We start from the raw sequence: 91815 nt of genomic DNA on the forward strand, positions 1-91815 counted from the left end.
GTCCTGACGAGGAACTCGGCCTGTGCCGCCGTCGGGTGGAGCCTGTATTTGTAGCCCTTCAGCATGTCTCCGCCTCCTCTCGGCCGATGGTCGTGATGAACGTCTTCCTCATCCGATACCCGCGGCGGGGGAAGGGAAATCTGACGGAATCACGAACTTTTGTTCGTTATATTTGTCACAGGGACATTCGAAGGGTTCGCAAGCAGGCGATTCATCTCCCACGCCGGGCCGCCCTGAGACGCTTGGAGGTGGGCGAATTCTCGCTTAATTATGTTAAATATTCGTCAAAAATCTTGACCATGACTTTCGGTGTGTTTGCTAAATACACATTGATTTGTTCAGCATTCGAAGCAACTGGATCATAATGTCCCTCATCTGTCGGAAAGTCAGAGATTCCTTTGATAATGATACATTCGACGTCATTTTTCTTGCAGATATATGCGATTGCACCCGCTTCCGTATCCGCAATGGTGATTTCATGCTCCTTAAGCTCTACATAGTCCTTCCACATCACGACTGCTCGATCAGCGGTGGCGATAATAATCATCTCCGTAATCTAGTTTGTTGCTCCCTTATATAATAAACCCCGCTGAGTGCTCAGCGGGGTTTTGTTTAGCGTCGGAACGCACCTTCAACGTCTTCAGTCGGAACGACGTTAATAAAGACGTGTGAATCGGCATCTTTGCAGATACGTGTGATCTCACGCACTTCGTGGCGTTGAGCGACCATCATGAGTGTCGCTTTCTCGACTTTCGAGTACGTACCGATCGCCGGCATGAGTGTGATGCCGCGGAACACGTGTTGGTGCAACTCTTGCGTCACTTCGTCCGGATGATTCGTGACGATGAAGAGCGTCTGCCGCTGCGTATTCGTGTAAATCTCATCGATGACTTTCGACGTCACGTACAAGAAGACGATCGTATACAGCGCCGTCGGCCATCCGAACAAAGCACCGGCCCCAAGCGCGATCATCATGTTCATGAGGAACAAGTAGACGCCGACCGAGTTGTTCGTGAACTTCGCTAGGATGAGGGCGACGATATCAAACCCTCCGGTCGAGGCACCGAACCGAATCGTGATGCCTGACCCGATGGCGAGCAATACCCCGCCGAATACGGCGTTCAACAGCGGATCGTCCGAGAGGAGAGGTGTTTGCGGAAGCACGCGAATGAACAAGGTGACCGAGGCGACGCTGATCAACGTATGGATCATCATGTTCTTTCCGAGCATAAAATAACTGACGATCAAGAGCGGTACGTTCAAGATGAAGAACCAAATGCCTTCACCGAGCTCAAACGGCGTACCGGCAAATAAGGTCGTGAAAATTTGGGCCAAGCCCGTAAACCCAGTCGAGTAAACCCCCGCCGGGATTAAGAATAATGTCATGGATAATGCAACGAACACTCCCCCGATGATCGAAACGATCCCGATGCGCGCGTGTTCTTTAACGGATTCCGTCAAGTTCTGTCTCCCCTTTCAAAATTAGCTAAGCATCAAGATAACATACATTCAAAGCCATGCCTACAACAAAAATACTGCGATGTGCCCACCTGTATCACAAAAAAACAAGCCGGCCGAAGCCGACTTGTTGACCTGATACGTTTGGTCACGCTTTCACTGTCTCGATTGTCACTGAATCATTCGCTGGAACCGTTACCGCGTTTCCGTACACACGAATCGTAACGTCCGTTCCATTTGTCTGTTTGATCGTCACTTGTTCACGCGTCGATGTGACCGTCAAGTGATGGCCGCGCCAGAGCACGTTGAACGAGTAACCGTCCCAATCTTTCGGGATCATCGGGCTGAACGTGAGTTCGGTCTCGAGGGCGCGCATTCCTGCGAAGCCGTGGACGATTGCCATCCACGAACCGACCATCGATGTGATGTGAAGACCGTCTTCTGTATCGTTGTTGTAGTTATCAAGGTCGAGTCGGGCTGAGCGTTGGTACAGCTCGACCGCTTTGTCTTCATAACCGACTTCAGCTGCCACGATCGAGTAGACACAAGGCGACAAGCTCGACTCATGCACCGTGCGCGGCTCATAGAAGTCGAAGTTCGCACGTTTTTGCTCGAGCGTGAAGCGGTCGCTGAACGTGTACAGGCCTTGGAGCACGTCCGCCTGCTTGATAAAGTTCGAGCGGAGGATGCGGTCCCACGACCAATTTTGGTTAAGTGGCAAGTGTTTCGGATCGAGGTCTTTCACTAAGATCTGTTCTTTATCCATGAACCCGTCTTGCTGCATGAACACGTCCGGGACGAGGTCGTCTTTCGGATAGTACATCTTCGTTTGGATATCGGCCCACTTCGCGAGTTCCGCATCCGTCAAGTTGAGCGTTGCTGTCAACTCGTCGAGTCGTGCCGGTTCTGCTTCTTTCAAGTAGTTGTACACTTCTTGCGTGTACTCGAGCGTCCAAGCGGCGATCAAGTTCGTGTACCAGTTGTTGTTGACGTTGTTGTCGTATTCGTTCGGACCTGTGACGCCTAGGATCATGTACACGTCTTTGTGTGGTACAAAGTTGACGCGGCTAGCCCAGTAACGCGAGATCTCGACCAATACTTCAAGTCCGTATTGACCTAGGTACGACTTGTCGCCCGTGAAGTTCGTGTAGTTAAAGATCGCATGGGCGATCGCACCGTTACGGTGAATCTCTTCATGGGTGATCTCCCACTCGTTGTGGCACTCTTCCCCGTTCATCGTCACCATCGGATACAAGGCGCCCTTCATCCCGACGTTTTTGACCGAGTTCTCTTTCGCTTGCGGCAATTGATTATGACGATATTTGAGCAAGTTCCACGACACTTCCGGCTTCGTCGTCGCCAAGTAGAAGTGGAGGCAATACGCTTCCGTGTCCCAATACGTGGCGCCACCGTACTTCTCGCCCGTGAACCCTTTCGGTCCGATGTTGAGACGTGAGTCTTCACCCGTATACGTTTGATACATGTTGAAGATGTTGAAACGGATGCCTTGTTGCGCTTCCGCGTCGCCGTCGATGCGGACGTCCGCGTTTTCCCAACGGGCGAGCCAAGCTTCCGTCTGTTCCGCCAAGAGCGTCTCGAACCCTTTCTCGAACGCGGCTTCGACGCGCTGCATGCCGACTCCTTGCAAATTGTCAATTTCATGGTCGCGGTTCGTGACGACCGAGACGTACTTGTACGCCGTTGCCGTCTCACCCGCTGCCGCTTTGACCGTGAAACGGTTAGCGACGTAGAGGTCGGTCGCATCGAGCACTTCACAGCGTGCGTCTTCGACGTCGGCGATCATCGACGCCGTGACGTGCCAATCAAGTTTCTTCGTTTTTGTCGTGACGAAACCGAACCGTTCTTCGACGCCGTGTTCGACCGGCAACCAGAATTTCTCATCGTAGTTCGAGTCTTCGTTGACGACGTCCCCGTCTAGATAAGGAGTGAATTCGATTTCCGCTTCATAGTTCACAGGCGTGACGTTGTAGCGAATCGCCAAAATCTCTTTGTCGACGATCGAGAAGAAGCGGACGACTTCGACGTTCGTCTCCTCGGATCCGTTCACGAGCGTGAACGTCCGCGTGAGGACACCGCGCTGCATATCGAGTTCGCGTGTGAAGCCTTTGACTTCCCACTTCGCCAAGTCGACAGGCGTCCCGTTGATAGCGACACGCAGGCCGGCCACGTTCGTCGCGTTCAATACTTTGGCGAAGTATTCCGGATATCCGTTCTTCCACCAACCGACACGCGTCTTGTCGGGATAGTAGACGCCCGCCACGTAAAATCCTTGGTGCGTATCGTTTGAATAATCTTCTTCAAAGTTCCCGCGCATCCCCATGTGCCCGTTACCGAGCGAGGTGATCGATTCTGCGAGACGGTTCTCGTTCGAGTGAAGCCCTTCTTCCGTTACTTTCCATTCGTCGACTGCAAACAATCGTTTCATCTGTCTGCCACTCCTTTTTCTCTACAAGGCTACTTGTCAGTAGACAACCGAATCGTGCAACCGCTTGTCTATGAAAGCGCTGTATTTTTAATCTCACCTCTCATTTTACACGACTACACCGAGAATGCAATCGTTTGCATAAAAGTTTTTCATTCTTTTTTTTGTCACTTTTGGAACGAAAAAAAACCTACTCTGGCTCAATGAGCCAAAGTAGGTATGTCTATATCACACGTCTGAATCGCGACCGAAGGCGGCGTTCGCTTCATGACCTTCAAAGGCCGGGTTGTCGCCATCGTTGAATCCGGTATCGGGCTCATCGAGAATGAGGGCATACCCACCGTCCATAATGTCCCCGTACGCTTTGTTAACGTCGTCATCAGCCAAACCGAGATCGAGGAGCGCCCGTTTCACTTCCTGCTCTCCTTCGGCGACGCCCGCGAATTTCTGCATCCAAGAAGCGCTCGCTTCCTCGACTTTCGCGTCAGTGTTCCGTTTGACGAGCGACACGTTATCCTCGTCTCTCGCGACGACGTAAAGGTCTTTCTCGTCGTACCCGTCTTGGCTCAGTTGATCAATTTTTGAGACGAGTGCCGCCTCGTCTTTGTACGTATCAACAAATCGTTTGTTACTCATCATTTATCATCCTTTCTAGATGTTGGATTGTCCTCGATCGTGATCTTGCCTTGTCCCACTTGCCTAATATCGATCTCTTCTTTACGGAGCGTCTCGGTGACCGTCTTCGTATCTTCATCCACTTGCTTGCGGACGATGATCTCTTCGACGACGACCGGACGCTTGACGATGAAGGCGCGCTCTTCGATGACTTGGATACGTAATTGGTCCCCTTCGTCAATCGTCCGGATGCCGGGTTTGTCAAAGTCGTAGTCTTCAATCACATCTTCAGAACCAGCATGGCGCTCTACATGTAAGTGTTCCCTCCGAACCGGTACTTCAATCGTCTGTTCGGTCTCGGTTACATGCTTGTCGATGACGAGTTCACCTGTCTGCACCGTTTCTTTTTCAACCGCGAGTCGCTCCTCGTGCAGTTCAAGCGTCTGTTCTTCGTGCTCCTTAGAAGAGGCGCGCGGCGATCGTTTAATGTCCGCCATCTCCTCGTTTTGATCCGCATCGACATAAAGGAACAACCGCCCTCGCTCGACTTCACCCACGAATCGTTCTCGCTGCTCGCGCGTCAACCGCATACTGCCGAGCCAGCGCTCGATTGGGCGTTCGCTTGACGTGACGAGAGACGCCACCGTATCCGGCTCATCCGCGACGAGTACGTATAGTTTTGAATGGCGTCGGATGGCGTCAGCCGTTTCAGTCCGTTTGACGAAGACGAACATGTCTTCTTCTTTATATCCTTCTTGCTTCAAATCGACCGTCCGCTTGAGCAACACCTCGGGCTGGTCAAATACTTCAGAGATGATGGCATGTTTCATAACATTCGTTCCTCCTGTAAGATGAATTGGCGAAAAAAAGGATGGTCCCTCAGAGAGAGCCATCCTTGTCGAGGTGCTTGGTCATCTAATTAGATCCGGTCGCGCTCATCACGGCGCTTATGGTCAGCGTCATGTTTCTGATGGCTGTTTTCGCCTTCGATATGGGCTTCTTCTTTACGAAGCGTCTCGCGTACCGTCTCTGTATCTTTCACTTTGTCTGTGCCGACGATAATTTCTTCGGCCACGACGTCTTTCTTCGTTACATCGACGCGCTCTTCTGTGACTGGCACACGAATCTCGTCGCGATCTGTCGTCGCATCGAACGAATGGCCCGTCGCTTCACGGTCCCCGTCGACTTGACGTCGTTCGACGTGTACTTCGTCACGCTCGACTTCGACGTCGACCCGCTCTTCATGCTCGACGACTTCTTTTTCGACTCGGACTTCACCTGTCTGAACGCGTTCTTTATTGATTTGGAGGCGCTCTTCGTGAAGCTCAAGCTTTTGCTCGTCCGTCAAGTCGGTACGGTTACGAATGTCCTCGTCCATGTCATGGTGACGCGTCGAATCATGATTCGTTCCCGTGGCGTCAAGCCCAGTGCCAGCTGCGCCGACACCCGTTCCTGCCGCTGTTAGCGGGTCACGTGCCGTCATGTTTCCAGCCTCGTTCCCTTCAGAACCATAGCCCGCTGACGTGCGACCGCCTTCGAACGTGTCGTTGCGACCGTTGTCCAAGACGCCGTCGTCTGTATCTAATAACAAGACGAAGCCGCCTTTTTCGATATCTTGATGGTGGCGTGCCGTCTCCTCTTCTGAGAAGCCGAGTTTATCAAACGTGTGGCGCACTTCATCGCCGCCGTCTGCGACTCCGAAGAAGCGATCGAGCCACGATGCTTTCGTTTCTTTTACTTCTGCATCCGTTTCGCCGCGAACCATCGAAAGGTTCGATTTATCTTTTACAACAACGTACAGGTCGTCCTCGCTGTGTCCCGCCGCGCGAAGTTCATCAATTTTCGAAACAAGCTCTGATTCTTGATAGTAAGTCCCTACGTAACGTTTGTTATCCATGATTGTATCTCCCTTTCAAATTCTATATTTTTTTGGTTATTGGCCGGGCTGCTCTATTGTGATTTGCTATTCTGCCGGTAGTATAAGTGTTCCCTCGCGCTTTGTTTTCAACCGCTTCTCGCACAACTGTAATCTGTTTGTAACGCCAGGACTTTTGTCGGATTGAACGTTCTTCCTTTATATGCATCAGAATCCGCACAAAAAAACCTTCCGCACGAAAACGGAAGGTTTCAACTCATTCAGCCGCATGACTATTCTTTTTTTGACCACACGACTGGCGGACGACTAAATAGTGCGGGACGATGACACGTTTCCCGTACGGTGGTGCACTATCGCCGATTTGTTCGATCAGGCAGTTCGTCGCCTCGAAACCGAGACCGAAGATGTTGATCTCGACTGACGTGAGCGGCGGATTCGAATGTTCGGCGATATAGACGTTATTGAAACTGACGACAGCGACGTCTTCAGGGATTTTTAGACCCATCTCACTGAGCGTGCTGATGACACCGAGCGCCATCATATCATCACTGACGACGACAGCCGTCGGTGGCTCATCGACGTGAAGCAACTCCCGGACCGCTTTAGCGCCGCCTTTCGTCATGAACTCGGCACGAGCGATGTAGTCTTCCCGTACCGGGATCCCGGCTTCCATAAGCGCCGTCGCGTACCCGTTGCGACGGTCTTGAGTGACGGCCAATTTATCCGATCCGCCAATGAAGGCGATGCGGCGGTGACCGAGGTTGTACAAGTGCTTCGTCACTTCACGGCCAGCCAAGTAGTTGTCCGTATCGACGTACGTGATCGACGAGGCGTCCCCGAACGGCTTCCCGACGACGACGAACGGGAACTTCGTCTGGCGCAAATATTGGACGACTTTATCGTCTTCGCGTGAATACAGGACGATGACACCGTCGACCCGGCGACCTTGAACCATCTCGATGACACCCGACAGCACTTCTTCTTCGGTCACACCGGTCGTCATGTACAACGAATAACCGTTTTGATGGGCTTTCGTACTGATTCCGCGCAACACTTCCGGGAAGAACGGATTTTGGAGTATTTTCGTCGCCGCGCTCGGCATGACAAGACCAATCGATTGTGTCGAGCGGTTGGCGAGACTTCTTGCATGGATGTTCGGATGGTACCCGAGTTCTTCCATCGAACTACGAACACGTTCTTTCGTTTTCTGGCTAATTCGCGGACTGTTGGCGATGACGCGTGACACTGTCGACGGTGCGACGTTGGCGTGTTTGGCGACATCTTTGATCGTGATTTGCATGGTGCTCCCCCTTGCTTCCGTTAATTCATTGTTCCCTGCGACAGGGTATTCAGCTCACGCTCTTGCGGCGCTTCCACATGACCAGACCCGTCAAGAACAGCGGAATCGCGACGACGAGCAGACCAATCGTCCACATGTTCACTTCCGATTCTTCGACGACATAGGCGTTGGCGCTTTCGCCAGCGAGCTTGATAGTGAACGTGCCACGTTTTTCCGTGACAAGTTGTGAGAACAAGAGACCGCGGAGCCGTTGATCTTCACCGACTTCGCTTACCTCGAATTCAATCTCTGTATCCTCATCGTTCATATTGATGGCGTACAAGGCGACCTCATCGCCGTCGCGACGCTCGAACACGGCCATGCCGTCTTTCGAGGCAATCATTCGTTGCTCTCCAGTGGCGAAGACGGGATAGTCTTCCCGCATCCGGTTCATCGTCGCGACGTATTCGTGTAACTCTTCATTCCCTGGGAAATCCGTCATCACCCGGTTGGCCGGATCGGCCCCACCGGTTTGCGCGTTTTCTGTCCCTTGGAATAAAATCGGCATACCAGGCGACGCATAGAGCGTGAACAGCGCTAGGCGAAGTCGCCGTTCTGCCGACTCGGCTCCACCAAGTCCAGCGACGTGCATGAACCGCTCGACATCATGGTTGTCCAGGAACGTCGCCATTTGGTTCGGATCGTTGAAAAACGTCTCGGCGTAGCTTGCCGCCACGTCGATCTCGTCGACGTTGGCGTTCTTTTGCGTCATCGTCTTCGAGACGCGATCATAGAACGTAAAGTTTGTGACGCTGTTAAATCCTAAATTGTCGTACTCGGCGACGTATTGTGGATTCGGGTCGAACACTTCGGCCAACAAGTAAAAGTCAGGATCGACCGCCCGCACCGCTTCGACAAAATCTTTCCAAAACGGTTTGTCGACGTGGCGGACCGTATCGAGTCGATAGCCATCGATGCCGGTCTCTTCAATCCAATAAGTAGCGGCGTCGATCAAATAGTCTTTCACTTCCGGGTCTTCCGTTTTAAAGTCCGGCAAGTCGAACAACCAGTGCGTCTCGACCTGCTCTTGGTCTTGCCAAAGCACGATCGGCAACTCGTCATGGAACCAGTCCGGTCGTTCCTCGACCCACGGATGTTTCGGACCGACATGGTTGACGACGAAGTCAAGAATGACTTTCATATCGCGCTTATGCGCCTCATCGACGAGTTCTTGCAAATCTTCTTTCGTCCCAAACTGGGGATCGATGTCATAAAAATCTTTGATCCAGTAGCCGTGGTAACCGTTCGGCATGTTCTGAAACACCGGCGTCAACCAAATCGACGTAAATCCGAGCGATTCGATGTAGTCGAGCTTCTCGATCACACCTTGAATGTCGCCTCCGTGAAACGCTTTTGGATCATCCTTGTCGACTTGGTCGTTGTTGTCAGGATTCCCGTCAACGAACCGGTCGACCATAATAAAGTACATGCGTTCTTGTTCCCATGTTGCTGCTTCTTTCGCTCCGACGATTGTAGGAAACAAAAGAAGCGACAGGAGAACGAGCACGACGCCTCGCCTCATATCGCTTCCCCCTTTTTTGAGTATTAACCTTTCGTACCACCCGCAGTGAGACCGGAGACGAAGTAACGTTGGAATATGAAGAACAAGAGGACGATCGGGAGGGCCGAAAGGACGGCTCCTGCCGCGAACAACGTAAAGTTGTTGTCGAATTGTCGCGAGATCATATTGTAAAGTCCAACCGCTAGCGTCTGCTTCTCAGGTGTACGCAGGACGAGCGATGCCAAGATAAAGTCGTTGAACGGGCCCATAAAGTTGAACAAGGCGATCGTTGCGACAATTGGCTTCGCGAGCGGCAAAATGATTTGCCAGAAAATACGAAGGTGACCGGCACCATCCATCCGAGCAGCCTCATCGAGCTCTTTCGGAATCGTATCGAAGTAACCTTTCGCCAGGTACGTGTTCATCGGAATCGCCCCACCGGCGTACAGCAAGATCAGCGCTGTATGCGTATCAAGAAGGCCGAGCATGTTGAGTAACACAAAAATCGCGATGATGGCAACGAATTGCGGGACCATCTGCAAGACAAGGAACAAGATGAGCGAGTTCTTCCGTCCGACGAAACGGTAACGCGAGAACACATAACCAGTAATCGTAACTAAAATTACAGCGAGCGCCATCGTGATGAAAGCGATCTTCAACGTATTCACATACCATAAACTATAATCCGAAATTGTTAGATCAAACAAGTTTTTGTAGTGAATGAGCGTCGGGTTTGATGGGATGATCGTCGATGTGATCGTACGACCCGGGTTAAATGACGTTCCCATTACCCACAGCATCGGATAGAGAATAATGATCGACGCAAGCGTCAAGATGACATAAGAGAACGCCAAATTGATTCGTTTTTGTTTTTTCATATCAGACCATATCCTCGTCTTTGAAAGATTTTGTCCGACGGAACTGGATGACGGCTAGTGTCATGATGAAGAATGACAAGATGAGCGTGATCGCAGCCGCAAGTCCGTATTGCGGGTTAGCCCCGAGCGACAATTTGTAAATCCATGAAATCAAGATGTCGGTACCACCGGCAGTTTGTCCTGGGACAGCCGGCCCACCACCGTTGAAGAGATAGATGATGTTAAAGTTGTTAAAGTTGAACGTGAACTGCGTGATGAGAATCGGTGCTGTTGCGAACAAGAGCATCGGCAACGTGATTAAACGGAACTTATCAAAGATGTTCGCGCCGTCAATCGTCGCAGCTTCATACAAGTCACCCGGGATCGACTGCAAGACACCGGTCATGAGCGTCATGATGAACGGGAAACCGAGCCACCATTGAATCAAGATGAGCGCACTACGTGTCGCTGTCGGGTCGGTCATCCAGCTAATCGGATCGAGACCGAAGGCCGGCAGGATTGTCGTATTGAACACACCGAACGACTCGTTGAACATCGAGCGGAAAATCAAGATCGTGATGAACGCTGGTACGGCCCATGACAAGATCAAGATTGAACGGAACAAGCGACGGAACCGAAGTCCTTCTTGGTTCAACAGAACGGCAAGGAAAATCCCGATCGCGATGACACCGACCGTTGAAGCGACCGTCCAGACGAGCGTCCAACCGAGAACGCCGACGAACGTGTCGCGCCAAATGTCGATTTCAAAGATGCGCGTAAAGTTTTCGAACCCGATCCACTCGACGAGTTTTGCCGGTGGCGCGTTGTTGTAACGATAGTTCGTGAACGCGATCAAGAACGTAAAGATCAGCGGCAACACGACTGTGAAGACGAGCAAGATGAGCGACGGGATCAACATCAAGTATGGGAATCCATGATCGCGCAAGTTGCGAAGTTGCACTTGGAACGTTGGCACGTTTAGGTGCTGATCACGAATGCGACCGACTCGGTAAGCGTCACGAATGTTCCAAATGTAGAACGCGATACCGAAGAACAGTAAGATTATTGCGACAATACCTTCTACCATCAAGAAGATGGAGTGGTCGTTACGAGGTCCTGCTACTTCGCCAAGCGTGATCAATCCCCAAAGGCCACCACGGTCACCAGGTCCGGCGCCCGCCCCTTTGAAAAACAGATCGTAGTTTACTGCAAAATAAGACATGATGACGATAAAGAACGCGATCGCCTTCGCACGTTGGTTGTTATAGAACTGCCCCGCTCCCGGAATGATCGAGAGTAATGCGGCGTTCCGAGCATGATTGGTCGGTTTGTCCGGTCGTTGTTCCGGTGTTTTTGGGTTCGGAATTGAAGCCATCCTCAATTTCTCCTTTCAATTTGAGCAAATCAATCGAGCAAGCGTTTGCTCAATTTCAGAAAATGAGGGGGAACGCCATTTGGCGTACCCCGTCATTTCACATCCTTATTGGTTGTTTGCTTGGATTTGTTGCTCGATGACTTTAACAGCATCGTCAGCTGATTTTTGTGCATCTTGCTTGCCAGTCGCTACGAGCTGAAGCGCTTGTGCCATTGGCTCCCAAACTTGTCCCATTTCAGGAATGTTAGGCATTGGGATTGCATTTGTCGCTTGATCGAATACCGCTTTCGCAACTTCGTTCGCCGTGATTGTCTCATTCGACTCGAGTGCTGCTACCGGTGGGATCTCGTTGTATGCTTCAAACATTTTCAATGCGTTCTCTTCGTTTGTAAGTTCTGCGAGGAACATTTCAGCCCACTCTTGGTTCTCAGTGTAAGCAGAGAGTGCATATGTTTTCACACCCATGAACGTCTTGATTGGCTCACCGTTCGGAAGTGTCGGCATCGCCGCCGCTCCGAGGTTGATGCCAGCATCTTCGTAACCAGCAACAGCCCAAGGTCCGTTCATAACTGTGTGTGCTTTCTTCTCAGTGAAGAGTTGGTCCATCGCTTGGCCGCCAGGCTCGCCGATCAATCCTTTAGGGAAGAGGCCTTCTTGGTACCATTTGCCGATGTAGTCGAATCCTTCGACTGCGCCTTCGTTGTTCAAGCCGATGTCGGTTGGGTCGAGCGCGCCGCCGTCTTCTTTGAAGACGTAACCGCCGAAACCTGCAATTACACCGTGAGCGAAGTAGAAGTTATCCCAAAGACCGAGGAAACCGTACTCGCCTTTGTCTTTAAGATCTGTAGACAACTTGTAAAGGTCGTCCATTGAAGCAGGAGCTTCTGAAACCAAATCCTTGTTGTACATGAGGACTGGTGTTTCAACTGATTTAGGATAGCCGTAAGCTTGTCCGTCGAACATGACAGCCGATTTCGAAGCATCTGTGAACGCTTCGAGCGCGCCTTCGTCAGCGAGCGGTGCCAAGTGACCTTGGTCAGCGATCGTGCCGATTTGGTCATGCGGGACGAGAACGATATCTGGACCTTTATCAGCTGGGCCGTCAAGCGCCAACTTGTCTTTTTGGTCCGTCATTTGAACTTCGACGACTTCTACTGCGACGCCGTGTTCTTCTTCAAACGCTTTCGCAACTTCTTTAGTCGTTTCCGACTTTTCAATATCTTCCCAAATTACGATTTTTTCTGGCTTGTTCTCGCTAGTAGAACCGCCTTCGTTAGTAGAACCGTTATCCGTACCGCCACCACATGCAGCAAGTGCACCGAATGCTAATACTGCCGTTGAAAGTCCTGCTACCATTTTTTTCATCTTCATGATGAAAAACCTCCCCAAGGAAATTAGTATGGTCAGATTTGCGCACACGTACTGAACGACTGATTTTAATCAACTCCGCTACGAAATCAGCCGTTCAGTGAAAACGTTTGCATCCTCACCTCAATTTTTATTATACAGTTGTGTAAGCGTTTTACAAGACTTTTTTTTTCGATTTTTTCTCGTAGGTATCCCATTTATCTCTTTTTCAACTTTTATGTGTTCAATTGTTCAATAATTGTCGTGAACAGTGATTGACAAAATGTAAACGCTTTATTACCCTTTGCTTGAGCAAACGTTTTCGCAACTGTCATTTCTTTTCGGAATAGACAGTGTAAAATGGTTACAACTCCAATCGAGAAAGGAACGATTTCACTTGATCAAAGAAGCTATTTATCATCGCGCCATGTCCCCTTTCGTTTATAAGTACGACCGGGAAACGATTCATATTCGGTTTCATACGAAAAGAAATGATATCCAATCTGTTGACTTAATTTGGAACGACCCATACGACTGGCATTCAGAAGACCCGGCGATGTGGAACTTTGACCCGGACAAGCCGAGCTACTGGCGCACGTTCGAGACACCAATGGAACAAATCGGCCACGACGACCAGTACGACTACTGGTTCATCGCGATCAAGCCGCCGTTCCGTCGCCTCCGTTACGGGTTCCGGCTCCATGACGGCAACGAGACGGCCGTCTATACGGAAAAAGGCTGGTTCGAAGATAAACCGCTCGACGATACGGGTTATTACTTCTGTGTCCCGTTCATCAACCCGATCGACATTTTCCACGCCCCGTCATGGGTCAAGGACACGGTCTGGTATCAAATCTTCCCTGACCGGTTCGCGAACGGAGACGCGTCACTCAATCCTGAAGGGACGCTCGCCTGGAACAGCACTGAGCCAACGATCACAAACTTCTTCGGTGGCGACTTCCAAGGCATCATCGATCATATGGACCACATCGTCGAACTCGGGATCACCGGCATTTACTTCTGCCCGATCTTCAAAGCGACGACGAACCATAAATACGACACGCTCGATTATATGGAAATCGACCCGCAGTTCGGGACGAAAGAGCAGTTCAAACAATTGGTCGACTTGCTTCATGAGAACGGGATCAAAGTCATGCTCGATGCGGTGTTCAATCACGTCGGCTACAACCATCCTTGGTTCTTAGACGTCGTCGAGAACGGGCCTCATTCCGAGTATCGCGACTGGTTCTATCTCCGCGACTTCCCGATCGAGACGGCACCGAAGCCGAACTACGATACGTTCGCTTTCGAGAAGAACATGCCGAAGATCAACACCGAACACCCGGCGTTGAAAGCTTATCTATTAGATGTGGCCCGTTATTGGGTCGAAGAGTTCGGCATCGATGGTTGGCGCTTAGACGTCGCGAACGAGGTCGACCACGCGTTCTGGCGTGACTTCCGTCGCACTGTAAAAGAAGCGAACCCCGAAGCGTACATCCTCGGTGAGATTTGGCACGATGCCCAACCGTGGCTTCAAGGCGACCAGTTCGATGCGGTCATGAACTATCCGTTCACGAACGCGAGCTTAAACTACTTCGCGCTCGATCGGACGACGGCGTCACAGTTCCGGGACGAGTTGACGCGTGTCGAGATGATGAACACGATGAACGTGAACGAAGTGACGTTCAACTTGATCGACTCTCATGACACCCCCCGGGCCCTCACTCGGGCAAAAGGGCATAAAGGGAAGTTCAAACTCCTCATGACTTCGATGCTCACGTATACGGGTAGCCCATGTATTTACTATGGTGATGAGATCGGGCTCGAAGGCGAGCAAGATCCGGGCTGCCGTCGCTGCATGCCGTGGGACGAGGCCGAGGAAGACCGTGACTTGTTCCGCTTCGTCCAGAAGTTGATCCAGCTCCGCAAAGATCATCCGGTGCTCGCGAACGGCGGATCGTACCGGTTCAACCTCGTCGATGATGAAGACAACGCCCTCATCGTCGAACGGAGCTCGAAAGACGAGACGTATTTGATTTACTTCAATAACTCAGATACGGTGTCTACGCTCAACCCGCTCTGGCATACAGGTGGTGCCCACGATTTACTGAACGACCGGGACGTAGACTCGCTCGAACTTGAACTCGCACCGTATAGCGTTTCCATTTTGAAACTGAAATGACGACGTTTGACCACCCATTTGCTTGGGTGGTTATTTTTGTTGGAAATAATTTAGTGAACCCCCTTTCTTTTTCATTTCAAAAGGAGTAACATGACCATTGTAATTTTTAAAAGATAAATATTTCATATAAAGAATTTTTAAACAAAAGGGGAACATTTATGCCAACCAAAGACACCGAACAGCTCAGTCTATTTAAAATCTCGTGGCCGATCTTCATCGAGCTCGCGCTCCACATGGGGACCGGGATCATCGCCACGCTCATGCTCGCCCAGTATTCCGATGCCGCCGCTTCGGCGGTCGGCGTCGCCAACCAATTGTTGAACGTCTTCTTGATCGTCTTTAGCGTCACCTCGGTCGGTGCGACGATCTTGATCGGCCAGGCAATCGGTGCCGGTCGGATGAAGAAGAGCCGGGACTTTGCCCGCTCTGCCGTCAGCTTGAACATGTGGCTCGGCGTCGTCATGGTCGTCGTCGTCTTCTTGTTCGGCGAGACGTTCCTTCGCTTGTTCGGTCTGTCGGATGAGCTGTTCGACTACGGCTTGTTGTTCTTGCAGATCGTCGGCTTATCGCTCTTCACCGAAGCGCTCATCATGGCGCTCAGCGCGGTGTTACGCAGCCACGGCATGACGAAACACGCCATGCTCGCGACGCTTTTGATCGATGTCATCACGGCAGTAGGCGCCATGCTCGCCGTGACAGGCTGGTTCGGTCTCCCGGTGACGGGTGTCGCCGGTGTCGCCTGGGCCATCGTCATCGCTCGTTTGTCGGCCATGGTGCTGTTGTTTTGGATCGTCAAACGCCGCCTCATGATGAGGTTCCCGCTCAAAGAGTTGATCCGTCCAAAACGCGATGATATTCAAGCACTCTTACAAATCGGTGTTCCTTCGGCAGGAGAGAACTTGTCGTACCAGTTTTCACAAATTGTCATCACCGGCTTCATCGCGACGATGGGTGACGCCTCGCTCGCCGCTCGCGTTTACGTAATGAACTTATCGATGCTCGCATTTTTGTTCACGGTCGCCATCGCCCAAGGGACACAGCTATTGATTGCCCGCGACGTCGGCGGGAAGCGGTTCAAGGAGGCGTATACTCGGGCAGTCCGGACGTTGAAGATCGCCATGTTCTCTTCGCTCGTCGCCTCACTCGGCCTCGCCGTGTTCGGGAAATCCTTGCTCGGCTTGTTCACGTCGAACCCGGACATCATCGCCGTCGGTATCCCGATCCTATGGGCGACGCTCATTCTTGAGCCGGGTCGCGCCATGAACATCGTTCTGATGGGGTCACTCAAGTCGGTCGGAGACGTCCGCTTCCCGGTCATGATTGGGATCGCCTCGATGTGGGGCGTCGCCGTCGTCTTCAGTTACTTGTTCGGGATTCATTTCGGACTCGGTGTGCTCGGGATTTGGCTTGCGTTCTCGCTCGACGAGTGGTTCCGCGGCTTCTTCGCTTTCCGACGGTGGAAGTACGGCAAGTGGCAACAAAAAGGCTTCCAGTTCGAAGCCAAACCATCCTCTTGAACGAATAAGGGAAGCGGTCAACACGACCGCTTCCCTTATTTTTTACTTAAAAATGCTTGCATCGCCCGTTGATGAACCTCGGTCTTGCCGCATTCCCGTTGCCAGTGGATCTCTTGCGCGAGCCCGTCTTCAAACGATGACTCGCGAAGGAGTGCCTTCATCCCTTGTACGGCCGTCGGTGATTTTGCCGCGAGCGTCTCGGCGTAGGCCGTGAGACGGGCAAGATACGCCTCATCCTCGATGAGTTCAGTGACGAGACCGAACGCCTCAGCCCTTTCGGCGTCGATCGTGCTGCCGCTCCACATCCAATCGAGCGCGACGTCTTGGCGCATCAAACGACGCAAATGATATGGCCCACCGGCGTCGGCGACGAGGCCGATCTTGATGAACGCTGAGCTGAACTTCGTCGAACGGGCGACGAGGCGAACGTCGGCCGCAAGCGCCAGACTGAGTCCTGCCCCAGCGACGACACCGTGGATGCCGGCAATGATTGGCTTCTCGCAATCCGAGAGTGCCCGGACGAGCGGATGGTAGACGTCCTCTAAATACGTGCCATAATCGGCGTCACTCTCGATCGTCAAGTCTTGACCGGACGAGAAGGCGCGCCCTTCCCCGATCAGCACGATGACCCGGACCGATTCGTCGGCTTCAAGTTGTCCGAGCGCCTGTCTCGCTTCGCGTAACAACGTCTCGTTCAGCGCGTTCAATTTTTCCGGACGGTTCCATTTGAGCCAGCCTACCCCGTTGTGCCGTTCCACTTGAATTGTTTCCATGAAATAATCCCCCTTTAAAAAAAAAATGAATCACTGTTCATTTCTCTATCGGTCATTCTGTTTCCTTCCTGACACCAAAACTTTTCAAGTTCGATTGCCCGACGCTACCACTATTTGCTATTCTTAGAGGAGTCGTTCAACGAAAGGGTGGGACTGGTGCAACTGACGAATGCCGCAAGACAATTAAAACAACGGAACATCCCGTTCACTTATCATTCTTATGTAGTGGATGAGTCCGATGTCTCCGCAAAACATGTCTCCGCATCACTCGATAAGCCGCTCGACCAACTGTATAAGACGATTTGCCTCGAGAACGAGCAACGGAAGTACGCCTTCTTCCTCATCTCAGGAAATTTAGATATTGATTTAAAGGCAGCCGCTAAAGCGTGGGGGGCGAAGAAAGCGTCGCCCGTCCCGATGAAAGAGCTTGAAGCGCTGACCGGCTATATCCGCGGCGGCGTCTCGCCGATCGGAGCGAAAAAGCGCTTCCCTGTCTTCTTGCATGACAGCGCGAAACAAAAAGACAAGATCATCATCTCGGCTGGAAAACGTGGCTATCAAATCGAATTAACACCGGACGACTTGATCCGCTTCACGGACGGCCGCTGGTTCACTCAATGACAAAGATGGAGGCAATACTATGTGGAAAGAACGAATCCGATCGTGGGTTCCTAACTCATTTACATTCGGTAACTTATTTTGTGGCGTCCTCGCCATCGTCTACGCCGCGCGTGGCGATTTCTCGAATGCGACACTCCTGATCATCATCGCGATGATGCTCGACAGCCTCGACGGCCGTCTCGCCCGTATGCTCGGGGTAGACGGTGACTTCGGAAAAGAGCTTGATTCGCTCGCTGACGTCGTCACGTTCGGCGTCGCCCCGGCGCTGCTCGCTTACTATACGTTCTTTATCGATTACGGAAACTACGGGCTCTTCTTCGCCGCCCTATTCCCGCTCTTCGGCGCCTATCGCCTAGCCCGGTTCAACTTGTCGGCGACGAACGTCACGGCCAGCTATTTCTCAGGTGTCCCGATCACGGCAGCCGGTGGATTGCTCGCCGTCGTGACGACGTTTGGCGACCGCGTCAACGAACTGCTCACCCCGATCTTCTTTACCGGTCTCGCCTTGCTCATGGTGAGCCGGGTTCGTATTCCGAGTTTTAAAGACGTGCCGTTGCCGCGTCACTCGTTCATCATCACGTTCAGTCTCGTCTATTTGACGTATATGACGTTCGCCCGGTGGAAAGAATGGCCGACATTTTGGTTCATCGCCATCCCGTTCTACATCTTGTTCATCGCTTTCTCATTTGTGAAAAAACGGAAGCGCATGGCGAATTGATGAGTCCCTCTAGCAGGGGCTCTTTTTTTGTGCATGCATTCATTAGACGGATGTCAAAAACCTCTTTAGAATAGAAGGTGAGGTGATTTGATGAAAGTGTATCCATGGATTTGGAAATTATTTTTAGTCTGGTACGTCGTCGGCGTTGTTCTCGTCGGCTTTGATTTACTGCCGAGTTGGCTCGAATGGGCGAACCCGGTCTTCTTATGGCTCGCCGGCCTCATCGGAGGGTGGGTCATTGCCGACGGGGTCCGTCACGCACGTTTCATCGTGCCGTTCATCTTTTTCGGCTCGATCGCTGTCGAGACGCTCGGTGTCAAAACCGGGTTCCCTTTCAGCGAGTACATTTATGCCGAAGCGTTCGGTCCGACCGTGTTCGGCGTACCCGTCACGATTGGCGCGGCCTGGCTCGCCGTCATCGGCGCAAGTTTCGCTGTCGCCCGCCTGTTCGCGTTCAAGCGACGGACGCTCTGGCTCGTCCCATTTTTGGCGGTCTGGTTAGACATGGCGATCGATCCGGTCGCAGCCAACGTGAAAGGCTACTGGGAATGGGCCAATGATGGTCTCTATTATGACATCCCGACGCAAAACTTCGTCGGATGGTTCGGACTGTCGCTCATCTTCTCATGGTTACTCGACCGCTTCGAAGTCGAAGCGGAGCCGACTTTACTTATGCACGGACGCTACTTGTTCGTCATGCTCCACGCCTTGTTCGGCGTCACCGCGGTCAACGCCGGTCTTTACGGGATCGGTGTGCTAAGTATTGTAACGGCAAGCGTCATCTATTTGGAACGGAGGTTGCGTCATGATCGAAGCGAACAAAAAGAAATGGTTCAGTAACATCTTTTCAACGTTCGTCAAAGAACGCCAGATCCGACCGTTCTTTCACACGATCAACGTTCGGGCTGATGACGTTCCGACGCCGGGCCTCTTTTTAAGCACACACAGCTCTTGGTGGGACGGACTTATCTTGCTCATGTTGAACGAGTATTATTTACGGCACGACGTTCACGTCCTGATGGATGAGGACGGATTGCGACGCTTTCCGTTCTTCCGTCACTTAGGCGCCTTTTCCATCAAAAAAGGGAAGTTATCCGACGTTCGCGCTTCTCTCAACTATGCCAATCAGCTTTTGTCCGTCGGGAAATCGGTGTGGGTGTTCCCGCAAGGCCGCGAATACCCGCAAGAGCACCGGCCGCTTGAGATCGGGACGGGTGCGACGATGCTACTCGCAAAACCCGAGGTCCGGCTTTGTGCCATCTACTACGCGTTCGCGTCGCATGCGTCCCCGGTCGTCTACGTCCGGTTCCGGACCCATACCGTCGTCTCGACGACACGCCGGGAGCAAAAGCAAGAGCTCGCGAAAGCGCTCGAACGGCTCTATGACGACACGCGCTACGATGTGATCGCCCAGTCGGACCGGTACATGTCGTTGTTCCCGCCACGACGCGGGCTCGCCGACTGGACGGAGCACTTGCTCAACATCGGGAGGAGACAACGATGATCCTATTCGTGCTCACTGGACTCATGTTTCTCTTCACGCTGGTCAACTTGGCATTTCTTCGTCCGCTCACGGCCCCGATCCCGGTGCCGCCGACCGCGATTTGCATTCCGCTCCGCAACGAAGAGCGGAACGTCCCAAAATTGATCAACAGTTTAAAGCCGGCCCTCACCGCCGGCTGTCACGTCTACTTATATGAGGATCGCTCTGAGGACGGGACGTATGACGCGCTCGTGCGGGAAATCGCCTCGGACGACCGGTTCACGATCTTGCGCGGTGTGCCGCTCACCGACGGTTGGTCCGGAAAAGTACACGCCTGTCATCAATTGGCGACGCAGACCCGTGAGCCTTACTTATTGTTTCTCGATGCCGATGTGACCATCGATCCGAGCTTTGTCGGCCGCATGCACGGAACGCTCGTCCGGGAAGGCGCCGTCTTTTTATCCGGCTTCCCCCGCTTCCCGACGCCGACGTGGCTCGGTAAACTGCTCATTCCGATGCAACACGTCTTGATCGCCCAGCACTTGCCGCTGTTTTGGCGAAAAGTGAGACACCCCGCCTTCGCCGCCGCGAACGGGATGAACGTCTTGGTCGAACGGACTAGTTATGAGGAAGTCGGCGGTCACGCCTCGATCCACGACTCCCTGATTGATGATATCGATTTATGCCGCGAATTTAAGCGCCGTAAAAAAGTGACGTCGCTCGTCAACGTCTCGCCTTATATCACGTGCGATATGTATGCGACGAACGAGGAAGTCTGGAACGGGTTTTCAAAAAACGTATTCAAGGGAATGAATGAAGCAGTGGGCATCGCCCTTTATTTTTCCCTTTACTACGGCGTCCAGTTATCGGCGTTCCTCTTCCTGCTCATCCGACCAGACTGGATATCGCTCGGAGCGAGCCTGTTCGTCTTGTTCGCACGGCTAGCCATCGACTTGAAGTCGGGCGGACGCCATTTTTGGCTCCATCCGTTCAGTCTGGTTGCCTACCTCGTCCTACTCACGAACGCGGTCGTCCGAAAATGGAGACGAAAACCGATCACTTGGAAAGGCCGGATGTATCATTAGAAAATTGTTAGGAGGCGCATTGCAATGAAACAAATCGCTATTATCGGGGCCGGTCTCGGAGGTCTGAGCGCCGCCGTCACACTAGCGGCTCGCGGGTACGATGTGACCGTCATCGAAAAAAATGAACACGTCGGTGGTAAGCTCATGCCAATCATCACGGACGGTCATCGCTTCGACTTCGGGCCAAACACGATCACGATGCCGGACGTGTTCCGTTCCGTCATCCGGAACAGCGGGGCCAACCCAGAGGATTATTTCGAACTCGTCAAACTCGACTCGCATACGGTCAATCACTTCTCCGACGGGTCGACGTTCACGTTCCACTCCGAACGGGAACAAATGGAAGCTGAAGTCCGGCGCTTGACCGGTGACAAAGCCGACAAAAATCAATTGGCGGCGTACTTGGACGAGGCTGAAAAGCTATTTGAGATTGCCAACAATCGTTTCTTCACTCGAATGGACACAAAAATCGACACCGGTCTTTGGGCCGATATGATGAAGGTCCATCCGCTTAAGAGTTTGCACGCGCTCCATAAAAAATATTTTAAAGATCCGCGCATCATCCAAGCACTCGACCGTTACGCGACGTATATCGGCAGCAGCCCTTACGTCACACCCGGCACGTTCGCCTTGATCTCACATCTCGAGTTGAACGATGGCGTCTATTTTGCCAAAGGTGGGAACTGGACGATTGCCAAAGGTTTCGCCAAACGCGCGAGCGAGCTCGGTGTCGAGTTCCGACTCGGCCATGAAGTCACAAAGATTGAAGTCATGAACGGTAAAGCGCATGCTGTCGTCATCGACCATGAAGAAGTCATGTCTTGCGATGCCGTCCTTTTGAACGGGGAGCTGTTGACCCAATATCCTCGGCTCGTCGATGCGGTCCATCGTCCCTCGTTCCCTGTACCGACCCGGGATACGGTCGAGCCATCCGTCTCTGCTTTCGTCATGATGGTCGGACTGAACAAACGTCTAAATCTCGCCCATCATAACGTCTACTTCTCGGACGATTACGAGGCTGAGTTCCGTGCCTTGTTCGACGAAGAACGCTACGCCGACGAACCGACGATCTACATCTCGAACTCGGCCTACACCGACCCGTCCATGGGTGAGGCCGGGGACAATCTGTTCATCCTCGTCAACGCTCCGGCCCACTTGACCGACATCGATGCCGAGACGTATGAACATTTGATCCGCCGACGGCTGCGCACATTCGGCGTCGATTGGGACGACGCTGACGTCTTGTTCCACCGCCGCGTGACCCCGCTTGACTTGACGCGTGATTTTTATGCGTATTACGGCTCGTTGTACGGAACGTCAGCAAACTCGAAAAAAGGTGCGTTTTTCCGTCCGGCCTCGCGCTCGGAAGACGTCTCAAACATCTGGTTTGCGGGTGGATCGACCCACCCTGGAGGCGGCAGCCCAATGGTGACGCTTTCAGGACAGTTCGCTGCTCGTTCGATGTTGGAGGACATACCTCTGACAATTTGAACATTTTGTGAACAGAGGATTCGACACTTGTCGACAAGTCACAGACGTGATAACATCATATCGAGTTCAAGCAGTATTGTAACGTTTGTTACACCTGTAGCGATCGAATGGCTTCCCCGAGCCAATCGCGTTTTGAACTTGTCACACCCGAGAAAAAAGTGATGAGCGAGTTTCCCCACTCGTTTCCCGTTGCTGGAATAGCATGCATCTGATGTTCCCCCTTAGTCCATCAAGCATCCTACTTCAGCGAAGATGCCCCATCGTTTCATTCCCCATGAAACGAGGCACATCTTTAGGGTTCATCACGTCCGATTCGTTCGTTTCCCCGATGAACGGATCACATAACGCTTACGCCACTTTTGGTCCCCCGCCAAAAGTGGTTTTTTTGTATCCTAAAAGCCTGCAGACGGTGTCTACAGGCTCGAGTATGTTCAGCAAGAGACCCGATTGCTCTCGCAATCGGGTCTCTTTCAAAGTCTCGCTAACAGCTTTCCTTTTTGAAGTGTCGATACGTAAGCGCGCTTCGTAAAGACATCATGGTCGTTACTTCGGGCCGCGTCTAATATGCCTTCATAGAGGAGCGCCGCTGCTTGGACCGGCTTTCGGCTCGTCGCCGGATACAAGTGATGCGTCTCACGGGCACTGCGGTATAGCGTCTCCGCTCGGGTAGCCATCGTCTCCCACACTTCAACGAACTGAGGCGTCACTTTCCGTTCGAACAGATCGGTCTCTGACATCGCGTGTTGCGCTAAGAGCGTGCGCGGTACATAAATCCGGTCCCGGTCCAAGTCCTCACCGACGTCGCGAAGGATGTTCGTCAACTGCATGGCGATACCGAGGTCGATAGCGCCTTGCTTCAGTTGTTGCCGCGCTTCCATATTCGCGTCCGGGACAAGGATTGGTAACAACATCAAACCGACGGTGCTGGCCGCATAATAACCGTACTGTTCCGTCTCTTCAAGTGTCGTGTAACGTGTCTTATGTAAATCCCACTTCATGCCTTCCGCTAACTCGAAGAACGGCTCGACGTCCATGTCATAGCGCTGCCAAACGTCGCGTAAAGCAATCCAAAGAGCGCCGTCTGGGTCGTTGCCGGCTAAAAAGCGGTCGAACTCCGCCAGAAATGCGGTCAAACTTTCCTCAGGATACTCTGACTCATCGACAGCATCGTCTAACGTCCGGCAAAACGTATAGACCGCGGCGACAGCCTGGCGGTCCGGTTTTGAAAGCAGGGAGAAGGCTCGATAAAACGTGAGCGAGCCTTTCTTCATCACTTCTTCACATTGACGATACGCTTCTTGCCTCGTCATGGTACAATGCCCCCATTTCTTCTTCCATTCTTTTCACTAACAACTGTGAGCCGATCATCACGATCGGGACACCACCGCATGGATGTACGGAGGCACCGACGGCATAGAGCCGCTCGATTTGAGCGTATGGTCGGGCTTGCGGCTTGAATGCGGCCGACTGTGAAAGTTTCGGGGCAATCCCAAAACTTCCGCCTTCGAACAACCCGAACCGTTCCGCGTCCATCGGTGTTCGAACTTTCATCTCGATGACACGGTCTCTAAATTTAGGGACCATCCCTTCGATCCGGGACACGAGATGTTCAATCGCCCCGCTCTGTTCAAAATCTTGTCGCTCTAACTTGCGCGGTACCGGCACAAGGACATAAAGCACACTCGTCCCGACTGGTGCGAGCGTCGAATCGATGAGCGACGGATTGAACGTATACATCGCCGGATACTTGCTCAGTTTACCATCTTCAAAGATCGTACGCATCGACCCGGCAAAGTCGTTTGGCAAATCGAACTGATGGACCGGGAGTTCAATCTCGCCGTCCACCGTGAAATAGAGGAGCAGTGTGCCGCTCGACGGTTCGTACGCTTTCGGCTTGATTCCATCGATCAGACGTTCCATGAGCGGGAAATCTCCATTGACGATGACCGCATCATACGGATGAGGGACGCCATCGACGACGACGGCGTTAGCACGGCCGTCTTGGACGCGGACGCGGTCTACGGGCGAGTTCAGCTTGAACGTGACGCCCCGCTTCTTCAGCTCTTGTTCTAACTTCGTCGCAAGCGAGAAATATCCTCCTCTTACGTACCAGATTCCTTCCTCTTGCTCGCGATATGGAATCAAGCCGTACAGGGACGGCGTCTCATAAGGATTGCCGCCGATGTAGAGCGTCTGCAGACTATAGGCGACCCGGAGCCGCTCATCTTTAAAGAACCGCTTCATGTTCTCATGAGCCGATTCATACGCTTTCAGGCGCATGAGCAACATGAGCAGTCTCGGCTCGAACAAGTCGGTCTTGCCTTTATAGCCTCGGTTTAAAAACGTGTCAAAACCGATTTTGTATTCCTCGCGCTTTTGCCCCATGTAGCGACGGAACGAGTCGCCTTCGCCGAAAAATCGTTCAATCTCTTCGGCTTGACGATCGATGTCGTGATATTTATGAAACGTCGTCCCATCTTCGTAACGGAGGCGATAGAGCGGATCGACTTCGAGCAGTTCGAGTTCCTGTTCGGGAAACCCTGCTTCTTGCAGTTGGCTCTTCAGCTTGCTCGGCAGCAAGACGATTGTCGGTCCTTCATCGATGCGAGCACCGTTCTCGAACTCGACATAGTTGAGCCGCCCACCGACCCGGTCCTCTTTCTCATAAATCGTCACTTGGGTCGACGGATGCTTATGAGTCCACAACAAGGCGGCGTAAAGCGACCCGATACCGGCACCAACGAAACTGATGTTCATCGTCCGACACCCGCCCGGTCCCGAAGCAAGTTGGCCGTGATTCGTGCCGATTCAAAAATCGTCGGCAGTCCGCTGCCTGGATGCGTCCCACCGCCGACGAGCCAGACATGGTCGAGCTCTTCGAACTGATTGTGCGGACGGAAGTACATCATTTGCGACAAGTTATGTCCCAGGTTGAACGTTGCCCCTTCGTAGACCCCAAACGCTTCCCAATCGTTCGGGGTGAGCGCCTGCATCACTTCGATATGATCGCGGACGTTCCGATAAGGCGAACGTGTCTCGAGTGCGTCTAAGACGAGTTCGGTCATCTTTTCCTCGAGCGTGTCCCAAGGAAGGTTTGACAGATTGTTCGGCACCGGTACGAGCACGTAGAGCGACGACTTGCCGGCTGGCGCGAGCGTCGGGTCGATCCGTGACGCGTTTTGGACGTAGAACGAGAAATCCTCGCTCAGCTTCAAGTCTTGCGTCATCTCTTTGACGTTACGCTCATAATCATCTGCAAAGTGAATCGAATGGTGGCCGACCTCATCGTAGACGCGATCGAGTCCGAGGTAGAGCATGAACGTCGAGCAAGAATAGCGCTTCTTCTTCAACTGTTTCGGACTCCAGCGCGTGAGCGTATCGCTCGGTACGAGCGTCGTCATCGCATGAGCAAAATCCGCTCCTACGATGACTTCGTCAAACGCGTAATGGACGTTGTTCGCCACGAGTCCGTTGACACGTTTCCCGTCGAGCAATAGACGGTCGACCGCTTCACCTAACCGGATCGTCCCGCCTTCCTCCTCGATGACACGGGCCATCGCCGAACAGAGTTGGTTCACCCCGCCGATCGGGTGATGGACGCCGTAAGCGTGTTCCATATACGACAAGATCGAGAACCCGCCCGGACAGTCCCAAGCCGACATCCCGAGGTACTTCGCTTGGAACGTGAACGAGTATTTGAGTTCTTCACTCGTAAAGTATTCAGACAGCACGTCGTATAGCGATTTTCCGATCGAGAGGAACGGCAGCGCCTTCAAGACGCGTGTCGACACGTAATCCGTCAGCTTATCATGGGCGGTCTGGAGCACCGGCATGAGCTTCGATAGTTTGACCGCCTGGTCGGCCATGAACCGGTCATATCCTTCACCGTTGCCGGGGAACATCTCTTCAATCGATTGACGCATCTGGTCGCGGTCGGTCGTCATCGATAGCACGCTTTGTCCGCGATCAAAGTAAAGATCGTACATCGGTTCTAATCGCTTCATATCGACATAATCAGCCAAATCCCGTCCCGTCTCCTCAAACATCTCTTCAAGAATATACGGCATATTCAAAAAAGTCGGGCCACGATCGAACGCGAACTCCCCGACTTGCAGACGTGACGTCCGTCCACCGACAAACGGTTGTTTCTCAAATACGGTTACATCCACACCACGGCTCGACAAGATCATTGCGGCAGCAAGCCCACCTGGCCCAGCACCGATCACTGCGACTCTTTTTTCCGACACGTTGAACAACTCCCTATGTGAAAAGTCTCTTATGCTTCTATTCTATTATAGAAATGACTGGACACAAGTTCAAATCTGAATCGGTTCGCTGTGCGCTGGACGTTTCAATCTCCTCGTTCGGCGATGACGATATACCAAGATCCTTCCGGTATAAACGGAATGAAACGTACTTTCTCAAAGCCGACCTGTTCCAATTGCCGGCGCAACTGACGAGTCGTCGGGAGCGGATGGAGGTTATCGTGGAGCGTCATGAACGCGTTGAACGCCGAAGCGAAGCGGGCGCCGAGCGGTGACTCCGCGAGCGGCGTGACGAGAACGGCGACACCTGCCGTATCGAGATTACTGAGCATCCGTTCTAACAGTCCGATCCGCTGCTCGGGTGAGAAATAGTAAAGCATATTGTTCATCATGACGACATCGAACCGCTCGTCGTGGTCCCATGCCATGAAATCGGCCACTTCGTAACGAATCTCCCCCGTCTCGTCTTGCTCACGTGCCTCTTCGATCACTTTTTGTTCAAGGTCGATCCCGGTCAACTTCCAATCCGGCTCAAGACCGTGGAGTTTTCGCAAATAGCCCCCGTGGCCGCATCCGATATCAAGCATCGTCTTGACGTCCGATTGGCGGAGCAGCTGTTGGACGACCGGGAAAGCGACCGTTTCGACGAGCGTCGACGTTTGAGCGACGACTTTCCCGTGTGTCGCACCGTCGAACGTCTTCTGTTTGCCGGACTCTAAAAAGTCTGGGTAGGCGATGAGTGCCGGGATATGAAGTTCCATCATCTCTTGAAGCATGAATCCGATGCTGCGCTCGTCTTTGAGCGAGAGCTGATACTTCAAGCTACGCGTCGGAAAATAGCGCCACCCTTTCTTCTTCAAATGGCGCACGGCGACCCCGACTTCTAGCCAACGCTCGAGTGCGAGTTTCGTGAGCGGTTGCTTCAAGCGCAGCGTCATTTCAGCGAAGCTCGCCCCGCCTTGAAGCGCGTCGAACAATCCGTATTTGTAGCCGATGTAGCCGTGCCATAACGGCAGGAACGATTCGGTTTGCTTCATCCATCTACGCGCATGTAATACACGCGACCATTCATTCGTTTGTTGATCCATTGTTTCACCTCATCATCGTTATCACTGATTTTTTTATTTTCCCCTAATAATTTGCGGACAAACAAAAAATTCCCACTTCGATGTGTGAAGTGGGATGTGACTCAAATAAAGTTGCTGAAGAACGACTGACCGTACGGTAACGCGTAACCGATAAAGATCGTCACGAGTGACAGTGCTACGAAGCCGCCAAACATAGCGCCCGACGGTTTTCTTTTTTTCAAACGAATGAGCGTCATCTCACCGAAGATAAGTGCGAGCAATCCAACCGTGATTTTCACGTGGTAGAACATGCCGCCTCCGTTCAGTTGCAAGTACAAATAAAGTCCTGTGCCGAACGCGATGAGCAACATGAGCCGAAACGCCATATGCGCGATCTTGCCGCTCTTGTTTCCGTTCTTGTAGCCGATGTAGGCGACAGCGAACAAGACGAGTAATAAAATCCAACTCGTGACGTGCGTGTGTAGAAATGCTGTCAATGGCATTTAAAAATCCCCCTTTTTATTATGTACAACTACTATTGTACACGAACAAGCCACTTTTCGGTCAAGCCCGCATTTACACCACAAAAAAGAGACGTGCCGGTTACGATTGAACGGCACGTCTCCTCCTCTTGTTTTGATCAAGCCGTCGTTTGTTCTTCTTCCCGAATAGCGTGTTCGAAGCTCGGAATCACAACGGTGAACGTCGAGCCTTTATGTTGGACGGACTCGACATGGATTTGACCGGCGTGACCGCGCACGATCTCTTGGCAAATCGGGAGACCCAGTCCCGTGCCGCCGATTTCACGGCTATCCGAGTTGTCGACCCGATAGAACTTATCGAACAGACGATCGAGGGCGTCGCTCGGAATGCCGATCCCTTGATCCTTCACTTTAATCGAAATCGATTGGTCGTGATGGGCTAGCTCGACCGTGATCTTCCCGCCACGCGGTGAGTACTTCACGGCGTTCGAGAGCAAGTTGCTCATCAGCTGTTTGAACTTCTGACAGTCTGCGAACAGTTCGTACGGTCGGTCGTCGACCGTGACAAGCTCGAACTGGTGTTTCAATGACGACGCTTCGTAGAACGTCATCATGTCATGGATGATCGGCTCGATATCGAGCTGTTCCCGGTCATACATTTGGCTACCTGATTCCATGCGCTGTACGTCGAGGAAGTCGTTGACGAGATGCGTCAACCGCTCCGTCTCAGCGTGGATTGTCTGCAAATATTTCGCCTGTTTCTCGTTCGGCAACTGTTTCTTGACCATGAGCTCGGTGAACCCATAAATCGAAGACAACGGTGTCCGCAACTCATGCGAGATCGTCGAGATGAACTCGCTCTTCAAGCGCTCGGCCTCGGTCTCACTCGTAATATCACGGAAGACGAGCAGCGTCCCTTTCGACAAACCGCCGACGACAATCCGCTCGGCATACATCTGTAAGTTCATCTCCCCTTTACGGATCGAGAAACTGACACTGTCGTGCGGGAAGTCGTCTGTGAACAGACGGTCTGTATACGTCATGAAGTCATCGTCTTGGTCGACCGTCGTCGCGATCGTCTCCCGCCACTCGTTCCAAGACAATTCCGCGAGCTGACTCGATGTGATCGCATCGAGCTCTGGGAACATCTCGTAAAGTGGCCGGTTGACGAACACGTCGTCGGTCGAATGTTCGACGTAAATGACAGCTTCACGGATTGAATCGAGGATCCGTTCGGTCTTGCCTTTTTCACGGGTCATCTCTTCAAACAGACGCATCCGAAGTAACGACAACGACAGCTGACGTGCGAACGACATGATATCGCCCATTTGCGTCTGCGTGAAGCGGTCTTTGTAACGGACAAGATAGATGAAGGCGATGATTGAATCATCGGTCGGGTCGTGGACCGGTACGGCCGTCTCATACATGTAGTACGGATACGGTAGCGGATGGTCGCTTGCGACTTGTTTCGACGAATGGACCGTCGTCCGCAACGTCATCGCCCGCGTCAACACGGAGTTCTCGCTATCGAGCAATTTACGCGACAACGTCTCGTTCAGCCCGTGGCTCGTGATCGAGAACGAGCCTGTCGCATCGAGGAAGACGAGCGCCCCGACTTCTGAATCGGTAATGGCGACAAGTTTCTCGATGATCTCCGGGTAAGCCGTCAACGAATCGCGAGCCGCGAGCGTCTCGGTCAATTCGTTTCGGTACGCCAAGTGCTGTTCGTTCTGTTGCGTCTGCTCCAAGATCTCTTCAAGCTCTTGTTGCTGCGCTTGCAGCTCTTCTTGCTGGGCGATCAATTCTTCTTGTTGTGCCTGCAACTCATGGTTCTTCTCAATCAAGTGACGTTCATTTTCACGGAGCGTCTCCGCCATCTTATTGAACGAACGGGACATCGTCCCGATCTCGTCTTCGCGCTCCATTTGATCGCTCAAGTCGACGATCTCACCTTTCAGTAAGCGGTCAGATGCGACCGACAAGCGAGAAATCAGACGGGACTGACGACGCAAGAACGGTTGGACGAATAGTAAAATCAACGCCGCGAACGAGAAGATGCTCGCAATCCATAAGAACTGTAAGACATCATTGTTCACTTTCCAGTCGGCGTACACTCTGTTTTTCTCACTGTTCATCAACGCCTTGTAGTCCATGAGTGACGATTCGATCTGTTGGATCGGACCGAGTGTATCGATGCCGCGTTCCGGATTGTACGGCACGGTACCTTGTTCAATCAACCGTTCGGCCGTCGGCAACGCCAATATGGTTTCAGGGTCAATCGTATTCTCGGTGATTTCCCCGGACGCTCGTAGTTGACCATATTCCGCCGTGACCGGCATGATCACATCGAAGTAAAAATCGTGAAAGGTTTGTAAGTCGGCTGCGAAGATCTCACCTTGTTTTGATTCGACAGCACCCTTGAACCAGTTGATTTCTTGTTGGAACTCATTTTCTTTACTTTGGGCCCGCTCGAGCGCTTCCGCATCACCGAACAGCAAGTAGCCCCGTGAGTCATACTGCGCGCTCTGCCATTCGTCCCAAAGCGTATTCAATCGGTTGATTCGTTCATCGACTTGTTGGAGACGGGCTTCATTCTCTCTGACCCGTGTTTCCATCTGCACGTACATGATCATCGATCCGACGAGCGCGAGCGCGAGGAACGAATATAGGACGGTCATGATGTCACGTCCTAGTTTTTGTTTAAACCATTTATTCACTTCACGATGCCTCCTATGATCTTCACAAGTTCAAGCGGACTAAACGGCTTCGAAATGAAATAATCGACCCCAATCTCATTCGCGCAATCACGGTCAGATTGTTGGCTCTTCGCCGTCAACATCATCACTTTCGTATGTTGACGTCCCGGCAACTTCCTCACTTTCTCAATGACTTCAAGACCTGTCATTCCTGGCATCATATGGTCGACAATCACGAGGTCGTACTCGTTCTGTTCGATCAGCCGATAGGCTTCAAGACCGTCTGGCGCTTCATCAATATCGTATCCTTCATCTTCTAACGTATCTAATACGAGCATGCGCAATACTTCTTCATCTTCTGCTAGTAGAATTTTCACCATGACGTTTCCTCCATTATTATCTCATTCCATTATTTTACCTAATCTATTTCGTAATCACAAAAATAAAAGATGCACGGTTTATAACCGTACACCTTTACAATCATATCGTCTACATTATAGTACAACAGTTTCCTGCAATTCCAAAGAATAAATGACCGTCGTCCCGACTTGGATATTCCAAATCGCCTCGATCGCTTCGCGGTAGAGCGACAGCTGAACAGCGTAGCGGTCACGAAGCAACTGTCTTGCCTCTTCTCGCGACGCGCTCGCGAACAAGACCGAGTCCGATTTATAGTCGAGCAGGACATACGTCTCACCATCGAAGAACAGGCAATCGATGATCCCTTGAATCAACACGTGCTCATCCGTGAACGTCGCCGACGGATTCACTCGCTCCGCAGGCACCGTATACGTGAACGGCAGCTCGCGCCATCCTCGCCCGGCTTGTAGCGCTTCAGACAGCGCCCGACCGATCTCCGAGTTGAAGAACGACTCGATTTCAGGCAGCGCCAGCCGTGCCGTCTCCGCCTCGACCGGACCAAGCATGCCATTATTTTCCCACCGGTCGATTTGTATGTCGAGCGGTTCAGTCGGCTCAAACAATTGAAAGATGAGATGTAGCGTCGTCCCGCGCTCGGCACCTGTCTGCTTCGTCTGCTTCCATTTCGGCTCCCGATACGGGGTATCGCTCGGGCGGAACGTGTCTTCGAACGCCGCTTGCTCGAGTTGCATCGCTCGTTTCAATTCCGTCACCGTCTGTTTCGCTGCCGTCTCGGTCGCGGCTTGGGCCGGATAGCTGTACGAAAAGGCTCGATTGACGACTTGAATCGTCGCTTCTTCGTCTTTGACTGGAAAATCAATCGCCTCGAACTGTTGCACATGATGAAGCTGGGCCATCATCGCTTGGAGTGTGGCCACTTCCGCCAAATCGTCTTGTCCGATGATGCGATACGTCCAGTTCGTCGCTTCCCGTATCGGCGAAAAGACCGGTAAGCCCATCTCCTCGATGAACGGTACCGCGCCTTCTAGTTTGAGGAGCGCCGGCGCGACCCAGTCCAGATACGTCTTCGCCTCGCGTCGTGCGTCAGCGGACAACGTCTCACCCGTCGCTTCGACCTGCAGCCATTGGTTGATCTGTTTAGCCGGTTCTGCGACCGTACCGACTAAGATTAATTTTTCTTTTGCCCGGGTCAGCGCGACGTACAAGACGCGCATCTCTTCGGCTTTCATCGTCGCATCGAGATCGCGACGAATCATCTCTTTCACGAACGTCTCGGTTCTCGTCCGTGTGACGACATCGATCGCGTCGAGGGAGATGCCGTATCGTTTATGGAAGATGATACGTTGCATTTGATCACGTTTATTGAACTGTTTGCCGAGTTGGGCGACGATTGTCACCGGAAACTCGAGCCCCTTCGATTTATGGACCGTCATGATGCGGACGACGTTCTCTTCTTCTCCGAGTGAACGTGCTTCCGATAGATCTTCACCGTTATCTTGAAGCCGGTCCATGACCCGCAAGAAGCGATACAAGCCACGGTAGCCGCTCCGTTCATAGGAGAGGGCCCGGTCATAGAGCGCCTTCAAGTTCTCTTGACGCCCTTTCCCGCCTGGCAGTCCGCCGGCAAAATCGTAAAACCCGGTGTCGTTGAACACTTGCTGAATCAACTCCGACAAGCTGTGGTTGCGGGCGAACGTACGCCATTCCGACAACTGATCGAGCACGTCCCCACATTTCAATCCAAGCTCGTCGTCATCGTCTGCTTTCGCCTTGAGTGCATCGAAAAACGACGCTTCCGACTCTAAGCGAATCTTAGCCAGCTCTTGATCGGTGAAACCGAACATCGGTGACCGGAGCGCTCCGGCGAGCGGGATGTCTTGGAGCGGGTTGTCGATCAACTTCAAGAGCGACAACATCATTCGAATTTCCGTCGCTTGGAAGTAGCCACCGTCCGAATCGGTATAAGCCGGGATATTATACTGTGTCAAAATGTCCATCAACTGCTCGACCCGCTCTTTTTTCGAACGGACCAAGATGACGATGTCACGGTACTCACAGGAACGAAGCAATCCGGTCGCCTCGTCCGTCACTTTGAACGGCTCATCACCAGAGACGAGCTCTAATATACGTGTGGCGATGGCACGGCCTTCAAGCTCCTGTTTCGATAAGTCCCGGCTTTCTCCGTTGACGATCAAGAGTTCAGGACTTGCCTCGAGTTCTTCATACGCCCGACCCGGTACGAGACGTGCCGCCTCGTCATACTCGATCTCACTCACTTCTTCGTCCATCAACTGAATGAATAGGTCATTGATTCCGTGTAGCACTTCGGAGCGACTTCTAAAGTTTTGAGACAAGTCGATCCGTTGCCCCGAACCGGCTTGTTTGAACCGCGTCGCTTTCTCGATGAACAACCTCGGCTCGGCGTGCCGGAACCGGTAGATCGATTGCTTGATGTCCCCGACCATGAACAAGTTGCCGAGCTGTTCACTCTCATTGCTGACGAGTCCGATGATCGTCTCTTGGATCTCGTTCGTATCCTGATACTCATCGACCAATACTTCGGCGAATCGCTGTTTGTAGAGCGATGCGACCGAGGACGGGGCATCCCCGTCCCGTAGTATGGCGAGCGCGTAATGCTCGAGATCGCTGAAGTCGACGAAAGCGCGGTCCCGCTTGGCTTGCTCGTAAGCGGCCCCGAACGTTCGGACGGTACGTACGAGCGTCTCGACGAGCGGACGCTGCGACAGCAAGACGTCTAAATGATCAGCTCCGCTGACACTCGCTTGACCGACCGCATCGACAAGCCGTTTTTTCGCTTGGTCATAGGCCGGCTTCAACACCGTGTGATAGATGTGATGCTCGTCTTTTTTCTGGACCGATTTCATCGTCCCGAATTTGACCGCTCGGGACGCCGTCTCGAGTTCGCTCCATTTGAGCGTGTCTTCGTCGATGTTTTGGAACGGGAAAATCGCTTTGGATACATTTTCCGATTGCGCCTCGTAACCGGCAAGCCGGAGTTCGATCGCTACACGCCGGAGTTGCCGAAGTGCCTTTTCAATATCGACCCAGAGCAACTGCCCGAATTCGACGAGCAGCCGTTCCTCGTCAGGGTCGCCTTCAAACTGATAAAGGGAGACCAGCTCATCTAAATACGATTCCGGATCCGGAAGGGTTCGCGCGTATTGATACAAACCTAGGATCAGCTCTTCGATTTCACTGTCACCACGGTCCGACGTATAGGCATCGACGAGTGCGAAAAACGAGCTGTCTTCTTGACCGTACTGTTCTTCGAGCACGTCTTCGAGCACATCGTCTTGCAAGAGCACCAAGTCTCGCTCCTCGGCGATCTTGAAGGCCGGATCGAGGTCGAGCAAGTAGTAATTCTCACGAATGACTTCTAAGCAGAATGAATGAATCGTCGTGATGAGCGCCCGGTTCAGCATTTGCCGTTGTTTTCGTATATAGTCGTTTTCCGGATGTTCCCGCAGCGCCTGATCGAGCGCTTTAGCAATCCGTCGTTTCATCTCGGCCGCGGCGGCGTTCGTGAACGTCACGACGAGCATACGGTCCGCCGTCAACTCGTCCGCTTCATCGAGCAAACGGCTTGCGAGCCGTTCGACGAGCACGGCCGTCTTCCCTGAACCGGCTGCCGCCGAGACGAGTACATGAGACCCCCGTGCGTCGATGGCTGCTTGTTGATCACTCGTCCACTTCATCGGCGTCACCTCCTAATTTAAACAAAACTTCTTCTTTATCTAACTTTTTCAGCTGACGGGGCTCGTTGGCGAGCGCCTCGTCAAAATGACAGACACTTTGATACGGACACGTCTGGCACGGACGCCGCTCTTTATATTCATAAGGCTCGACACCGATTTTCCCATCATACATCGCCTCCACACTCGTCTCAGCAAGATCGAGCGCGTGGTCCATCAACTGCTCGAGCTGAGGAGGTGAGACGACTTTTTTCGTCGTGTTCGCATCGAGCGTCCCGTCTTTCTTATATTTGACCGGAATGACGATCGATTTTTTCTGTTCCCCTTTCGCCGTCTTGTCCATCACCTCAAGGATGGCTGGATCGTCGACGAGCAACCCTTGCATCTGATACGACTCGAGCACTTTCCGCTCGGTTTCGGCATCTGTCTCGGCCGGTGTGACGAGCGGTCTGTGGACGTGGAAATACAGCGCGGCTGCAGGGTCCACGGAACCTTTCGCCCAAGCATCTGCTTGCTCGATCAACACTTTCAAATAGATGAGCATCTGCATCGCCAAACCATAATAAATCTCAGCGAAGTCGATCTCCCGTTTGCTCGACTTATAATCGACGATGCGGACGTACAGCTGATCATGAACCTGTGCCGTATCGACCCGGTCGATCCGGCCGACAAGTTCACACGTCGCCCCGTTGCTGAGCGTGAACGACACCGGCGGGAAGTTGCCACTCCCGAACGCTAGTTCGAACGCGACGGGATCGAACCCGTCACGTTTCGACTGCTCGATCAATACTTCGGCCGTCTTACTGACGACGTCCGTCAGCTTTTTCTTCAAGTAACCGTAGCGGTTCGAACTCATCAAAATCGCATTTTGAATCTCCGGTGTGACGAGTTCGACAGCCGACTCCGCGAGTGTCGCACATTGGTCGGGCGACACGTCACGCCATTCTTTCCCGTCCATCTTGACGGTTTGAGACATATGCTCGATCGTCCGGTGGTACAAGTTACCGATGTCCGGTGCCTCGAGCCGATAGAGCCGTCGTTCTTTCAGACGCAAGCCGTAGTTCGCAAAATGACGAAACGGGCAGGCTTGGAACGTCTCGAGGCGGGACACACTCGCCCGAATCGAGTTCGTGTAAAGTGACTTCGCGACCGACTCTGGCAATGGCTCGGGAACGTTTTGATAAAACAGCGCGCTCGTCAACAGTCGGATTCGTTCGCGTCCTTCCGGGTGCTTCAACAGTTCGTTGTACACCGTGAACCACGTCTCTTGAATCGGGTAGTGACGGCTGAGCCGTTGCAACTCGAGCGCCGTCACGGCCGCTGTCTGGTTCACGTTCGTGATGAAGGCGAGCTGATCTGTCGGGCGATGCTCTCCCGCTTCTGCGAAGTGGGTCTTGATGGCCTTGCCGTTACCGAGTCTCGCCTTGACGTCAGCGATGAAACTCGCCGGTTGAATCGCTTTCCCGCTCCGGTCGACGAGTGCGTAACTGACGTACAACCGGTCGCTTGGCGCCGTCAACGCTTTATACAAGTAGTACGTCTCATCGTCAAACAAGTGCTCGGTCGCTTTCCCCGCCCGGACACCGTTCTCATGCATGAAGTCCATATCGTGGTCCGTCAACAGTTTCGATTGCGTCGCGACGAGCGGGATTTGATCTTCGTTGGCACCGAGCAAGAAAACGATTTTTTTATCAATCAAACGCCCCCGCACGTAATCGGTCACCGTCAATTGATCGAGTGACGGCGGGACGAGTGCATAGCGTAGGCTATCGAGGCCGGTGTCCATCATTTGCAGGAACAGTTCCGTCGAGAGCGTCTCTTCCGGCGCAGCCGCCTCGAGTTGCTCGAGAAGATGGAGGACGGCGTCCCATACTTGTGTATGCTCTCTTGCTTCAATCAGGCGTGATGCCTCAAGCGCTTCTTCGCGCCAATGGGCAAGGCATGACGAGACGTCGATTCGGTCCAGAAAAGCGTAAATGGCGTGCGTGTAGGCCTGCATCGTCTTGGCCGCTTTTAAATCGGTGAGGAGCGGATCGAACGTTTCGACGACGGTTTGACGATAGGCGTTGAGTGCCGTCTCCGTATCGAGTTCTTCCCCCGTCAACTTGGCCTCATCTTCGGCCCGGCGTTTCAATTGCCACTCGTCATGCCAGTGATAATGTTTGATGCCTCGCTCAATCACGAACGCCTCGAGCCGATCGACAGACGTACGCCGATGATCTCGGTCGAGCACGATCAACTCGGTCTTCAACGCGCGGAATATAGCTTCTTCCCGGTAGCCGCGGAGCGCGACTTCGATCGTCGCCTTCAACAACTCGACGACCGGATGATCGAGCATCGGCTGCCGTTCATCCAGGAAGAACGGCAAGTTCATTTTTTGAAGCGCTTGTGACGCCAAATCTCCATATTCTTCAAGTGACCTTGAGATGAACACGATGTCTCGGAAGCGGTAGCCGTCTTCGCGGACAAGTCGTGTGACCTCGCGTACAGCGGCCGCTACTTCTACGGTCCGGTCGACGGCTGCATTCAAGGCGACTTGATTTTCCGGTCGCGTATATGGCGCTGCCGTCACTTGCCCGAACGTCGCCTCGAGATAAGCGAGACTCGGATGTTTAAAGCGATGCACCCCATGATACAGTTCATCCGTCGACGAAAGTTGACGTTCTGAGAGCAGCTCTTTAAAGCGCATCAGCGTCCGCTGTGTCGGTCCGAACAACGGGTGCGGACGATAGAGCGAGTCCGGGTCGACCGTCAACAAGACGTCCAGCGGCGCCTTCTCGGCTAAAGCGACGAGTACCGCGAGCTCTTGTTCCGAAAATTCGTTGAACCCGTCCACATAAAAGTGAGTCCCTGTTAAATCGACTTCCGGTAACAACTGCAACATCACTTTGAAGTAGTCTTCGGCGTGAAGCGTTTTGCCGGCCGTCATCGTCAAGAAGCCTTCATAGAGGATGGACAGGTCTTGCAACTTCAAGGCCCGATGTTGGTCTTGCTCGCTCAGGCGAAGCAACTGCTCCGGCTCGACGAGGCCGCGTTTCAACATCGTGATCAACTCGTTCAACTCTTCGTAAAACCCGTACTGGTTCATCGTGCGTCGGAACAGCGTCAGCCGTTCCTCGTTCATCTCGACGACACGCCGTAACAAAAGATGGGTCCCTGTCTGGTCTAAAAACTGCTCGGTCGCGACACCGTGATCGCGCATGATCAAGAATGCGAGACGGCGCATCGACAGCACTTGAATCCGCGTCGATCCGTTTAAACCGTCTGTCATCGCCATCTTCCGTTCCATTTCAAACGACATTTGGTCTGGGACAAGCATATAGATGGTCGGGCCGCTCGGATCGCGCTTCAGCTCTTGAATGACTTGATTGATCATCCGCTCGCTCTTACCGCTACCCGATCGTCCGACATGAAAAGTGACCGTCATTTAGGCGAACACCCCTTCCCTTTTTCTTTTATTATGACGTATCGCCTGCTGTTTGTAGAGGGAAACCTGCCGGCTACCTTGTAAAAAAAAAACACAACCTTCTAGTATCCCATTCGTTCGAAAATCGATTAGACTGAACGTATGAGGGGGAATACTATGAGTGCATATGAACAATTCGGAGGCGAACGCGGCGTCCAACAGCTCGTCGACGCTTTTTACGAACTCGTTTACGCTGATCCCGTACTGTTGCCACTGTTTCCAGACGACAAAGACCGGGTAAAACAACATCAGTTCGAATTTCTGACGCAACTGCTCGGAGGCCCAAAACTGTATACGGAACGCCGTGGCGGCGGCAATTTGGCGATGATCCACCGCGATCATCCGATTTCAGAAACACACGCCGGTCATTGGCTCGGGTGTATGGAACAAGCGCTCAAGACGGTCGACGCACCGGAAGCGATCAAGCGACAATTGTTTCAACGTCTGATCATGTCGTCGTCAAACGTCATCCGCGTCTGCTCGCACCATTTTGAGTAGTCATCATTTAAAAAAGCGGGTATGATAGGAAAGTAAGCAAAGGAGGTCGGTTTTCATGACAGAAGAAGAGAAAAAAGAGACCGTTTCAGCTAAAGAGGAAACGGAAGAAGTAGAACCTACGGCAGTCCTCGCCGAAGTCCTTGAAGAGGATGAGGAAGAAGATTTACCCGAAGAAAAGAACATGGACCACATCAAAGGTGTGTTCAACTATACACAGAAGAACGGACGGGAGTATCGCGTCGTCTTTTATCACGACCGTAAAAACCTCGTGTTCCGTGAACTTGGAAACGGGAAAGTCGAATTTGTCGGGCGTTTCACAGATGATGCCTACGACGAAGAGAACGAAGCAGAGATGCAAAAACTCGGTGAGCAACAGCTCAAGCGGATCCTTGCCGATCGACTCAAATAAAAAAATCGCCCGCGGGCGATTTTTTTTATTGTTTCTTGTTTCGTTTTTTCTTGCGAAGCGCGTAAATCACTCCGGCGATTCCTCCGGCGACGGCGATCCCAGCCATCGCAGGCACGAGGATTTTCTTCGTCGGAATCATCTTTTTGACACGTTCGTACGGTGTCGGAACCGACAATTCAAGTTGAACGGCCGTCTCACCGTGACCGTTCGCCCGTGCTTTGCGGGCCGCGTCCGTCACGACGACGCGTCCTGTCGTATAGCGGCGGTTTCCATATTCATCCGTGTAAGGCCGGCGAACCCGCTTGACGTCCGTCACTCGCTTTCCACGAGCGGCATCCGGTCGGACGACACGTTCGCTCGTATATGTACGAGCCCCGGTCGCGCTATAGGCCGGACGGATCTTACGACGATTTAACCAAGTGTATGAATCGTTCATCTATATTCCCTCCAATATGCTGAAGTATCTCTTCATATTATACCCATACAACATCTGACGAAAACATCAGTCTTGACGAGACAAACAAACAAACAGGCGCCCGGTCCTAATTTGGACCGGGCGCCGATTCGCTTGCTGATCAATCCGTGAACGGTTTATCCCGATGGCGACGTTTCGCCAAGATCAAGTAATAAGCCGGAACAAGGACGAGTGTCAGTACGGTCGAGAACAGAATTCCCGACACGATACAGATGGCGAGCGGTTTGAAGAGCGGGTCTTCACCGAACGCGACCGGTAGTAACGCGACGACCGCCGTCAACGCCGTCAGGAGAATCGGACGGATCCGAGCACGTCCTGCCTCGTATACAGCTGTCGTGACGGACATTCCACTGCGAATTCCTTGCTCGATGAATTCGAACAAGACGACCGCGTTTCGAACGACGATCCCGGCAAGTGAGACCATCCCCATCGATGCCATGAAGCTAAACGGCGTCTGCGTGATGAACAGCCCGACGACCGCACCGGCAATCGCCAAGTAAATCGTGAACAAGACGAGAAGCGGTAAAGAAAGTGAATTGAACTGGAATGCGATGATTAAGAAAATCAAGAACAAGACGACGATGAACAACGTCGCGAGTTCAACGAAGAACTCATTTTGCGTATCGCTCGCTCCCGACTGTTCGAACGAGATGCCATCGCTCGTCAAGTCTGATTTTGCGTCATCGAGAATCCGTTCAACGTCTTGTTTGAACGCATCTTCGTCCATCCCTTCAGTCGCATAGATTTGAAGCGTGACGATCCGCTCCCCGTTCTCACGCGGAATCTGTTGGATCTGTTCAGTCGTCGTTTCGGTGACGAACGTACTGAGCGGGGCGACCGGCGGACCGGCTTCCGTATCGACCGGGACGAGAATCTCGTCAAGGGCGAGCGCCTCGCGGTTTGCGGCCGCATCGACGACGATTTTCACATCGCGTTGTTCGACACCATCGTCGAACGTACCGATCGGGATGCCGTCCGTGACTAACCGGATCTGATCGCTAATTGCTTTCGCGGTCACTCCAGAAGCAGCCATCGCTTCTCGGTTCAATTCGTACGTGAGTGTCTGGAACGGTTCTTTAATGTTGTCGAGCACGAGCGCGCCATCGATTTCTTCGAGGTCTGCCTTGACCGTATCGCGTGCCGCGACAAGTTCTTCGATCGTTTCACCGCGCATTGTGAACTCTACCGGGGCAGACGTTGGTGGTCCCTGTTGCTGCGTATCTAAGAAGATTTCAGCGTCCGGATAGTTTTCACGTATTTGCGACGTGTACTCATCAATCAACTGAATCGCATCGATTTGTTCGTTGTCGACTCGGACGACGACTTGTCCTGCATTGTCACCCGACTGATTGAGTCCACCGGTGAACAAGCTCGGAAGCCCACCGCCAGCGAAAATGGCGGTCTCGGTAACACCGTCAATCTGTTGGAATTCAGCTTCGATCTGTTGGAGGCGACGTTCTGTTTCCTCTAAGTCGGTTTGAACCGGGAACGTGACGCTCGTCACGACTTCTGGTCGGTTCGCAGCCGGGAAGAACTCGAACGGTGTCAACAGAATCAGCCCGTATAGTGCTGTCGTGATGACAAATCCGACCAATCCGAACGTCCACGGCCGTTTAGCGACGACCGGGAGCAACCGATCCGCATAAAAATTACTGAGACGGTTGAGCGGTCCGCCGAGCCAGCCTGGCTCCCGCTTCGACACTTTCACTTTCTTCCGGTTCAACCAATACTGTGCGATCGGCACGAGTGTCAAACTGATGACCATCGATGCGAGCACCGACAACGCGAGTACTGTCGGTAACGCTCGGATAAAGTTCCCGTTCGCGCCTGACAAGAGTGTCAGCGGTAAGAACGCGAAGACGACGGCGAGCGTCGACGTGACGATCGATCCCCAGACTTCTTTCGTTCCGCGAACGGCACCGACCATGGCTGTATCGCCTTTCCGGTAGCGACGCAAAATGTTGTCGTTGACGACGATCGCGTCATCGACGAGAATACCGAGCGCGATGATCGCCCCGATGATCGAGATTTGGTTCAAATCGACTCCCGTGAAGCGGAGCGGGATGAGTGCGATCAAGAAGGACAACGGAATCGCCAAGCTGACGATGAGTGACCCTGTGAACGTCAACCCGATCGTCGTGACGACGATAACTGCGATCATGGCGATGATGAATTCTTTCGTAAGTGACGAGAAGATCGCATCGACCGCTTTCGCTTGATCGTAATAAGTGACGAGTTCGACCCCGTCTAAGTCTCCCACTTCAGAAGCGACGACTTCATCGACGCGTTGTTGCAGCGTCGGGATGTCTTGACCTGGCTCGATTGTCACCGTGAGCGAGATTGCCGGTTCGCCGTCGAGTGAGACGAGGTCGGTGACTGCTTTTGTTGTCTCTTCGACCGTACCGACGTCGGCAAGGCGGACGGGATCGCCGTCGACAGAACCGACGATGACTTGATCCATGTCGTTGACGTTCGTCAAGTTATCGATCGCCAATTGATAAATACCGTCGTCCGTCGATTGGCGACCGAGCGGTGTCGTCTTATATTCTTCGTTGATTGCCGTCAAGACGTCTGGGAATGCGAGTTGGCGTTCCCCAAGCGCTTCGGAATCCAGTGAGACGACGAATTCTGTTTCCGGGAGCCCTTTGATCGTGAACCCGGTCACACCATCTGTTCGTAGCAATCGGTCTTCTAGCCGTTCGACCTGTTCTCGAACCGCTTCAAGCGACTCGCGATCGCTCGACGTCAGTAAGTACGATGCGACCGGAAGCTGACCGATCGAATCGTTGACCGTCGGTGCTAAGGCGTTGTCAGGTAACCGAGGCGCCGCGTCTGAGATCGCCTGCCTCACGTTCGCTTGCAGCTCGCCTTGATCAAATCCGTCTTCATACTCGACGGTAATATTCGAGAACTCCGACGCCGACAGCGACGATACGTTCTCCACCCCTTCAAGCCCTCTTAACTCGGTTTCAAGGATGTTCGTGACGTTCCGTTCGACCGTCTCAGCGGTCGCCCCTGGATATGGGGTCTGAATGAGAATGATATTGACGCTAGTCTCTGGGATTTCACGTTTCGGGAGCTGGAAAAACGTGAGTACCCCGACGACGATTGCAACGAGTAAAAATACAATTATCAATTTTCCTCGCTCAATCATTTTCTGAAAAAACATATTGACCCCTCGCTTTCGGATAATGTGCAAATACACATATGAACTATTCTCCTTTATCATAGAGGGGTTTGAATCGGTTTTCAATCCTTAAACGTGATGCAATGTGCTACTATGGAAACGTTTTTGGAACGCATAAGATAATTCAATCGATCGCTGCTTCTGCCGTTGGACCGTATGATCGGAGACAGGGACTTGAATCGATTCCCCGGTCAGAAATTGAATCCGGGTCCCGTTGCCAAACTTTTTGATGCCCGTGACATGTTGAAAATTGATCCACGCACAATCAGGACTCTCTTTGGCGATTGTCGGGAAAAAGACGGCATCGGCGTGCCAATCCATGACGACAGGGGTTTTTCGATGAGGACCAAGCACGTGACGGGCCGCTTCAATTCGCCCTTGGATACTCGATCCATAATAGAGACAAGCCGATTCGAGCAAGTGAATCGGAGAACCTTTCAGACGGTGCACGCCATCAGGCTGATAGACGAGTGTCTCGGCCTCACCGTACTCATTAAATACCGGAACCAACGCTCTTGTATCATTCGTCAACTGTGTCATCTGTTCTTCCTCCAAAACGTATAATATGACTTACACGTTATTCATAACAAGTTCCTTAAACGTGTGCAAACGGCTCGTCGACATTTCCCACTAAAAAAACCAGCCGTTCGCAGGCTGGTTTTTAAAATCTGTCATCCGTTTTTAATTTTTGTGTGTCTTTCAGGTGGGGGAAGTGGAATTGGACAGCAACTCCGTCGTTCGTATTACCCAAGGTAACGGACCCTCCATGGAGGGTCACGATGCGTTGGACGATAAACAAGCCGAGACCGAACTTGCCTTGCTTCCCACGGGAGAATTGATGGAACAGGTCAAGGTTTTCATCGACTGACGGTCCATCGTTTTTGATGACGATGTCGATTCCTGCATCCGTTCGTTCGAGCTCGACCTGAATCGTCGACTCGGCGTAACGAATCGCATTGTCGAGCACGTTTTCGAGCGCGACCCGAACCTGTTCCCCGTCACCGAGCATCTCGCCCGCGTATCCGGTCAACGTCCACTCGAGGTTACCTCGGAGCTTGAAGCGGTCGATGAGCAGTTCGACCAACTTATCGAGGTTGATCGGATCGAGCTTCATCTCCTGCCCTTTGAAATACTCCAACTTGGTGACGTATAACAAGTCGACCACTTTTTTCTCGAGACGCGATGCTTCTTCATCAATGACTTCGGCCGACCCTTTCAAGTCTCCGGTCGGATAGATGCCGTCCCCGATCGACTGGGCATAGCCGCGAATGACCATGATCGGCGTCTTCAAATCGTGAGAGATGTTTTGTAAGAGCGCCTGTTGCGCCAAATCTTGCTCTTGCAGTTCTTGGCGCATCGCGTCGATCGACCGCGCCAATTGTCCGAGCTCGTCTTCCCTGGCGAGTGGTAACACCGTCTCCCATTGGCGGTTCGATATTTTCTCAACGGCCCGTTCCATCTCGACGATCGGCTTCGTCAACTCTCTCGACATCCAAAGGGCCGGGATGAGTGATAGGAGGCTGATGACACCAATTAAAATCGAGATACGCCAGAACAATGTCGAGACGAGCTCACGGCGATAAGCGTCCCAGGCGTAAGACGCCTGGTAGATGAGGGCACCGTCATATTCGTTTTGACGAATCGTATAGTAGACGTCTTCCCCATCGATCGTCGTCTGATATTTGGCGACCTCGCTCGTCTGTTCGAGCGCCTCTTGATACATCCGATTCGTCAGCTCGAGCGGGGCCGAGCCGTAAATGATGCGTCCGTTCGGCAAAAAGATAAGCTGATTGACCGAACGTGATTCTTGTTGACGCCGATCGTACTCGATCGGGTTGCTCGGAATATTTTCGAGCTCGTTCGTATTTCCGAGGTAATAATCGACATCTTGAAGCGTCTCATACACTTGTTCATCGATGAACTGCGTGATCGAGGAGCGGACCGTCAACAAAATCATCAACGCCAAGGTGACGATGATGAGCAAAATCAATACCCATATTTTCCACATGAGCCGTTTCGGCTTAAGTTCGTGAAGTCTCATGGCTTAACGAGTCGATAACCGATCCCATACAGCGTCTCAAGTTCGAGTCGGTGCAACTTCTTCCGTAAGCGTCGGACCAAGTCATCGACGACACGGTCTGAGCCGAAATAGTCGCGACCCCAAACGCCTTCTAATATTTGCTCACGCGACAGCGCCGATCCCGGATGTTCGAGGAAGAGCAACAATAAATCGAACTCTTTGGACGTCAAATCGATATCATCCGCAGCATGCTTGATCAGTCGTTTGTCCGGATAAATCGTGTATTCCCCATACTCGATATGTTCGTTCGATTTCGACCCGTACACCCGATCGATCAATTTTTTGACCCGGATGACGAGCTCGCGCGGTAAGAACGGTTTGGCGATGTAGTCATCCGAACCCATCTCCAGTCCGATGATTTTATCGATGTCCTCATCACGGGCCGAAATGAAGATCGTCGGTGTATTGGCGTTCGTCGCCTTGATTTGCTTCAACAACTGAAAGCCATCGAGGTCCGGCAGCATAATATCGAGCACCCATAAGTCAGGTTCGTCTTGAATCGCGGCTTGGGCTGATACACCATCCGTGAACGAACGGACTTGGTAGCCTTCTTGCTCTAAATACGTGACGAGCATTTTGTTTAAATTGACCTCATCATCGACTAAATAGATCGTGTACATTTTAGTCACCTCTGCAGCATTTTTTAACATCATATCAAACAATTGTCGACGAATGATGGGAAATCACTCGTTTTGAACCGGCTGGATGTACCGTCAATCGCGTAAGTTAACGAAAAAAAGAAGGGTTTCCCCTCCTTACCGTGTCGACCGTGTCCGCAATTGTTGAGCGAGGAAGGCCGTCCCCCCGCTAAGTAACGCCAACACGCCGCTGATCATGACGAGTTCCATCGTAACCCCACCTTCCCGCTGATACCGATTCTCATTATCATCTATACTATATCATAGTTTTTAGCATGAGAACATCACAAAAAAATCCCGCCTCACAGGCGGGATTCGGTCGTTATGCGTTGACGTCGTAACCTTGTTCTTCGATAGCTTCGATCATCACTTTGACGGAAATCTTATCGTTATGGATGACATCGACTCGATGATCTTGTAACGAGACGATGGCCGACTCGACGCCTTCTAACTCGGTCAAAGCCCCTTCAACCGCTGCCTTGCAATGGTTACATGTCATACCTTCTACTTTCAAGACTGTTTCATTCATTTGGAATGTCCTCCTTGTTTTTTTAATCGCAGTGCGTTCAATACGACCGAAACCGAACTGAACGCCATCGCTGCCCCAGCAATCCATGGAGCGAGCAAACCGGCCGCGGCAATCGGTATACCGAAGCTATTATAGGCGAGCGCCCAAAATAGGTTTTGACGGATGTTTCGCATCGTGAGCGCACTCATCTCGATCGCCCGATCCACGCCTTCGATATCTCGACCCATGATCGTCACGTCCGCCGCTTCTAAAGCGACGTCCGTCCCGCTGCCGAAGGCGATACCGACGTCCGCGACGGCGAGCGCAGGCGCATCGTTCATCCCGTCACCGACCATGGCGACGCGGCCACGTTGTTTCAGTGCCTCGATGTGGTCTGCCTTCTCGACGGGCAACACCTCGGCAATGACATTCGTTTCAGCGATGCCTAGTTCACGCGCCACGTCGAGCGCGACTTCTTTTCGGTCTCCCGTCAAGACATACACTTGTCTCGTCGTCGCAAGTCGTTGCACGACAGCCCGGCTACCTTCTTTCAACCGGTCTTGAAGACCGAACGCCGCCACGACTTCAGATTCACTCGCCACGTAAACCGGCGTCATCGCTTGCATGTCCCAATCAGGCAACGTGAATCCGGCCTCGCGCATCATCCGGACCGAACCGATAAGAAGCTCTTTCCCATCAACGACCGCTTTCAATCCTCGGCCCGATAACTCTTCGACCCGTTCCACGTGCCCGACGCCGGCGCCGCGTCCGATGGCTTCCGCAAGTGGATGCGTCGACTGACGTTCGGCCATGACCGCCCGTTGTAAAAACGACTCGTCCCCGAACGTCGCCACGACTTCAGGCGTCCCGTTCGTGAGCGTCCCCGTCTTATCGAACACGACGATATCGACACCGTTCAATGATTCGAGTTGACCGCCCCCTTTAAAGAGGACGCCTTGTTCAGCCGCACGGCCGGTCCCGACCATGATCGATGTCGGGGTCGCAAGTCCGAGCGCACACGGACAAGCGATGACGAGGACGGCGATTGAAGACCGAATCGCCATATCGAGATCATTAAACCCAAACAACCAAACGGCGAACGTGACGGCACTGATGGCGACGACGATCGGTACGAACACGCCAGAGATTCGGTCGGCCTGCCGTTGAATCGGTGCTTTATCCGTTTGTGCCTGTTCGACGACACGGACGATTTGCGCAAGCATCGTCTCGTTGCCGACACGCTCTGCCGCCATCAAGAAGCGGTGTGTTCGATTGATCGTCCCACCGACGACATCAAAACCGACGCCTTTTTCAGACGGGATCGATTCGCCGGTCAGCATCGATTCATCGATGACCGTCTCACCTTCAACGATCTTACCGTCGACCGGCACTTTCTCACCTGGACGGACGACGATCACGTCGCCGACGTTGACAAGGTCGATCGCCACCGACCGTTCTTCCCCGCCGACGAGTAAGATCGCTTCTTTCGCCTGCAGCGACAGAAGCGATTTGAGCGCATCTGTCGTTTTTTCTTTCGCCCGTGCCTCCAACCATTTCCCGAGCAATACGAGCGTGATCAACACAGCGCTCGTCTCGAAATAAAGGGACGGATTCATCGGATGGACGAGCATTTCGAACACGGAATAGAAGTAGGCGGCGGATGTCCCCGTCGCGACGAGGACGTCCATATTGGCCGCCCCGCTCTTCAGGCTCTTATACGCCCCTTGATAAAACTGGGCCCCAATCCAAAACTGGACCGGTGTCGCGAGCGCGAATTGCCACCACGGGTTCATGAGCCAATCGGCATGGAACATTAACCCAGGGATATGGGTAATCATGACGAGTAAGAGCGGCGCCGAAAGAAGCGCCGAAATGAGCACTTTCCGTTCTAGTGGGCGGAGGTCATGTTTCGGTGTGAGCTCGACTTTCCGTTCCGCCCCGTAGCCGATCTTCTCAATCCGGGCGATCAGCTCCTCTTCGGTGATGCCGTCCTCGACGCGAATTGTCGCAGTCTCGAGCGGCAAATTGACGGTCGCATCGACCCCGTCCATCTTATTCAATACTTTCTCGATTCGGGCCGAGCATGCGGCGCATGTCATTCCTTGAATCGACAGTTCGACAGTCTTCATACGAGCACCTCCTTACTTTTTAATGCGGCTGACAATTGTCATCAATTCGTCAATGTATGGATCCATATCTTCCGTTTCACTCGCATGGACCAAGCATTTACGCATATGACGCTCAAGCAGCTGCATCTCGACTTGCTTTAACGCGGCTTGAATAGCCGACGTCTGCGTCAAGATATCGACGCAATATCGGTCGCTCTCGACCATCTTTTGAATCCCACGGACTTGGCCTTCGATCCGGCGCAGCCGCTTACTGAGCGCAACTCGCTCGGCGTCTTCGCGCGGGACGAGCGGCTGTTCGTGCAAGAATTCATCCATTGTTATCACCTCACGTCTAATATACCCCTACCCCGTAATGGTGTCAAACGTATGAAATAAAAAAAGAGCGACAATTGTGTGTCGCCCTTGCTTGATTCAGTTGCGTTGAAACGCCTCGCTTTTCAAAACCGTCCGCAAAATCTTACCGGTCGTATTTCGCGGTAACTCATCGATGATCTCGATGTGGCTCGGCTGTTTATACTTGGCAAGTTTCGTCGCCGCGAACGCGCGGATCTCGTCGACCGAAAGCTCATCGCGGGTGACGATGAACGCCTTCACCGCTTCACCTTGCTCGGCATCCGGCACGCCGATGACGGCAGCCTCGACGATGCCCGGGTGTTGGTACAACACTTCTTCGACTTCCCGCGGGTAGACGTTATAACCACCGACAATGACCATATCCTTTTTCCGGTCGACGATGTAAAAATATCCGTCCTCGTCACGTTTCGCCAAGTCTCCCGTATAGAGCCAGCCGTCCCGAAGCGTCATCGACGTCTCCTCAGGCAGTTTGTAATAGCCTTTCATGACGTTCGGACCGCGGACGATCAGTTCCCCGACTTCGCCGACACCGACTTCTTCGCCAAGCTCGTCGACGATTTTGTTCTCGACGTGGACGATCGACGGACCGATCGATCCCGCTTTCCGTTCCCCGTGGAGCGGGTTGAAACAAGTGACCGGCGACGCCTCTGACAGGCCATACCCTTCGAGGATCTTACACTCGAACTTTTGTTCAAACGATTCGAGCAGTTGGACCGGTAAGCTCGCCCCGCCCGAGACGAAGACGCGGACGTGCTTGAGCGCCGACGCGTAAGCCGGTACTTTCAGCGCCGTTTGTAACAAGAAATTGTACATCGTCGGCACACCGGCAAAAATGCTGACCTGATGCTTCGGAATGAGATCGAACACGTCTTGCGGCGAGAACTTCGGCAAGATGATGATCGTCGCCCCGCGCAAGAGCGGCGCGTTGACGATGACCGTCAAACAGAAGACGTGGAACATCGGCAGCGCCGCGAGCGCCTTATCGTCCGGTGTGATCTCAAGATATTCTCCGATTGAGTGCGCGTTTGAGAACAAGTTGAGGTGGGTCAACAGCGCTCCCTTAGGTTTACCTGTCGTCCCGCTCGTATATAAGATGACGGCGACGTCTTGTTCATCGACCTCGACTAGCGCCGTCACGCCCGAGGCGAACGCTTTTGAAAACGGCATAAATTCGATATCCCCTGTGCGCTCGATTGCGGGCACCTCCGCATACGGTACCGAGATGACAAGTTTCAACTGCGGCAAGTTCGTGAGCGCCGTTTCGGCTTGCGCGACGAGCGGCGATAAGGCGACGATCGCTTTCACGTCTCCATCGAGTAAAATGTAAGCCATCTCGTCCGGCGTATATGTAGGGTTGATCGGAATGACGATTCCCCCTCGCGCGAGGACCGCAAAATAAGAAATCAAGAACGCCGGGCTATTCCCGAGGACGAGCGCGACGTGGTCCCCTCTGTCGATCCCCTTCTGTTCAAGCGTCGATGCCATCGCTTGGACTTGTCCGAAAAACTGTTCGTAGCTGACCGTGTCCTCCCCGAACACGTAGGCCGCCTTATTTGGATGCGCGGCCACAACCCCTTGTAACGCTGTGACTAAGTTTGCCATGGTAATCCCCCTTTAGAAATGAATGACGATTCACTCTTGAGCCGTAAAAAAGAGCACGGCAACCGCGCTCTTTTTCAGTTACCTCTATTGTACATGAAACATCTCAGGAAGAAAACGCTTTCAAATCCATCATCTGTAAATGATATAGCCCGGCCCGGCTTTGGACGTGAACAAGCGCTTGCAACGCTTCGTCGTCCATGAGCAGATCATCGATCAACTTATGGAACATCTGCTTCTTCTCGTCAGTCGTCGCTGTGATGATAAAGATCATTTCTGCACAGACCGATTCCCCGGCGATCGTCCGCACGTCGAACGGACGGTTCAAGTGGAGCAGCGTGATGCCATCGCGCTTTGAGACCTGGTTCGGCACGTCGATGACAGCGACCGGGATGGCGACGTCCGTCACTCCGGACGGGATCGTGCGCTCCTGTTCGATGATGACTTGCGCAAACGTATCATCGACTATCCCTTTTCCTTCTAGCTCAAGACCAATCGCGAGCATGGCTCGCTCGAACGTCGGTTGATCGGTCACCCACATCCAGTTCGTGTCCATCCATTCTGTGATGAAACGGCACATCTTCATTCCTCCTATTGGCTCATCTCCATTAACGAAAGCGCTTGCACTGATTATGATACGTCTTCCCGCAACGACTCGCAACGCTACACACAAGGTTTCACGAAAACGCCAAAAAGGATGGTCTCTGAAACAGACCATCCTCCTGCAAAATCGCCTCAGCTAATGAGATCGACCAGTTCTTCTAAGTCGACGTTACCGAAGTAATGCTTGACGTCGAGGTGTGACAATTGTTCCCGAATCGCGGCTCGTTCGAATCGCGTCCCGACGAGTGCTTGCTCGACGTCGTGGATATCACCGACGCCAAAGAAGTCGCCGTAGATTTTCGCTTCTGTGATCGTCCCTTTATTGACGTTCAAACGAACGTCAATTGTGCCGATCGGGAAACGACGCTTCGATTCGACGTCGAACTTCGGTGACTTCCCGAAGTTCCAGTCCCAGTTCGCGTAGCGTTCTTTCGAGATGTCTTGAACGATTTCCCAGTCCTCGTCACGGAGCACGTAACGTTCCGGGTCTTGACCATCATAGATCGAGTGGAGGAGCGCCTCGACGAACCGTTCCATCTCCATCTCTTCCTCTAAAAATTCCGTGATGTTGGCGACCCGGCTCCGGACCGACTTGATGCCTTTTGAGCGCATCTTCTCTTCCGAGACGTTGAGCGAGTTGACGACTTCCTCGATGTTCGAGTTGAACATGAGCGTCCCGTGGCTGAACATGCGACCGCGCGTCGTGAATTGGGCGTTCCCGCTGATTTTCCGTTCGCCGACTTGAATATCGTTACGACCGGTCAATTCTGCTTCGACACCGAGTTGTTTGAGCGCATCGACGATCGGCTGTGTGAACTTTTTGTAGTTGTTGAACGAATTGCCGTCATCTTTCGTGATGAAGCTGAAGTTCAAGTTGCCTTCGTCGTGATAGACGGCACCGCCACCAGACAAGCGACGGACGACGTCGATCCCGTTCTCTTCGATATACTTTAAGTTGACTTCTTCTGACGTGTTCTGGTTTTTGCCGATGATGATCGACGGGCCGTTAATGTAGAACAAGAAGTAGTCCTCATGCTCGACGTTCAAATGCTTGAGGATATACTCCTCGACCGCCAAGTTGAGTTTTGGGTCCCGGATGTCCGGGTTAAAGATAAATTTCACAGTCGGTTTCCTCCTAATCGGATGTTCGTTAGTTGTATTATACGAGACGAATCACCCGCTCTACAACTTGTTTACTTCCACTCACCGCTCATAATGCGCTTCAGCGCGTTCGCGACGCCGTACTCATCATGACGTTCCGTGACGTGGTGGCTGATCGCGATCAAGTCGTCGTGACTGTTGCCCATCGCGATCGCTTTGCCGGCGACTTCAAACATCGGCACGTCGTTCAAGTTGTCACCGATGACGACGACTTCTGACAAATCGACACCGAAGTGCTCGGCTAATTTTTTGACGCCGTGACCTTTGTCGGCCCCGTTCGCCATCACTTCGATGTTGTCGTTCCCTGATGACGTGACGTATACCCCGTCGACACGCTCATCGATTTCAGTCCATAGTGATGACATCTTCTCAAAATGACTTGAGAACGCGATGAATTTATAGACGCGACCAGCCTCGTTTTTGATGAAGTCCTCGATATCCTCGACGAGACGAACGTCTTCGTTGACGTAATAACGCTTCCGGAAGAACTCATACATCTCGAGCGACCGGTCGTCACCGTTTTGCTTCAAGTTTTCCATCGTCGCATCGATCAAATCGAGGCGACTTGCGACAAGTCCCGCTTCCGAATACATCTCGTAGAAAATGTCTGAATACTTATGGTCTTGATGAAGCACCGACACGACTTCGAGCGCTTCTTCAACCGTCAAATCGATTTCATGGAGCACTTCTCCCGTTTCTGTCAAGACGCGGCCCCCGTTTGACGAGACGATCGGGCACGTGAGACCGGCCTCATCGAGAATCTCTTTCGCGTTGAAGTAATTGCGTCCCGTCGCAATCGCAAAGCGAATCCCTTGTTCTTCGGCGGCGCGGACGATTTCAGCCGTCTCCGGTGCGATTTTTGTGTGGTTGTGCAGAATCGTGCCATCCATATCGGATACGAACAATTTATACGTTGTCATCAACATCCACTCCCTCTTTTTCTCTTTCGCTTCTAACTATAACAAAAAGAGAAGCCGACGGAAAAATCCGACACCTCTCTTCACAAATCCTTAACCAAGTTCTGCTAACTGTTTGATCTGCTCGTGGACGCTCTTAATACAGTCCGGCATGCCGATCCCGTCGTAGGCGATCCCCGCGAGCAGCACGCCCGGATAAACTCGGCTCATCTCGGCCCGAAGCGCTCGCACCCGGTCGGCGTGGAAGACCGCGTACGGCGGCAATCCGTCCCGTAGCCGGCTGACGACCGCCTGGAGCGGTGCGGCTTTGATGTTCATCAAACCGCCCAAGTCACGGAGCGCTGTCGCCACGATGTCCTCATCCGGTGCATCGACGATCTCGTCAGCACCCGGACGACCGAGGAAGACACGGAGAACGTGATAGCCGTCCGGCACGGCGTGTGGCCATTTTTGATCGATGAACGTACACGCCGTGATCATCACGTCCGCTTCTTGGCTCGTGACGAAGCCCGTACCGACGAACGGGAGCTCGATGTCTGTCTCTTTAAAGACGAGTGAGCACGTCGCGGTCGCATGCGGCTTCATATCGGCCAAGAAATCACTGTCGACTTTCGGTAAGAACTGACGAATGAGACGCGGCGGGACCGTCAGTACGAGACGCTCTGAATCCATATCGCCACGATTCGTGAGCAGACGATAGCCTGTCTCCATCTCCTCGACTTGTTCGACCGAACAGTTCAAGATGACCTCTGTCCGCTCGAGCCGTTCCGCGAGACGGTCCGTCAGCGACTTCAAACCTCGCCGGAGCGAAGCGAACTGTCCGACTTTCTTCGCGCCGACTTCAGCGACACGCTGTTCGGGACGAAGATGGCGCATCCCTTCATATAGACTGCCGTACTTCTTCTCACCTTCGATAAACTGCGGGAACGTCGACAGCGCACTCATCTTGTCGATATCGCCGGCATAAATACCCGACAATAGCGGCTCGATCAATCGGTCGACAATCGGATCTCCGACCCGTTCTCGAAGATAGAGGCCAAGTGAGACGTCCGTCTCTGGGGGAATGACGTCTGGGGGCGATACCAGCATGGCCCGCAATGCCGCGTGCTCGTCTTCTGACAAGAGCGACGTCTGCTTGAACGCGTCGACGTCGAGCGGGATGCCCATCACCGTCTGTTTCGGGATCGGATGTAACCCGTCATGATGCAAGACGTACGCTTGCCCGACCCCGTTCCGGACGAGCTCGTCCCCGAGACCGACGTCATGGATCAACTCGGTCATCGCCGTCTTCCTGAACACGTAAGAGTCAGGACCGCGCTCGACCGCGAATTCACCGGTCTCAAACGTATCGATTTTTCCACCCAACCGGTCATTGGCCTCTAACAGCGTGATCGACACGTCTTCCGGCAAATAACGCTCGGCATAAAAAGCGGCGGTGAGACCTGTGATCCCACCACCGACAATCGTCAAATTACGCATGATGCACGATCACGCTTTCCATCCGATCTGCGACGGCTTCGATGAAGCTCCGCTCTGCGTTTGGCATGTTTGGACGTGCGTAGTGAACGCCAAGGCGGTCACAAACGACTTTACATTCCACGTCGTTGTCGAAGAGCACTTCAAGGTGGTCAGCGACGAAACCGACCGGCGTATAGACGAACGCCTCGTAGCCATGTTTTTCGTGAAGTTCAGCCGTCAAATCTTGGACGTCCGGCCCGATCCAAGGATCCGGCGTGTTGCCTTCAGACTGCCAACCGACCTCATAGTTGATGACACCAGCAGCTTGCGCGATCTTATCTGCCGTCTCTTTCAACTGATCCGGGTACGGGTCGCCACCAGCCAAAATCTTCTCTGGCAAGCTATGCGCCGACACGATCAAGCATGCCTTTTCGGCTGGGACCGGCAAGTTCGCGAACGTCTCTTTGATCGCTTCAGCCCACCAATTGATAAATTTCGGCTCATCGTACCACGACTCGACCGAACGGATCTCGATGTCGTATTTCGCCGCTTCTTCATGGGCGCGTCCGTTGTAAGACTTGACGCTATATGACGAATAATGAGGGGCAAGAACGACTGAGACCGCTTCTTTAATGCCGTCGTTCGCCATTTGCGCGACCGCATCCTCGACGAACGGTTCGATGTGCTTGAGACCGATATATAATTTGAAGTCGATTTCACCAGCGTGACGCTCGTTCAAAATGTCTCGAAGCGTCTCCGCTTGGTCGATCGTGATCTTCGCGAGCGGAGATACGCCCCCGATCGCCTCATAGCGTTCCGTCAAGTCTTGGAGCGCTTCCGGTGCCGGCTTGCGTCCGTAACGGATGTGCGTATAATATCGTTCAATGTCTTCCGGTTTATATGGTGTTCCATAAGCCATTACGAGTAATCCGACTGTTTTCATGATGATTTGCCTCCCATTTTTTCACGTGAATAGTCATGGATAAATGCCGTCAATTTGACGAGTACGGCCGGGTCGACTTCTGGGAACACCCCATGTCCCAAGTTGAAGACGTAGCCCGGTTGTTTCATCCCTTCATCGAGGATTTCTTTCACTTTCTCCTCGATGACCGGCCATGGTGCCAGCAAGAACGACGGGTCCAAGTTTCCTTGCACCGCTTTCGTAATACCGCGATCGCGCGCTTCTTGAACCGACAAGCGCCAGTCGAGCCCGACGACGTCGATTGGCTGATCTTGCCATTCTTCTACAAGATGGCTCGCTCCGACACCGTGCATGATGAGCGGGATGTCGAGTGTGCGCAATTCAGTGAAGATGCGCTCAGTCGTCGGTTTAATGTAACGGACATAATCTTTGCGGCTGAGCGTCCCGACCCATGAATCGAACAATTGGAACGCTTGGATACCGGCCTCGGCTTGCGCTTTGGCGTACGTGATGACCATGTCTCCAAGTTTGTCCATGAGCGCGTTCCAAACGTCCGGCTCAGCATACATGAGTGCTTTCGTCCGATGATAGCTTTTCGATGGACCGCCTTCAATCATATAGCTCGCAAGCGTGAACGGTGCTCCCGAGAATCCGATGAGCGGCACTTCAAGACGCTCTCGAAGCAAACGGATTGTCTCGAGCACGTACGAGATGTCGTCGACATTCAGCGGTTTTAAGCGCTCGACGTCCTCCATCGTCCGATACGGATTATCGATGACCGGGCCAATCCCGCTCTTAATTTCTACATTGACGCCCATCGACGGGAGTGGCGTCATAATATCTTTGTACAGAATGGCCGCGTCGACTCCGAGTTGCTTGACCGGGAGTTCCGTCACGTAGGCGCATAGTTCTGAATCGTGTGTGATTTCGAACAACGTCCTCGTTTTCTTGATCTCACGATATTCTGGTTGGTAGCGTCCGGCTTGGCGCATATACCAGACCGGCACATAGTCTGTCGCCTCTCCTCGAAACGCCTTCAAAATAGTATCGTTCATACGTCGCGTCATTCCCCTCTATAATTCTCCTACACTCTTCTTCTATAGGTATGTGAACTCAAAAACATTATACAGAAATTAATTAGAATAATGCTAATGTGAAGCATTTTCATTGTGTTTTCATTGTGTCATTTCTTTGTCGGATACGTGCGGAACGCCGAATTGAGCTGACCCCGGATCAAATCATCACGCTGTTTCGTCGATAGACGTTTTTCGCGCTCTTTAATGTCTTGAATCCGCCATCCGTCCTCAAGCTTTGACGCCACGTCGATCAACCGCTCGACGTCATGGAAAGAATATTTACGTGAGCCTCCCTTTGTCCGCTCCGGGAAGACGAGTCCTTTCGCCTCATAATAGCGCACTTGTCGTTCAGAAAGCCCGGTCAGTTCGGTAATAACGCCCATTCCAATCACTTTCTTCGACTTGTAGTCCATCGTCCGCCATCTCCCTTCTCAAAAAAACTATGTCAGATAATCTGACAAATTGCAATCCAACCCGTTCATTTCGTCTTAAACTGAAACCAACTTTTGAAATCACACTTGCTAAAAGGAGGAATCGCAACATGGAAGAAATTATGTATTATATGGACACGCTGTTCGTACTCATCGCTGCACTGCTCGTCTTGACGATGCAACTTGGTTTCGGCTTACTCGAGACTGGGACGCTCCGGGCTAAAAACGCCGGGCATGTCGCTGTCAAACAAATCATCAGCCTCTCTGTGGCGGCACTCGCCTTTTGGGCCGTCGGGTTCGGCCTCTCATTCGGGGATGGTACCCGCTGGTTCGGGACTGAAGGATTCTTTTTAAACGGATCGTTCACGAGCCTCGACTGGGCCAACGTCTCGCTCGACATTAAATTCTTGTTCCAATTGTCATTCGTCGCCGTTGCGCTCGCAATCGCTTGGGGCGGATTTGCGGAACGGGCTAAACTGTCGGCTTATGTCTTATTCGGTATCTTCTTCGTCGCCATTCTCTATCCGATTGTCGCTCGCTCGGTTTGGGCTGGTGGACTCCTCGGCTCAATGGGGATGCAAGACTTCGCAGGCTCAGCCGTCGTCCATCTTCAAGGTGGGATGGCTGCCCTCATGGCGACGATCATCTTGAAACCACGACGGAAAACAGAATCACTCGCCGGTCATAACCACGTCTTGACGGTCGTCGGCGGACTCGTCCTTTGGCTCTGTTGGTTCGGATTCAACGCCGGATCGACGATGTCGGTCGCTGACGGATTCTTCGGTTATGTCGCACTTACGACGATGCTCGCTACGGCTGCCGGTGCGCTCGGCGCTCTCGCCATCGTCATGATCCACAAGAAGACGGCCGACATCCCTTCAGTCGTCAACGGTGTTCTCGGGGCGCTCGTCGCCATCACAGCCGCTTGTGCCTTTGTCGAACCATGGGCCGCTGTCGTCATCGGCGCTCTCGCTTCCATCGCAACATACGGCACGAGTATCCTCATGGCGAAATATATCGATGACCCACTCTGTGCCTTCTCGGTCCACGGTGTCGCTGGCATCATCGGAACACTCGCACTCGGGTTCTTCGCATCACCGCGTCTCGTCGAGATCACCGGCATCGGTTCGGCCGGCCTCTTCTACGGTGGCGGCTTGTCACAACTTGGCGTCCAGGCGCTTGGTGTCTTGATCGCAATGGTCATCGCCGGAGGCGGAAGCTATGTCTTCTTAAAACTACTCGACGTGACGATCGGTCTCCGTGTCACTGAGGAGCAAGAAGACGTCGGACTCGATATCGCCGAGCACGGTGTATCGGCGTACGGTGAAATCGATGCGGAAACTGACACTCCGGCTCGTCTGCCGAAGATTCTCGGCTCGAGCGTGTCGGTCATGTCACCAAAAAAATAACAGCAGTCAAAGGGACACCTTTCACGCGCGTGGAAGGGTGTCCCTTATTCATTTCAACCGCCCTAAATAGTAACGGATGACAAGATAGCCGAGCACGACTCCCGCGACCGCGTCAACTCTAGCACCGAACGCGACCGACCCAACCGTCAGGACGACCAACTGACCAATCAGCAAGCGGTTCATCCACCATTTGTAACCCACCAACCGTTCAAGACGCGTGATCGGCAACCATGAAGCGATCGACATCGTATCGAGTCGTTTGAAGAGCGGCACGAGTTGGAGTGCCGTCAAACCGACGAACAGCGGGACGACCAAGCCGACATACCAGCCACCCGACAACCACATGACGATGAACGCCACGACAGAAAGGCGGAACACGAGGTCGAGCGAGTCTTTCGAACGGATGACGCGTAAGCCATAGACATAACGCGCGGCATCCGCGCGTCTGAGCACCGAACGCTCGAGCGCTCGCACGATGATACTTCTCTCCTTCACTTCCTCCCGCATCGCCGGCAAGTCGACGAACCAACTGATGACACGGTCGAACTGCGCCTTGCTCTTCTGCTCGAGCGTGAGCCAATCAAGGAGCGGGATGCGGTCGTGTCGTCTTAGATGAAGCAAGACAAGCGCGACAAGCGCCGGCACCGGCGTCAATAACGGGACACCGAAAATCATGATGACTCCACTCGCGAGCGCACTGAAGAGCACCACGTTTGAGACCAATTCGAGCTTTGCGAGGCGACCCGCTGCCGAAAGCAACACGCTCGCTGCGACGATGGCGCCTACTTCTGCCGGCGTGAGCGCTTGCGTCCGGACGATGAGCGGCAAGACGACGAGCATGGCGACGAGCGCCCGAATGCTCGCGAACACGACGTTGAACAGACGGATCCCGTTCATATACGAACGGATATCACCGAGCTCTGGCAACAAAAACACTTGGTCCGCTTCTTGAAGCAACGTCCGCGGCCGATGCCCGAGTGGCAAGAGCAAGAACACGAGCGCGACGACCCATTCGCTCGGAAACGCCGGGTCGAGTTCGTTTAAAAATTGATTGTAGACGAATCCCCCGTAAATGAGCGTGAAGTAGAGCGTGAACAAGAGACCCCCGTTCGCCACATAGCGGCTATACTTCACGACTTCTTCCATCCAACTACTGAACCGAGCGTTAAACACCTTCATTGCGCCCGCTCCTCGGCCTCGATCGCCTCGACATAAATGTCATCGAGCGTCGCGTCAGGACGGAGCGCATATTTTTCACGCAACTGCGCTGCCGTACCGGTCGCAATCACGACTCCTTGATGGAGAAACACGAACCGGTCACAGTGACGTTCCGCCGTCTCGAGGATGTGCGTCGACATGAGAATCGCACAATCTTGTTTATACTCATCAAACAGGCGGAGCAGTTGACGGATCGCGAGCGGATCGAGACCGACGAACGGTTCGTCGACGATCAAGAGCGGCGTCTTCGTCACGAGCGCGCTCAGAATCATCGCTTTTTGGCGCATCCCTTTCGAGAAGACGGATGGGAACCAGTCCAACTGTTTCTCCATACGCATGTCGCGGGCCAATCGTTCCGTCCGCATCTCGAGGTCACGGCTGTCGATCTCGTACGCTTTCCCCATCAACAACAAATGTTCACGTAACGTCAACGTGTCATACAAAATCGGCGTCTCAGGTATATAACTTATTTTCTTGCGATAATTTTTTTCGGACGATTGCAACGTTTCTCCGTCGACTTCGACTGATCCCGAAATCGGTTCAAGCAATCCTAAAATATGTTTGATCGTCGTCGATTTCCCGGCACCGTTTAGCCCTATCAGCCCGACGAGCTCACCTTTTTTTACTTCAAACGAAACATCATGTAGCACTTGTTTACCTATATAACCGCCGTTCAAGTGTTCGACGTGTAACATGAAAACTCCACCCCTTATTTTCAACTTTTTTTTGTGATATATGTTTTAAAAATTGTCACATGGGAATATTCTCTACTGTAAGGCATTTTAAAAACTTATTCATCACTTCCATTGTTCCATAAAATTGTTATTGAGAACAATGGACAAAACAGAGAGGAGAATGTTTGCATGGGTTTTATTCTTTATTTGATCGTCGGGGGTATCATCGGTTGGTTAGCAGGTCTTATTTTAGGTAAAGACGTACCAGGCGGCGTAATCGGTAACATCATCGCTGGTATCATTGGTGCTTGGCTTGGCGGATTGATCTTCCCTGATTTCGGACCGATCATCGCTGACATCGCGATTATTCCAGCACTTCTTGGTGCGATTATCTTGATCTTGATCGTATCGTTCGTTATGAAATCAATGAACAAGAAACGCTAATCAAGTGCTACAAAAATGGGACCCTCGACACGAGGGTCCCATTTTTTCGTTCAACTTAACAGTAAATACATCGCCCCGTCGCGTTCGATGAAGCGTTTATCCGTTTCTAGACCGAGCAACGTGAAAATCGATTCGAACAGTGAGCGATCGTAACGCCACTCGATCCCAAGCTCTGTCTCGATTCGTTCATTCGGTTCACCGAGGAGTGCGACCATATCGTCCGTCCGTTTGTCCAAATCGATGTCGATTTGGTTCACTTTCTTTTTAACAAATGTCACATCCATGCCGTCATACCGCCACACGTCGCTGTCCCGTTCAAGCGGTTCACCGAGCTGTTCGACGACCGCTTTCTCCCGCTTGTTCATAACCGACTCAATCGTTTCAAGCGAATGCCCGGTCCTCGCCTCGACTTCAATCTCGATCAGCTCGACCCGCTCGATATCGAACTGACCGGCAATCGTCTCGTTCGCTTCGGGCTGTAGCGCGAAAGCGAGCTGTTCCTCCCGAACGAGCGTCACCGTCTCCGTTCGCGTGACGGTCTCCCCGTTCACGACCGCGACGGCTTTGACGTCGTACCGGCCTGGCATCCGTTCGACCGTCAAGCTGTCGCCCGCCGCATCAATCCGGCCTACTTGTGTCCCATCGACCCATATGTTCGTCAATGGCACGTCTGACGTCGCAACGAACGTTTGCGGTAACAGCTCAATCCGATAATCCGCAAAGCCGAACCGGCCGTCTCCCGTATCAAGCAAGCGGAACAACCCGACTGACTCCATACCTTGACGTTCATCGGCGCGGTCCGCCGCCACCTCAGAGATCGCCTCACCTCGAATCGACTTCTCTTCGTTCAGCCAACGCATGAACCGGAGTGCCTCGGCACGCGTAAGCGGCTCAGTCTCATATTCAACCGTCTGCTCAAAGAAAGCGACGTCTTCCGTCAACAGAGCCTCTTTAAATCGAACGTGGATTTGCGCGTTCGCCTCTGCCGGCTTATAGCCCCATATATAGATTGCACCCGTCGCTAAGACGAGCAAAACGGCTAGGACGATGACGAGGCGAATCTTGCGCTGCCTTGTCGTCTTCTTCGATCGTTCATAAGCCATTCTCTCCACTCCTATCACTTTCTCTTGTCCTTCTATTGTAGGATGACGTGAGAACGAGGACAATCATTCTTTCGCCTGAACTTCCGTGTTATGATGAAATCGATCAGTCATTTCATGAATGGAGGAAATACGATGCATACCGATGCCAATTGTATCTTTTGTAAAATCGTCAACAACGACATCCCTTCTTACAAGGTGTACGAAGATGATGACGTCGTCGCTTTTCTCGACATTTCCCAAGTGACGAAAGGCCATACCCTCGTCATCCCGAAACATCATGCCAAAAACATTTACGAACTACCGAGTGACGTCGCAAGTGACGTCTTTAAAGCAGTACCGGGAATCGCGAGTGCGATTCAACGCGAAACGGGCGCGATCGGGATGAACGTCCTCTCGAACGCCGAACAAATCGCCGGTCAGACGGTGTACCATTTCCATATTCACTTGCTCCCGCGCTACGGCCAAGAAGACGGGTTCGACGCGAAATGGGAAACCCATAACGATGCGTACACGCCAGAAGAAATGAACACGCTCGCGGCTCAAATCAAACAACGTGTTTGAACGAAACAAGCGGACCAGACTCCTCCGAGAGCCTGGTCCGCTTTCTTGTGTGTCATGACGAGTTGATCGAATTGAAGTGCCGCTTCCGCTCTTCTTCAATTTGTGCCCGTTCTATTTGCAATTTGATCGCATGCTCATACAGTTGCTGACGAGATTTGACAGACTCCGCTTGTTCGAACTCTTTTCTTAATTCATTTAGACGGGTGTCGATTTCAAAAAGTCGCTTTTCAAGCAAAGTTTGTTTACGCGTCTGTTCGTTCTGTTCTGACGCTTCGTATCCCGCCTCGAGTGCTTCCATTATTTTATGTGCCCAAGGGTCATCTCCCAGTTGTTTCGCCGCGTTGTACAAGTCTAGCATGTCATCGAACCAACGCTTTTGCTTGTCCACTGGAGGTCACCTTCCTTTGACCTCATTTTAAAATAAAATGATTTTTCGGTCAAAATTGAATGTTCTGAAAAATTTTATTTGAGATATAGGTTTTTAATCTCTCTTTTTTGGTAAAATAATATGAAAAGAATGTATTCTAGCATTATCGTGCTTGAGGAGGGGAATGTATTGTCGAGTCACAATCGTCGCGAGTGGGTTGCTTTTGGCTTTGTCGTAGCGTTTTTAGGCGTGGCGGCAGTGAAAAAGATTGCTCGTGGAACAGCCAACGATGCCGCATCGAATCAGCATCGGGCGTCTACAATCACTACGTTGAAAGAACAATTCCAAAAAGTTGCCAAAGATGCTTCACAAGTGGTGGCGGCTGGTAAGTTGCAAGGCAAAGAATTGACGGATCAAGTGAAAGCCGAGGTCGAACGCTATCAACAAGACATTCAGCCTTCAATCGAGCAGATCCAAGGAAACCTAAACGAGCTTTCAAACGTACAGTCAGATATGACCGAAGCGAAAGCGAAGAAGACCGACTGACCGGTCTTTAGGCATCGTCCGTCGTTTTAGTCACTTTGTATCCGGAAAGGATGAATTGAGATGGAACATGAAAAAGAATTCTCTGGCCCTGAGGCCATGCTCTATAGTCATAAAATCATTCAGCTCAGTAAAGCATTGTGGAAGACGGTCGAAAAAGACTGGCAGAACTGGATCAAGCCTTTCGATTTGAACATAAACGAGCATCATATTTTATGGATCGCCCACGCGCTCGGTGGCGCCTCAATCTCTGAGATTGCGAAATATGGCGTGATGCACGTATCGACCGCGTTCAACTTTTCGAAAAAATTAGAAGATCGTGGTCTCCTCACGTTCTCTAAAAAAGAAACGGACAAACGTAATACTTATGTACAGTTGACGCCTGAAGGCGAAGCGCTCTTGCTCGAAACAATTCATGCGTTCGACCCTGAAGAGAACGGTGTGTTCCGTGCCTCGCTCCCGTTGCAGGAGTTATATGGGAAATTCCCGGACTTGACGGACATCACGGCCATCGTCCGCCGCCTGTACGGCGACAACTTCATGGACATCTTCGCTGAAACATCAAAAATGATTTCTGAAGAGGCCGGACGTCGTCCCGAAGATGACGAGCTGACTAAAGAAGCTTGACGTGCGCGTAAAGGGGCTCTGTGATTTCGAGAGCGATCCCTTGTTTGACGCACGCCGCCAAAATGACCCCAGGGTCTAACGACGGATGCAACATCCCGACGAAACTGACGAGCAAAGGCTCTACGGACGACAAGCCGTAACGCCTTTGCTCGTTTTGTTGATTGTTGATTTCGTCGAGCAGTCTATAGAAGTCCGCAACTTCTTCCTTCGTCAAGTTTGCTTTGATGACTTCATATTCAAACGGCCGACTCGACCAATCGACTAGTCCGAGCAACAGCTCCATCTGAAAAGACAACTGATTAACTTTCTCTTCTAGCGACACGTTTCCCACCCCATCATTTCACATTCTCTTTCATCATTATACGACACGTTTCTGTGCTATGATACTACACAGGTAACCGAACAGCTGTCATGATTAACAAAATGTGGTATAGTCGAACATAGAAACTTATAGATTTTTAGGGGTGGAATATATGTCAAATGGAATGACGAATGAACCAAACAAACAAAACAAAAAGTTTTCAACTGGTGCCCTTGTCGGCGCATCGGCAATCGCGCTTCTCATCGGTGTAGGCGGTACGTACGCTGCAACGAGCGGCGGATCTTCTGACAACTCAGCTGTTGTCTCATTCGAAGGTGGCGAAATCACGCGCGGTGAAATCGCGGACATGAGCTACGACCGTATGGTCCCACAACTCGCTTTCCAAGAAACGATGAACGCACTTCTTGAAAAAGAGTATGGCGACAAAGTAGAGCAAGAGAAAGTCGACGAAGAGTTCAGCAAGACGGAAGAGCAGTTCAATTCGAAAGAAGAGTTCGAACAAGCGATTCAACAGGCTGGCATGGCAGACACGGATGAGTTCAAAGAGGCACTCCGCGGCCAAATGCTCGTCGATGCTGCGAAGTCTGAACTCGTCGACGTGACGGACGAAGAAATCGAAGCACAATTCGCCAAAGAGAACGTTGAAGTCCAGGCGAGCCATATCCTCGTCGAGACGGAAGAAGAAGCGCAAGCCATCATCAAAGAGTTGAACGATGGCGCTGATTTCGCAGACGTCGCGAAAGAAAAATCAACAGACACTGGTTCAGGCGAAAAAGGCGGCGACCTCGGTTACTTCTCAGCCGGCGCCATGGTTCCTGAATTCGAAGCATACGCGTTCCAAGAAGATGTCGTCGGTAAAGTCTCAGAGCCGGTCCAATCACAATTCGGATTCCACGTCATCAAAGTCGTAGACCGTAAAGAAAAAGACCTCAAGCTCGAGGACGAGAAAGACCGCATCCGTGAAGAATTGGCGACTGAAAAAGCAGCTTCAGTCGACGCCAACAAAATCTACGCTGAGTTGATCGAAAAATACAACGTTGACGTGAAAGACGCGAAAGCCTCAACACAGTTCGACGCAGTAAAAGACGCACTCAAAGCGGAAGAAGAAGGAACATCAGAAGAAGCACCGGCTGAAGAGTCGACAGAACAATAAGCAACAGGCAGGCGTCCCGCGGGATGCCTGCCTTTTTTATAGCTTCGGTTTGTAGAACGCCCGGTTATCAAGCGCCATGAGCCGTTCTGTGAACGTTCCTGGCTCGACGCCTTCGAACGCCTTATCGAACATGTTCATCCGCGCATCGATGTTGTCGATGAAGAACAGCATTTCCGCCTCCGGAAGTTGCGGCGCGTTCGCCGAGCCCCACTCCGGCTTCCCGTGGTGACTTAAGACGAGATGTTGTAACAACGTCGTGACTTCACGATCTGTCCCGAGCTCGCGGGCCGTGACCTCGATCTCGGACGCCATGAGCGACAAATGACCGAGCAGTTTGCCTTCGAGCGTATATTCCGGGGTGATCGCGTCCGACAGCTCGATGACTTTCGCCAAATCGTGCAAGACGACACCTGAGACGAGCAAGTCCCGGTTCAACTGTGGATACAAGTCACACATCGTTCCGGCCAGTTTGAGCATCGACATGACGTGGAACGCGAGCCCTGAATAGACCGCATGATGATGGCGTACCGCCGCCGGATACGTGAAATATGCCTCTTCGTTTCGGTCGACAATCGTCGTCACGAGTTCCCGCATACCCTCGTGACTGATCGCGTCGATATACGCCCGGATCGTCGTCTCGAGCTCCGACTTCGGGATCGGCGCAGAGCGGACGTACGGTGCGATGTCCGTCTCCCCTTCGATGATCGAGATCTGCTTCAGTTTGAGCTGCGTCCGGCCCCGATAGTCCATGACTTCTCCTGAGGCGTGGACGATTTTTTTCGTCCCATACTTCTCGGTATCGGCGCTATCCCACACCTTCGTCTCGATCTCGCCGCTCTCATCGCATAAAACGAGCGTCAGATAAGGCTTCCCGTTCCCGGCGAGCCCTCGATATGATTGTTTGATCATTACATATTGGTTTAACGTGTCGCCCACTTTGAGCTGACCGATTTTAGTCGTCAATGAAAGCACCTCTCTTCTTGTCAGTACTTCCATCTTAACGAAAGTTTGCTCTAGATGCCAACTTTCTCGGTAAACCGGGAATACTTGAGGAGAGAAGAACATTGGGGGAATGAAGGATGAATTGGACTTGGTACACACGACCTGAGGAAATCGTACACGTTGACGACCACTATGCGGAGGCGTACACGTATTGGCTCGAACAACTGACGACGGCCAAAGTGACGAAAATCATCGTCGAGCAGGACTATATGTACGGTTCGCTCACGCTCGACTATGAGCAGCTCGAACGCGAACCGCAGAAAATCGGTCACTATTTCGTGACGCGCGACTTTTTATGGACGATCGGGTTTGACGATTTGTATTGCGAAATCGTCGCAGCGAAACAATATGCCACACCGATTGAAGCGTTCTATGACCTGCTCGCCGAAAAGATGGACTATTACTTCCATGGGATCGATGAATATGAGGAGCGCCTGATGATGTCACAGCGTGAAATGAGCGGGCAGGTCCCACCTGAGTTCATGAATACAATCTTTGAATTGCGCAGTGAGATCGAACGTTGGTCGGATACGGTCATCCCATACCGTGAGCTACTGATGGCGGGCCGCGAAGCGTTTTTAGATATCGATTTAAATGAACTGAACGCCTACCGTCTTGCGAAGTACCGTGTCGACCGACTGTTGACGTTGATCGAACACTACCAGGAAGATGTCATCGCGATGACCGATCTCGCCTCGACGCTGTCAAACTTTCGTGGCAACGAGATCATGAAGGCGTTGACCGTCTTCACGGCGCTGACGACGCCGGTCGTCGCCTTCGGTGCCGTCTGGGGCATGAACTTCAAACAGATGCCCGAGCTTGAGCGTCCGTTTGGTTATGTATTTGCTTGGCTCGTGATTATCCTGTTCACGCTGTTGATTCAAATTTGGTTAAAACGCAAAAATTGGATCGGTTCATTGCTCCAATTCCCAAGCCAGCCTCGAACTCAACAACGTCTCGATAAACAAAGAAGTAAAAAAACGAACAAAAGTTCGGTATAATGAAAGGAGTCGATTGAAACGGAAAGGAGATGCCGATGGAACGTTTAATCATACACGTCGATATGGATGCGTTCTATGCATCCGTCGAACAACGAGACCGCCCTCATTTGCGAAATAAGCCCGTCATCGTCGGTGGCGCCCCTCACAGTCGTGGAGTGGTCGCCACCTGTTCGTATGAGGCGAGAAAATACGGCGTGCATAGCGCCATGTCGTCACGTCGGGCGTTCGCCCTGTGTCCGCAAGCGACGTTCGTCAAGCCGCGCTTTCAGGCGTATCGGCAAGTGAGCCAAGACGTGATGGAGATCTTCAAGTCTGTGACGCCATTTGTCGAGCCGCTATCGCTCGATGAAGCGTATCTCGACGTCACCGAGAATTCACTCATGAGCACGTCGGCGCCTTACGTGGCGCGCTACATTCTCGGCGAGATCAAACGCCGGACCGGACTGACCGCTTCCGCCGGCGTCGCCCCGTCCAAGTTCGTCGCCAAAATCGCCTCCGGGTTCGACAAACCGAACGGCCTCACTATCGTCGCCGCGAACGAAGTCGAGTCGTTCCTCGCCCCGCTGTCGATCACGACGATGCACGGTGTCGGAAAAGTGACCGCCCAGACTTTGTTCAAGCACGGGTTTGAAACGATTGCCGACATCCAGCAATCGCGACCTGAACAGTTGAAGGCCATCCTCGGCCATGACCGTGGTGTCCAGTTATACGAACTCGCACACGGACGTGACAGCCGTCCCGTCGTCCCGACCCGTGAACGCAAGTCGATCGGCTCGGAGACGACGTTCGCCTTTGACCTCGACGATCCGGAGGAAGTGTATGAGCGCGTCATCCCTGAGATCGAAGACGTGTTGCAGCAGCTCGACCGCCGCGAATTGAGTTGTCAAACTGTGACGATCAAAATCAAAACGAGCGAGTTTCAAGCACGCAGTCACCAGATCAAGCTGAACCATCCGACCCATGACCATGATGAGATCAAACGGCTTTCCCGACGCTTGTTCGACGAGATGTCAATCAACGAGCCGGTCCGTCTGATCGGCATGACCGTCTCCGATTTGATTCCCCGAACGGAGACGGCCCGTCAGCTCACGTTCGACGAACTAACGAAACCATCGCTTGAAGAATGAATGGTGATTCAGTACAATGGAAAGAAAGGGAGGGATCCGTTTGAACATGTACACAGTCACTGCGTTCGAGAATGACGGCACGATTTTACTTAATGATTCATTCGAGGCAACGAACGACGAAGAAGGAAAAGCGACAGGGCTAGCGATGCTCCATGAGGCCGGTCACGACCATAAAGGGGCGCGCATCGTCCGCCAAGGACAACTCATCTATTTCGAACGGTGCAAACTTCCTGGAAAACTGAAAGGCACGGCCTCATAACAGAAGCGCCTCGGGAACCCCGAGGCGCTTTGTTCATTCGCTATATTGTTTCTCCCAGTCTTCCCGCCATGCTCAATAGTCGTCCGGATGTAGCTCTTCCGCCGTCTTCCCATCCAGTGAATAAGGTGCCCCCATCAGCGGTTCCTTTGAATCAGGGAATGAGGTCCCGCCGATGATGTCCCCGTCATCAATTAGGACCAAGACGTTCGTCTGTCCGAGCTCGTACTGATCATCGAGCAGATGGTTACGGACGACGAAATGCTCTCGCTTAATGTCACGCCCGATATAGTCGTCCGGTGGCGTCGTCTGGACGCTCCAAGTATCTCGCACAGGTGAATCGATAAGGTCTTCCTTCTCGAAACGTGACGTGTCCCCACCCTTGTAAGAAACAATCTCATATCCTTTCTCCTCGAGGGAACGCTTCGCCAGCTTGGCGTCCTCTCCGAGCATCGGTTTTTCGTTGGCGTTCGAGCAAGCCGCCAGGAAGAAGACGCACAGGAGGATCCCGATTCGTTTCCACATCATCTCTCCACCTCATCAGTTCGTTGTTTTCAACTTATTCGTCAACTAACAAAAATTTCCTCTTTCAGAATGGAAAGAGGAATAAAATCGAAAAAATCGCGACGACCGCGACAATCATTTGTAGCGGCAAACCGACTTTAACAAAATCGAAAAAGCGATAGCCGCCGATACTGAACACCATCGCGTTCGTCGGTGAGCCGAACGGCGTCATAAACGCGAGTGATGCCGCAACGGCGACGGCGACGACGAGCGGCACCGGACTGACTTCGAGTGACGCGGCGAGCGATAAGGCGAGCGGTGCGAACAAGACGGCCGTCGCCGTATTGGAGATGATTTGACTGAGCACCATCGTTGCGACGAAGATGGCGACAAGCACCCAGACCGGACCAGCGCGCCCGAACGACTCACTGATCCATGTGACGAGCCAGGCCATGACACCCGCGTTTTCGAGTGCGGTCCCGACTGGAATCATGGCGGCGATCAACAGGAGCGACGACCATTGGACCGACTCGTAGGCAACGTCCATATGCCGGACCGCTCCCGTCAGCACCATCGCGATGGCCGCAAGCCAAACGGCAACGGTCGGATCGACCCATTCGAAGACGAGGAGCACGACCATGACTAGCATGATGAGACCGGCCGCGAGTTGATGGCGCTCGGACACAGCTCGGTTGGCGACATCGGTCACGCGCTCGTTCGCGAGCAACAAGTGTGTCTCGTCACCCGCTTTTTCTAAATCGCCCCACTCGCCTTGGGCCACGAGCATATCACCTCGCTCTAACGGGACGTCTTTCAGCCGCGTCATCGCAATTTCTTCGTTCGGGCGGATGACTTGAAGCACGTTCAAGCGGTAGTCATTCCGCAACCGACTTTCCGAGAGACAGTGACCGATGAGCGGGCTATCAGACGGGACGGTGAAAATGGCGACGCCTGACTCTTTCCCGTAGACATCTTTCAGCTCCATCGATTCAACGACCACCCCTTCTTGACGGGCGACGCGTCGAACATCCGCTTCTGCCCCGCTAACGAGGACACGTCCCTCATAGAGCACTGTATCGGCTCGGGCCGTGACGAGTCGATGCGCGAGCCCTTTTCGCTTTTCGCCGAGGACGATCAAACCGTCACGTGACCACTTCACATCTCGGAGCGTTTTCCCGACGAGCGGATGACCTTTCGTGAGCGTGAGCGCGTAGATGTTCAAGTCGGGCATCGGCAGACGGGCGACGACGACCGAACGAACCTCGCCCGCATCGAGCAGCCGGTTCCCGATGACATAAAAGTAGAGCAGCCCGACGACGGCGGCGGCGAACCCGATCGGTAGTAGCGAGAAGAAACCGAGCGTTCCGACTGAGGCACCACGGAGCGCCTCGGCGGCGACAAGGTTTGGTGGGGTGCCGATGAGCGTCATCGTCCCACCGATGCTTGAAAAGAACGCGAGCGGCATTAACAGTTTTGCCGGATTCGTACCCGTTTGTCTCGACATGGCGAGAACGACCGGGATCAAGAGCGCGACCGTCCCCGTGTTCGACATGAGACTCGATAAAAACGTCACGGTGACCATCAGAACGAGAAATAGACGCACCTCACTCCCTTTCGCATAAGGAATGAGCCCAGCGCCAAGCCGTTCGGCGAGCCCTGTATGAAACAGGCCCGCTCCAACGATGAATAATCCGGCGATCATCAAGACGACCGGATTTGAAAAACCTGCCATCGCCTCGACAGGCGACAGTTGTTGCGTCAATACGAGCGCGACTAACCCGACGAGTGCGACGAGATCGGCCCGCAACCAGCCCCCGATGAAAAAGATGATCATGACCGCTAATATGAACAAGGTGACCATGACGCCCACCCTCTCTTGTGAATTGATATACAAGGTTATTATACCCCATAATATGTAAGCGCTATCATAATGAATTTGACAAGTCGGTCAACAAAAAACGGATGGCTCGAAAGCCATCCGCACAGGTGTTATTGAACTTCGTTTTCATTAACCATCGGAGCGTATAGCTCTTCAAGTGGTTTCATGATAATTTTTGTCACTTCTGTGACCAGTTGATGCATGCGTTGCTCTTCTTGCATGAGCTCCATGATCAATTCGTTCTGTTGAACGCTCATCATTTTCGTTTGAGCATCCATCATCTCTTGTTCTGAGATTTCTTCGCCTTGCATTTGCTTTTGCTGAAGCGTCATTTGGATATCACGGAAGTCAGCGAACAACTGGTTCGCTTCTGCATCCGCATTGACACGATCGTATAATGAAGAGAGATTTGTGAACTCCTCAGATTCGCGAAGTGCTTTTTCCAATTGGTTAGCATGATCGTACAAGTTTGTTTGTGACATGTGACGTCCTCCTAAATACTATTAGGGCCGTGGCCGATCAAACGATGGCAATCAACCCTTGAATCAACCCAATCATACCACCTAACAGCGCTCCAAGCCATGTTATTGCCCGGAACTCCCGTTTCGAGATCGATAAGACGATCTCCTCGAGGTACGACGTATCGAGCGATTGGACTTGCTCTTGCACGATTTGATCGATTTTCAGACGGTCCATCACCGTCTCCATTTGATTGGTGAACCGCTCGATGACGAGCCGAACCCCGTTCGGGACGAGATCGTCGACGATGCGCGTCTCGACGTCTCGTGTGTACGAATAGACGGTCCGGTCGAGCAATTCGCCGACCGGGAGACGGGTGATGACTTCTGTCGTCACCCCATCGATCAATCGGTCTTCTAACCGCTCATCTAAGAGTGTGTCGACCGTACGCTCACTGAACCGTTCGAACTCGCGCGTGATCATCGTCGCCATTCCGGACCGAGTCGACCCGCCACGTAAAATGTTGACAATCTCCGGGCGAATCATCTCGACGAAGTTCATATTTTGAATGAACCCGGCGATAAAACCGAGCCGGCGTTGGACGAACGAGTCGACCATATACCGCAGCTGAGCCTCTCCTTCCGCCGAATAGAAATACTCTTCTGATTTGACGAGCATCGCATCGACGATTTCCGGGATCACGTCACGGACACGGTCCATCCCGTCCTCACCGAGCAGTTCGTACAGCTTGCGTGACTTGACGTCAGCAAGCACGAGCCGGAGCTCTTGACGGAGTTTCGTGTCCGCTTCCGTCAACACACGCGACTCGGCGTCCGGGTAAAGCGGTTCGACTAGTGTACGGATCGTCTTGTCCGAACGGAGCATCGTCCGGACTTCCTCTTGGACGAAATAGGTGATGTGGCCGCTCACTTGTTCGTCGAGCAGGCGCTTCCGCATCCCTTCAGGCGTCAACAAGTGTTTCACGACCGTCTTGCCGAGACTCGTCGCCAGCTCATCGCGGCGTTTCGGAATCAACCCCGGTGTGAACGGTACTCGGACTTTTCCGATATACTTTGGCTCGTGGGGCCGAAATAACATTTTGATGGCGAGGAAGTTCGTCACTCCCCCGATTGTCGCCCCAATGGCGATCATGATGAATATTTTTAGTAGACTATCCAAACTGCCTGCCCCCGTTCTGAAATATGATACATTGTTGAAGAGGTGATTGTGTTGACTACGTTTGATCGTATTAAATCGATTTTCCCGACCGTTGTCCATCGGTCGGAAGACGCATCCGGAGACTATGCTTGGTATCAAGCACAGGATGGGACCGTGTTCGGCTTGCCAAAAACCGAGTTGAACGAGCGTGAACGGCAACTGCTCGAATGGTCGGCGACACCGTTTTTGACGACCGCCGACCCCCGTCAAGAAAAATGGCAAAACCGCCTGCTCACCGATTCGTATCGGATCGCGCAACCGTTCCGTCTGTTGTCGCTATCGCTCCACTACCAAGAGAGGGAATCGCTCGAGCAATTTTTAGAGATATTACACGACTTCATGCCAGAAGCGGAGATTGTCGTCATGACGCGACATCACGTTGAAATCATTGAGATGAACCAACTCGTCGACTTGTCTGATTTCGAGGACGTCTTGCGTGCCGGCGCGAGCGACTGCTACGTCGAAGCGCACGTCATCTTTAGTGAGCGGCCGCTCGGTGTGTTGGGGACGCTTTACCATCAACACATGACGTTGCGCCCGTTCGCGAAACTCCCTACTAAAACTTACCCTGCTAGTCAATTATTATACCATTACTTGCTACAAGACCATGAGACTTTTGCCACACGTCTCCAATTGACCGAGGCGGCGTATTCGATACTCGATAAGACGAGCGTCGAATTGTTAGAGGCGCTGTTCGCCCACTCGCTGAACGTGTCCCATACGGCGAAGGCGCTGTTCATGCATCGGAACACGCTCAATTACCGGCTCGATCGGCTCTATGAACTGACAGGATATGACGCTCGTCAGTTTTATGATGCGAGTTTACTCCAACTGATTGTCACGATGCACAAATCTGAGTAACTGTTTTTGTGCATCGTGTACATATCCCGTGCAAGCGGTTTCATCGTATAATCAATCTTGTAAGCGCTATTATACAAGAACACATTCTCAGGAGGCTAACGACAATGGCAGAAATTCAATTAAATCACATTGATAAAATATACGACGGTGGTGACGGGAAAGCCGTCAGCGACTTCAACTTGCACATTAAAGACCGGGAGTTCATCGTTTTCGTCGGACCGTCTGGTTGCGGTAAATCGACAACACTTCGCATGATCGCAGGACTCGAAGAAATCTCGAGCGGCGACTTCATCATCGACGGCAAACGCATGAACGACGTGGCGCCGAAAGACCGCGACATCGCGATGGTCTTCCAAAACTATGCCCTCTACCCGCACATGAGCGTCTATGACAACATGGCATTCGGTTTGAAGCTTCGGAAGTTCCCGAAAGAAGAGATCGACCGTCGCGTCCAAGATGCGGCTCGCATCCTCGGACTTGAAGAATACCTCCAACGTAAACCGAAGGCACTCTCAGGTGGTCAGCGCCAACGTGTCGCCATCGGTCGTGCCATCGTCCGTGACGCAAAAGTGTTCTTGATGGATGAGCCGCTCTCAAACTTGGATGCAAAACTTCGCGTACAAATGCGTAAAGAGATCATCCAGTTGCACAACCGTCTCGATACGACGACGATCTACGTTACCCATGACCAAACAGAAGCGATGACACTCGCGACTCGTATCGTCATCATGAAAGACGGGATCATCCAACAAGTCGGTTCGCCGAAAGAAGTATACGACAACCCAGATAACATCTTCGTTGCCGGCTTCATCGGTTCGCCTTCGATGAACTTCTTCCGCGGAACACTCGCAGACGGCAAGTTCGTCGTGAACGGCGAAGAAATCAACGTTCCTGAAGGCAAGATGAAAGGTCTTCGCGACCGCGGTTACATCGGTAAAGAGCTCATCCTCGGGATTCGTCCAGAATCGATCCACGATGAGCCGATCTACATCGATTCTCCGACAACACACACGTTCCAAACACACATCGATGTATCTGAACTCATGGGTGCCGAGTCTTACCTTTACGCCGAGCTCGGTGGACACCAGTTCACGGCCCGCATCGACGGCCGCTCGAACATCCGTATGGGTGACGACGTAGAACTCGCGCTCGATATGACGAAAGCACACTTCTTCGACTCTGAGACAGAGCTCGTCATCCGTTAATACAAAATCCCCTCGATTCTTGGAATCGAGGGGATTTTTCGTTTAGCGGGTCGCATAGCGACGTTCGAGCCGATGCTGCCCCGCTTGAATGAGTGTCGACAAGATCCAATAGATCGAGGCCGAGAACAAGAGGAGCGGCATGACCAAATAGGTCGTCGCTGCAATCTGGTCTGAGACGTACGTCAACTCCTGCACGGCGATGACCGATCCGAGCGACGTCGACTTGATGATATCAATCACCGAGTTCGACACCGGTGGGATGGCCCGTGATAACGCTTGTGGGAAGATAATGTCTTTAAAGCGTTTCGCACGCGGAATCCCGAGGGCGACACTCGCCTCGACTTGTCCGCGATCGACCGAATTGATGGCTGCCCGGAACGCCTCCGAGATATAAGCCGCAAAGTGCAGACCCAATCCGAAGATGAGCGCCTGCATCCCGCTCAGTTGGACGAACCCGGTCAACCCGACGTACAAGATGAGCAGTTGTAAGAGCAGCGGCGTGCCCCGGAAGAACGAGGTGTACGTTCGGGTGAACAACCGCAACACTTTGATTGGACTGCTGTAAAGTAACGCGATGATCAGACCGAGCACCAAGGCGAGGATAATCGACAGGATACTGGCGATCAACGTCAATTGTACGGCTTCGATATAGGCCGAACGGTTCTCGATGACGGTCGTGATCAGTTCATTCATTGACTGATGTCCTCACCGAAGTACTTATCACCGATTTCAGCCATCGTTCCGTCTTCTTTCATTTCAGCAAGCGCCTCGTTCAACTGATCGAGCACGTCGCTGTCTTGGCGTGTCATGTACCCCGCCTCGCTCTTGTTGAAGACGTCACCGACCGCTTTCACGTCGTAGCCTGTCTTCTCGAGCTCCGTCAAGATGAAGAGACGGTCGTTGAGCGCTGCGTCGAGACGTCCGACTTGAAGGTCTTGGAGCACTTGGTTCGCACCTTTATAAAACTTCACTTCAGCACCAGCTTCTTCAGCCATCTGGGCGTAGACCGACCCTTGTGTCGAACCGACAACTTTGCCGTCAAGGTCGTCGATGCCTTGGATGTCTTCATTATCTGAAGCAACGATGACTTGTGCACCTGACACCGCGTACGTATCCGAGAACGCATACTTCTCTTCACGCTCCGGTGTGATGCTCATCTGGTTCGCGATCATATCGATGCGTTCCGCATCGAGTGCCGGGACGAGTCCTTTGAAGTCCATCGGCTCATATTCGACCGTATAGCCGGCACGTTCTGCCGCTTCGTTCAACACGTCGATGTCATACCCTGTGATTTCACCTTTATCTTTGTACGTGAATGGCGGGTATGTCGCTTCCGTCCCGACTGTGATGACTGTTTCTTCAGATCCACTGTCCGTCTCTGTACCGCAAGCTGCAAGCACCCCGAACGATGCGCCGATTGCGAGAACTGCCGTTAATGATTTTTTCATGTTATTTCCGCCTTCCTGATAATCCTTATATGATTACATGGTTTTGAGCAATATACTCATCATACTGACGAGGTTAAAAGAAGTCAAACAAAAACCACCGCTCCCAGTTGAGCGGTGGTACACTAGTCAGTCGATTGCTTTTGCTTGCTTCATAACGTCTCGTTCAATCGCTTCACGTTTCGCCGTCGTCATCTCGGCACTATCCGCGTGAACACTGAAATAGAACTTGATCTTTGGCTCTGTGCCAGACGGGCGAAGGCAGAACCACGACCCGTCCTCGAAGACGAATTTGAGCACGTTCGAAGATGGCAAGTCGATGTCCTCGGTCGTATTTTGACGAAGGTCGGTCGCGACTTGCAGCTTGTAATCCTCAAAGCGGACGACTTCATAGCCGGCAACTTCTTGCGGCGGGTTGGCACGGAACGATTCCATCATCCGGCCGATCTGTTCAAGCCCGGCTTTCCCTTTCAACGTCATCGATTGAAGCGATTCCTCATAAAAGCCATACTTCTCATAAATCGCTTGGAGCGCGTCATACAACGTTCGTCCCTGCTGCTTATGGAAAGCTGCCATCTCGGCGCCGAGCACGCACGCCTGGACAGCGTCTTTATCACGGCAGAAGTCACCGATCAAATAGCCGTAGCTCTCTTCGTAGCCGAACAAGAACTCGTACTCGCCTGACTCCTCGTACTGTTTGATCTTTTCACCGATGAATTTAAAGCCGGTGAGTGTGTTCTCAAGATGCACGCCATACGCTTTGGCGATGGCCGCCCCAAGCTCGGACGTGACAATCGTTTTCGCGACGAATCCGTTCGCTGGCAGCGTGCCGGTCTCGACTTTTTGCGATAGGATGTAATCCATCAAGAGCGCTCCGGTCTGGTTCCCTGTCAAGACGAACCATTCCCCGTCGCGGTCACGCACAGTGAAGCCGACGCGGTCACCATCCGGGTCGGTTGCCATGAGCAGATCAGCGCTGACACGGTCACCATATTCCATCGCCAGCCTGAACGCCGCCCGCTCTTCCGGGTTCGGGGAACTGACCGTCGGGAACGCGCCGTCTGGTTCGGCTTGCTCTTCGACGATCGTGACATGGTCAAACCCGTACGCCTTGAGCCCTTCCATAATCGGTCGCCGTCCCGTGCCGTGAAGCGGCGAGAAGACGATTTTCAGGGCGTCTGTTGGGACGTCCTTATGGATTCGAATTGCTTGAAGAGCTTCCATATAAGCCGCATCGACAGACTCATCGACAGTGACGAGCGTCCCGTCGGCGCGGAGCGTTGCTTCGTCTTGGACCGGGATGCTTAACTCGTCCTCGATCGCGTTGACGTAAGACACGAGCTCGTCCGCCTCGGCCGGCGGTAGTTGCCCGCCGTCGGCGCCATATACTTTGAAGCCGTTATACTCAGGCGGGTTATGACTCGCCGTGATGACGACTCCTCCAAACGCACCTAGGTGTCTGACGGCGAATGACAGTTCTGGCGTTGCCCGTAAGCTCGGGAACAAGTAAGTCTTGATCCCGTTCGATGCAAACGTCCGTGCCGCCTCGAGCGCGAATTCAGGTGAGTAGTGACGTGGATCATGGGCGATGACGACTCCGTGCCGTTTCGCTTCCTCGCCTGACGCCGAAATAAAGTCGGCAAACCCTTGCGCCGCTTTACGAATCGTATAGACGTTCATTCGATTGGCACCTGGTCCGATCTCACCGCGCATACCACCCGTTCCGAATTCAAGCGTCTTATAAAACGCCTCTTCGAGTGTCGTCTCATTTTGTGCCATCTCGTCTAATTCGGTCCGAAGATAAGGTTCAAGTTCCTCATATTGATTCCAACGCTCATATGTTTGTTGCCATGCCATGGTCAATTCCCCTTTCGACGTTCAAATTCAATCGAAGTACTCGCCAATTTGTTCCATCTTGTATACGATGGGAGTAACGAAACTTCGAGGTGATACTATGTTTCCAACTATGCGTGCCCAAGAATTGAAACAAATCGTCCATACGGACTCAATCCGATTTATTGATTGCCGCTATTCATTGAACGACGCTTCATACGGAAAATACGTGTACCGCCAGGGACATCTCCCGAATGCCGTCCATCTCGACTTGATGGAAGACTTGTCAGGCCCAGTGTCCGTCCACGGCGGACGTCACCCGCTCCCGTCAAAAGAAGCGTGGACGGAGACGCTCCGACGCATCGGCATCCAAAAGGACGACTTGATCATTATTTACGACGACGGTTTCCCATACGCCGCACGTGCTTGGTGGTTATTCAAGTGGGCCGGCCATGAGCGCGTCATCGTGCTCGAAGGCGGTATCCAATCCGGCATCACTTACTGTGGCGAGACAACGACCGAGGTTTCGACGTACCCTGCTTCGACATACGTCCCTGATTTCCACGACGATATGATCGCCACAGTCGAAGACGTGCGCGCCGCAACAACAACAGGCGGCCTGTATGACTCAAGAACGGCCGACCGTTACGACGGAAGCCACGAACCGATCGATAAAAAAGCCGGGCATATCCCGAACGCCCTGCTCTGCCCATACGTAGACGCCGTCACGGAGCTCGGGACGCTTCAAGACTTTCACGATTTGCGCGAACTTTACGCCAACGTGCTTGATGTCCCGAACCCGATCTTTTATTGCGGCAGCGGCGTCACCGCTTGCGTGAACATTTTGGCATTGCATGCGCTCGGTAAAGACGATGTCCGTCTCTATCCCGGTTCATACTCTGACTGGATCAGTTATCCAGAAAATAAGGTCCACCCATAACGGGTGGATTTTTTTATTTCACACTCGTCGGCTTGATGTTCCAAACCGCGTTCGCATATTCCGTGATTGTGCGATCGCTCGAGAAAATACCAGACTTGGCCGTATTGACGATTGAACTTTCCGCCCAACGCGCCTTATCTGCGAACACTTCATCGACGCGTCGCTGTGCCTGCATATAGGACATAAAGTCTTTCAAGACGAGGAAATCATCGTTATAGACGAGAAGCGAATCAAAGATCGCTTGGAACTGATATTCTCCGACTTTATCGAACGTCCCATTGACGAGACCGTCGACGACGTTACGTACTTCGGTGTTGGCATGATAAATATCGGCCGCATGATACCCGCCGAATTTTTTATAGTTCATGACTTCTTGCGGTGTCAATCCGAAAATGAAGATATGGTCGTCACCGACCGCATCGCGAATCTCGATGTTCGCCCCGTCAAGCGTACCGATTGTGAGCGCTCCGTTCATCATGAACTTCATGTTTCCGGTTCCTGACGCCTCGTAGCTCGCCGTCGAAATCTGTTCACTAACATCCGAGCCCGGGAAGATCCGTTCTGCCATCGAGACGCGGTAGTTCTCAAGGAACACGATCTTGATGAACTGACTCGCCCGTTTATCGTTGTTAATCATCGACGCGAGGGCATTGATGTAGCGAATGACTTCTTTCGCGTAATAATAACCTGGCGCCGCTTTCGCTCCGAAGATGAACGTTCGTGGAACCATCGTGAACGTCGGGTCTGTTTGAATCTTTTGATAGAGCGCGTGAATATGCATCGCGTTCATGAGCTGACGCTTATACGCGTGCAGACGTTTGACTTGAACATCGAAAATCGAGTTCGGGTCGACACTGATTCCCGTCTCATCTTGAATATAAGCCGCTAAGTCGAGTTTATTTTGTTGTTTCACTTCCATCACTTGCTCCTGGAAGCTCGTATCTTTCGAGACGCTCATCAACTTCTCAAGATCGTTCGGGTGCTCGATCCATGACGGACCGATTGCGTCCGTGATCAAGTTCGACAGACGTGGATTTGATTTCAAGAGCCAACGGCGATGCGTGATGCCGTTCGTCTTGTTATTGAAACGAAGCGGGAACATTTCGTACAAGTGGCGCATCTCGCGTTGTTTTAAAATATCTGTATGAATGCGGGCGACCCCGTTCGTCGAATGTGACCCGACGACGGCAAGGTTTGCCATGTTAATGTAATTGTTCGAGACGATCGCAATCTCACCCATATGCGGTTCAAGGTGTGGATAATTGACGAGCACGTCTTTACAGAAACGACGGTTGATTTCATTAATGATTTGATAGATTCGTGGTAATAGACGGTCGTACATCTCGACCGGCCACTTTTCAAGTGCCTCGGCGAGAAGTGTATGGTTTGTGAACGACATGACACTCTTCGTCACGCGCCACGCTTCATCCCAGCCATATCCGTGATCATCCATCAAAATCCGCATCAGTTCAGGGATTGCGACGACCGGATGGGTATCGTTAATGTGGACAGCGTAGTAGTCGCCTAAATGTTTGAGTGATTTGTTGTGTCGCAAGTAAGACGCAATCATCGATTGGACACCCGCTGACACGAAGAAGTACTGTTGTTTCAAACGGAGCACTTTTCCTTCATACGTCGTGTCGTCCGGATAGAGGAACTCCGAGATCGTCGCAATCGACTGCTTGTGTTTCAACAAGTCTTTGTACGACCCTTTCGTGCGTTCCATATACTCTTCGTCATCAAATGGTGACTCCGCGTTCCAAAGCCGGAGCGTGTTCACGACGTCGTTCTTGTAACCGATGACCGGCATATCGTATGGAACGGCGCGTACGACTTCGTCTGGATGATGAACGACACGGAGACGGTCTCCGATCTGCTTCATCTCGATCCAGCCCCCAAAATTAACGTCAACCGCACGGTCGGCACGGCGCGTCTCCCACATATTCCCATTTCGGAGCCAGTTGTCCGGCAACTCGACTTGATAGCCGTCGACGATTTTTTGTTTGAACAAACCGTAACGATAGCGAATCCCGTTACCGTGACCGGGCAGACTGAGCGCGGCAAGCGAATCGAGGAAACAAGCGGCCAGACGGCCGAGGCCGCCGTTACCGAGCCCTGGTTCCGGCTCGAACTCCGTGATTTCCGTGAAATCAAAACCGAGTTCTTCCAACCCTTCTTGGACAACTTCTAAAACGTCCATACTGAGTAAGTTGTTATAGAGGAAACGGCCTAACAAAAACTCGAGCGAGAAATAGATGACTTGCTTGCTCTGTTTGGCTTCTTGCTTGTCGCGTGTGTTGATCCATTTCGGAATCGCTTGTTCACGCACCATCGTTGCCAACGTTTGATACACTTCCTGCTCGGTCCCTTCATCGAACGATTTCCCGTTTAAGGCGACGAATCTTTTTTGAAACGAAGTGACGAAGCTCTGTTTATCTGTAAACATATATGTGTAAATCTCCTTCCAGTCATGCGAATAGGTGATATAACTCACGGTATTGCTTAGCGGATTGTTTCCAGCTGAAGTCCGAAGTCATCGCTTGATGGACGAGCGCATTCCAAGTGTTATCCTCGTAGAAGACACGAATTGATTTTTCAATCGTCGCGAGCATCTCGTGAGCGTTGTAGTTCAAGAAACCAAATCCAGTCCCTTCTTGCGTGTAATCATTGTAAGGTTTGACCGTGTCTCGAAGTCCGCCTGTCTCACGAACGATCGGAAGTGTTCCATAACGCATCGAGATCAATTGGCTAAGGCCGCACGGTTCGAATCGAGATGGCATCAAGAAGGCGTCTGATCCCGCATAAATCAAGTGGGCCAGTTCGATATCGAACCCGATATACGACCCGATTTTTCCAGGGTGGGCTGCCGTCATCTCATGGACAATCGCCTCATATTCAGGTTGACCCGATCCAAGGAAGACGAACTGACAGTCCAAATTCCCCAACTCATGGTTCACCGCATGAATCAAATCGAGACCTTTTTGCTCGACGAGACGACTCACAAATCCGATCAACATGATATCATCACGCACTTCGAGACCGTACCGTTCTTGAAGCATGCGTTTGTTGGCAAGCTTTCCTTCTTTGAAAGTGTCGAGATCATACGTTTGTGCGATTCGTTTGTCCGTGCTCGGGTCGTTCGTCGCCAAATCGAGACCGTTCAAGATGCCGCGGACGTCGACGGCACGGTGGCGTAGTGCCGCATCTAAACCTTCGCCGTAGTAAGGTTCCATGATCTCATCGCGATAAGACGGACTCACCGTCGTGATTTGGTCGGAATGGACGATGCCGGCCTTCATGTAATTGACGAGGCCGTTATGTTGGATGCCCTCTGCCGTGAAATGCTCGTGCCCAAACTGCAGCAGTTCACCGAGCACAGCTTCTGGGAAAATCCCTTGGTATTGCAGGTTATGGATAGTAAAGACCGTTCGAATCTTTTGGTACGCTTCGATGTGTTGATAATGGATTCGTAGAAACGCCGGAACGACACCCGTCTGCCAATCGTGGCAGTGCAACACGTCCGGCACTTCTTCAATCTGTCCGATCATCTCAAGGACGGCCCGGGAGAAAAAGGCGAATCGTTCTGCATCATCGTAATGACCGTAGAGCACGCCTTCGCGATTAAAATAGTACTCGTTATCGATAAAGTAATACGTGATCCCGTCGCGCTCTAACTTCAAGACGGCCCCGAACTGCTTACGCCAGCCGACCGGGACGATCAAATCGAATAAATATTCCATCTCATCGACATATTCTTGCGCAATCGAGCCGTACTTCGGCATTACGACACTGACATCTTCACCGAGGCTAGACACCGCTTGAGGGAGCGAGCCAATCACATCGGCAAGCCCCCCCGTTTTCATGAACGGTGCCGCTTCTGAAGCGACATACCATATTTTCATAATATCCTCCTTTAAACCGTTGTCCGTTTTCTGATGACGATCGGTTCATCGACCGTTCCACGAATGACCTGTCCACGTTTCACGACCACTTCTTTGTCTAAAATGGCGTTCTCGACGACAGCTCCTTCTTCGATGATCGACTTGGATAAAATGATTGAATTTTTGACGCGCGCATGTTCACTGATGACCACACCTCGGAACAAAATACTATTTTGAACTTCTCCACTGATTTTACATCCATTGGCGACTAGCGCTTCATTCACTTTCGACCCTTTCAAGTAGCGAGTCGGCGGCTCATGTTTGATCTTCGTGTAAATATGAGGGAAGTCGTAGATGATTCCTTCTTGGCGAAGTAAGCGCATACTTTCATTATAGTATGAAAGCACCGAATGAATCACCTGCATTTTACCCGTGTAGTGATATCCATGAACGTGGAGACGGTGGAGCTGGGGAAGAATAACTCCATCTAACAAGTCATACTCCCCTTTTGACGTCGCTTCATCGACGAGGCGAAGGAATAAGTTTTTCGACATGACGATTGTTTCCGTATATGCATGCTCATCGTCTGGACTAAAGCCGCGCTCCCCGATTCCGACGACACGGTCATTCTCCCCGAGTCGAATCGGACGACAGTAGCCGCATTTTTGTTCATGCTCCGTATAGGCGAGCGTGATGTCCGCCCCCATCGATTTATGATGTTCGAGCATGTTTTGATAATCGATTGTCGTCAACACGTTCGAGCCGGTGATGACAACGTAGGCTTGTTTGCTACGCACGAAGTGTTCCCTGTGCATCGAGAAGTTCGCTAAATCTCCGAGATAGGCTTCGCCATCCGGTTTAAGCGCCGGCGGGAAGATATGCAATCCGCCTTGTGAGCGGTCAAGATCCCACTCTTTGCCTGATCCCACATGGTCCATTAAAGAACGATACTTATCAAGTGTAAAAATTCCAACTTGATCGATACCTTGGGTAATCATATTCGTCAATGTAAAGTCGATGAGACGATAACGCCCCGAGAACGGGACAGCTGCTAAGTTGCGATGTCCCGTTAACTCCGGGAATAACCCCTCTTCGGTACCTAAGTTGATGATTCCTAACAAATCATTCGTCAACAATAACGCCTCCTTGCGTCGGTCTATTTTATAATCAAGCACGTTGCTTGAAGACTGTTCCACTTTCGATATTTTCATGCGGCTCGATGACAACGATGTCGCCCCCCGGCTCACCAACTGTCGCGCCATCTTCAATGACGGCACAGCTGGCAACAATGGCTCGATGAATTGTAACGTCTTTCCCGATGCGGGCCCCTGGCATGATGACGGAGTCTTTCACGAGCGACCCTTCGCCGACACGCACGTCATAGAACAAGACCGAATGTTGGACTTCTCCTTCGATCCGGCACCCTTCATTGATGACCGACTGCTCGACACAAGCATCTTTTCCGATGAATTGCGGCGTTTGGTTCGGGTTGACCGAGTAAATTTTAAAGTCTGGGTCATATAAATCGAACGGTGGATCTTCTTCGAGTAGGTCCATGTTCGCTTCCCATAGCGACTGGATCGTACCGACGTCTTTCCAGTAGCCTTTGAATTTATAGGCAAAGACATTCAATCCGTCGAGGAGCGTGTTTGGAATGATGTTCTTCCCGAAGTCAAAGCTTGACGTCTCGTCTTCTGCGTCTTGAATTAAGTGTTCCCGCAACACTTTCCAGTTGAAGATATAGATCCCCATCGACGCCAAGTTGCTCTTCGGCTTCTCAGGTTTCTCATCGAATTCTTGGATCCGTAAATCATCGCCCGTATTCAAGATGCCGAAACGCGGTGCTTCATCCCATGGTACGGCCATGACTGAAATCGTCACATCGGCTTGTTTTTCTTTATGGAAATCGAGCATTTTCTCGTAATCCATTTTGTAAATGTGGTCTCCCGACAAGATCAACACGTACTCCGGATCGTAGGCATCGATATAACTTAAGTTCCGATAAATCGCATTCGCAGTACCTTCGTACCAGTTTTTCCCCGACTGAGCTTGGTATGGTGGCAGGATAGCTAATCCGCCATTGCGGCGATCCAAATCCCAGGCAGACCCGATGCCGAGGTAACGGTTTAATTCTAACGGCTCATATTGTGTCAACACACCGACTGTCGTGATTCCCGAATTCGTACAGTTCGATAGTGGGAAATCGATAATCCGGTACTTCCCTCCAAAGTTGACGGCAGGTTTCGCCGTCTTCCGTGTGAGAGGCCCAAGTCTCTTGCCTTCCCCGCCAGCGAGGAGCATCGCAACCATTTCTTGCTTCATAGTACTGCCTCCTAAATTCATAATATAATCCTCTATTACCCTTTTTCGCTGTTTCCTAATGTATTCCTGCTTAAATTATTATATGATAGCGTTTACATTTTGAATTTTATCGAAAGATTGACGATATAATGAATAGAGAAAGAGGTGAGACGATGAGAGCATGGCTCGGGGTTGTGTTTATTGCTGGATTGGTTGCCGTCGGCTTCACAGTCAGCGGAGCTTTAAAAGAAGAGATTGACCAAGCGAAAACGATTGTCGCGTGGGGCGAGGAGGCCGTCCGCTCCGCTCCGCTCTCATCGAAACATGCTGTCATGCTGACTTATAAAGGAGGGACGGAACAGTTGTATTTGAACGGTCGCCGCAACGATGTCTCCGTCGATGGGCTTCCGAATCACATCCGTGAAGCAATCATCGTCATTGAGGATCGGAAGTTCAACGCCCATCCCGGCTATGACCTCGGAGGGATTGCCCGAGCGTTCATCAACAACGCGAACGAATCGTCGGTCCAAGGCGGGAGCACGATTACCCAACAACTGGCCCGGAATGAATATTTAACGCACGAACGGACGTATGAGCGCAAAGTAAAGGAATTAATGATCGCGCGAGCGCTTGAAAAAAATTATAGTAAAAAAGAAATTATGACCGCTTACAGTAATGTTATTTTCTTCGGTCATAACATCTATGGTATCCAGTCGGCAGCCGATACGTACTTTTCCCGTCCACTAGACGATTTAAATTGGAACCAGATTTCTTTCTTGCTGACTGTACCGAACAATCCGTCCCTTTACGATCCGCTTGACCCATCTCCTGCCTTTTACGAGCGTAAAGATCGCATCCTAACGCAATTGAGAGATGCGGGTGTCCTATCGAAGCAAGCATATGATGCGTTTCACGGCGTCAAACTCAAGGCCTCTTATCGTAGCCACAAAGTCCGCTATCCAGACTATATGGACACGGTCATGAAAGACGCGGTCCGCCTCGTCCGTACACGTTATGACCTCGATGAAGAAGCGGCTAAAGATTACTTGGCGAGCAATAAAGCAACAGTCGAAACGTATTTGTCCGTCGAACGTCAAAACCAAGCGAAACAAGTGATGAGCCGCTTACCGAACGGCTTGAACGGCGGCTATGCCGAATTGACGCCGAACGGGCGCATCGTCGCCCTCGTCGATTCTGAGATGAAGCAGAGTGGTGAATTCAACCGGGCCACCCAAGCGTACCGGCAGCCGGGCTCGGCTATAAAACCTGTCCTTGTGTTTGCGCCTTACATCGAAGAGACCGGAGCGAAGCTCGATACGGTGCTTGACGGACGACCTGTCTGTTACGGGACGTATTGCCCGACGAACAGTGGCAACCGTGTCCTAGGCGACGTCACGCTCCAAGATACGGTCGCTTACTCGTATAACACACCGGCACTCGCCGCGTTCACGGCGATCGATCAAGAGCGAGCTTACGAGACGGCCGACATGATGTTCAGCCAGTGGGATCCCGACAAAGACAGCAATCTCGCGAGCGCGCTCGGCGGTCTGACACAAGGAGTATCTCCGAAGGAACTCGCTGCCGCGTACACGCCTTTTCTCAATAAAGGTGTGTACGTATCTGGTCAGACGATTAAGGAAATCCGCTTTGCTTCGGGCGCCCCGACAATCAGCCCGGGCATGATGAAACAAGCCGTCTGGTCGGACGAGACGGCCTCGGCGATGCAAGAAGCGTTATCTGCCGTCACAACGTACGGAACGGGACGTTACGCCGGCCAGATCAAGCGCCCTTACGTCGGAGGCAAGACCGGCACGACCAACTCGCATAAGGACATGTGGTATGTCGGCTTGACCGATCAGACGATCACGGCGATCTGGCTCGGTGCCGACACGCCGCGTCCGTTCCCGGAGCTTGCCAACCGGGCGTACCCGGCCATCATCTGGACAGAAGCGCATCGCTAAAAAACAAGGCTAGAGGACGCATCCTCTAGCCTTGTTTCGTCTGTCTGTATGTTTCCAGATAGACCAGCCACTCTTCTCCTGTCACAGCGTTCATAAGATGATATCCCCGACCGAGTTAAACAGCCTGAGGAGCGCCCAGACGAGCCCACTTAAAAGAATCGCCCACATCATCGCTTGAATCAACAAGAGCCCGATTGCCCGAAGTGTCGACATCAACTGACTGACTTGCCAAATATAGTAGAATAAATAGACGACAAACGTGCCAAGCAAGACCGCAACCGCTGCCGGCAGTGAAGTCAAAAACAAAAAACTGACACCTGAACCGACCAAGAAAATCGTTGCTCCTGGCTTTAAGCGATGGAGCGAGCTCCCGTTCGTCTCACGCGCAAAAAATGCGAAACCGAGTTGGTTGAACGTATCGGCGACGAGTTTAAAGGCGCTAAACAGCATGAAGTATATCGTGAAGAACATGACGAGCACGAGGATCTTCGTCTCTTGAACAGACAACAGCGCGATGATTTCACTATACACCCCGACACGCGTCAGCCATTGAATGGCGTATTCAGACGTGGCGATAGCGAGTGACATCGAAAAAAGAATGATCCCAATCAACGGGGCGTAGCTTAACAAGTACACATTTGTTTTCATATAGGCTCTCATTTCACAAGAATTTCTCATATTCAGTGCAAATCTATTATCAAGTATATTATAATATTCGTAGTCACGGAGAACAAAAGGGGGATTTTTAAATGGGTTTATTACTAATGGTCGGAATCAGCGTCGTCTTCCTTGCGGCAATCTTAACAGCAGGATACAACAGAAAACCTGAAGGTAATCAATAAGAGCCGCGATTCTCACGAATCGGGCTCTTTTTTCTTACTTTAATCCCGCATAGCTTTGCTGGCGCAGTGCCTCATAGACGATGATGGCTGCCGTGTTCGAGACGTTGAGCGAACGGACGAGGTTTGACTGGGGCAAGCGGATGCAGCGGTCAAGGTTGTCCTCGATCACTTCCATCGGCAAACCTTTCGTCTCACGTCCGAAGACGAAGAAATAGTCTTTCTCGACGTCAGACACGTCAAGGTCACTCGGATACTGTTCGCCGTACTTTGTAATATAGAAAAATTCGCCGTCCGGATGCTGTGCCCATAGTTCGTCAAGCGAGTCATGGTAACGGACGTCGACGAACTGCCAATAGTCGAGGCCGGCCCGTTTTAACATCTTGTCATCCGTCGAGAAGCCGAGCGGACGAATCAGATGGAGCACCGAGTTCGTTGCCGCACACGTCCGCGAGACGTTGCCCGTATTTGCCGGGATTTCCGGTTGAAACATTACTACATGGTTAGCCATAATCTATTCCTCACTTCACTTGTTCGATATCGAGTAATCGTTGTTTTTGATCGAGCCCGCCCGCAAAACCCGTGAGCTGTCCGCTGCTGCCGACGACACGATGGCACGGGAAGATGACAGGCAGCGGATTACGGTTCAACGCCTGGCCGACGGCACGGACTGCTTTCGGACGTCCGATCTGTTCCGCGATTTGTTTATACGTCCGCGTCTCTCCAGACGGGATCGTCAACAACGCATCCCACACTTCTTGTTGGAAAACCGTCCCGTTCATATCAATCCACACGCGGTCAATTTCTTGGAGCCCTTCCCGTTCGACCCGTTCGATCATGTTGACGAGCCACACCGGTGCGCTCCCATCTGCCTGTTTTGTTTCCGCAAAGTCTAACGCGATTAATTTTCCCTGCTCATTTAATTCGTACGATAACGTTCCCCATTTAGATGACACGGTCTTCACGTTCCCACTCCTCTCGGAATATACGAATCTCTTCTTTAACCAGCTCTGATTGCTCTACGCATTCGATCTCTTGATAGATTGCTTCGGCGTCAGTACCGAGAATCGCGCCGATCGCCCAAACAGCCGTCGCCCGCATGTCTTCACGCTCATCGGTTCGGATGAATGTTTCGAGCACCGAGACGGCTGACGGTTCACGGTAATGTGCGAGCGCTAAGATCGCGTTACGTTGAATCGGTTTCTTGCCGCGCCACGAGCCGGACAAGTGACCAAACTTCGCCTTGAACTCGCGGTTACTCAAGCTGAGCAGCGGTTCGAGCAGCGGTTTGACGACTTCTGCCTCCGGCAACAGCTCTTCATGATGGCGCCAATCTTTCTTACGGTTATATGGACAGACTTGTTGGCACGTATCACAGCCGTAAAGGCGTCCGCCAAGCTGCGAGCGGAACTCTCGCGGCATGAGCGTCTTCATCTGGGTCAAGTAAGCGATGCAGCGCTTGGCGTCAAGCACACCCGGTTCAACGAGCGCTGTCGTCGGACAGGCGGTCATGCATTTATCACAGTCCCCGCACCCGTCCTCGATTGCTGTATCGGGCGGCAGATACGTGTCTAAAATCATCTCCCCCAAGTACAGGTAAGATCCCTTCTCCGGCGAAATGATCGAACAATTTTTCCCACTAAATCCGATTCCGGCCCGTTCGGCCACAGCCCGATCGACAAGTTCACCCGTGTCGACCATCGAGCGCGTTTTGACGCCGGGAACGAGTTCTTCGATATACGCTTGAAGCTGTTCAAGCCGTGAGCCGACGGCGCGATGATAGTCAAGCCCCCACGAGGCACGCGCGAACAGCCCACGCCGTTCGCCCGCCACGCTCCGGGGCGCATCTTTCAATTTGCTCGGGTAGGCGACCGCAATCGCAATGATTGACTGGGCGTCCTCTAACAATAGTTCAGGCATCGTCCGCTTATCAAGGTCGGGTTCTTCAAATCCTGAAGCGAAGCCTTTCTCTTGTTGTTTGATGAGCCGTTGTTTCATGACGATGAACGGATCGGCCGTCGTCACTTTCAACTCATCGATCCCGATTGACGCAGCGTACTCGACAATCTGTTGTTTTAGTATCTCAGGAGTCATCCCATTCATCACCTCACTCTTCTTATTTTCGCATACAAAAAATCTCCCCGCCACTAAGGGCAGAGAGATATGAAGCGGGTGAAGAGAATCGAACTCTCGTCATCAGCTTGGAAGGCTGAGGTTTTACCATTAAACTACACCCGCAGAGAGTACCGGTGGTCGGAGTCGAACCGACACTCCAGAGGAACACGATTTTGAGTCGTGCGCGTCTACCAATTCCGCCACACCGGCATATTATGTTGGAGGCGCCAGTCGGAATCGAACCGACGATAGAGGAGTTGCAGTCCTCTGCCTTACCACTTGGCTATGGCGCCAAAGAGATTAAATGGAGCGGAAGACGGGATTCGAACCCGCGACCCCGACCTTGGCAAGGTCGTATTCTACCACTGAACTACTTCCGCAAAATGGCTGGGCTGGAAGGGATCGAACCTACGCATGTCGGAATCAAAATCCGATGCCTTACCACTTGGCTACAGCCCAACAAAATGGGGCGACTGAAGGGAATTGAACCCTCGAATGCCGGAATCACAATCCGGTGCGTTAACCACTTCGCCACAATCGCCATAATAAACAGGGGCAGCAGGAATCGAACCCGCGCTGACGGTTTTGGAGACCGTAGTTCTACCGCTAAACTATGCCCCTAAGTGGTGGGGGGGGGCGGATTCGAACCGCCGAACCCGAGGGAGCGGATTTACAGTCCGCCGCGTTTAGCCACTTCGCTACCCCCCCACATGGTGGCTTTGGACGGAATCGAACCGCCGACACAAGGATTTTCAGTCCTTTGCTCTACCAACTGAGCTACAAAGCCATGTATGTAGTAATTTAGTTAAATAAAAAAATGGCGGTCCTGACGGGATTCGAACCCGCGATCTCCTGCGTGACAGGCAGTCATGTTAACCGCTACACCACAGGACCACACAATTGCGGGGGCTGGATTTGAACCAACGACCTTTGGGTTATGAGCCCAACGAGCTACCAGACTGCTCCACCCCGCGACGATATAAAATTTAAATGGTGACCCGTACGGGAATCGAACCCGTGTTACCGCCGTGAAAGGGCGGTGTCTTAACCGCTTGACCAACGGGCCATAATTAGTATGGATAAACTGGCGGAGAGCAAGGGATTCGAACCCTTGAGACGGTTGTGCCGCCTACACGAATTCCAATCGTGCTCCTTCGGCCACTCGGACAGCTCTCCAAAAAAGAGAAAAAGTGGCTCCGCAAGTAGGATTTGAACCTACGACCTACCGGTTAACAGCCGGTTGCTCTACCACTGAGCTATTGCGGAACGATCTTGCCTGGCAACGTCCTATCCTCACAGGGGGAGACCCCCAACTACTTTCGGCGCTGAAGCGCTTAACTTCCGTGTTCGGCATGGGAACGGGTGTGGCCG

81 protein-coding genes, 14 tRNA genes, 1 rRNA gene and 1 pseudogene are annotated in these 91815 nt (G+C 52.3%); 23 read left to right on the forward strand and 74 right to left on the reverse strand.

The annotated features are described in order from the left end of the window. The 12 genes and pseudogenes from KNP77_RS10500 to KNP77_RS10555 form a co-directional block, all read right to left on the reverse strand. Positions 1-65 (reverse strand): helix-turn-helix domain-containing protein (locus KNP77_RS10500; RefSeq protein ID WP_131509090.1); only part of this gene is annotated, 65 nt, incomplete at its 3' end. A gap of 203 nt (positions 66-268) precedes the next feature. Further along, positions 269-538 (reverse strand): annotated as a pseudogene (locus KNP77_RS10505) (5'-methylthioadenosine/S-adenosylhomocysteine nucleosidase family protein); the annotation flags it as partial. Between the two features lie 74 nt (positions 539-612). Then, positions 613-1461 (reverse strand): YitT family protein, encoded by an 849-nt coding sequence (locus KNP77_RS10510; RefSeq protein WP_070327823.1) that lies wholly within the window; start codon positions 1459-1461, stop codon positions 613-615. Positions 1462-1606: 145 nt separating this feature from the next. After that, positions 1607-3904, reverse strand: coding sequence for a glycoside hydrolase family 65 protein (locus KNP77_RS10515; RefSeq protein WP_070327824.1), 2298 nt, complete (start codon positions 3902-3904; stop codon positions 1607-1609). Positions 3905-4129: 225 nt separating this feature from the next. Then, the gene (locus KNP77_RS10520; RefSeq protein ID WP_233589621.1) at positions 4130-4537 is read right to left on the reverse strand and encodes a general stress protein; all 408 of its coding nucleotides are present in this window, start codon (positions 4535-4537) and stop codon (positions 4130-4132) included. Further along, complete coding sequence (locus KNP77_RS10525) at positions 4537-5346, reverse strand: YsnF/AvaK domain-containing protein (RefSeq protein WP_161567331.1); 810 nt, start codon at positions 5344-5346, stop codon at positions 4537-4539. The genes KNP77_RS10520 and KNP77_RS10525 overlap by 1 nt, the downstream gene beginning before the upstream one ends. A gap of 89 nt (positions 5347-5435) precedes the next feature. Beyond that, entirely contained in the window at positions 5436-6413 is a 978-nt protein-coding gene (locus tag KNP77_RS10530) for a YsnF/AvaK domain-containing protein (protein WP_214890658.1), read from the reverse strand. 235 nt (positions 6414-6648) lie between these two features. Then, entirely contained in the window at positions 6649-7692 is a 1044-nt protein-coding gene (locus KNP77_RS10535) for a LacI family DNA-binding transcriptional regulator (RefSeq protein WP_070327828.1), read from the reverse strand. A gap of 49 nt (positions 7693-7741) precedes the next feature. Continuing rightward, a complete protein-coding gene (locus KNP77_RS10540) occupies positions 7742-9253 on the reverse strand; it encodes an alpha-amylase family glycosyl hydrolase (RefSeq protein ID WP_214890661.1) in 1512 nt (503 codons plus the stop codon). 23 nt (positions 9254-9276) lie between these two features. Further along, positions 9277-10110: a sugar ABC transporter permease gene (locus KNP77_RS10545; RefSeq protein ID WP_070327830.1), complete on the reverse strand. Its 834-nt coding sequence runs from the start codon at positions 10108-10110 to the stop codon at positions 9277-9279. A 1-nt stretch (position 10111) separates the two neighbouring features. Continuing rightward, positions 10112-11464, reverse strand: coding sequence for a carbohydrate ABC transporter permease (locus KNP77_RS10550; protein WP_071399255.1), 1353 nt, complete (start codon positions 11462-11464; stop codon positions 10112-10114). A gap of 105 nt (positions 11465-11569) precedes the next feature. Continuing rightward, positions 11570-12835 carry an extracellular solute-binding protein gene (locus KNP77_RS10555; protein WP_214890663.1) on the reverse strand — a complete coding sequence of 422 codons (1266 nt, stop codon included), beginning with the start codon at positions 12833-12835 and terminating at the stop codon, positions 11570-11572. 373 nt (positions 12836-13208) lie between these two features. Here KNP77_RS10555 and KNP77_RS10560 point away from each other — a divergent pair, with 373 nt between their 5' ends. Both KNP77_RS10560 and KNP77_RS10565 read left to right on the forward strand, forming a co-directional pair. Then, positions 13209-14993: a glycoside hydrolase family 13 protein gene (locus tag KNP77_RS10560; protein ID WP_214890666.1), complete on the forward strand. Its 1785-nt coding sequence runs from the start codon at positions 13209-13211 to the stop codon at positions 14991-14993. Between the two features lie 158 nt (positions 14994-15151). Then, the gene (locus KNP77_RS10565; RefSeq protein ID WP_214890669.1) at positions 15152-16510 is read left to right on the forward strand and encodes an MATE family efflux transporter; all 1359 of its coding nucleotides are present in this window, start codon (positions 15152-15154) and stop codon (positions 16508-16510) included. A gap of 35 nt (positions 16511-16545) precedes the next feature. On the opposite strand, the gene KNP77_RS10570 is transcribed toward KNP77_RS10565, so the two are convergent. Then, on the reverse strand, positions 16546-17283 hold the full coding sequence (locus KNP77_RS10570; RefSeq protein ID WP_214890686.1) for an enoyl-CoA hydratase/isomerase family protein: 738 nt from the start codon (positions 17281-17283) through the stop codon (positions 16546-16548). Between the two features lie 156 nt (positions 17284-17439). On the opposite strand from KNP77_RS10570, the gene ybaK reads away from it, so the two are divergent. The 6 genes from ybaK to KNP77_RS10600 all read left to right on the forward strand — a co-directional run bounded on the left by ybaK (position 17440) and on the right by KNP77_RS10600 (position 22681). Next, complete coding sequence (ybaK, locus tag KNP77_RS10575; protein ID WP_214890689.1) at positions 17440-17904, forward strand: Cys-tRNA(Pro) deacylase; 465 nt, start codon at positions 17440-17442, stop codon at positions 17902-17904. Between the two features lie 19 nt (positions 17905-17923). Next, complete coding sequence (gene pssA, locus KNP77_RS10580) at positions 17924-18622, forward strand: CDP-diacylglycerol--serine O-phosphatidyltransferase (RefSeq protein WP_016508135.1); 699 nt, start codon at positions 17924-17926, stop codon at positions 18620-18622. A 90-nt stretch (positions 18623-18712) separates the two neighbouring features. Beyond that, positions 18713-19462 (forward strand): carotenoid biosynthesis protein, encoded by a 750-nt coding sequence (locus KNP77_RS10585; protein WP_131466129.1) that lies wholly within the window; start codon positions 18713-18715, stop codon positions 19460-19462. Beyond that, on the forward strand, positions 19428-20126 hold the full coding sequence (locus KNP77_RS10590) for a lysophospholipid acyltransferase family protein (protein ID WP_214890692.1): 699 nt from the start codon (positions 19428-19430) through the stop codon (positions 20124-20126). Before KNP77_RS10585 ends, KNP77_RS10590 begins: the two co-directional genes overlap by 35 nt. Then, the gene (locus KNP77_RS10595; RefSeq protein ID WP_214890695.1) at positions 20123-21190 is read left to right on the forward strand and encodes a glycosyltransferase family 2 protein; all 1068 of its coding nucleotides are present in this window, start codon (positions 20123-20125) and stop codon (positions 21188-21190) included. Before KNP77_RS10590 ends, KNP77_RS10595 begins: the two co-directional genes overlap by 4 nt. A 24-nt stretch (positions 21191-21214) precedes the next feature. Further along, positions 21215-22681: a phytoene desaturase family protein gene (locus KNP77_RS10600; RefSeq protein ID WP_131459106.1), complete on the forward strand. Its 1467-nt coding sequence runs from the start codon at positions 21215-21217 to the stop codon at positions 22679-22681. A 470-nt stretch (positions 22682-23151) separates the two neighbouring features. Here the strand turns inward: KNP77_RS10600 and KNP77_RS10605 are convergent, their stop codons facing one another. From KNP77_RS10605 to addB, 9 genes are all read right to left on the reverse strand, one after another. Beyond that, entirely contained in the window at positions 23152-23991 is an 840-nt protein-coding gene (locus tag KNP77_RS10605; RefSeq protein WP_131489956.1) for a phytoene/squalene synthase family protein, read from the reverse strand. Continuing rightward, positions 23960-25438, reverse strand: coding sequence for a phytoene desaturase family protein (locus KNP77_RS10610; RefSeq protein ID WP_131466139.1), 1479 nt, complete (start codon positions 25436-25438; stop codon positions 23960-23962). Before KNP77_RS10610 ends, KNP77_RS10605 begins: the two co-directional genes overlap by 32 nt. Continuing rightward, positions 25435-26928, reverse strand: coding sequence for a phytoene desaturase family protein (locus tag KNP77_RS10615; RefSeq protein ID WP_131458099.1), 1494 nt, complete (start codon positions 26926-26928; stop codon positions 25435-25437). The genes KNP77_RS10610 and KNP77_RS10615 overlap by 4 nt, the downstream gene beginning before the upstream one ends. A 104-nt stretch (positions 26929-27032) precedes the next feature. Beyond that, positions 27033-28034, reverse strand: a complete 1002-nt coding sequence (locus KNP77_RS10620) for a class I SAM-dependent methyltransferase (protein ID WP_214890698.1) — start codon at positions 28032-28034, stop codon at positions 27033-27035. A 101-nt stretch (positions 28035-28135) separates the two neighbouring features. Continuing rightward, positions 28136-28516, reverse strand: a complete 381-nt coding sequence (locus tag KNP77_RS10625; RefSeq protein WP_070327844.1) for a YisL family protein — start codon at positions 28514-28516, stop codon at positions 28136-28138. A 137-nt stretch (positions 28517-28653) separates the two neighbouring features. Beyond that, positions 28654-31212 (reverse strand): sensor histidine kinase, encoded by a 2559-nt coding sequence (locus KNP77_RS10630; RefSeq protein WP_214890701.1) that lies wholly within the window; start codon positions 31210-31212, stop codon positions 28654-28656. Continuing rightward, the gene (locus KNP77_RS10635) at positions 31209-31571 is read right to left on the reverse strand and encodes a response regulator (protein ID WP_070327845.1); all 363 of its coding nucleotides are present in this window, start codon (positions 31569-31571) and stop codon (positions 31209-31211) included. Before KNP77_RS10635 ends, KNP77_RS10630 begins: the two co-directional genes overlap by 4 nt. Before the next feature lie 114 nt (positions 31572-31685). After that, positions 31686-35288, reverse strand: a complete 3603-nt coding sequence (addA, locus tag KNP77_RS10640; RefSeq protein WP_214890704.1) for a helicase-exonuclease AddAB subunit AddA — start codon at positions 35286-35288, stop codon at positions 31686-31688. Beyond that, entirely contained in the window at positions 35272-38712 is a 3441-nt protein-coding gene (addB, locus tag KNP77_RS10645) for a helicase-exonuclease AddAB subunit AddB (RefSeq protein ID WP_214890707.1), read from the reverse strand. Before addB ends, addA begins: the two co-directional genes overlap by 17 nt. Positions 38713-38868: 156 nt before the next feature. Here addB and KNP77_RS10650 point away from each other — a divergent pair, with 156 nt between their 5' ends. Beyond that, positions 38869-39249, forward strand: coding sequence for a truncated hemoglobin (locus KNP77_RS10650; protein ID WP_070327848.1), 381 nt, complete (start codon positions 38869-38871; stop codon positions 39247-39249). A gap of 55 nt (positions 39250-39304) precedes the next feature. Beyond that, on the forward strand, positions 39305-39658 hold the full coding sequence (locus KNP77_RS10655; RefSeq protein ID WP_131441590.1) for a hypothetical protein: 354 nt from the start codon (positions 39305-39307) through the stop codon (positions 39656-39658). A gap of 25 nt (positions 39659-39683) precedes the next feature. On the opposite strand, the gene KNP77_RS10660 is transcribed toward KNP77_RS10655, so the two are convergent. The 16 genes from KNP77_RS10660 to KNP77_RS10735 form a co-directional block, all read right to left on the reverse strand. After that, the gene (locus KNP77_RS10660; protein ID WP_131443527.1) at positions 39684-40094 is read right to left on the reverse strand and encodes a hypothetical protein; all 411 of its coding nucleotides are present in this window, start codon (positions 40092-40094) and stop codon (positions 39684-39686) included. A 139-nt stretch (positions 40095-40233) separates the two neighbouring features. After that, positions 40234-43302 carry an efflux RND transporter permease subunit gene (locus KNP77_RS10665; protein ID WP_131466155.1) on the reverse strand — a complete coding sequence of 1023 codons (3069 nt, stop codon included), beginning with the start codon at positions 43300-43302 and terminating at the stop codon, positions 40234-40236. An 87-nt stretch (positions 43303-43389) separates the two neighbouring features. Continuing rightward, entirely contained in the window at positions 43390-43860 is a 471-nt protein-coding gene (locus tag KNP77_RS10670) for a competence protein ComK (RefSeq protein ID WP_070327851.1), read from the reverse strand. Positions 43861-43981: 121 nt separating this feature from the next. Further along, entirely contained in the window at positions 43982-45361 is a 1380-nt protein-coding gene (locus KNP77_RS10675; RefSeq protein WP_214890710.1) for a sensor histidine kinase, read from the reverse strand. Continuing rightward, on the reverse strand, positions 45358-46020 hold the full coding sequence (locus KNP77_RS10680; RefSeq protein ID WP_070327853.1) for a response regulator transcription factor: 663 nt from the start codon (positions 46018-46020) through the stop codon (positions 45358-45360). Before KNP77_RS10680 ends, KNP77_RS10675 begins: the two co-directional genes overlap by 4 nt. A gap of 340 nt (positions 46021-46360) precedes the next feature. Continuing rightward, complete coding sequence (locus KNP77_RS10685) at positions 46361-46567, reverse strand: cation transporter (protein ID WP_131441594.1); 207 nt, start codon at positions 46565-46567, stop codon at positions 46361-46363. Continuing rightward, positions 46564-48675, reverse strand: a complete 2112-nt coding sequence (locus tag KNP77_RS10690) for a heavy metal translocating P-type ATPase (protein WP_214890713.1) — start codon at positions 48673-48675, stop codon at positions 46564-46566. The genes KNP77_RS10685 and KNP77_RS10690 overlap by 4 nt, the downstream gene beginning before the upstream one ends. A gap of 12 nt (positions 48676-48687) precedes the next feature. Then, positions 48688-48990 carry a metal-sensitive transcriptional regulator gene (locus tag KNP77_RS10695; RefSeq protein WP_070327854.1) on the reverse strand — a complete coding sequence of 101 codons (303 nt, stop codon included), beginning with the start codon at positions 48988-48990 and terminating at the stop codon, positions 48688-48690. 96 nt (positions 48991-49086) lie between these two features. Beyond that, a complete protein-coding gene (locus KNP77_RS10700; protein WP_214890716.1) occupies positions 49087-50631 on the reverse strand; it encodes a long-chain-fatty-acid--CoA ligase in 1545 nt (514 codons plus the stop codon). Between the two features lie 103 nt (positions 50632-50734). Further along, complete coding sequence (locus KNP77_RS10705; protein WP_236636469.1) at positions 50735-51208, reverse strand: PTS sugar transporter subunit IIA; 474 nt, start codon at positions 51206-51208, stop codon at positions 50735-50737. A 155-nt stretch (positions 51209-51363) separates the two neighbouring features. Beyond that, positions 51364-52353, reverse strand: coding sequence for a lipoate--protein ligase (gene lplA, locus KNP77_RS10710; RefSeq protein ID WP_131441598.1), 990 nt, complete (start codon positions 52351-52353; stop codon positions 51364-51366). Positions 52354-52424: 71 nt separating this feature from the next. Continuing rightward, entirely contained in the window at positions 52425-53312 is an 888-nt protein-coding gene (locus KNP77_RS10715; RefSeq protein ID WP_251139037.1) for a Cof-type HAD-IIB family hydrolase, read from the reverse strand. Positions 53313-53402: 90 nt separating this feature from the next. Then, the gene (gene hemG / locus KNP77_RS10720) at positions 53403-54788 is read right to left on the reverse strand and encodes a protoporphyrinogen oxidase (protein WP_214890720.1); all 1386 of its coding nucleotides are present in this window, start codon (positions 54786-54788) and stop codon (positions 53403-53405) included. Continuing rightward, a complete protein-coding gene (hemH, locus tag KNP77_RS10725) occupies positions 54781-55710 on the reverse strand; it encodes a ferrochelatase (RefSeq protein WP_070327860.1) in 930 nt (309 codons plus the stop codon). Before hemH ends, hemG begins: the two co-directional genes overlap by 8 nt. Beyond that, the gene (gene hemE, locus KNP77_RS10730; RefSeq protein ID WP_070327861.1) at positions 55707-56756 is read right to left on the reverse strand and encodes a uroporphyrinogen decarboxylase; all 1050 of its coding nucleotides are present in this window, start codon (positions 56754-56756) and stop codon (positions 55707-55709) included. Before hemE ends, hemH begins: the two co-directional genes overlap by 4 nt. A 116-nt stretch (positions 56757-56872) precedes the next feature. Next, complete coding sequence (locus tag KNP77_RS10735; RefSeq protein WP_131466169.1) at positions 56873-57178, reverse strand: MerR family transcriptional regulator; 306 nt, start codon at positions 57176-57178, stop codon at positions 56873-56875. A 128-nt stretch (positions 57179-57306) separates the two neighbouring features. Here KNP77_RS10735 and KNP77_RS10740 point away from each other — a divergent pair, with 128 nt between their 5' ends. Further along, the gene (locus tag KNP77_RS10740) at positions 57307-58605 is read left to right on the forward strand and encodes an ammonium transporter (protein ID WP_131489966.1); all 1299 of its coding nucleotides are present in this window, start codon (positions 57307-57309) and stop codon (positions 58603-58605) included. 48 nt (positions 58606-58653) lie between these two features. Here KNP77_RS10740 and KNP77_RS10745 read toward each other — a convergent pair whose 3' ends face one another. Beyond that, positions 58654-59784, reverse strand: coding sequence for an ABC transporter permease (locus KNP77_RS10745; RefSeq protein ID WP_214890729.1), 1131 nt, complete (start codon positions 59782-59784; stop codon positions 58654-58656). After that, positions 59781-60518, reverse strand: coding sequence for an ABC transporter ATP-binding protein (locus KNP77_RS10750; RefSeq protein WP_071399219.1), 738 nt, complete (start codon positions 60516-60518; stop codon positions 59781-59783). Before KNP77_RS10750 ends, KNP77_RS10745 begins: the two co-directional genes overlap by 4 nt. A gap of 168 nt (positions 60519-60686) precedes the next feature. On the opposite strand from KNP77_RS10750, the gene KNP77_RS10755 reads away from it, so the two are divergent. Next, positions 60687-60941, forward strand: coding sequence for a GlsB/YeaQ/YmgE family stress response membrane protein (locus KNP77_RS10755; RefSeq protein WP_070327866.1), 255 nt, complete (start codon positions 60687-60689; stop codon positions 60939-60941). Positions 60942-60991: 50 nt separating this feature from the next. Here the strand turns inward: KNP77_RS10755 and KNP77_RS10760 are convergent, their stop codons facing one another. Further along, entirely contained in the window at positions 60992-62044 is a 1053-nt protein-coding gene (locus KNP77_RS10760; RefSeq protein ID WP_214890732.1) for a hypothetical protein, read from the reverse strand. 132 nt (positions 62045-62176) lie between these two features. On the opposite strand from KNP77_RS10760, the gene KNP77_RS10765 reads away from it, so the two are divergent. Then, complete coding sequence (locus KNP77_RS10765; protein ID WP_070327868.1) at positions 62177-62605, forward strand: HIT family protein; 429 nt, start codon at positions 62177-62179, stop codon at positions 62603-62605. Positions 62606-62657: 52 nt separating this feature from the next. On the opposite strand, the gene KNP77_RS10770 is transcribed toward KNP77_RS10765, so the two are convergent. Then, complete coding sequence (locus tag KNP77_RS10770; protein WP_071399216.1) at positions 62658-62993, reverse strand: hypothetical protein; 336 nt, start codon at positions 62991-62993, stop codon at positions 62658-62660. Between the two features lie 168 nt (positions 62994-63161). On the opposite strand from KNP77_RS10770, the gene KNP77_RS10775 reads away from it, so the two are divergent. Then, the gene (locus tag KNP77_RS10775) at positions 63162-63518 is read left to right on the forward strand and encodes a hypothetical protein (RefSeq protein WP_236633774.1); all 357 of its coding nucleotides are present in this window, start codon (positions 63162-63164) and stop codon (positions 63516-63518) included. A 60-nt stretch (positions 63519-63578) separates the two neighbouring features. Further along, entirely contained in the window at positions 63579-64142 is a 564-nt protein-coding gene (locus tag KNP77_RS10780) for an HTH-type transcriptional regulator Hpr (RefSeq protein WP_070327870.1), read from the forward strand. On the opposite strand, the gene KNP77_RS10785 is transcribed toward KNP77_RS10780, so the two are convergent. Beyond that, positions 64129-64473, reverse strand: a complete 345-nt coding sequence (locus KNP77_RS10785; RefSeq protein WP_131466181.1) for a DUF1878 family protein — start codon at positions 64471-64473, stop codon at positions 64129-64131. The genes KNP77_RS10780 and KNP77_RS10785 overlap by 14 nt on opposite strands. Positions 64474-64615: 142 nt before the next feature. Between KNP77_RS10785 and KNP77_RS10790 the strand changes: the two genes are divergently transcribed. Next, positions 64616-65617: a peptidylprolyl isomerase gene (locus tag KNP77_RS10790; protein ID WP_070327872.1), complete on the forward strand. Its 1002-nt coding sequence runs from the start codon at positions 64616-64618 to the stop codon at positions 65615-65617. A gap of 36 nt (positions 65618-65653) precedes the next feature. Here the strand turns inward: KNP77_RS10790 and KNP77_RS10795 are convergent, their stop codons facing one another. Next, complete coding sequence (locus tag KNP77_RS10795) at positions 65654-66613, reverse strand: HD domain-containing protein (protein WP_070327873.1); 960 nt, start codon at positions 66611-66613, stop codon at positions 65654-65656. Positions 66614-66696: 83 nt separating this feature from the next. On the opposite strand from KNP77_RS10795, the gene KNP77_RS10800 reads away from it, so the two are divergent. The 3 genes from KNP77_RS10800 to KNP77_RS10810 are packed head-to-tail and all read left to right on the forward strand — an operon-like array spanning position 66697 to position 69006. Next, entirely contained in the window at positions 66697-67620 is a 924-nt protein-coding gene (locus tag KNP77_RS10800) for a CorA family divalent cation transporter (protein WP_214890734.1), read from the forward strand. Positions 67621-67655: 35 nt separating this feature from the next. Next, a complete protein-coding gene (gene dinB, locus KNP77_RS10805) occupies positions 67656-68747 on the forward strand; it encodes a DNA polymerase IV (RefSeq protein ID WP_236636473.1) in 1092 nt (363 codons plus the stop codon). A 46-nt stretch (positions 68748-68793) separates the two neighbouring features. Continuing rightward, positions 68794-69006 carry a YhzD family protein gene (locus tag KNP77_RS10810; protein ID WP_233589627.1) on the forward strand — a complete coding sequence of 71 codons (213 nt, stop codon included), beginning with the start codon at positions 68794-68796 and terminating at the stop codon, positions 69004-69006. A 72-nt stretch (positions 69007-69078) separates the two neighbouring features. On the opposite strand, the gene KNP77_RS10815 is transcribed toward KNP77_RS10810, so the two are convergent. The 4 genes from KNP77_RS10815 to KNP77_RS10830 form a co-directional block, all read right to left on the reverse strand. Further along, entirely contained in the window at positions 69079-69531 is a 453-nt protein-coding gene (locus KNP77_RS10815) for a hypothetical protein (protein WP_214890737.1), read from the reverse strand. 61 nt (positions 69532-69592) lie between these two features. Further along, entirely contained in the window at positions 69593-71368 is a 1776-nt protein-coding gene (locus tag KNP77_RS10820; RefSeq protein WP_251139039.1) for an SLC13 family permease, read from the reverse strand. Positions 71369-71496: 128 nt separating this feature from the next. Then, on the reverse strand, positions 71497-71868 hold the full coding sequence (locus KNP77_RS10825; RefSeq protein ID WP_016510204.1) for a YlbF/YmcA family competence regulator: 372 nt from the start codon (positions 71866-71868) through the stop codon (positions 71497-71499). Between the two features lie 37 nt (positions 71869-71905). Then, complete coding sequence (locus KNP77_RS10830; protein WP_131466215.1) at positions 71906-72997, reverse strand: DUF445 domain-containing protein; 1092 nt, start codon at positions 72995-72997, stop codon at positions 71906-71908. A 75-nt stretch (positions 72998-73072) separates the two neighbouring features. Between KNP77_RS10830 and KNP77_RS10835 the strand changes: the two genes are divergently transcribed. Together KNP77_RS10835 and KNP77_RS10840 are read left to right on the forward strand one after the other, a co-directional pair. After that, positions 73073-73924 carry a PucR family transcriptional regulator gene (locus tag KNP77_RS10835; RefSeq protein WP_214890740.1) on the forward strand — a complete coding sequence of 284 codons (852 nt, stop codon included), beginning with the start codon at positions 73073-73075 and terminating at the stop codon, positions 73922-73924. Between the two features lie 104 nt (positions 73925-74028). Then, the gene (locus KNP77_RS10840; RefSeq protein WP_070327880.1) at positions 74029-75129 is read left to right on the forward strand and encodes an ABC transporter ATP-binding protein; all 1101 of its coding nucleotides are present in this window, start codon (positions 74029-74031) and stop codon (positions 75127-75129) included. Between the two features lie 42 nt (positions 75130-75171). Here the strand turns inward: KNP77_RS10840 and KNP77_RS10845 are convergent, their stop codons facing one another. The 3 genes from KNP77_RS10845 to KNP77_RS10855 all read right to left on the reverse strand — a co-directional run bounded on the left by KNP77_RS10845 (position 75172) and on the right by KNP77_RS10855 (position 78431). After that, positions 75172-75822 carry an amino acid ABC transporter permease gene (locus KNP77_RS10845; RefSeq protein WP_016510211.1) on the reverse strand — a complete coding sequence of 217 codons (651 nt, stop codon included), beginning with the start codon at positions 75820-75822 and terminating at the stop codon, positions 75172-75174. Continuing rightward, positions 75819-76577, reverse strand: a complete 759-nt coding sequence (locus KNP77_RS10850; protein WP_071399206.1) for a transporter substrate-binding domain-containing protein — start codon at positions 76575-76577, stop codon at positions 75819-75821. The genes KNP77_RS10845 and KNP77_RS10850 overlap by 4 nt, the downstream gene beginning before the upstream one ends. A 126-nt stretch (positions 76578-76703) precedes the next feature. Beyond that, positions 76704-78431, reverse strand: a complete 1728-nt coding sequence (locus KNP77_RS10855; RefSeq protein ID WP_214890744.1) for a phospho-sugar mutase — start codon at positions 78429-78431, stop codon at positions 76704-76706. A gap of 97 nt (positions 78432-78528) precedes the next feature. On the opposite strand from KNP77_RS10855, the gene KNP77_RS10860 reads away from it, so the two are divergent. Continuing rightward, positions 78529-79347, forward strand: a complete 819-nt coding sequence (locus KNP77_RS10860) for a sulfurtransferase (protein ID WP_251139041.1) — start codon at positions 78529-78531, stop codon at positions 79345-79347. 13 nt (positions 79348-79360) lie between these two features. Here the strand turns inward: KNP77_RS10860 and KNP77_RS10865 are convergent, their stop codons facing one another. The 4 genes from KNP77_RS10865 to KNP77_RS10880 are packed head-to-tail and all read right to left on the reverse strand — an operon-like array spanning position 79361 to position 85550. After that, positions 79361-81793: a glycogen/starch/alpha-glucan phosphorylase gene (locus KNP77_RS10865; RefSeq protein WP_214890746.1), complete on the reverse strand. Its 2433-nt coding sequence runs from the start codon at positions 81791-81793 to the stop codon at positions 79361-79363. A gap of 22 nt (positions 81794-81815) precedes the next feature. Further along, positions 81816-83249, reverse strand: a complete 1434-nt coding sequence (gene glgA / locus KNP77_RS10870; protein WP_131441612.1) for a glycogen synthase GlgA — start codon at positions 83247-83249, stop codon at positions 81816-81818. An 11-nt stretch (positions 83250-83260) separates the two neighbouring features. After that, complete coding sequence (gene glgD, locus KNP77_RS10875) at positions 83261-84490, reverse strand: glucose-1-phosphate adenylyltransferase subunit GlgD (RefSeq protein WP_251139042.1); 1230 nt, start codon at positions 84488-84490, stop codon at positions 83261-83263. Further along, entirely contained in the window at positions 84396-85550 is a 1155-nt protein-coding gene (locus KNP77_RS10880) for a glucose-1-phosphate adenylyltransferase (protein WP_071399201.1), read from the reverse strand. The genes glgD and KNP77_RS10880 overlap by 95 nt, the downstream gene beginning before the upstream one ends. A gap of 152 nt (positions 85551-85702) precedes the next feature. Between KNP77_RS10880 and KNP77_RS10885 the strand changes: the two genes are divergently transcribed. Continuing rightward, on the forward strand, positions 85703-87490 hold the full coding sequence (locus KNP77_RS10885) for a transglycosylase domain-containing protein (protein ID WP_251139043.1): 1788 nt from the start codon (positions 85703-85705) through the stop codon (positions 87488-87490). Positions 87491-87580: 90 nt separating this feature from the next. Here the strand turns inward: KNP77_RS10885 and KNP77_RS10890 are convergent, their stop codons facing one another. From KNP77_RS10890 to rrf, 19 genes are all read right to left on the reverse strand, one after another. Next, positions 87581-88138 (reverse strand): DUF5366 family protein, encoded by a 558-nt coding sequence (locus tag KNP77_RS10890; protein WP_070327890.1) that lies wholly within the window; start codon positions 88136-88138, stop codon positions 87581-87583. Between the two features lie 228 nt (positions 88139-88366). Beyond that, positions 88367-88840, reverse strand: a complete 474-nt coding sequence (gene trmL, locus KNP77_RS10895) for a tRNA (uridine(34)/cytosine(34)/5-carboxymethylaminomethyluridine(34)-2'-O)-methyltransferase TrmL (RefSeq protein ID WP_070327891.1) — start codon at positions 88838-88840, stop codon at positions 88367-88369. Between the two features lie 10 nt (positions 88841-88850). Next, positions 88851-89285 (reverse strand): methylated-DNA--[protein]-cysteine S-methyltransferase, encoded by a 435-nt coding sequence (locus tag KNP77_RS16165; protein WP_131441624.1) that lies wholly within the window; start codon positions 89283-89285, stop codon positions 88851-88853. Then, a complete protein-coding gene (gene queG, locus KNP77_RS10905; protein WP_214890769.1) occupies positions 89275-90423 on the reverse strand; it encodes a tRNA epoxyqueuosine(34) reductase QueG in 1149 nt (382 codons plus the stop codon). The genes KNP77_RS16165 and queG overlap by 11 nt, the downstream gene beginning before the upstream one ends. 73 nt (positions 90424-90496) lie before the next feature. Then, a tRNA-Gly gene (locus KNP77_RS10910) sits at positions 90497-90567 on the reverse strand. A 6-nt stretch (positions 90568-90573) separates the two neighbouring features. Then, positions 90574-90654 (reverse strand) — tRNA-Leu (locus KNP77_RS10915). A gap of 9 nt (positions 90655-90663) precedes the next feature. After that, positions 90664-90737: transfer RNA gene (locus KNP77_RS10920), tRNA-Cys, on the reverse strand. 12 nt (positions 90738-90749) lie between these two features. Beyond that, positions 90750-90824: transfer RNA gene (locus tag KNP77_RS10925), tRNA-Gly, on the reverse strand. Positions 90825-90828: 4 nt separating this feature from the next. Further along, positions 90829-90903: transfer RNA gene (locus KNP77_RS10930), tRNA-Gln, on the reverse strand. Positions 90904-90909: 6 nt separating this feature from the next. Further along, a tRNA-His gene (locus tag KNP77_RS10935) sits at positions 90910-90985 on the reverse strand. Positions 90986-90994: 9 nt separating this feature from the next. Continuing rightward, positions 90995-91065 (reverse strand) — tRNA-Trp (locus KNP77_RS10940). Between the two features lie 3 nt (positions 91066-91068). Continuing rightward, positions 91069-91152, reverse strand: a tRNA-Tyr gene (locus KNP77_RS10945). Between the two features lie 3 nt (positions 91153-91155). Further along, positions 91156-91231: transfer RNA gene (locus KNP77_RS10950), tRNA-Phe, on the reverse strand. Between the two features lie 31 nt (positions 91232-91262). Next, positions 91263-91338: transfer RNA gene (locus KNP77_RS10955), tRNA-Asp, on the reverse strand. Positions 91339-91344: 6 nt separating this feature from the next. Further along, positions 91345-91418: transfer RNA gene (locus KNP77_RS10960), tRNA-Met, on the reverse strand. Between the two features lie 17 nt (positions 91419-91435). After that, a tRNA-Glu gene (locus KNP77_RS10965) sits at positions 91436-91510 on the reverse strand. Positions 91511-91529: 19 nt separating this feature from the next. Then, positions 91530-91620 (reverse strand) — tRNA-Ser (locus tag KNP77_RS10970). A gap of 15 nt (positions 91621-91635) precedes the next feature. After that, a tRNA-Asn gene (locus tag KNP77_RS10975) sits at positions 91636-91710 on the reverse strand. Positions 91711-91718: 8 nt separating this feature from the next. Then, positions 91719-91815: ribosomal RNA gene (gene rrf / locus KNP77_RS10980) — 5S ribosomal RNA — on the reverse strand; the annotation flags it as partial.

Origin of the sequence: Exiguobacterium sp. s142, from assembly GCF_018618455.1 — a bacterium.
GTDB classification, from domain to species: Bacteria; Bacillota; Bacilli; order Exiguobacteriales; family Exiguobacteriaceae; genus Exiguobacterium; species Exiguobacterium aurantiacum_A.

What these genes read in the sequence shown, in the direction of transcription:
- KNP77_RS10660 (WP_131443527.1), bottom strand. Translation starts at nt 40,094, where the DNA reads ATGAACGATTCATACACTTGGTTAAATCGTCGTAAGATCCGTCCGGCC.
- KNP77_RS10790 (WP_070327872.1), top strand. Translation starts at nt 64,616, where the DNA reads ATGTCAAATGGAATGACGAATGAACCAAACAAACAAAACAAAAAGTTT.
- addB (WP_214890707.1), bottom strand. Translation starts at nt 38,712, where the DNA reads ATGACGGTCACTTTTCATGTCGGACGATCGGGTAGCGGTAAGAGCGAG.
- KNP77_RS10650 (WP_070327848.1), top strand. Translation starts at nt 38,869, where the DNA reads ATGAGTGCATATGAACAATTCGGAGGCGAACGCGGCGTCCAACAGCTC.
- KNP77_RS10735 (WP_131466169.1), bottom strand. Translation starts at nt 57,178, where the DNA reads ATGGACTACAAGTCGAAGAAAGTGATTGGAATGGGCGTTATTACCGAA.
- KNP77_RS10605 (WP_131489956.1), bottom strand. Translation starts at nt 23,991, where the DNA reads ATGACGAGGCAAGAAGCGTATCGTCAATGTGAAGAAGTGATGAAGAAA.
- KNP77_RS10530 (WP_214890658.1), bottom strand. Translation starts at nt 6,413, where the DNA reads ATGGATAACAAACGTTACGTAGGGACTTACTATCAAGAATCAGAGCTT.
- hemH (WP_070327860.1), bottom strand. Translation starts at nt 55,710, where the DNA reads ATGAAAACAGTCGGATTACTCGTAATGGCTTATGGAACACCATATAAA.
- KNP77_RS10515 (WP_070327824.1), bottom strand. Translation starts at nt 3,904, where the DNA reads ATGAAACGATTGTTTGCAGTCGACGAATGGAAAGTAACGGAAGAAGGG.
- KNP77_RS10755 (WP_070327866.1), top strand. Translation starts at nt 60,687, where the DNA reads ATGGGTTTTATTCTTTATTTGATCGTCGGGGGTATCATCGGTTGGTTA.
- hemG (WP_214890720.1), bottom strand. Translation starts at nt 54,788, where the DNA reads ATGCGTAATTTGACGATTGTCGGTGGTGGGATCACAGGTCTCACCGCC.
- trmL (WP_070327891.1), bottom strand. Translation starts at nt 88,840, where the DNA reads ATGGCTAACCATGTAGTAATGTTTCAACCGGAAATCCCGGCAAATACG.
- KNP77_RS10675 (WP_214890710.1), bottom strand. Translation starts at nt 45,361, where the DNA reads ATGAGACTTCACGAACTTAAGCCGAAACGGCTCATGTGGAAAATATGG.
- KNP77_RS10890 (WP_070327890.1), bottom strand. Translation starts at nt 88,138, where the DNA reads ATGAAAACAAATGTGTACTTGTTAAGCTACGCCCCGTTGATTGGGATC.
- KNP77_RS10520 (WP_233589621.1), bottom strand. Translation starts at nt 4,537, where the DNA reads ATGAGTAACAAACGATTTGTTGATACGTACAAAGACGAGGCGGCACTC.
- KNP77_RS10550 (WP_071399255.1), bottom strand. Translation starts at nt 11,464, where the DNA reads ATGGCTTCAATTCCGAACCCAAAAACACCGGAACAACGACCGGACAAA.
- KNP77_RS10540 (WP_214890661.1), bottom strand. Translation starts at nt 9,253, where the DNA reads ATGAGGCGAGGCGTCGTGCTCGTTCTCCTGTCGCTTCTTTTGTTTCCT.
- hemE (WP_070327861.1), bottom strand. Translation starts at nt 56,756, where the DNA reads ATGACGCGACGTATGAACGATACTATTTTGAAGGCGTTTCGAGGAGAG.
- KNP77_RS10825 (WP_016510204.1), bottom strand. Translation starts at nt 71,868, where the DNA reads ATGTCACAAACAAACTTGTACGATCATGCTAACCAATTGGAAAAAGCA.
- KNP77_RS10535 (WP_070327828.1), bottom strand. Translation starts at nt 7,692, where the DNA reads ATGCAAATCACGATCAAAGATGTCGCCAAACACGCCAACGTCGCACCG.
- KNP77_RS10850 (WP_071399206.1), bottom strand. Translation starts at nt 76,577, where the DNA reads ATGAAAAAATCATTAACGGCAGTTCTCGCAATCGGCGCATCGTTCGGG.
- KNP77_RS10635 (WP_070327845.1), bottom strand. Translation starts at nt 31,571, where the DNA reads ATGGTGAAAATTCTACTAGCAGAAGATGAAGAAGTATTGCGCATGCTC.
- glgA (WP_131441612.1), bottom strand. Translation starts at nt 83,249, where the DNA reads ATGAAAATATGGTATGTCGCTTCAGAAGCGGCACCGTTCATGAAAACG.
- KNP77_RS10555 (WP_214890663.1), bottom strand. Translation starts at nt 12,835, where the DNA reads ATGAAGATGAAAAAAATGGTAGCAGGACTTTCAACGGCAGTATTAGCA.
- KNP77_RS10740 (WP_131489966.1), top strand. Translation starts at nt 57,307, where the DNA reads ATGGAAGAAATTATGTATTATATGGACACGCTGTTCGTACTCATCGCT.
- KNP77_RS10695 (WP_070327854.1), bottom strand. Translation starts at nt 48,990, where the DNA reads ATGGATGAATTCTTGCACGAACAGCCGCTCGTCCCGCGCGAAGACGCC.
- KNP77_RS10620 (WP_214890698.1), bottom strand. Translation starts at nt 28,034, where the DNA reads ATGGATCAACAAACGAATGAATGGTCGCGTGTATTACATGCGCGTAGA.
- addA (WP_214890704.1), bottom strand. Translation starts at nt 35,288, where the DNA reads ATGAAGTGGACGAGTGATCAACAAGCAGCCATCGACGCACGGGGGTCT.
- KNP77_RS10585 (WP_131466129.1), top strand. Translation starts at nt 18,713, where the DNA reads ATGAAAGTGTATCCATGGATTTGGAAATTATTTTTAGTCTGGTACGTC.
- KNP77_RS10600 (WP_131459106.1), top strand. Translation starts at nt 21,215, where the DNA reads ATGAAACAAATCGCTATTATCGGGGCCGGTCTCGGAGGTCTGAGCGCC.
- KNP77_RS10750 (WP_071399219.1), bottom strand. Translation starts at nt 60,518, where the DNA reads ATGTTACACGTCGAACACTTGAACGGCGGTTATATAGGTAAACAAGTG.
- KNP77_RS10700 (WP_214890716.1), bottom strand. Translation starts at nt 50,631, where the DNA reads ATGGCAAACTTAGTCACAGCGTTACAAGGGGTTGTGGCCGCGCATCCA.
- KNP77_RS10815 (WP_214890737.1), bottom strand. Translation starts at nt 69,531, where the DNA reads ATGATGTGGAAACGAATCGGGATCCTCCTGTGCGTCTTCTTCCTGGCG.
- KNP77_RS10840 (WP_070327880.1), top strand. Translation starts at nt 74,029, where the DNA reads ATGGCAGAAATTCAATTAAATCACATTGATAAAATATACGACGGTGGT.
- KNP77_RS10760 (WP_214890732.1), bottom strand. Translation starts at nt 62,044, where the DNA reads ATGGCTTATGAACGATCGAAGAAGACGACAAGGCAGCGCAAGATTCGC.
- KNP77_RS10795 (WP_070327873.1), bottom strand. Translation starts at nt 66,613, where the DNA reads ATGGAAGTACTGACAAGAAGAGAGGTGCTTTCATTGACGACTAAAATC.
- KNP77_RS10590 (WP_214890692.1), top strand. Translation starts at nt 19,428, where the DNA reads ATGATCGAAGCGAACAAAAAGAAATGGTTCAGTAACATCTTTTCAACG.
- KNP77_RS10880 (WP_071399201.1), bottom strand. Translation starts at nt 85,550, where the DNA reads ATGAAGCAAGAAATGGTTGCGATGCTCCTCGCTGGCGGGGAAGGCAAG.
- KNP77_RS10745 (WP_214890729.1), bottom strand. Translation starts at nt 59,784, where the DNA reads ATGAAGGTGTTTAACGCTCGGTTCAGTAGTTGGATGGAAGAAGTCGTG.
- KNP77_RS10830 (WP_131466215.1), bottom strand. Translation starts at nt 72,997, where the DNA reads ATGATCGCCATTGGGGCGACAATCGGGGGAGTGACGAACTTCCTCGCC.
- KNP77_RS10690 (WP_214890713.1), bottom strand. Translation starts at nt 48,675, where the DNA reads ATGAAGACTGTCGAACTGTCGATTCAAGGAATGACATGCGCCGCATGC.
- KNP77_RS10885 (WP_251139043.1), top strand. Translation starts at nt 85,703, where the DNA reads ATGAGAGCATGGCTCGGGGTTGTGTTTATTGCTGGATTGGTTGCCGTC.
- KNP77_RS10715 (WP_251139037.1), bottom strand. Translation starts at nt 53,312, where the DNA reads ATGACAACGTATAAATTGTTCGTATCCGATATGGATGGCACGATTCTG.
- KNP77_RS10670 (WP_070327851.1), bottom strand. Translation starts at nt 43,860, where the DNA reads ATGACACAGTTGACGAATGATACAAGAGCGTTGGTTCCGGTATTTAAT.
- glgD (WP_251139042.1), bottom strand. Translation starts at nt 84,490, where the DNA reads ATGGCGCGACAGTTGGTGAGCCGGGGGGCGACATCGTTGTCATCGAGC.
- KNP77_RS10525 (WP_161567331.1), bottom strand. Translation starts at nt 5,346, where the DNA reads ATGAAACATGCCATCATCTCTGAAGTATTTGACCAGCCCGAGGTGTTG.
- KNP77_RS10570 (WP_214890686.1), bottom strand. Translation starts at nt 17,283, where the DNA reads ATGGAAACAATTCAAGTGGAACGGCACAACGGGGTAGGCTGGCTCAAA.
- KNP77_RS10765 (WP_070327868.1), top strand. Translation starts at nt 62,177, where the DNA reads ATGCATACCGATGCCAATTGTATCTTTTGTAAAATCGTCAACAACGAC.
- KNP77_RS10780 (WP_070327870.1), top strand. Translation starts at nt 63,579, where the DNA reads ATGGAACATGAAAAAGAATTCTCTGGCCCTGAGGCCATGCTCTATAGT.
- KNP77_RS10705 (WP_236636469.1), bottom strand. Translation starts at nt 51,208, where the DNA reads ATGTGCCGTTTCATCACAGAATGGATGGACACGAACTGGATGTGGGTG.
- KNP77_RS10680 (WP_070327853.1), bottom strand. Translation starts at nt 46,020, where the DNA reads ATGTACACGATCTATTTAGTCGATGATGAGGTCAATTTAAACAAAATG.
- dinB (WP_236636473.1), top strand. Translation starts at nt 67,656, where the DNA reads ATGGAACGTTTAATCATACACGTCGATATGGATGCGTTCTATGCATCC.
- KNP77_RS10625 (WP_070327844.1), bottom strand. Translation starts at nt 28,516, where the DNA reads ATGCCATTGACAGCATTTCTACACACGCACGTCACGAGTTGGATTTTA.
- KNP77_RS10810 (WP_233589627.1), top strand. Translation starts at nt 68,794, where the DNA reads ATGTACACAGTCACTGCGTTCGAGAATGACGGCACGATTTTACTTAAT.
- KNP77_RS10845 (WP_016510211.1), bottom strand. Translation starts at nt 75,822, where the DNA reads ATGAATGAACTGATCACGACCGTCATCGAGAACCGTTCGGCCTATATC.
- KNP77_RS10685 (WP_131441594.1), bottom strand. Translation starts at nt 46,567, where the DNA reads ATGAATGAAACAGTCTTGAAAGTAGAAGGTATGACATGTAACCATTGC.
- KNP77_RS10800 (WP_214890734.1), top strand. Translation starts at nt 66,697, where the DNA reads ATGAATTGGACTTGGTACACACGACCTGAGGAAATCGTACACGTTGAC.
- queG (WP_214890769.1), bottom strand. Translation starts at nt 90,423, where the DNA reads ATGACTCCTGAGATACTAAAACAACAGATTGTCGAGTACGCTGCGTCA.
- KNP77_RS10860 (WP_251139041.1), top strand. Translation starts at nt 78,529, where the DNA reads ATGTTTCCAACTATGCGTGCCCAAGAATTGAAACAAATCGTCCATACG.
- KNP77_RS10855 (WP_214890744.1), bottom strand. Translation starts at nt 78,431, where the DNA reads ATGGCATGGCAACAAACATATGAGCGTTGGAATCAATATGAGGAACTT.
- KNP77_RS10610 (WP_131466139.1), bottom strand. Translation starts at nt 25,438, where the DNA reads ATGAACATCAGTTTCGTTGGTGCCGGTATCGGGTCGCTTTACGCCGCC.
- KNP77_RS10865 (WP_214890746.1), bottom strand. Translation starts at nt 81,793, where the DNA reads ATGTTTACAGATAAACAGAGCTTCGTCACTTCGTTTCAAAAAAGATTC.
- KNP77_RS10595 (WP_214890695.1), top strand. Translation starts at nt 20,123, where the DNA reads ATGATCCTATTCGTGCTCACTGGACTCATGTTTCTCTTCACGCTGGTC.
- pssA (WP_016508135.1), top strand. Translation starts at nt 17,924, where the DNA reads ATGTGGAAAGAACGAATCCGATCGTGGGTTCCTAACTCATTTACATTC.
- KNP77_RS10565 (WP_214890669.1), top strand. Translation starts at nt 15,152, where the DNA reads ATGCCAACCAAAGACACCGAACAGCTCAGTCTATTTAAAATCTCGTGG.
- KNP77_RS10655 (WP_131441590.1), top strand. Translation starts at nt 39,305, where the DNA reads ATGACAGAAGAAGAGAAAAAAGAGACCGTTTCAGCTAAAGAGGAAACG.
- KNP77_RS10665 (WP_131466155.1), bottom strand. Translation starts at nt 43,302, where the DNA reads ATGTTTTTTCAGAAAATGATTGAGCGAGGAAAATTGATAATTGTATTT.
- KNP77_RS10545 (WP_070327830.1), bottom strand. Translation starts at nt 10,110, where the DNA reads ATGAAAAAACAAAAACGAATCAATTTGGCGTTCTCTTATGTCATCTTG.
- KNP77_RS10820 (WP_251139039.1), bottom strand. Translation starts at nt 71,368, where the DNA reads ATGGTCACCTTGTTCATATTAGCGGTCATGATCATCTTTTTCATCGGG.